We start from the raw sequence: 105,407 nt of genomic DNA on the forward strand, positions 1-105,407 counted from the left end.
AAAAAGACTGTATTTGCAAAGGCTAAAAAATGACGAAGGCTTAAAACCTAGATGGGTACTGGTGACATCCTCTTTTCATTATAAGAGGACGTGTTTTTGTTTTTTTGACAAGTGTAGCTTATATGTAGATGTATTTTTGCTACGCTCACTTTTCCTGATTTTAAAAATAGGAAATGCCCGAACTTCTTGTATTCACTGGGTTCATATCAATCGGTAAGACCATATGGACGCATGTTTATTCCTTCATTATGTCCATGTAGCAGATGTAGCAAAGATTGAAATTGGATTTCGATTATTTGCAGTGGGGATTGAGTTCAATATTAATGTGTAGACTTGTCTGCGTGAAAGCCCGAGTTTACTGGCTGCATTAGCAGCAATTTCTAAAGTGACAATTTTTAATTGTGCGAGTGGTGCAATCACTTCCATGCGCAAGCGAGCACAATCCCACTCATTATTTGACGCTGAAAGTAATCCTTGTTCAATTAAAATATCATCGCATGAATCCATCATCCTGATCTCTTGGTGAAGCCCACTTCTGAGTATAAGGACAAATAGTGAAGATGGCTACTGAAAATATAGTAGTCAGAAGTCGTGTGCACGAATGAGGTTAAATATGGTCTATCAGTGAAGACGTCTTATGAAAATGACAATATAGAATTAACCTACATTTGCGAAAAAATTAATCATATCGACAAAATAAATAATATCAACTTAAATTTTAATATTATTAAAAAATAGTTTTGAATTATTTATTTTTTCTTTATAATAACAGCATGTGAAGTAATTAAATGTATATTCATATTAATTGGGAGATCCCACCTAATGGGGAAAATAATTACACAGTGTCCATCTTGTGATAGTTCAACGTTACATGTTGTCAAAATTGAATGTGCTAATTGCAATACTAAATTTGAAGGGCAGTTTGAGGTATCTGCTTTATTAAAGCTACCAGATGATGATTTGCAGTTTATTCTGGATTTTGTCAGATGTTCAGGAAGTCTTAAGGACATGGCAGTGATCCAAAAAGTATCCTATCCAACTTTACGAAACCGGCTTAATGCATTAATCACCACAATAGAAAAATTAGAAATAAAAAATGAAAACTCTAAGGAGAAAATTTTACAACTTCTTGAAGAAGGTAAGATTACAGCCAAAGATGCCGCTATTATGTTAAAAAAATTGTGAGATTTATCGTGAATAAAGAACAAGAACGTCTGTTGAATATGCGAAGAGAACATAAGATTTCAGAAAGTGATTATCTAATGCTTGCCAATGCCTTGAATAAAAAATCAACCTATTGGGGTATTGAAAATTCATTGTTAGTTAATCCATTTCAAAAAATAGCTGGATTTAAAGCTTTAATTCTAGGCCTGGTTCTAATGGTAGTGATGAGTGTTGTTGGTTCCTATGCCAATGTTTACTACGATGGGGCTCTTGCTTTTATCTTTCCTCTGGGCATAAAGACATCTGTTGCTCCTAGTTTTTTCTTGTTACTTTACCAGAATTTAGTGATTTGCTTGACCCTTTCTATTCTCTTTCTTGTCTCATCTTTTGTGTGTCGTCAAAAAAGAATCCGTTATATTGATTTTTTTGGAACAGTATTCTTATCCCGTTATCCGTTATTTATTTCTCTACTCTTCACTATGATACATAAATTTTTAGATCCAAAACCTTTTAATGAGGATATTTCTCAAGGATTTGAGCTGCATCTAAGCCTCATAGGTACAGTAAGTAATTTGATATTTTTAGCCTGTATCATTTGGCAAATAATGACTTATTTTTACGCACTCAAAGAAGCATCTGGTCTTGATGGCAAAAAATTATGGGGTAGCTTTATTGCTTGTATGCTTCTTGGAGACATTATCGCAATGACATTAAGCCGGTTTTTTCTTTACACCTAATCGAAGGTAAGAACTCACAATAAATAGTTAGTCTCAGCAATGGTTATAAAATAATTACAAGAGAGGTATAAATGATGTATCAATCAGTCTCCTTAACTCACTATTTCGTTCTTCATAAAAGCATTAAGAATACAATTAAATCTTTAGCGATTTTTATAGTGTCATCAACTCTTGCTGTTTCAACACTAAGTGCAGAAACACCTTTATTAACAAGACCCCTGCCTGCAAAATCTGGGACTACTGTGATATCCAAAGATTGGCTTCTTAATGAGTCCATGAAACATGAGAACAATTTTTTATCTATTAATTGGTTAAATAACAAGACTTTAATCTATTCTATATCATCAAGTATCAATGGCCAAGAAGATAGAATAGCAACTTACAATTTATTGGATAAAACAAAACACATCTTGGGCGAAGGCTCTATACCCAAGCCTTCTCCAGATGGACAATGGATAGCCTTTATTAAGGGTAAGGGCGAGGCGAAACAATTGTGGATTATGCGAGCCGATCATACAGAAGAGAAACAATTATCTTTTGTGGACGTTGGATTGGGTCATTATCAATTTACCTTTGATTTTGTGTGGGCACCTGATTCAAAAAAATTGATTTTGGAGCATCAACCCTATGTGCCTCATTGGGAGAAGAAACCAAAACCCAAAAGCATGATTGATAGCATTGATATTACTACAGGACAATCCAGACAGTTGGCATCTTTTGATGCATCTATTTTTTATTTATCCTGGCTGCCTGCTTCAAATGAAGTTCTTTTTGTGAAGCAACGTGTTGGTGCTGAATATAATGAAGAGATTGATAGAGACTGGGTTCAAGCATTGAATACTCAGGATGCCAGTGTGCGAACCCTTATTGAATTTGATGGTTTACAGCAATTTCTAAAGCCAATAGCTTCGCCTGATGGTCAAAAAATAGCACTGCTTTATGATGCTGAAAATCCTATATTTACCTTTATGCTGAGCCTTGGTCTCATTCCTGCGAATGCTAATACAGATAAATTGCCTGTAGAACCCATTCAATTAACTCATGAACTACAATTAGGTACATTTGAGTGGTCGCGCAATGGAAAAAATTTATATGCAAAAAGATATTATGGTGCTTATTCTCAGCTTTATAAAATTGACGCAAATTCAGGGGAAGCTTTACAGATAACGAATGCCCCAATGAATATTGAAACATCAATATTATCGCCTGATGGTAACCAAATTGCTTGGACTAGTCAGGATGCTCACGGTGTATATCGTCTGCAGGTCGCTTCAAGTACAGGAATCAATATAAAAAATATTGAAGTAATTAACACTGCTCCAGAGGAAATGACCTTAAGTGAAGTTCGTGAAATCGACTGGAAAACCACTGATTATCCGGTAAATATGCGGGGCCTTGTTGTGATGCCGCTTAATTACCAGAAAGGAAAGCAGTATCCTTTGATCGTTGATATTCATGGTGGTGATACGGGCGCTTCAATTTATTTACTTGGAGGAACTCTTCTTTCCAGTCCATTAGAGTGGCAATTATGGGCGGCAAAAGGATATGCAGTCTTCATACCTGAGTTTCGATCATCCGCATCATTTGGTTCCCTGGCAATTACTCGTGATTTCATCCAAGAACATGACAGATTAGGCGGCGATCTAAAAGATATAGAAGCTGGGGTAGATTCTTTGATCGCTCGAGGAATAGTTGATATTGAACGAATGGTTGTTATTGGTCATAGTGCAGGCGGCTTGAGGTCAAATTGGTTGACTGTGTCTACTCACCGCTATAAAGCTGTTGTCTCTAAAGAAGGGTGGGCAGATGAATGGACATGGGCTTTAAATGAGCCACCTAGTAAACGCCACTACGTAATGTATGGAGGTACACCTTGGGATGTTCCTGAAAATTATTTAAAAAATTCCGCACTTTATCATGCAGCTGGCGCGGATACACCTACATTATTCTTAATGGCCAATCCAGAGAAGGGTGGCGCTGATAAGTATCAGACGGTTTTTCAGTTGTACTATGCATTGAAAAACAATGGGGTTGACACACTATACAAATATTACTCTGACGAAGGGCATGTATTTGAAAAACTTGAAAATCGAAAGGACTCATTAGAGCAAATCGAGCAATGGATTGATAGTCATATAACTAAGAAGTGAGCGAGTTTGTATTATGAAATCTTCCAGAGCAGCGTTTTATGCAACTTTTAAATTTATAACAGAAATGACTAATAAAATTTTTAGTCTAGGGTGTGACCGGCTAAATTATTGTAGCAGCATTTGGCCGATACCATTCTACCTGATTGGCAAATTAGCAAAATATGTTATTGGTTTTCCTTTGGGAATTGTAGCTGGGCTATTTGCTGGGGGAATTGTAGGAATTGTCAATTTATTTAAAAACAAAAAAGTTAATGATATTGAAAAGGAAGTTTCACCAACGAGTCATACCGCTACTTTTAATCCTGTGTCTCATGAATTAAAAAAAGAGGGTATGCGAAATCTTTTTCTAAGTGATGTTGATATAACGAGTAATAGGCCCATTTTTAACACTGAGTTTAATGAATTCAAAAAAGAAGGTATACACAATCTGCTTCTAAGTAGTGGAAAGGATGGGGTTCCTGTTCAGGATACTAATATTAAGAAAAAAGCTAAAATATACCAAAGCGCACTTAATGAGAAAAAAGTTAAGCTTCGCAATAAGATCGATTTGTTAGGAGTTTTAATCGAAGATAAAATCACCTTGCTTAATCAGAGGTGTAAAATTCATGATGAAATACTCACACGTTGTGATCAATTACAATCTCAGCTGAATGATGAGGGATTGATTGCACATAGTGCGCAGAAATTTTCTCATAATCAACCCTATACGGAAAAGAAAATGAGCTGCCCTTGTGGCTTTGTAAAGTCTTATATTTGCCCACATTGTAAGATGCCTGCAATTAGCCATGAAACTATAAAAACGACACCTATTTATGTCCCAGACACAGCAAAAAGAAATTTAGCTAAGAGAAATTGTGTATCAATAGCGAAAGAACTTGCTTCTGAAAAAGAAAAAACATTACTCACTCAAGCTGAATATACAAAAAGAGAGGATCTTATAGAAATTAAGGAAAAATTATGCCAATTCATTTCTCTTGTTTCAAACGTACAAAATGAGAATAAATTATTGGAGCTATTAACGAACTATTCGATAATATTAAGTGAAGTTGAAAAGCATATGTCTGAAGAAAAGAGTTTTAGAAAAAATGACTATTTACCAAAAAGTGATTATGCTCAAAGTATCATTGCCGCAATGATGATACGTCAAACGAGTAGGGGCAATGTTTTATTTCAAAAAATCCCCGAAGAAGTGCAAGAGTTAATTGCTCTTGCAACGACTTCACCAGGGTTTTCTCAAGAAGAAGCAAGAAATATATTTCGTCTTAATTCAAAGTAATTGAAAGGTAAATCAGTTTGCCAGTTCAGATGCAGTTACCCTGCTATATAGAGAGGTTACGTACAATGAAATCCATGACTTTTTATGCAGTTTGGGTTAAATTACATATCCGGGGCAAAAGCGAATTACAACCCTTAAATAGCATAAAATTTAAACAAATCGACGTGAATCAAAAAAATTACCTCACAATAAATCGTGTTGATTTTTACTTATTAAACTTGGAAAAAGTCTTATTATATAAGGCATCAATCATTTATAGTCCACATAAAAACTAATCGCATAAATAATGTGTTTTAATATCCGGCCAGAAAAGTAAAGATACACTAATCGTATAAATATTATTATGCGCTTAGATTTAGAGTCATTACTTCAATAATTCAGATGAATTTGAATGCGCCAATGAATCATATTGATTAAATAAAACACATTCTGTGTATTAAATTTGATTATGCTGCCTTGAAATTAACTACATCATCGAATGATGTTAACGGTGGCATAAAAGCGCAGATAAATGGTGCAGGTTTCACCCCGCATTACAGCCCCATCCATGGGGTAGTGTGTACTTCGGAGCGGTTTTCGGTCAAAATTTTAGTGGGTTATTAGTGCGGAACGTTCTAAATATACACCTTATGGGGTGAAAATTGACTTTCCCTATAGTGCGCCAAAAGATTAGAATCTATATTTCTAAATATTCAAGCCAGAATACCAGGGTTTAGGGACATAAATGACAACTACATCATGCAAATGGGAACTAATCTTGACCGAAAACCGCTCCGACGTACACAGTAGGCCGTTTGAAGATAAAATCTATATTCACTCTCAGTTTGTTGTTTGGTGGTTCTTGTTTCAAATGTTTAAATACTGGAGAATATCCCTCATCTTACTGTCATTTTAAGGAGGAATCATGTCAGTGTCACATCAACGATATCTTGAAGCGGCCATAGAAGAGGCACGCCGAAGTCTTGCCGAGGGAGGAATACCCATTGGTGCAGTACTTGTTTATCAAGACAGAATTATTGGGCGCGGACATAATCAACGGGTTCAAAAAGGAAGCGCTATATTACATGGTGAAATGGACGCATTAGAGAATGCGGGTAGACAGCAGGCTAAAATTTATGAGCAATCCATTTTATATACTACGCTTTCTCCTTGCGCCATGTGCAGCGGCGCTATTCTTCTTTATAAAATTCCTTATGTTGTGATTGGAGAAAATCAAACCTTTATAGGTGAAGAGTCGTTATTAACATCACGAGGTGTCAAACTCGAGGTCTTACAGAATGACAAATGTATCACCATGATGCGACACTTCATTACTCAAAATAGTACGCTATGGAATGAGGACATAGGCGAATAATTTAGTTTCCCATAAAAATCAAAATTTGATATTTTTCTGACACTAAATTATGGCGCCTGCCTGACGCCAACCGAAGGTATACTCCATACTGACAATAAATTTAGGCATGGTTCAAATGGAGTGAACTCTTGTTTTATAAGACAAGATGATAATTATAACAAATTATTGATTTTTACGAGAAAAGCGTTCCCTAAAAAACGCATTTTTTGAACCATGACGAATTATTAATTAGAGCTATTATTTGATATATTAAGGTATTAGTATGGATTACCAATTAGAAAACCTTTGCAATAAAACCGGCGATGAATTAGCCAAAGCCTTTGCAGAAATCCCTGCGGGCGTGACCTCACTTAATTTGGCCTGGAATGACCTTCACAAAAAAACTGGCGATGAATTAGCCAAAGCTTTTGCAAAAATCCCTGCGAGCGTGACCTCGCTTAATTTAGCCTGGAATAACCTTCACAACAAAACCGGCGCTGAATTAGCTAGAGCCTTTGCAGGAATCCCTGCGAGCGTGACCTCGCTTGATTTGAGCTGGAATAACCTCCACAACAAAACCGGTGCTGAACTAGCCCAAGCCTTTGCAGGAATCCCGGCTGGCGTGACCTCACTTAATTTGAGCTGGAATAATCTTCTATACAAGACAGGTGCTGAATTAGCCACAGCCTTTGCAGGAATCCCGGCTGGCGTGACCTCGCTTAATTTGAGCCGCAATTACCTTCACAGCAAAACCGGCGCTGAATTAGCCACAGCTTTTGCAGGAATCCCGGCTGGCGTGACCTCGCTTGATTTGAGCCGCAATGACCTTGACAGCAAAACCGGTGCTGAATTAGCCACAGCCTTTGCAGGAATCCCGGCTGGCGTGACCTCGCTTGATTTGAGCCACAATGACCTTTGCAACAAAACTGGCGTTGAATTAGCCATAGCCTTTGCAGGAATCCCGGCTAGCGTGACCTCGCTTGATTTGAGAGGCAATAACCTGCGCGACAAAACCTGCGATGAATTAATTACAGCCTTTGCAAGAATCCCTGCTGGCGTGACCTCGCTTAATTTAAGCGGCAATAACCTTGAAAGGTTATCTGAAGAAGAAATAAATAAATTAAGGAAATCACTTCCCAATATAAAAACCATTCAACCTACGTCATTAGGAACTGGTTTTCCTAAGGTTAAAAATAATGCCGGGATCGTAGTAAATAGTACTTCTTCGCCAATGAATATTAACATGCAGATTTTAGGCGGTTTTATGGCAGTAGTTGGTTGCACTGCAGTTGCCACTGCTTTTATTTTTCTAAATGCAGCAACTTGTGGCGCAGCAGGATTAGTAGTGGCAGGTTTGGGAATGGCGTCTATTCTTGTAGGCGTAGGATTATTTGCTACTGGCACATGCCGCCCCCCAAAAACCACACCCATTAAATCTTTAGACAATTCAGACTCTTTTGTGCATCTGTAGCGAGTAAGGAGATGACAACCATCAGGGAACCACTGACATCGATTATAAAAATTACAAGACCTGCTCGGTTAAGAAGACACAAATTAATTGGAGTCCCAACAGTTGAAGACTTTGAACCCTAGGGTTTAGGTGGTGAGCAAACGTGACAGTTCAGGCTTCTCACAATTAATGTGATATAGCACAACGCTGGCAACAGAACGCTTCCCATTAAATGCTTATCGGTTCAAACATCTTTTGCTGTTGGGTTGTTATAAGTGTAGCACTTGAAACAAATAATAATTAATTTTAGTAACTATTTTTTATCATTAGCGCATGAAGTGATTTTGAGTATGATATTTCTTTAGACTATAAATTTTTTTGAACTTCTTTATAGCCTAAAAAAATATTGTAAATACAACCGAAAATTCAGGCCAGTTTAAGCCAGGAGGTATTTTAGTTCACCTAGGGTGCATTTTCTTTAGCGCTACCTGCGAGCTCATTCATTGCTTTAGATAAACCCGAACGCATTCCTCCTGAAAAAATACCAATCCCAGCAGCTAATATCCCTGCTCCAATAACGCCCTCCCCCGATAATGTAATCCCAACCATTGTTGTTAATGTAAAGCACAAAGCGGTGACAATTGTTCCGAGCGCAATCATCAAAGCACCTAAAACCTTCAAACCCATAGAAGGGTTTCCCTGGAGATTTTGCGCTTTTGCTCGGTATGCTTCCGGAGCCATTGAATGATTTAATAAGGCCTTGGTATCATTTAAAAGTTCAGTTGAATCAGGAATTGGAAGCTTCCCGTCATTTTTTAACCTTTCAATCTGATTAATTACTTTGTGAGCATGTTGCTTCGTTGAACTATTTAAAGACTCCTTTTCAAGCAATTTTTCTAATGCTGTTTTTGCTGCGAAATAATTCAGTACATAAAGATTAGTATGATCCTGAGTTTGTTTTAAAGGCATGTTCACTCCAGGCAAGATAAGATGTTGAAAAATATTACACCAAAATTATTAAGTTAGAATTAACAACGAAATTTTTTAACAAAATGGGCATTTAAAATTGATGATTTAGATTGTTACTCAAAGTGCTGTCTCCTTTATGGTGCTTATTAGTTTCCTCATCTGTTTGACGTTTCCGTTTCTTTAAAGAAGGCTCGTGGTCTTCGAAAAAACTGAGGCCTTTTTGCTGAGATAAAGACTTTTGAAGTACTCTCTTATCTCTTTCTTGTTCAATAAGCTGAGCTATTTCATCATGGCCTCTAATTAGAGCAATATCGTAGGCAGTGACTTTAATCTCATTTGAATCCAATTGCTTTTTGAGGAACGTATCTATTTGGGGAATGACTTCATCTCCCGTAAGCTTAAGTAAATCGTCAATTGAATCAATGCAAGAAATATCGAGATCAGTTTTTGGGGTTTTTATTAATTGTTTAACCATTTCAGTTTTACCCAATAGTGCCGCAACGAAAAGCGGTGTAGAATTATCATATACTAAATTAAGGTCGGCACCGCAGCGGATAAAATAAGTAAGAATTTTTGCATGCCCTTTTTGGATTGCGATAAAAATTGGAGGGGGAATATCTGCACAAGGTGTTAAATCAAGATCAGCACCACAGTCTGCCAAGGCTTTTATAGCTTCAAAATTGTCCAGGTAAGTTGCTACATAGACAGCAGTTTTATTATTATAAGATACATTAAGATTAGCCCTGTAATATGCCAGCTGTTTAATAACATGGCCGTAATCATTGGCCGCTGCAATAAAAAATGGCTGTCGCCCCATCATTATTCGCTTCATCAAAATCTATTCCAAACCGACCAAGTGCATCAATAACATTTGAATGGCCATTTTGGGCGGCAAAATAGTGCATTGTAATCCCATTGCTATTTTTTATACCAAGAGAACCGGTAGTATAAAGTTGAGTAATGAGTGTCGCGTCACCGTGTTTTGCTGCAACTTCAGCTAAATAAATTGCTTTTTCAGGCTCAGGAATGATTCTCGATTTACTATGTTCTGTTTTAAGTGAGCCCAATAGCTCTTTTAATAATTGAATTTTTTCATTTTTCATAAAATTTGTAAAAATGGACATATTAAAAACAAGATATTCATTTTCAGAAACCAGGGAAAAACTTTCTTTTATTGCATTAGTTAACTCAAGTGTCGAACCAGCAGGAAAAATTTGCGCGGGATATAGATTGATGTCCATAAATTTCCACCCGACACTTGGGGTGTAAATGATGGCATTGGTATGATCTACATGGGCTAAAACGATCCCTATAATATCCTCTGACGAAAAACAATTCTTTTTGGTTAACTGCTCTAGTTCATCTAAATACGTTTTAACTTCAATTGCGCTATAGATGTCAGAAGCAATTTCTTCTAATCCACCTTGGGAAAGGATTTTCTCTGAAGAGGCGAGAGATGAAATTTTTTTCACATCGACCTGATGAAGAACAACGCCAAAAAGCGAAGAATGGTGAGTCGGCATCTGATATAACTCAAGACTTTCGTAAAATGCAGGGATATCAAGCAGTTGCATATCATTTTCAGTAAGTTCTTTTATCGGTTTTTTTTGAGCCTCTTTAATTGCCTTGGTGAGGGTATCAAATTCATTGACTATCTTCAGAATGCGCGCATCAAAGATGTTTTCTTCATTAAGGAGGCAAGCTTCTAACCAACGAAGGGAAAACCCATGGCAACTACCAACTGGACTTACCTTATAGCCTAGTTGCTTTTGTATTTCTTCAATTGAATCATGAACATCCATAATAAGCTCTAAATTAGTAAGCAAGAGACAGAATGATAACTGTATATTATTAAGGCCATATTAAGTAGCAAGATGAATGCAAGCACGACGCGCATATTGAATTAAGCTCCCTGTAATATCTGTTCAAGGTATCCATAACGGATATTAATTAAATTTTTTTACTCAAATCGAGCCTTTGTGAGTTTAAACCCATATTGATCTACACTTGACCCCAATGATAAAATTTAAAGCAAATAATGCATTTTCCTGATTTAACATGCCTCATAAAGATTTTAATTCTAACTTTTTAAACGATAACACTTCATTACCCCTATTTTTTAAGATAGAGCAAATAACATATCGCCTAGTACAAAAATTTGCTTTTAGTTATGTCCAGACATTACCGTCCGAAAAAGCTAATGTAGAGGCATATATTGACTATGCAACAGACAAATACGGCATAGTGAATGAAAGATTATTTATCAATTCGCCAGATAAAAAACCAGATGATTTAAAAGATTTTTTAGACTACTTAGATGAAAACTTAACTCCCAAGCAGATTATTGACCTTTTAATTATAGAAATAAATAGCGATGTTCAATACATTGACATTCAGCTCCAATTTTTTTTCAAGAAGCCTGAAAAAAGAGTCTGTTCCTCTGAATTAATAGAACAAATCACCCCATTAATTGATCAATTTAATGAAAAATACACCCCACTTGTGGAGTTAAGCATACATTCATTGCTTCATGTCGTTGATAATGAGATAAGCCTTTTGCCTTATAATAAAATGGAACTCATAGTTAAAACAGTTAAAGGTTTTAGGAAGTTATTTTTATCAGAAACAGCTTTTCAATTTGAACGCGAGTTGGGGGAGAATAAAGGCTGCCTCTTTTATGACCATGGCGTAATATGGATTGAAAATCAATTAGCAGTATATCCTTGTACTCAAGCAGTGCTAAATACTCTAGATCATAACGGCACAAATGTTCTGTGGCTTTTGGCTGCAAATAAGCAATTTCTCCTAATAGAACAATTAATAAAAGAAGAGCTGATAACCCTGGAACAACTGTTGGCTACACCACACTCAGAAATTTACGCAGGAGTAAAAGTAAATGTCCTGTGGCTTTTGGCTTTTACTAAGCAATATCACCTGATTGAGCACTTAATGGCCAAAGAGTTGATAACCCCAGAACAATTGTTGCCTGCACCGCAAACAAAAGTTAACGCAGGAAAAAATGTTCTGTGGCTTTTGACTGTAGATAACCAATTTCCCTTAATAGAGTGTTTAATAGTTAAAAAGCTAATAACCCCAGAACAGTTGTTGGCTACGCCCCAAGCAGGAGTTCACGCAGGAAAAAATGTCCTGTGGATTTTCGCTGCAAAAAAGCAATTTCCCCTAATTGAGCGCTTAATGGACGAAAGAATGATACTCCAGGAACCGCTGTTGACTGCACCCCTATCAGGAATTAATACAGGAAAAAATGTCCTGTGGATTTTGATTTTTAATAATCAATTTTCCCTAATAAATCGCTTAATGAATGAAGGGCTGATCACCGAGAAACAACTCTTGGCAGCAGCTCAATCAGGAGTTTTAGCGGATATCAAACAACATTCATTTATTGAGCGATTAACGAACAGGGTTTTTATCAGGAACAATATAAAAAAATGCTCTATGGAAAAAAATTCTAATTTGACAGCATTAGCTGAAAATCCAACTCGCTCATTTAATGATTTAGTTTCTCATCTGCCCGAGTTACCTCCACCGGCTAATAGTGAACAACCTAGCGTTAATGATAGTTCTGATTCCAAACCAAATTTTAGTAAAAAAAAGGCTGATAATAAAATAGCCTATTTTAGCAAAAAATATTACTCATCCGAAGATGCCTTACAAGAGATTTATTGTCAAAATGAACATAATGATATTCACCCTATAGAATTTACTTGCCGACACCAGCTAATTCCTTTAACTCAAGCTTTAAACACAGGAACTAAGAGTGATTTATATGTTGAAACGATCGAGAGCAATGACTTCCTCAATTGCACCTTGCTTAGCTACTATGCTGCCGAGGAAAAATATTTATCAGATCAAACAGTGACTTTTATTTTTGCCGGAAGATTGGATAATGCTTATTTACCAAACCTAAATCATATGGGGCAAAATCAGCAATGTATTGTCGTGTTAACATCAGGGGAATATCGCCAGCTGTCAATAAAATCAGTCCCTAAGTCATTAGGATCTCTTGTTATTAATAAACTAGATTCTATGTCACACGGTGAATATTTAAACACTGGAACTATTCAAGCGAGACGATTGGCCGCTTTTTATGCATCACATCATTGGCAATTAAACAATTGTATTTATTTAGATGATAATATTGAGTGGATTGGTTTAAAACTCGAACTATTATCCCCTGTTTTAAACTGGTCTGATGTCACTAATTACCTTAGAGAAAATAGAGAAAGATCGCATTCGTTGATCGCCGGACTGCATACGTTATCAAATAAAGTTTTTTCACATAAAACTCCCCCCGATTATTGCTATAAGATTTATTCGATAAATTTTCAATGCATTTGTGCATTATTAGATCTAAAAGAAAAAGAGGACATTTTTATTCTAGGTTATCCAGCTACTTATGCAAACATTTGTACTGAAGATTTCTTTTTTCAAATGATGATTGATTTTGCTAATGACTCAAAAAATAACTCTCAGCAGCTCCTTCATCTAGCAGACCCAGAACAGGCAGGAATAAAACGCAGCGTAAAAAACAGGGGTTAGCAAAAAAATTATTACAACCTTATCAGGACGTTCTTAATATGAACATTGAGCTATTCATCTCAAATCTGTTCAATGAGCAACATAAAGAGTGGATAACGTTGAGTCTGTCACACCTTAAAAAACAAGCGAAATTCAATAAAAACAAATTCGAAGAGCACCAAAAGTATGAACGAACTCGCTCTGACCTGCCTAGCTGCACTCTAAAGACGGCGGCGATAACAAAAAGAAAGCTAGAGCATCTCATCATGGAAAGCATGGAGGACATGCACGCTGAGCCGACTAAAACGGCCTCTTCGAAAAAAAAGAAAACGCAGCATAATACTAAAAAAACAACGCAATGGACTCCCTGTTTTTCCGGTATGAGCTTAAGCAATTTGATGAGCATTGGCAAGCTGCCTTTAGCGACGTACTTATCCGACATTAGTCACTTATGTTATGCTTATCAACAAGAAGCATTAAAGGTAATTGCACAAACCAATAGAGTTCAGGGTGTATTGAAAATTGCAACCGGCGCAGGGAAAACCCGTTTACAAATACTCCTTGCCAATTATCTTGTAGCAAACAAAGTTAATGGTCCGATTTATATCGTAACAGCCACGCAACAATTAGTAGATCAATTTTATCTGGATTTTGAGGAGACGCTTGAGCTATTAGGTGTCCAGGCGCATTTAAATATGCTGGATATTATCAAAGTAAGAAGCGGCTCTGGTAATGTGCCATGGATGAATTATTGGGCCAATGACATTCTCAAAAAACAAACTAAGGTAGTTCTATTTTGTCAGGAAAGCTATGATAAATTACAACATAAATTAAGTGAAGTCCCCTTGGCTAACTATATACCGCCAGCGATTGTTTTTTTAGATGAATTCCATTTATATACAGCTACTGCGGATATTCTACTTGGCAGTAAAGCAACGATAGTGGGTTTTTCTGCAACACCGCCAAAAAATGTGTCTCCCATCTACAGTTTTTCCCGACTGGATTCTTTGCAGTGTGGTATTACGGTGCCGATGATTATTGATAAATTACCTTATCAGTTAAATAATACGAATGAAAAAAGAACACAAAAAATAGCAGAACTTATTAAAAATCATAGCCATCCGTCTAATGGAAGACCCTTAAAAGAATCTAAAGGGGTTATCTTTGTGAGCTCAATTGAGGAAGCAGACCAATTAGCAACGTCACTAAATCAACTGCTATCAAAGAATCTATTATTTTCTGTCCATAGTAAGCTAAATAATTACAATACATTAATTGCTACATTTCAAAAAAAAGAACTCGACAGCCCTGGTATTTTAATTGTGGTGGGCATGTTACAAACAGGTTATAACGACAAAAACTTATCATGGTGTATTATCGCTCGAAATAAGAATGAAAATAGTACAATGGTCCAGCAAATCATCGGGCGAGTATTACGGAAAAATCCAGCACATCCGAATAAGATTGCTTACATTATTGCAGATACCCATCTGAATATCCATGAATTTGGGCCATTAAGGGATGATGCAGCGCTTAAATTAGCAAGCAATGAGTATTTTAAAACGAATCATCAAATTATTTATTTAGATATTTTACGTGCAATCAAAGCTGGAGAACCTTTTAAATCCTATCAATTGTTGTTTGAGCTAAACCGTTTACAACGCCACTCATTAAAAAAACATCTGGAATTATTGTTGAATACGGATAAGCAAGACTGGTTAGAAGGGATGTGTCGATGGAATCAACAATTAACCAATGAAGAGGGGTACAAACAAGATCTTTTGTTTTGCTTTGCACATGAAGCATATGGTTTTTTATCTGATAAACAAAAAACGGAACATAAAGAACTATATACCGCTAAGCGCTTTAGCGTTCTCCTCGGTACGTTGAACCAATTTCTACCGAATAAATTAACATCATGGCTTGCTAAAACAGGGGAAAAGTCTTGTGCTTATTACGTCAAGACGATGAAAAACAAATACGGATGTAACGAGTATTGGAACGTATTTAACGAATACCAACAAATAGCAAATACATCAATTTATCCTCGTAGACTTGAGGATACAAGAACTCATCAGCCCAAAGATAAAGATACGAGTTCAACAATGCATCGTTTATTTTCCCCCAAACCAAAACATGAAGAGCTCGTGATCAACACATCCTATCAATATGAAGTAGAGGATATTCAAGCAATTCTTAGACTCCGCCTAGATAGTTGCCATGTTCCTGGATTAAAAATATTAGCCGCTGCTGATATGACCGGAAATTATGTTGGAAATAGGGTTGTCGATGTTTTGCAGCAATATATGACAGGACTTGAAGGACAGATGGCAAAAAATAGTGCTGTGGAGCAAAATATTATTATTCCTATAGCATATAATGCGCATTGGGTAGGGATCCGTTTGCAATTAAAAATAGGCCTGGCTCCTCAAATCACTTATTACAATAGTATTAAAGGGTATGAGTCCGATACCGAATTGATGTCTCAAATACTCAACGAGGTCAATCAGGTATTTGATGGGCATGCTGTTCCAGTTATGCACTACTTTGCTAAGTGCCTAGAACAAAATGATGGAACGAGCTGTGGTGCTTTTCTTATTGAGAATATTTATAGTGATTTGAAACAAGGAAATTGGAGACTAAGCACCGCTAACATACTTACAAAAGCAATTCGAGAGCGTCATTTAAAGCTTCTTCACGATTATGACCCTAATTTTTATAACGGCTTTTATGAGCGCCAAGCAACAAATCAGCCGGCTGCTTTTGATGAGGACTTCATTTTATAATCGAGCTTGCTCTGGGGTCTGTTAACAGACCCTAGCATTTACCTGCATTGCAATAGTATGCTCCTCTTCTTGTATGTATAATAGATCTGCTCCCTGATGAACTTTAACTAGAAAATATCTGATGAAACATTCTTTATATTCGTGTGCGATTTGTGAAAAATCCTTGCCTCAAAATAAAATGACCTCTGGTGAATTAATTCGTCCGGAAATTAGCAAAGAGATTATTCGCATCTGCCCTGATTGGAATGATCAACACTTCATATGTCATGAAGATTTAGCGGTAATGCGATCACGCTATATTCATCATTTGCTCATATCTGATAAAAATGAACTTACAAACTTAAAACAAAAAGTTCTAAATCAGCTAGATGACCAAAAGTTGTTGTCTGTAGAGATGGAACCCCATCTCGATCAACAATTATCACTAGGGGATCGTCTTGCCGATAGAATGGCTAGCTTTGGCGGCAGCTGGAAATTTTTAATTTCTTTTTCCATTTTTATGGCATTTTGGTTAAGGGCAAACTCATTGATTTATTGGTGGCAACCTACTGATCCCTATCCCTTTATTTTCCTAAATTTAATCCTATCCTGTCTTTCTGCAATTCAAGCACCAGTCATTATGATGAGTCAAAATCGAAAAGAGGCAAAAGATCGTGTCCGCTCTCTGCATGATTATCAAATTAATTTGAAAGCGGAACTTGAAATTCGTATCTTACACGAAAAAATCGATCATCTTTTATCACACCAATGGGAAAAAATGATGGCCATTGAAAAAATCCAACTTGAGTTATTATCTGAATTACGCTCAACCTAAGTTAACTCCACCCTCAAATTGTTTTGCTGGTAATGTCAAAAATTTTATTCGATGTCGAGGATCGCTTTGAGCGGGATAAAATCAGGCCGAAAGCTCATAAAACTTAATTACCCGCCATATAATCAATGGCTTCTATGATAGCTTTCTCAGAGCAATTCTTATGAGGCACATCTGCTTCCTTGCATAAGCCGCCATGAGGCATTAATCGTTTACCAATACTTGCTTTATATAATAAGTAGTCCATTGCTGTTTTAAATTGAGCGGGATTATTTTTTGATTCAATCGCCGCATCCTTAAATCGTACAGCCCATGCTTTTTTATTAAACGCAGCAGGAGCGTGCATGCCGAGAGCAAACCGCGGAGCATGGCAGGTTTGACATATCGTTTCATAGGTCGCTTTACCTAAATCACTGGCAAGAAGAGAACTATTAAGTGTAATGAGTAAAATAAATAACCTGATTTTCAAATTAAACTCCTGTAGAAGTAATATAAGATTATAGAAATCCAAATTTCGCAATTTTGCCAGTTAGTTACCAAAAAACCTTAGTGGATTTTATCGAACCTACACTATAATCAAGTTAAATATTAGTAATTGTTAACTATGCCTGTTTGCAATTAAGATTATCTTTATCCATAAGATATCATGAAAATTTCTCAGAGCATTGCAACAACACTAAAAAATATTAGTAATTTTAAAAACAAATCAGGCCAAATTTATTGGCTCACAACAACAAATCCGAAAACCTATGAATAATCTACCGAACAATATTGACCATTTAATTAATGAAGCAACAAAATACCAGCAAGAAACAAAGTGTATTCTAAGTCAACTGGTTCAAATTGCAACTGATGATGATGGCTCTTCTACTGAAGATAAAATGCTGACAATTCAACTGATATTGCAATACCGTTTAAGCTGCGAAAATGCCTTGAGCTTTGTGTTAAAGATGGATCATAATTTACTTTATTGGCTTGGAATTCAACCCCAGCATTCTGCTAAAATGAACATGGATCGATTGGCCTATGCTGTGGGAAATGAAGATTTAAAACAAATCTTAAATGTTTTAGCAATCTTAACAGGTTCCCTCTCCAAAATTATTACCCGTTACCAAAATAGTCATGCCTCATTTGCCCTAAAACACAAAGAACCACCAAAGCAACATATAATGCTCAAAGCAGCATCAAAACTAACTGCCAAACAAAATCAATTTTTAGACGTACTACATAAGCTTCATTTAGAAATTGAGCAACTTCTACAACTACAGGCTGCAGGGCCTGTTTTTGATCATATTGCCGCACTCAGAGGGCCCATTTCACATTTTCACCAAGCCATCATCCATGGTCTTGGGCAAGCAGAAGAGCTCTATCATCACGTGAATAAAACCCATTCAATAGATTATCAACTCCATTCTTTGCTAAAAAAAACAGAAGAAGTACTTCATTCAATACCAAGTAGCTATACCCCACATCCTAATAACCCGGTAACACAGCTTGATCATTCAACAACTTCCGAGCAATTAGAGCAACGCGCTGCAGCAAAACGATTAAGGCCTTTTTTTGGATAAAAAAATTATTGATACAGGAACTACAGCTCCCTACGGTGAATATTAAGCGGTGATTCTTTAGAGTCAAATTTTCAAAATCAGAATTAGAATTCATTATTCACTGCATAAAACCTTTGTAATCTTTCGATAAAAAACAATACCGAGCCTGGTTGAAATCAACCCAGATCATTCGTATTATATACATTATGGGCGCATTAAAAACACCTCAAGGTATGTTTTATTTTTAAATATTGAGAATAGGACATTAAAATCCTTTCTCTGAGATCAGCCAGAACTTATGTCCTTATACTTAATTAAGTCACATAAGATTTTGAATACTAGAATTGTTCATTGAACAGAGGAATAACAATACTATCACCATCAGAACATTATCCACTTTCATTAAAAATCGGCGATTTTAAACAGGGTTTATCTTTTTTAATGCAAATACCGACGGAACAACTTTACCGTCTTTATGTTGATGGCTATAAATTAGCCGCTGAAAAGGGGCCGATGCAGTATGATACTCGCTATGAGAACGAGGGGGGATCAAATACACACAATAAAAATGAAGTACTTAAAGCACTGCAAGGCTTGCAGACCATAGTACAGCATGGGGTTGACGAATTAAGTACTGGTTCCTCTGAGTTACATATACCCAATTTTATTATCCAAAAAACACGTGGCCGCATCATGCGAAAAAATGATTGGGCCCAGGATATGTTTATTGAGGCTATGGATGGTTCAGGCGGTTTTGGAGTAAGTCCGAATACTGTATCTGAACAGGGATTAAGACAATTGTTGCACAGAATGGCCGATCCCAATGAAAAAGGGTATAAACATGCCGCACTTCGAATCGGTGACTACCTGATAAACTCCTCTAATGCATGGAAGATTCCTGAAAGTGAAATACCTGATATATTGGTTAGCCTAGAAGATAATAATGGTGGATTTTTATATACGTCCGATGAGCAGGAGCATGAACTGGAGGAAGATTATTTTTCTAGCATGATGGAAACCTACACCGCAAAATTTAGCGATGAGTTTGCTGCCACGAAAAAAAATGGTGACGTTGATGAGGTGATTCGTATCATTGTCGATTATGTTCAGCGCTGTGAACAATTACATCCTTTTGGTGATGGAAATAGCCGTACTTTTGTTAATTCTTTAATGTGTTATTGTTTAATGCAATACGATTCATGGATTCAATCATGCGCAGATGATGGAACAACACCAAGAAAAGGCAGATCCTCATTTGCATCAAATAATCATGCAATCGTATGATGTTAAAGAGCATTTGCATAAGATTACGAGCACTCTGTTAGAAACAAAAGAACCGTTATTGAGCGAAGAGCAACTTAAAGAGCGGCGCCAGTACCACTTAGAGTCTTTACGCCATGAAATAAAACAGCTGTCTGAGTTATTATCCATGGCTACTGGATTAGAGCAGTCCCAAGACCAGAGAGAGAACATCAAAGAAATTTTACATAATCTAAGCAAAACAGACAATGTGGAACTACTTGCTGAAGAAAAAATGAGGCTTTATGATGAACTTTCTAAGATAGTTGAACACAATCTTAAATTTTATGAAGAAAAAAGAAGGCAGCCAAAAAATGCAACAAGAAATAACTCCATGATTGATAGCAACTACTTTGCATTCCATTCGCTTAAATTAGCATTAGAGGAGCGAATTTCCTTAGGAAAACACTATTATGCAGACAAAGATTTTTTTACTTTTCAACAAAATCATCTTAATGAGATCATTACATCTGAAGTTCATGAGCGGCTAAAAAGTACCACCCAAACTTATCTTGGGCAAATGAACAAAAAGAACTCAAATTACGTATTGGTAACAGAACTACACAAAATATTGACAGAAACCCACCCTAATGAACTGTCTATCACTCGATTTTATAATAAGTTAGCCGAGTCATCACCGCTGAATCCGCAAAAGACGAATATAGAGCTTATTAAAAATGATAGAAGTAAATCTACTAAAGATTTTATATTAGAAATAGTGACCATTGCTGCAATTGTAGTTACCGGTATTATCCCTGGGGTAATGATCATGGCAGCAACAAAAAAATGGCCTTCTGAGTTATTTGAAAGTTACAGTAATCAGTTTAAAAAACAAATCGATAAGAACGTTGATGTACTTGATAAAAATGTAACGGATAAATACAAACGCCGTTTAACAGATTCTAAAATAAAAGATGAAATAGTTCCAGAGCAAAAAATAACACCTGGCGGTAGGTGAAATCTCCCCCCGCCTAATTTAATAGATGGTTTTAAGGGCGTTTAGAGCCGTCTATTAAATGAATATGCTCTGACTTTGTAGATTGTAGGAGCCATATTATGCACTCCTTTGACACTGAATTTATTGATTGAGAATAAAACAACAGAATGAGCGTTTTCAAATAGTATAGCTCTCATCTTCAAGCGTGTGATATTCCCACTTCCAATCTCTAATTTCGGGTAAATCGTTCCCATGCTGCCTAATGTAGTGTTGATGTTCTAACAATTTTATGTTGATATTCTCGATAAGTTTTTGTTCTTTACTACCTAAATGCGGTAAATGATTAAGAACATCAAGAACTAAGTGAAAGCGATCCAGCTCATTTAATACAGTCATATCAAAAGGAGTCGTGATTGTCCCTTCTTCTCTGTATCCTCTAACATGCATATTTCTATGATTTGACCGACTGCTTGTCAACCGGTGAATAAGCCATGGATATCCATGGTATGCAAAAATCACGGGTTTATCAGGAAGAAACAAGAGGTCAAAATCCTCATCACTTAATCCATGGGGATGTTCATAATCAGGTTGCAGTTTCATTAAATCAACAACGTTGATAACGCGAATGTTTATGTGCGGTAATTGAGCACGTAAAATAGAAACTGCCGCCAAGGTTTCAAGAGTAGGCACATCTCCTGCACAAGCCATAATGACATCAGGAACCTCTCCTTTACTATGACTCGCCCATTCCCAAATCCCTATTCCATTGGCACAATGCTGTTTTGCTTCTTCGATTGAAAGCCATTGCGGTGCTGGATGTTTGCCGGCAATAACCACATTGACATAATGTTGACTCTGTAAGCAATGATGCATGATGGATAACAAACAATTTGCATCAGGAGGAAGATAAACACGAATTATTTCTGCCTTCTTGTTTACAACATGATCGATAAATCCAGGGTCTTGGTGTGAAAAGCCATTGTGGTCTTGACGCCAAACATGAGATGTGAGCAGGTAATTTAGCGAAGCAATTTTTTTACGCCAGGGAATGGTTGATGTGACTTTGAGCCATTTAGCATGCTGATTGAACATCGAACTAATGATATGAATGAATGCTTCATAACAATTAAAAAGACCATGACGTCCCGTCAATAAGTATCCTTCTAACCAACCTTCACATTGATGTTCACTCAGTACCTCAAAGACCCTTCCTTGAGAAGATAAAAAACTGTCCGAGGGCAAAATTTGCGTATCCCATTGACGATTTGTGGCTTCAAATACCGCTTCTAATCCATTGGAAATGGTTTCATCTGGTCCAAATACACGAAAGTTACTTGCGTTTAATTGGATTACATCTCGTATATAAGGACCTAATACGCGGGTATCTCCTTGGCCCGGCATACCACGCACCAATAACTTAATAGAGTAATTATCGGGATCAGGTAATTTAAGTGCTTGTAGTAATCCCCCGCCATTAGCATGAGGATTCGCACTCATACGCTTTTCATTCTCAGGTGCCATATCCTTTAAATCATTGAGTAACCGACCCTGTTCATCGAACAATGTTTCGGGTTTGTAATTTCGAAGCCAATGCTCCAAAATTTTTAGATGCTCAATATTGCTAGAACAATCAGAAATGGGTACTTGATGAGAACGAAACGTCCCCTCAATCTGTATTCCATCAACCACCTTAGGAGCAGTCCATCCCTTAGGCGTTTTTAAAATAATCATAGGCCAATGTGGGCGTTGGTTATTCTTTTGGGAACGTGCATCGTGCTGAATGAGTTTAATCTGCTCGATGATGCTTTGTAGCGCAGCAGCCATCGTCTCATGCATCAGCAGAGGCTCATCGCCTTCTACCCAATAAGGTGTCCAACCATAACCATAAAGCAAGCTCCCCAGCTCCTCTTTCGTAATGCGAGCTAAAACCGTGGGATTAGCTATTTTATAGCCGTTTAAATGGAGAATAGGCAATACTGCACCATCGGTTACTGGACATAAAAATTTATTTGCATGCCATGCAGTTGCAAGTGGACCGGTCTCCGCCTCTCCATCCCCAATAACACAAGCAACGATTAAATCTGGGTTATCGAATACCGCGCCAAAAGCATGGCTTAAAGAGTACCCTAATTCACCGCCTTCATGAATAGAACCAGGGCACTCTGGGGATGCATGACTTGGAATTCCACCAGGAAAAGAAAATTGGGAAAATAATTTACGCAAACCGTCTTCATCCTGACTAACTTCAGGGTATACCTCACTATAAGTTCCCTCAAGATAAGCATTCGCAACGACTGCTGGGCCACCGTGCCCCGGACCAGAAATGTACATCATATTCAAATCATATTTCTTGATAATGTGGTTTAGGTGGGTGTAGATAAAATTCTGGCCAGGAGTTGTTCCCCAATGCCCTAACAGCCTCGGTTTAATATCTGAAAAAACCAACGGTCGTTTGAGCAACGGATTATCGCGTAAGTAAATTTGCCCCACTGATAAATAATTAGCAGCACGCCAATACCTGTCTATTTTATTAAGCATTTCTTGAGTAAGTGTTTTCATTATAAAATCAGCATATTAAATTGATAGGGATTATACCGAACTAATAATTCACTTAATACCAGGTTCTGTCTATCAAATTACATAAGAAAAAACTAAGAATTAGATAGTTTAATCCGACGAAATCCATTTGATTTGATTGTATAAAACAAAATCAAATCAATATTAAGTCACTTGATTTATATGCTAGAACAGCATGGGTGAGATAATGAAAGTAATTTGCATTGATTCACTCCCATTAAGGAGTTCCATACCATTTTCTGGAATTATTGACTATTTTTACCAGTGACAACATCACCGGAATCTCAATAAGTACACCAACGACAGTTGCCAAGGCGGCACCTGATTTAAAACCAAATAAAGTAATCGCAGTCGCAACAGCTAATTCAAAAAAATTGCTGCCGCTAATTAATGCCGAGGGACCGGCAATGCAATGTCGTTCGCCAACCATTTTATTCAAGCCATAAGCCAATAACGCATTAAAATATATTTGAATAAGTATAGGTACTGCAATTAGCCCAACAATAAAAGGGTTCTGATAAATTTGCTGCCCTTGCAAACCAAAAAGTAAAATTAGCATCACGAGCAGCGCGGACATTGAAATAGGATGAATTATCTTAATAACCCTCTTAATATCCAGAGCACTCTTATTAATGATCCAATATCTACACGCCTGTGCTATTAAAAAAGGGATTAATATATAAACTGTTAACGAGATTAATAGTGTATTCCAAGGAATAGCAAAGCCCGTAATCCCTAGTAATAATCCCACAATGGGTGCATACGCAAAGAGCATAATAAAATCATTAAGCGCAACCTGCATTAAAGTAAAATGCGGCTCCCCCTCACATAAATAACTCCAGATAAAAACCATTGCGGTGCCAGGAACAACAGCAAGCAATACTACTCCGGCAAAATAATGTTCTATCTCCGAAGCCGGCAACCATAATGAAAATAAATGTTTGAGAAAAAACCATCCGAGAAAGGCCATTGAAAATGGCTTAATTAGCCAATTGACACCAAGAGTAATTAGACTTCCCCGCCAAAACTCTTGTACCTGATGAATTTCTTTGAGCTCAATTTGGAGGAGCATGGGAATAATCATAATCCAAATGAGAATACCAACCGGTAGATTTACCTGAGCAACCTCCAGGTTACTTAGTTTCTGCAAAGTATTAGGCGGTACCATTATGCCAATGCTAATGCCCAATACAATACAAATAATAATCCATAGATAAAGAAATCGCTCAAAAAAATTTACCTGCGCCTCCGTTCTCTTCATCATTTAGGAAGCATCGAACCACGAATAAGTAATACAGGCGTTGTTGCAATGCGAATAACATTCTCAGCCACACTACCTAAAAAAAGACGATTTACCCCTCTTCGGCCATGGGTACCAATAACCAGTAAATCAGCTGGCCACTCAGTAGCAGCAGCAACTATCAACTCGGCAATTCGTCCCTGAATTGGTTTTAGTTCAAAAAGAAACTTCTCAACTTTAATCGATGAGTGGCTTTCTATCATTCTTTGTGCGTTATCTAATATCTTCTGCCCATCTTCTTTCAATGAGCTAATAAAAGCGGGGTAATCAACAATTGGTCCACCATTATAGATATAACTCTCATCGATTACATAAATAAGACGGACATTAACCTCTTCACCTTGAGTTAGTTTGATAACCTCTTCTACTGCATAATTGGATACATCACTCCCATCAATAGCCAACATAATATTTTTATATAGCATCATCGCTCCTTTCATCCCGAAAAACAGCAGAATGATTATTCATTACATGATTTAAGTATATCCCCATAATTCCTCGTTTCCCACTACTCTATCAATCAAAGTAATTGAAAAGATAAAAACACCATGCCAAAATTAAAGAGACGGCCACAGAAATTTCTGCAGCACAAAAAATTATCAATAAAATTATATATGTTAGAATAAAGCAAGATAGGTAATACAAATGATTATTATTTAATAATAAGTGGTTTATATAAAATCAAAAAGGAGAAAATAAATCTAAAATATTGCATAAATTGATGCGAAACAAATAACAAAAATAATCAAGGATGAGAGCAAATGACTTCAGCACCGATGACAATCTATCGATTAAAAACTGTCTTACGTTCTTTAATAGCAATTTATCGCCTACCTCAAGAGCAAATAAACGCTTTTCTGCATTCATATGAAAGCTTTAACAAGGAAACACCCGATGAAAATGAAGAGCAAAATATTGCTAATTATTATGCGGTCTTAAATCATCTTTGCGCGCTTGGTGAAGTGGAAAAAATGTATATTCCCGCAGTCATGGATGTAACTAAAGGAATCTATGACAATCAAATCCTATTCGAAGAAAAGATGAGTAACGATTTAAATATTAAAGAAAACGATAATATTTTGGATATGGGCTGTGGTCGCGGCCGAGTGGCCGCACATATCGCCACGAAGACTAACGCCAAGGTTACAGGATTTAATATTGATGATGTCCAGTTAGAAAGCGCTAAAAAGTTTGCTTCATTAAACGGATTAACAGACAAGTGCCAATTTATAAAAGCAAATTTAAATGCTCCATTTCCTTTTGCTGATGCCTCGTTCAATGCTTTATATCAAATTCAAGTTTTAAGCTATGCAAAGGATAAGGAAAAACTATTTACAGAAATGTTTCGAGTTTTAAAACCAGGTGGCAAAATATCATTCCTAGACTGGGTGCAACTGGATAATTACGATGCGACTAACACACATCATCGGGATTTGTTACATCGTGTTAAACCATTAATTGGTGCCATCGATACCCCAACTGCGGATGAAATTAAAAGCACATTAGAAAAAGTTGGTTTTAAAGTACTCTTAAGTAAGGACATTAGTGCCGGTAGTCATCAAGCTCCGCTCATAGAAAAAGCAGATAAATTTTATGAACGAATGCAAAAGCTAATCTATCTGCTGGTTAAACTACACCTTTTACCTACACATTTTAAGGTATTATTTGACCGCTTCACGCAAGATGGCGAGGCATTTATTGAAGCAGATCGCTTAGGTCTTTTTACCACAAGTTTTCAAACTATAGCCGAAAAACCTAATGCCTAATACCCAAAGGAAGAATAGCTTCTCCCCGAAAAGCCATAGGCGTCAAGTTAAGAAATTTAACCTTACCTATCCTCGCTTCATTCGGGCTGAGGAAGCACTTTAGCACTATCTCGAAGCCGTGCTAGTCTTGGCACAAAGCTTCGAGAAAATCCCGTGTGGAGCAAACGGCGAAAAACATAAAATTTGCTATAATGTACTATAGAGTGTTAAACCAGTATCTACCCCAACCTAAGAACTAGGCTAAAGACAATGAGCAAGGAGCACGCCATGGAAAATCCAAAATCAACGATTCATAGAACTTCGATTGATGTAATGGATGCAATCTACAATCGACGCGCAGTACGTAATTTTTTACCCAAAAAAGTTGATTCTGAGATCATTAATCAATTATTAGATACGGCAATCCATGCTCCATCTGCCTTACATGAAGAATCCAGAGCATTTGTGGTCATTCAAAATCGCAGTGTATTAGATCGCATATCAGAAACGGCCAAACTATTAATGAAAAATGAAACTAAGGATCAACATGACTTACAGCGAGAACACATCATAGAAATAGCTGAACAGAAGGAATTTAATATATTTTACAATGCGCCCGCATTGATTGTAATCTGCAGTACTTTTAAAGGCCCCTTTGTCAGTGCTGATTGCTGGTTAGCCGCTGAAAATTTAATGCTTTCTGCTCTTTCTTATGACCTTGCATCCTGCGTCATTGGTTTTTCCGTTCCCGCACTGAATTCACCCGAGTGGAAAACTGAATTAGAAATCCCCGAACAAATGACGGCTGTAGCACCTATTATCCTAGGTTGGCCGGCAGGCGCAACATTAGCGACCAAACATCATTCCCCGGTAATTTTGAAGTGGCTTTAAGAGTGCATGCCTATTCTATGAGCATTGTCTGGACAATGCTCCCCTAAACACTGCCGTCATTCCCGTGCAGGCACTGAGAAATCTAAAACATAAAATCATTAACTTAACGTCAGTTTCGGATAAGAAATTGACGTTAAGTTAATGGCAGAGCCCTTACAGTGGGCTCTTCATCACAATCGGCAGGGCGATTTCATCAAAGTTCAAAAATAAAACACAGTAATAAGAAAGCCACACACCTGATAAATGCTTATAGCTCGCGCTTGGCTACTGTCTTAGGAAGTACAGTGCCCCCTGATAAATCCAATGAGATAAAGGGGATTCCTCGTATTTACCCGCCCATAGCCAGCATTGGAAGGACTTAAGTGCTTACGTTCGTGTGGAATCGGAACGCCCTTTGTCCAACGGGGAGATTGCACGGGAAACGCGCTACTACATCACCTCTATCCCTTACAAAAAATACAGGAAAATGCTAGAAGCGATTCGTGAGCATTGTCTATTGAAAATGGATTACATTACAAATTGGATGTCGGAATGAAAGAAGATCAGTGTCCCATTTATCGTGGTTATGCTGACAGAAATTTAAGCATTATGCGAAAAATTGTACTGAAACTCTTAACTGATGAAAAAACAAATACCGATGGAATTGCTTTAAAAAGATTAAAAGCCGCTCTTTCTGTTCAATATACTAAAAAAGTGGTTTGGTTTTAAATTTTGATGAAATCGCCCTGCACAATCGGGATAGTTACATTTAGTTTAATATTTCCTTAAGTAATTCGAATTAAAATAGAGCACTTCATCTAAAAAAGGGAAATGCTCATGGGGAAGTTTTTAGACCGTTTTAGTAAAAAAATTTCGGCTACAGACAAACAATATAAACGCAACCTTTACCAAACCTATTTAACTGCTCCGGAATGGCGCAATGTTGAAATGTCAGAGGAATATGCCGCATTCCTAAGAAAAGACAATCCGTTCTATCGCTACCCATTCTTTAAACAAATTTATGTATTTTGGAGCGTCTTTTTCCAGTCCTACGCTGCTGCGCGGAAAAAACAGGGCCATCTGGAGCTCATTTTTTCCGAGTACATGTTAATGAATTTATTTATTGGCATAAATACCACCTTAGAATTTGCAACGAAAGGTATGGCTTCCTTATTTTTATGGCCGTTTCTGCGCACAGAGAATAAAACTGAGTTTCAAGGGCATGTTGCGGCTTTGTTTCAGGATTATGCGGAATTTATTCACCATACTCCCTTTTACAATTACCGTTATTTTTCCCGATTAGGGCAATTGTTTTCCAATTTTTGGCAAAGTAATAATAAAAGCTTCGCCGATGTAATTTCGCTCATGGCCGTGTCGGTGGATTTCCTTGCACACGGAATCATTTCAGCACCGGTAGGAATTTGGTACAACCAAGAAGAGAATAAGGCTCCAGAAACAATTGATATTCTGGTTAAAGCCTCAACTGATAATGATGTTGATGTAGAAGCATTTGGTAATGAATTTCGCCAGAAAATTACCGCCATTGAAGGTGTTTCTGTCGTTACCGCAAATAACCAAGAGCAACTGTTCACCCGAACCTCCGAAAATCCCAAAAATCACCGTACCTATGCTTATGCGCACGTGCGTGTTCCGCGTTATGAACCATTTCAAGCTACAGTGGAACAATTGACCGCCGCAGGCATTAAAGTTCGTGAAATTGCAGGACAACAACACATCCAGTTTAAATGCGTGGTGAAAGGGGATATTCCTGAACAATTGCAAGAACGAGAGTCAAAACTGGCCAGTCTTAGAGATTGTACCAAGCTCTTCAGTTATCAAAATGGAGTAGATGCAGGGCAAACCTTTTTTTCCTTGAATGTGCCGACGAAACGTCTGAAAGAAACGGTAGAAGAAATTCAGAAAGCCGAAGGTATCCACATTAAATTAATGCATGACTTTTAATCTTAACCAAAGGATAACGATAATGGCTTTTGAATTTAGAAAAAAATTGCATAACCTCTATAATCGCGTGCCGGCGGTTGGGCGCTATGCAGAAATCCCTTCGGGATGGATTGATCGCATGGATTTAAAAGATAAGTCGTCCTTCCTTAATGAAATGAGACGCTTTATCAGCAAACGAGCCATTTTCCTTGCCTTTTTCCCAGCGCTGACCGCAATTGATATGGTTACATCTTTAATGAGTGCGACCAGAAACTTTATTGGTGTTTTGTTTTCATCAGATAAGCGGCAAGAATATTTTATTGGTCAAGTTAGAGAATACGCCACCTTATTTAGTAAAAGTTTATTGGGCTTTATTTTTTCTTTTTTAGGGCTAATCAGTCCTAAGCTCATTTCCTTCTTTTTTATTCCTGAAAAAAAATCAATTGCGGCTGAATCGGGTGGAGGGCTTTATAAGACGGATGGAGAAAAAGAAAGGCCTGAATCGGAACAAGAATTAAAAGATATTATTCGCAAAGCGCGGGAAAATGGCCAATCGGTCATGGCTGTTGGTGCTGGCCTGTCTCAAGGAAAGCAGTTCATTCCTAGTGCAAAAGATGGAAAGAAAGGCATCCTTATCGATATGAGTGAATTCAATGACATCGTCATTAATAAAGATGAAAAAACAGCCACCGTTGGCGCCGGGGTGCGTTGGGTGGATTTGCAAATGATTGCGAATAAGGAAAAACTAGCGCTTAAAGTAATGCAAGCCTCCAATGTATTTTCCGTTGGCGGCTCCATTGGTACCAACATTCATGGCTGGGATCATCGTTCCGGTAATTTGGCAAACGTCATCCGTTCTTTAAAGATTATTAACGCCAATAACGAACTTGAAACGATTGATAAATTCTCCCCTAAATTTGGAATGATCTTGGGTGGTTTTGGATTATTTGGTGTGGTTGTCAGTGCAGAGATTGAATTAACCGATAATGAGAATTTAGTAGAACAAGGCATCGATGTTTCCATTGACGACTACGTAAAACATTTTAGAGAAAAGGTACAAACGGATGACAATATCCGCATGCATTTATTTCGCTTATCCCTAGACCCTAACCATCTTTTGGGAAATGGAGTAGCGGTCAATTACACCAAAGTAGATGATTCACAACCGGTTAAAACCAAAGAAATCTTTAAAGAAGGTGAAAATGGAACGCGGATGGACCGAATCCTGGTCAATGTTGCTCGCCGTTCTGGTTACGTGCGGAAAAAATATTGGGAAGGTGAAAAGACTCGTCTTTTAAACAACCAAACCATGATGACTACCAATGAAATCATGCAGCCCCCCATTAACGGCATGTTTAATAATTCGGTAAGTGAGTCCGAATGGTTGCAAGAGTTTTTTGTACCCGGGGAAAATTTAGCCGCTTTTATTAAAGAATTAAGTAAATTATTGACAGAAAATAAAGTGGCGCTGATCAACAGCAGTGTGCGCTTTGTAAAAAAAGATGAGCTCTCTGCCCTAAGTTATGCAGCCGATGGGGATCGTTTTGCGGTGGTGCTTTGTTTTAATCAATCGATGAAATTAAATGATATTATTAAAACGAAAAAATGGATTCGCCAAGCCAATGATATGGTAATTCAGCATGGTGGAACGTTTTATCTACCTTACCAACAGTTTTCCTCACAAGAACAATTTGAAAGTGGGTATGGAAAAGAACGAGTAGCAGCATTCCAAAAGGCTAAGGCAGAAGAAGATCCAAAGGGGGTATTTTCCAGTGGTCTTTCTCAGCACTACATGGAACCGAAAGCAGATAAACCGAACTATTTTAAGGCATTAATGGCATCTGAAGACACCAAGCAGAAATTTGCTGGATTTTTGGATAATGTATTGCAACGCGTAGATAAAGATAAATTTTATACCCTTCTTGAAGACATCTTGAAATACAACGATACTCATGAAGAAATCTACGCAGAATTGTTACGACGCCTTCCTGATGTTATGCCTGGAAAATTGGGAACCTTGCAACGAATTTTAGGCTCACTCTCAAGCATTAAAGAAGACTTAACAGCTCAAGCTAAAGCGTTAATGCCTGATGTAAAAACCATCGATGGTTTGGTTGAAATTGGGTATCCAGGTCGATTTGTAGGTGCATTTAAGTCTGCATTCAAGGTTATCGGCCCCATAACGGCAGTTTATGAGCAGCCTTCCATTACCGATTACATTCAAACTGGATTTCCAAGGCCCTATGATAAATTTGTAAAACTAGATTATAACGTACCAGATTTATCCTCTATTCCTGATAACAGCGCTGATGTCATCACTTGTTATGTAGGTTTACATCATTTTCCAGAAGAACAATTAGAGCAGTTTTTGACGAATGTACGCCGTATTTTGCGACCTAATGGCCGTTTCCTCTTAGTGGACCATGACGCTCACGATGAGGAATCCATGTTAATGGCCAATATGGCGCACAGCATTTTCAATGCAACAAATGGTGTTTCTCTAGAAGAAGAAATGAGCGAAACCAGAAATTTCCAATCTCTGGACCATTGGAAAGCTCTTTTAGAAAAATATGGTTTAGGATTAGGATTAGGTGATTCAGGACCTGACGTTGCGATGATCCGTAAAGGGGATCCCAGCCGAAACACCATGGTCAGTTTCGTGAAGCCCCAGCCCAGTCTTTTAAGCAAGTTAGGTACGCGTAAGACGATGAGTGATGAAGACCTTGATGAACCCTATCATGCTAAAAATCTTACCCTGTTTTCCATGCCACAACAAAATCAATGCAAAAGCAGCGTAAAGCAGCTTGCTCCTGAAATTGAAGCACCTGGTCTTTAAGATAATGAATGTTGGACCCTACGGTCCAACATTTCAGGACTTGGGTCTGTCGCAAAAGAGCAAAGTCCAGTTATCTCAACGCCGCTAACCCACTTAAGGCGGCCCATGATAAAGAACAATCAACTCGTTACAGCATCTGTTATACGGATTAGACGATTATTCAGTCGCTATTTGCTCAATATTACGGGCAATATTCTTCGCAATACTATTCAACGGTAAATCATTATCTCCTTTTCCGAACGGCTCTTCTAACTCCTCAGATAAGATTTCCAAGCCTAATAAAATATAGACAATCATAACCATCATCGGAATAATTAAAAAACCAAATGTTTCGACCCAGCCAAAGGGAAACATCAAGGTGTAAAAGAGTAGTGCTTGTTTTACAAAGAAGGCAAAGGCGGGAGGAACGTGTGTATTGGCAATGCGTTCACAACCACCAATCACATCATTCAAATTAGCTAAATGCGTATCCAGCGCCAAATATTGTTCCAGTTGCAACTGATTCTCTTGTCGCAATTGATTGAGAATAATGTACATACGCTTTGTTACTAATAATATCGGGTGCTGTGTCCCCACTTCATGAATACACAAGGATAACAATTCTGTTTCTAGTTCATCCATTTCTTTGCGCAAATACGCTTTAATAAGTAGAGGTAACTTACTGAGCAATTCATAAAATTCTGGATGTTTTTGCAAACCAATAAAGGCATCGAACTTTAACCCTAAGTTTCGGCAATTATTGGTAATGGCTCCCCATAAGGTTCGTGCTTCCCACCAGCGTGCGTAACTGGTATTGACTCTAAAACTGATAATAATGGCTAAAATAAAACTAAAAATCAGATGAAATTGGCCAAAATTATAACGCGTGGCATTTTCAAAGAAATAAGCAATCAAGATGGCATAAATGACAATAATCATCATAATTGGCAATAACTTGCGAAATACTTTTTCTTTATAAAATAAAAATAGGTGGGGCACCCAGGTTAAAAGATTATGTGATTTTAGTTTCATCAAGCCTCCTATAGCAAAAACAATTGGCCAGATGATCATTAACCATGCCGGTCGCCTGCATAAAGGCATAGCATATGGTACTGCCGACAAATTTAAAGCCACGCTTCTTTAAATCTTTAGACATAGCATCTGAAATTAATGTCTTCGCCGGAACTTGCCCCAGATTTTCCCAATGATTTTTGATAGGCTTGCCGTCAACAAATTGCCAAATGTAGCTTGAAAAATCCCCATTATCTTGTTTCACTTTTAAAAAGGCTTGCGCATTAGCAATCGCTGCCTGGATTTTTAAGCGATTACGAATAATGCCAGGTTCCGCCATTAACGCCGCAAATTTATCTTGATCATAAAGCGCAATACGCTCCGCCTCAAAATTATCAAAACAACGACGAAAATTTTCTCTCTTTTTTAAAACCGTTAGCCAACTCAAACCAGCCTGCATCCCCTCAAGAATAAGTAATTCAAACAGTAAACGATCATCATAAGTTGGCACGCCCCATTCGTGATCATGATATTCAATATAAAGAGGCTCACTATTCACCCACGCGCAACGTGTTTTCATCGTTTAAATTCCTGAATTAAAAAACAATAAATGCAAAAGACTCAACTAAGCTTATATAGTGTAGCATTGAAAATGGTGCCATTTACAATCACAACGACGACAAACTGGCAATATAAATGTGACGTTTCGGCAATGGAGTCTCTGCCTAATGAACACCCAAAAAAAACAACAGCTTGCAGCTGATTCGCTCGGAATAGGCAAATCCATTGTGATGGGTACAGCAGGAGCCGCCCCAGCCTTTAGTGTTTCTGCTGCAACTGCAACCCTTGTCGCAACAGTGGGAACCTTAGCTCCAGGAAGCATTTTATACTGCGGTTTTATCATGTTTGGTATTTCCTTAGCATTTATCCACCTTAATAAAATACTGGCTAATGCCGGAGCATCTTACGCCTGGGTCACCAAAATTTTCGGCATGTATCTCGGTTTTTTAGCAGGCTGGGCCGTTTTAGTTTCTTCTGCTGTTTTTATGGTTTCAGGTTCCATTCCTGTTGCAACATCAACCTTGCTATTAGTTAATCCACAGTTAGCACACAGCCCCGGCTGGACTGCGTTTACTAGCATTCTGTGGGTAACCACCATTTCATTAATTGCCCTTAAAGGGATCAAACCGGCAGCCTATCTCCAAGTGCTTATGACCGGTTTTGAAATACTCTTCTTATTGCTCATTATTATCCTGGGAACAATTAAATTTGCCCAGCTTCCCGCCCATCCTTTTTCTTTGGCGTGGTTATCCATGACCAGTTTTACGCCCAGCTTGTTTGCAAATGGCGCATTAATTGCCGTATTTCTTTATTGGGGTTGGGATGTTGCCCTTAATTTAAATGAGGAAACTAAAAATACGCTGCACATTCCCGGTTTAGGGGCTTTCTGGTCAGTACTGCTCATTATCTTAGTTTTTGTCTGTTTTACAGTGGTAACCTTGCTGGTACTTAATGATCAGGAAATACAACACGCAGGAACGAATATCATTTTCGCCGTTGCCGATAAAATAGTTCCTCGCCCATGCAGCTACTTAGCGATATTTTGTGTCATAGTAAGCTCCATTGGCACCCTGCAAACGACTATTGTGCAATTTACGCGTACACTTTTTGCTGAGGCCAGGGATGGCATCATTAATCCACGTTATGCCAAATTACACCAAGATTGGGATACACCTTGGCTTGCAATTCTCTTTATCTGGTTTTTTGGTGTTTTTTTCTTATTCTTATCTTCTTTTTACCCCACGGTAAACCTCATCATCAAAGACTCAGTAAATGGTATTGGCTTCCTTGTGGCATTTTATTACAGTCTGACAGGTTTTGCCTGTGCTTGGTATTATCGGTCGATGTGGACCAATACATATGAACTAGTAATTTATATTATTTGGCCCATTTTAAGCGCTCTATTTCTAATTTTTATCTCCTGTTTCAGTATTCCAAAATTTGGTTTGATTACTCTGATTATTGGCATCGGCGGCATCCTTTCAGGCATGGTGCCATTGTGGTTTTGTTTTCGCCATTTACACCAAAATGAATCGGCTTAAACAAAAAGAGGTTCCGTAGTGCATAAAGCCAATACAGAACCTTATAAGAATTAAGACCACGACTGAATACGTCGCTCGACCTCCAATGATAATGCGCGGTGCGCCATATCCGTTGGGTGTACGGTATCCGCAAAAATATAGCCATTTGAAGTATTGGGACAAAGAATCGCTGATGCATTACCACACACAGGAGTGCTGTAGTTCGTAAAATAAAATGCTTGTCCACCAATAACCGAAGGTAACCCTAATTTTGCATTGGCAATTAAATTATCCAGCGCGGTATAAGTATCAAAATATAAAATTTTAACAGGATAACGCATCATTAACAGGCCTAGTTTTTGATTAAGCAATGAATCAAAAATAAAGCTTATGTTTTTTACGCTCGCCGGAAACGTTGGATCACCCAATTGCAAAGCTAAGCCATTAATTAACGGCGTAGACCCCACATTAGGCAAAGACATCACCACAATTCGCTTTGCTCCTCTGGCACTAAGCAATGCCACTTCATTAACAATCGCCGTGGTTGTTGCATCAGCTACTTGTAAGAATTGGACTTGCGTAGGCAAAGGCCGTTGGCTCAAGGCGGTAAGTAAATCATTAGCACCAGACCACACGAAGTACATGGCATTAGGATCCAACTGCTGTGGTGCAGTTGATAAATAGTTTTGAATTTGTTGATGCAAAGATGGAGCCCAAAGCAAATCAAACCCAGGATTGGCATTCGTCCGGCTGCCTCCGCAAGCATAATCAATACCAGTTAAATCAGGGATAACCGTACCGAATGAACTTGATGTAAGTGGCGTAGTATTATTGGTGATCTTATCCAGCTGATTCGATACCGGAAACGGCCCTTGCGGTGGAGGTAAAGGATACCCCTTGATGTCGCGAGCTACATACTGTGACCACGTATAACCTTCATAGGTTGTAAATGTAGGGGCTTTAGTCGGAAAGCCATTGAGCGCAGTAAAATTATTATTAAAACCACTATCAGTTAAGCTATCCCCAAAAAAATAAACCTGGCTGATTGCACTAAATGGAATGGCTTGGGCGACATTAGGCACTATGCTGCATATGGAAAACATACAGACAAAAATGCATAGATGCGTTTTGACCTGTACTGCCATTTTTTCAACTTTTGTGAACATGTACTTATCTCCTTATAAGAACTTAACAACGGTAACGAACGGCTAGAGATACCACATTGTCTGAGCCAATATATTTAGCGCTAACCTGATTGCTTTCTACGACACGGCCAGGAACACTCATATTTGCTTGCAGCACATTTACTTTTTTATCATTCATAAAAATATGTGAATATGCGCCATCAACAGATAAATGGTTGTTTAAGAAATAACTTAATCCAAAATTCAACCAAAAACGGTCTTGATCGGGAATACGTGGATCGCGACGAGTATCGCGAGTTGGTGTTTGGTCAAAAGCAACTCCCGCACGAGCAGTCCAAGCTGGATTATAACGATAATCAGCACCCAGGGCAGCAAACCAGGTATTACGCCATTTCATCGGAATTACATCAGCTGTTTCAAAAGTAGCTGGAGTATCGATTCTCAGCTTATTGATGCGATTCCAGAAATTAACTTGAAAGCTCCCTTTAAGGGTCCAATTGCTAATATCACGAGCCACACCCAGAGTCAGAATCCCTGGTGTTTTAATGTGCGTTTCTACGCCAGTATCACCATTAAATAAAAACGTCTTAGCAGACGTAGAGACCACCTCACTGCCAGGTAGTGTGTATTGCGTACCATCACCGCTCAGGTAGGTCGCTATTTGTGAACGATAGCTTATCCCTAAACGAGTAAATTCATCGGGTTGATATAAACCACCTAAGGTGTATCCATACCCCCACCCGTCACTTTCTAAATAGCTAGGTTGAGTAGCCGCTAATAAAGAATCCATTGGCGCCAAGCCAGTATAAATGCCATTAAAATTAGAAAAAACAGTTTTTAAATACTGAGCTTGAAAACCAAAACCCACCGACCATTGCTCAGTAATTTGGTAGGCCAGCGACGGATTAATATTTACGGAGTTAATTTCACTCTTAACTGAAGCAAAACGCACTACTGAATCCCGTGAATAATGATTTGAAAGATAATATGGCTCAACAATTGCAACACCCGCTGAGAATTTATCAGCAAAACGCCAACCAATAAAACCATTAGGAATAAATGCTGATTTACTCACATTATTTTGATGAGTACGACCATCAACTGGAGCGGTGAAACTACTAGAAGGCATACCAGGGACATTAAATGTATGGATAGCCGCACCTCTGGACATATCGATGTTTGGCAAAAACTCACTAGCCCCAAGATAAAATTGCGTATCCCTTAATGTGGATAATGTGGCTGGGTTGTTAAATAAAGCCGAGACATCGTTGTTCGCTGCGGCGGCACCAGCCATTGCCGAACCTTGTAAGCTTGGACTTGTTTCATTAAGTTGAAAACCTGCGGCAAATGCAGACATCACAAATGACTGAGACATAATTACTGCGACAACAACTTCCTTATTAAATAAACGTGAACTGCTCACCGATACTTCCTCCTTATTTAAATTCAGTCCTTCCTAATAAACGGAAAGCCCAAATAGACTTTCATCTTTCCATGAATAGGTCAATGGTGGAAGCAAAAATAAACGACGAACGCGCATTATCACCGTCCACATAAATTTCCTCTTTACTTCATTTTTAAATCAAACAAAATCCAGCTAAGATAGATCTCACTTAAAAATCATAAGGAATGGATCCACATGAATGATTTTTTTCAAACACCCCCGAGTCTAGGCAATCAATATGATGACGATCGGATACTTAAGACGTATCTTGCCTGGAAACTCCCTACCGCGATGCTCCGTGAAATTGAACCGGAATTACGTCATTTAGGTCAACGCGTTATTGAAGACATCCATCAATTAGGACAAGAGGCTGAAGCCTCCCCCCCCAAACATGTCCCCTATGATCCCTGGGGGAAGCGTATTGATCAGATTGAGGTTCCGGCAGCATGGAATGAATTAGATAAAATTTCCGCGGAAGAAAAGTTAATTGCTATTGGTTATGAACGCCGACATGGTGCCTTATCGCGCATTCATCAATTTGTTAAATTGTACTTATTCCATCCCTCATCGGCGATTTATACCTGCCCGCTCGCCATGACCGATGGCGCAGCGCGCGCCTTAGAACTTTATGCTGATGAAGCACTAAAAAAACGTGCCTTCTCGCATTTAACTTCTGCAGATCCAACTCAATTCTGGACTTCAGGTCAATGGATGACTGAGCGCACTGGCGGCTCCGATGTCAGTGGTACCGCAACTATTGCCAAACCTGATGGTGCCCAATTTCGCCTGAGCGGAGTTAAATGGTTTACCTCAGCAACCACCTCACAAATAGCAATGACTCTAGCGAGCATTGAAGGAGCGCCAGCTGGCAGCAAAGGGCTTAGCTTGTTTTATCTGGAACTTCGAGATCCAAATGGGGCGCTTAATGGAATTCGCATTAATCGTTTAAAAGATAAATTAGGTACGCGCGCTTTACCTACAGCAGAATTAACATTGGAAAATGCCTCAGCAACGCTTGTTGGTAGTGCAGGAGATGGCGTAAAAAAAATCTCTTCGCTATTTAATATCACGCGTATCTACAATGCTTGTTGTGCAGTAGGATACATGCGTCGCGCCATTGCTCTTGCGCGTGACTATGCAAACAAACGAGTAGCCTTTGGTCGTCCCCTGTCGCAACATGGGTTACATCTGGAAACCCTCTCAAACATGCAAGTGGAATTTACCGCGGCATTTCACTTAGTTTTTCATGCAGTTGAATTGTTGGGAAAAGATGAATTAGGTGAAGCAACCGAATCAGAACGTGCGGTATTAAGACTCTTAACGCCGCTAGCAAAACTCTACACCGCCAAACAAGCAATTGCCCTGGTCAGTGAAGCATTAGAGGCTTTTGGTGGCGCGGGTTATATTGAAGACACGGGACTGCCCCAATTGCTACGCAATGCCCAAGTTCTATCGATTTGGGAAGGCACGACAAACATCTTAAGTTTAGATGCCTTACGCGCTATTCATCGAGAAAATGCAGCTGGAGCATTCCTTGCAGATATTCACAAGCGTCTGGATCAAATTATCAATCCACAGCTCATTCCATCAAAAAACAAAACACAGGACGCATTACAAACAATCCAGCACTACATGCATTCCATGGCGCAAATGAGTGATGAAGAACAGCAAATTGGTGCACGTCAGTTTGCTTTTGCAATGACACAAACGTACACAGCCAGTTTATTGCTGGAATATGCGCAATGGTCTTTGCAAACGGGAAAAGATCCGCATGCCCGCATTACCGCCCTGCGTTGGTGTGCCAAAAATCTCCCCGACCTACTCCATAGTTCGCAAACACATCAAACAGAATCGCAAATGCTTGCTTTGGATGAAGATTAAGGAACGCGCTCTTTAGTTAATTCGGATAAGAAATAGGGACAGAGCATATTACGCTTCGATCCGTTCGGCTGAGGAAGCATTTAATCCGTCTCAAAGCCTTGTTAATTTTGACGCCAAGGCTTCGAGACAGTGCTACGCACCGCCTTAGCCCGAGTGGATCGATGAGGACGGCATATCTTATCCATAGATGACGTTAGCTTAAGAGAAAATGCTGCATTAAATAAACCTGAGCTCATAACTGATTGGGGCTATTTTAATAGTAAAATTTATCAAGTATCCTCTTCCCTCGTTCTTTAGACTTACTATTCACCAATAATATGTGATTATTTAATCCAAAATGACATTATAAAACGTTTGTTGTTAATATTTTGTTAATGTTCGTTACTTACAATAAAACTGAATTTAAAACATCTATTTTAGAGATACATTATGCAGAACAAACCAGAAAAACCGGTTGCGCCGAAGAACCCGCAAGAGCCAGTGCCATCACCAAAGGCCATCTCTCCCTCTCCATGGGAGTTTGCTAATTTTATTGTGGTTGCAGGGACCACCAGTGCTGCGGTTATCGGTGTACAAAGTCCGGTAAAAACTCTGCTCATGAATCTTAGCAAACACAATACCCTTCTTCCCAATACTTACAGTGGCGGTACTTTAAGTTTCTTTAAAGCACTATATGCTGGAACAAATACCTCGATTAAGGGATCAGCAGCAAGAACTGCCTATGTTACCAGTACCAAAGAAAATAAACCGACTGAAACAGTATTAAACGAGGGACTAATTAAAGAAGAAAATATTGTCGAAGATGGAATTAAACCTAACCACCGCGTAAGCCCTGGTTATGTTGCCTCAGCAGCACTTGGTGATACCGCAGTAACGCAAATTCCCGAGTCACTTTCGCAGTTAAAAAAAGTACCCGGACTTCTGCCAGCAAATTTTAAATGGTATACCCCCTATAATGCTTATAAGCTGATGTCTAATGGTTTTGGATTTCGATATTCTGCTGGTTTAATCAACTTTATGTGCATGCTTCAATTTGAAAATGAGATTGCCCGTCGATTACCCATAAACGATACGGTAAAAAAACACAGCTTAGCGGGCGCTTTAAGCGGAGCAACAGCAGCGTTTTTTGCCTATCCTTTTGCCGCCTACAAAGATTATCTCTTAGCGCAAACAACTGTGAATAATAAAGGGCTATTAATTAACGCGCGCTCCTCAATTGTAATTAAAGATATTATTAATAACTTAACGAATGATCCTAAAAAGGCACTACTACAAGTTTTTGACAATACTAAAAAACAGCTGCCGATAAGAATGGCCCTTACAGCTACTATATTTGCAATTATATCTGGAACTGAAAAAATACTTGGTCCTGAACCCCTGACAAAAATTGTTCCGGAACAGTATCGCCCCTCTGCGACTTCACCCCGCTTTTTTGCGATGTCAAAAACCGCGGAAGTACGTCCTCCAGAAGCAAGCAATACAGAGGCTCCATCTACCCCCAAACTCTAAGGCATGTTGACAATTGACCCCTAACACCTAATGGCGCTTACTTAATATCTGAAAATTAAGTATTACCCAATATTCATCCTAATGGGCGTAAATCCCATTAGGGTGTTGCTCCTTGTTGTTATTTTCAAGGAGATATCAATGAATATTTAAGACCTAGCCAAGCACTTATTGAACTAAGTAAAAATCTCAAGCACGACGCACCTAAACTAGATACAGAAAAAAATTCTTCTAATCCTAAATGTTCGGAGCTGGAGCCTAGAAGTACAAATAAGGACTCTATCGAAAATTTTTTCATATAATTGACGCGCCCCTATTCCGGACGTAGTTAGGCTCGCTGTTTATTCTTATATGAATTAAGACCATTCTTTTAATTTTTTAATTAGTTCCTGATTATTTGATTTTTTTAGCAATTCCTCCCAACTATTTGGTGAATTTCCATTCGCTAACATTTTTTTAAATACAGCATAGGCATCAGTTTTTTTATCATACGCCCTTTTAGTGCTATCATCATTTACCCAAACATAGATAATAATTTTTTTTTCTAAATGATATCTAAAAAATAATCTGTACTGTTGAAAAAACTTCACTCGGAACCAATGCTTATTCTCATTACCTAATATTGAACCTTGTCTATATTCTGGTAACGTTGGATCATTTGGTATTTGCTTAAACGCCAATTGAAAAATAGCAGCTAATTTTTTGGTTGCTAATTTTGAACGATAATTTATTGGATCTTTTGACTTTAACTCCCCGACTTCCTCTGCCAAAGAAGCAATTTGATTTATAAAAAGAGGATGTGCCAAAATAACCCAATCATTAATGATGAGTGGGTCATTCATAGAGTTCTTCCAAAGGTTTTATCCTCAATCTTTAGTGATTCTTCTTTTTCTTCATCATCTAATAACATTTCATTCAAATCAAATTCAACACCATTCACTAATGATTCAATTCGATTGAATAATGTTTGATTTATTGAAGTTAAATGCTGAGGGTTATTTCTTATATCTTCAGCTATAAACTCCAGAAAATTATCTATAATAGGATCATCTTGATTTTCTTCTATTTTTGATAGGAATACATGTCCATCAGGCTGAACGGTATAGAGAATTTTATCTCTTTTATTCAAATGTAATGCCTTTCTAACTGCATCAGGAATGGTAGTTTGATAGCGATCAGTTAATGTAGATTCAGTTTGTAATAGATTGGCCACAATTCATCTCCAAAATTTCACATACAATACATTGTAATGCAATTGCATTACCAAGTCAAGACCATGCCAATCAGGATTAATTAAAAGTCAAATCAATTAAGCAACATTACGGAGCAAATTTGCTTCTTGTTCTAGGGGAATTAGGATGTAAAAAAGATTTATTATTTCCTGCATGGAGTCCGTGGCCTAAAAATATTTTTGCGACAAAACGGAGGCTGGCGCGGTGCTTGGACTATTGTCTGGAGAGGTGGAATTAAAATAGCCGAACCTATTCGTTCCTTGCAGTGCTATTTCCGCGTGCCTGACAAATTTTTCCTCCGATCTAAACTTCTTTTTTAACTCTGCTAATTGAAGTTGCAATACGCTTAATTCGTTATGGGACTCAGGGGAAGATTGTAAAAAGACCTGAATATTTTCTAAATTCTTATCGATCAAGGAGAGCATATCCTTATCATAGAAAAGGGCTCGAAAAATTTGTCTAAATTGTTCTGCTGAGGGAGTAACAATGGCCAATAAATCTATATTAAGCGGCAAGCGGTATTGTGGTAAATAATGTTCATCATGAATTAACTGCACACTCCGATAGAGGCGCTCGATGATTGATGCATTGCCTCGTTTTGTAGGTACGGCTTGCGCCAGGGTCCACACAATCTCGGCTAAAGAATTGATAGACTTTTCCCGATTGTTTAAGTCCAGCAAATCAGGAAACTTTGTTTCGACAAGATTAAAAAACTCATCAAGCTCATACCGTTCAAGATTGGGATGCAACAGGTAAATACGTTCTTCGCCATCACGTGGACTTTTATAGGTTTTTATGGTGGTAAAGGGGCGCTCATAATCCCCTGCTTCCTTAAATAAATAAGGATTTTTATCTTCTTCGCGGTGAACGGTACCCCGGATAGCAAAGATGCTTACCTCAACCGGAATCCCTTTATAGTTCTTATCCAATAGAACCCGTTTCTTTATGTCGGGCTTCGGAAAAAAGATCTTAAGCAATTCGAGCATATAGCCATATTGGTCTTGATATTGCCCTTCTTTAGCGAGACAGGTACTAAGCCGCATATGACAACCTTCATCAGCGTCCCGGAAGGAACCAAACGCAAAAGACGCGGCTATTCTGGTCTTTTTATATTCATAGCTAGCTCTTTTCCTCGCTATAAAAGTGTAGAACGTTAGGAGATTAGGAAATTGTTCCTCTTTAAGTTTCGCACCAGCCTCACGAGCAGTATTAAGCCCATCTTCACCCCAGACCTTTTCATCAAAAGAGGGAGAGGAATTACGTTTGCAGCTAATTGTTTTGGAGGCCGGCAAAAAAGCTTCATAGAGGCGAGGCCCAGTTAAACGCTCTTCTTGATAAGCGTTTTTAGCTAGAAAGGTTGTTAGATGCGCCTGCTGTAACAGTTCTTCCATTCTGAGTTGAGATGTACTCATATCACTATAATAATAAAGTCGAAAAGCAATCTTTCTGAATTTATACTAAAACCGGCTCCGTTACAAATAATAGCATAAACGTCAGAGCAGCCAAGAAAAAGGTTTCTTATTATTGTCAAATAATGTACAATTATCCTCTATTATTTAAGATACATCATTCTCGTACTATCATAAAATTTAATAAAGGCATAATAACTATGGGTTTACTCTTTAAGCTAACTGGCCAAATCGCAAGGGATACAGCCTTGACCTTAGCCTCAGCAGGAACTGCACATGCCGCTTATTATGGCCTGTCATCATTCTCAGGTTATGCGAAAAACAAATACCTTTTATGGAACCAGCCCGCCCTAAAAATCAAGAATCATTTAGAGAACAAAGTCCCATCAATGATGGAAGAACCAGAAAATTTAAGTCTTTAATCCAACCCAGAAAAACCATTATCTTATTTGCTTAAACGGAGTTTTGCTGCTGCAAAAATTTTTTCACTGCTAATAAATCAAGATAAGTTTTTTTCTTATCTGCTGGTTTACGCAAAAGATAAGCAGGGTGATAACTAACAATAAATGGCGTATTTTTATAATAATGCACATTATTGCGTAATTGCTTCAAAGCAAGCGGCTTATTCAGTAAAAATTGTCCGGCAAAACGTCCCAAAGCAAGAATCAAGCTTGGTTGTAACAATTCGATTTGACGACTCAGATATGCGCTGCATTGTCTAATTTCCGCAGCTTGAGGATCGCGATTATTGGGTGGCCTGCATTTTAAAACATTGGCAATATAAAAATCCTGTTCAAAGAGCTCGACGCTCTGCAGCATCTGGTTTAATAGCCCCCCTGCTTTCCCCACAAAAGGCAAGCCTTGCTGATCCTCATAAAAACCAGGCGCCTCACCAATAATCATCAATTTTGCTTGCGGACTACCACGAAAAAAAACAGTTTGTTTACGCGTCTGATGCAGCGGACATCGTGTGCATGCGGCCACCTCTTTTGCCAAAGCAGACAATTGCTCTTCACAAGCAGAATAAGTGGTAGTTAAACCATCAGACATGAGCAGCATCCTGTATGTCACAGGGTCTCTCCCAACCCCAGCGCTAAGTAACAAATGGACAATTTTAGTTTGCGCTACATGGTTAAATAATTTGGATATGTAATTTAATTGTACACTGTAATTCGTATTTTTTATATAACTATAGAGGTAGTCTTTTTGCACGCTCACACAAAAACTTTCCCCGTTTTACATGCTATTCCAATTTATTAAAAATGAGTCATTAATGATAGAGAATTATTTTGCTATACTGTAGTCATTCCAAACTCAAGAAAAAAACTCATGGCATTAGATAAGCAAATAAATCCCTATTCGGCGGACACTGCTCTGAGTGACGGACGCTTAAGACAAGCCCAATTAAAAATGTTGGCCATGCTTGAAGTCGTCGATGCCATCTGCCTGAAACATGGTTTGGATTATTGGCTGGATGCGGGCACCCTTTTAGGTGCTATTCGCCATCAAGGTTTTATTCCCTGGGATGATGACATGGATATTTCCATGCCACGCACCAGTTATGAAGAATTTTTACGTATTGCCCCACAAGAACTCCCAGAACATATATGGCTACAAACCATTCACACTGATCCTGGTTATTTTAATATGGCAACTCCTTTAAAAATCAGAGATCGCTCCAGTCGCTATATTGAAAAACACGAACAGGGCAATGAGCCTTACGTACAAGGTATCTTCATCGACGTGTTTGTTTATGACTGTATGCCCGAAGATCCAAAGCGGCGAAAACGCTATAAATTTTGGGCCAAAAAGATTTCGCGTTTCTTAAGTAGCAAATATGGCGTTGTGAACATAGGTCATCATGCCAAAATCTATAAAGTACTTGGCAAACTGATTCCTAAATCCATCCTGGAATTCTCCCTACGCAATATTATTCATAAAGCCAATGCCAGTGGCAGTCCGTACCTTGGCCGTGGTTATAATTGTGTAGGCAAAAACTTATTGCATCAAGAAGATATCTACCCGTTAAAGCAAGCCCAATTTGAAACAGGCTCATTTAATATTCCTAATCATGCAGAGGAAATTTTAACCCAACAATTTGGTGATTACCTTAGCCTCCCTCCAAAAGAACAACAGATTATGCGGCATTGTAAAGAGTTAATTCCCAACCTGAACTAAATACGGCTTTACCTGCAAAGACGTTATTCAATACAATTTTCATGAACAAATTGTATTTTTATGATACAATAGACAGTCTATTTAACAATCAAGGTTAGAATTTATGTTAACAAGAATTGAAAATCAACCCGTAGCTTATGCTCTAAGCGAAAAATTATTTGATGATGAAACATTACTCACTCTTCTTCAACAAGCCCAAACAACTCAGATCCCGATTGATAAATTAATCACAAATTACTATCTTTTTTTAACGGCTAATGGCGAGATTTATGACGATTTTGGCGAAAACCTTTCCTTAGAAAAAATACGCACCGCAGTATCTAATAAATGTACTTTAGTGCAAAAATGCGCTGAAACTTCAGATAACGAATTAATAGACATTTATCGCAACAGTTCCGCAGCAAGGTATACCACTACAGCAGCTTTAGTGAAAATAAAATCTGCTGAGCCATTTTTTAATTCCAAACAATTTTCGGTCACATCCTGTAGTATTTTTAGTACAGAACGAACAGAAGCAACCACAGCAAAAAATACAGCGAAGTCCCCAAAAGAATCTTCATGTTACTTAATGTAATCAAAACTAAAAATCAATTCCTCTCTGATAGAGAGGAATTGGCAACACACCTACATACGCCCCCATAAATAATGCACTATAATAAATCTAAAATGTGTGCATTTAGGTTGTATCCCATGCAAGATGAAGTTTTAAGTGGATTAGATGACGATATTTGGTCCCAAGAGACTGTAAATGCTGTTATTGCGGCAAAAGCTGAGAAAAGAGCAACAAAAGGGTTAACATTAAATTGTTATTCATTAGATGTCGGCGCACGCGAAGACGAAAATGAAAAATTTAATGAAGAACATATTAATGCTTTTGCGGATTCAATCTATGAACGAGCACAAACATTAGCAGACGGCGAAATATTCCGTTTTCAAGTTGCAGTTAAAGTAAATAACGTTCATTGGACGGCTGTTGATATGGAAGTATCCAACAACAGTGTTAAAGCGCTAAATCTGGATGCTATGGGCGATGAATCAGGGATTAGTGCTGCAGAAGCGATGTTTCATCAACTAGCAGATAAATATCCAAACTCAAACGATGCAGCTGCTGCGGATAACTTTAAATTCACCTGGCTCAAACTTAAAATCATCGATGGCACCTATGATAAGACCCAAGGGATCCAATACGACAATAACAGCTGCTCTCGTTTTACCTTGGATCATTTATTTCATTTAGCCAATATTGATACCTTTCGCGCATTAAATGCCGATCAGGCGTTTAGAAAATATAACATCATTGAGCAAGACAGAAAACATAGAATTGTTCAGTCATTTGATTCAAGTACGATGCCAAAAGAATTTTCCTTTTTATACCGCGATACACAATCTAAAACTTCATTTGCTTCTTTACCGGATAACATAAAACAACAAGTAGTTAATAAAAAAGGACAAACGCTTGCCCAATCTGAAGCAGCACATACACAAACTATTCAAATTAAGGGTGAAGGCAAATTAAATAACCAAGCCATCTACAATAAAAAAGCAGGTTTTGCAGTCGATGCAAGAGCTCTGGCAACAGCAACAGATCATCAAGCATTGCTAGACAATAGAGACCTACTTAATGCGCTTGATAATAATACCTTTTTACAAGGGCATAACTTTTGTAAACAGAGCATAACCCGAAATTTGATCGATGAAGCAAAAACAATCAAATCAGCAAAATCCATTGGTTCACTTTCTGATATCTATCATCATTTTCGCGATACTCTTAGCATTTATCGCGCTGAAAAAAAATTAGCCTCGAATAACGAAGAAGACGCTTTAGCTCATCTCGCTAAATTAAAAAGCACCACTCCAATACATAAAGAGCAACTTGCTCAAGCGAAAGAAAATTTCAATAAACAAAATGAGAAACAAGGGAATACAGAAGAACGAGATGACATGGCAAGAAGACTTTAATATACACTTCAAGCCAAAAACAACAATATTTTTAGTTAGGAGTTAATTGCTTATGTTATTTAAAATAGCAGAAAGATCCGCCCATAAGACAGCAAATAAAATTTTTGGGACAGGTTCATTATTAAGCCCATCAGGAATAGCAAAAGCAGCTTTCTGTCGATTTTTTTGGTGCATCAATGAGTCAAGTAGTCCTCCCCGCACAAAAACTATCTACTGATGAAAATTTTCTCCAGGATACAGTAACCCAAGAAGAGTATTTTGCAATAAAAGTTGCTAATAATGATTTACTCGAGCAAGAATTACATACACTCGAATGTTTTGATGGTGCATCCTTAGAAACAATGGAATTAACCCATAAAGAACAATTAGATAAAGCTAAATCAGAACAACAATATGTCATTTATCTCTGCGGTAACGGTATGTGCATGCAAGACTTATATGAGGAAATATATAAGCTGAGTCTTTCAACACAACGTAATTTTGTAGCCTTTAACTTGAAAAATGTCATCAGAAGTCGTGGAACAATACATCATGAACTGGATTTAATTAATGATGTTATTTCACAAATAGAACGTTTACGCGATCAAGGCGTTGACCCTAAAAATATTTGCTTGGTCGGACATTCTTTTGGTGCAGCATTTGCAACCTTAACCAGTTATATTTACCTTAAAGAAGGAACGCCAATAAAAATATTTAATGGCCGTTCGTTCTCAAATTTTGCCAGTATGGCCTACCTTCACGAAAAAAATAGTGGCAGTAGTGAATTAAAAGCTCAATTAAAGAAAAGGCTTTTATTATTTTCAAATTTCGAAATCGAGGTAGCAAAGTATTATGATCTGATCCCTGATGAATATAAAGACTACATTACTATTGAAGAACTCCCTATTGAAGGAGATAAAAAAAGTGTTCCCGATGGCATTATTCCACCGGAGGTTTCTTTACGTCATGAAATTCAAGACAAAGCATCAACCCATTTAGTACGCTCTACAAATATGTTTGGTATGGGACATAACGATCCCTTGTATACACTTGAATGTCATGATGATGGTCAAACAGCCGATGAACGATGTCGTGCCTTTATTTTAAAATAACAGAGACTGAATTAGCCCAAGTATTCACAGCAATACCAGAGAGCGTGACCTCACTTAATTTGAGCAACAATAGCCTTCAAAAATTTTCGGAAAATCTCTAATGCATAAGTCGTTTATTTTGTGGATTCATTAGAGTCTGTGCAGGATTAATAGAGCTAAGTGAAATATTTTGCACGCCAACAAGATCAAAAACAAAACAAACAAACCAAAATAAACCCAAACAAGAGATTTCTTGCAAAATATTCCTAGTTTATATGAATGATCACTATGAATAATTTCAGAACACTAATCTATACTGAAAATGTGAGCCGTCACAATTTAATCCGCAAAGGATGCGATATAGGCTACATCAAAAGGAGTTTGTTATGAAATTTAAGTATTTAGTTACCTCCCTAATCCTATTACCACTTTACGCATTTAGCTACCCGAAGGATGAATTTAACTCCATGACCTTGGCACCAAAAATTGAAAACCAAAACACCCATACAGCAACCTACTCAAATGAATCAAAAGGCTATGCACAGATTAAATCATTTAACCGCAGTATTGAGTACCCAACCCAGATTATTCGCATGGAAAGTAATATAGAAAATCAACAAATAACCTGTGCCGCAGTCCATGAACAAATCAATAAAACCTTGGTAGAAAATATTGCTAATGAACAATTCACCTATGCAATTTACATTAGCTGTCACTATGATCCAGAAACTTTTCTAGCGACACAATTCACCATTAATAGCTATTTCGATCCGGTGAATGATGAAGCCATTACGTTTTTAAAAAACTATCTTAGCGAATACAATGGTTCCACATTATTGGGAACTAAATTTAAAATTGAATCCGCCAAGGGATTAATTATTTCATTAAGTATGGCGGCAGGAATGAGAAAAAATCCGACGAAACCTCCGTTTATCGAATACCGCAGGGATCGCAGCAATTTTTATTTTAAGAGCAATTATGAAATGAGGAGTAAATTATTTGCCGATATTTATCAAAATTTCTATTCGAATAATCCAGCCCAAGTTCTTCCGTTCTTGAATAAATGGGTATTTTCCCATGCAGACTCCATGTATAAAGCCATACTAAGAGATTCAAATTATGCCGAATTACAACCAGAACGAATTTTTCTTATGGAAAATGGCGAGGAACTATTCGTATCCGGTTTAAAACAGTATTTTATGCACCACTGTGACAAATATGAAAATCATCGTTGCTTAAACCCCACCTAAAGACTACTCAAATAAAAATATATTGATTATTAATTAACACACATAGTTCATTACATTATTGGAGCATATTGCCTATATATTGACATTCTTATCACGGTAAAATAATCCGAAAAATACACTCAATGAGCCGTGACTTGTTCACGGACTCCGGCGATGATATAAGATTTCTGGATCCTGAAAACAGGTAACAGAATCCAGGAGTAAAGAGAGGTAATTTATTTTATTATCTACCCTAATTTATCCCAACTCAGGACCAAATACAGAGGATTGGCGTTTTGCTTTTACCTCACCGCGCTCCTCGGCTACAGCCTTATCATTAACGATCTTAGTCACACAGGCATCAGACCAAACATTCAAAGCAGTTTCCAACATATCAATTAACCCATAGAAAGGTAAAATAACCCCCATCAATACGATAGGAACATTCATGCTGGATAAAAGACTAATGCTTAAGAAAAAACACCCCATTGGCACACCTGCATTACCAATCGCGGCAACGGTTGCCACTAAAATCCACAAGCCCATTGTCGCTAAAGAAATAGGCATACCATGATTTTGCATCAGATAAATCACCGTTGCAAAAATAAATGCGGCACAACCATTCATATTAATACTGGTGCATAAAGGCAAAACAAAGCGGCTTACTGCGGGTTTCACTTGTAAATTATTTTCTATCGTATTCATTGTAACCGGTAAGGTTCCTACAGAAGACTTAGAAAAAAATGCAACCGATAAAGCAGGAAGCATGGCATGCATGGCCACAAAAGGTTTAATACCATTTTTCTTCAACCATAAAGGCAATACAATAAAGCCTTGAATTAAATTGGCAAGCACAATAATTAATAAATATTGCCCTATGCCTTTAATGTCCATCCCCGAACGCAGTTGCACTACAGTTGACGTAATAAAACCAAACAGTCCTAACGGAATTATTGTAATGATCCAACGCGTCATCACTAAAAACATGCCGTGCGCACCGCGGAAAAAACGCGTAATGGTTTGACGTGAATCTTCTTCAGGAATCTGACGTACAGCAATACCAATAATAATACTTAAAAATAATACCCCCATAACCTGTTGTTCCAGAAAGGGTGATAATAAATTAGTCGGAATGATATTTGCTAAATAGCCAAAATAACCCAGGCTATTGGTCGCTTGCACACTATGCGCATCGATATTCACTTGTACCGAACCAGGTTGAATCACCAGATACAATAAACAACTGATCGTGGCGGCAATAACGGTGGTGGAAAATGTATATTTAACGGTTCGTAGCCAAATCTTTTTCATTAAGCCATCGGTTGTATAGTTGGCTAAGGTGACAATAATGGATAAAGAAATAATTGGTAAGCTGATGCACTTAAATATTTTGATAAACAAATCAGAAAGAAGTAAACCAAGATCCTTTAAAAAAATAATATTGGACATACCGCTTATAATACCCAAACCAATCATCAAAGCATAAATTAAAGGGGTACTGAAGATGAGTTTGTTCTTTTGCTGATGCGCTGCACACATGACTAAAAATCCTTAAAATAAATTGGCAAAAATGATAAATAAGAAATTATTAGCAGCAACAACAAGAAAGTGACTTGGTATATGAATTAACTGAAGAATGTATCGGATGGCAAGAATTAAATAGCATAGAAACCTTATTCTGATTAAAATATGCACAACAAGAATTTATTTTAACATAGTTCTTCGGTTCGTCAATAGCTTATTTTATTCAATTTAATTAAAATCGAATATTTATGCTTAAAATATTAGGGTTTGTGGGCATTTCGCTAACTTGAACAAGGGCTTACCAATCATTCAATCAACTCAATGCAAGTAATTTGCTGCTTTAAGCGAATAACACGTCGATAAGCCTCTTCAATACGATGTGGATCAATTTTATGCTCAAGCACCAAGCATTCAATACGCTCAATAACCTCTGGTGCAGTAATCGTATCCAATTGATTGGCAAAAATTATCATGTCTGCGCCTGCATTAATCGTAAGACGCAGCGCTTCATCTAATGAATAATGATCCGCGATGGCTTGCATTTGCAGATCATCACTAATGATAATGCCATCATATCCCATCGTCTTACGTAACAACTCAGTTAATATTTCATGCGACAAAGTAGCGGGTAACCCTTGAGGATCTAAATGTTTATTGATCACATGGGCCGTCATAATCATTGTTGGCTGATAAACATCCTTTACTAATTGAGAGTAAGGAACTAATTCTGCACGCTGAAAAGTATCGGTTACATCAACAAAACCCTCATGCGTATCACCTAAAGCGCTACCATGCCCCGGAAAGTGTTTGTAACATGATGCGATACCATAACGACGAAATACATCAACAAATTGCCGCGCCATACGAATCACAGTTTCGGGATCATCGGAAAAACTACGATGCAAAGCCCCAATAATTCCTTGTTGATCGTACATATGCAAATCGACTACAGGCGCAAAATTAAGATTAAATCCTAACGCCTTGAGCGTTTCAGCCATTTCACCTAATTCAGCATTCAAGGCTTCGAGTGATAATCGCGTCATCTCATAAGCTGGCGTAGTAGTCATACTACCGGGCACATGAGTTAACCTATCAATTGCCCCACCTTCATAATCTAGAGCAATTAATAAAGGTAAAGCATGATTGTCTTCATCAAATAATTTCTCGGAATACTGGTTAAGCTGATGAATTAAATGTTTTATCTGTGCCTGATTTTTTAGATTCTTTCCGTATGTACCAGTAGATACGTCTTGATCAAATAATATAACGCCACCTAGTCCGTCTTGCGATAACCATTCGGCAACGGGGCTTCGCTCATGAAGCTCACTACCGGCGAAACCCATAATCAACATTTGACCAATTTTATTTCGTAAAGTAATCACTTTTTTGTTCCTTTACTGAGAGTAGGAAGAATAATACACAAAGATAAATACGAACGCCATGCAGGTTTTTATCAAGTCCAATCATTTATTCCAGTGTGAATCTGTTGATATTTCCAGGGTCTGTTGCCCCTTCCACTATCTTGGCCAAAATGAGTCGATATTTTCTGTGCTCCCATGCACACCTACTTAACGTATGCTCTGCTTTTATGCTCAAAAATTGACCTATTTGAGTTCAGTCTAGCGAAATAGCTCTTCCACATTTAAAGTTTTTTCGGTGGAATTTCAGGAATACTCGAAAAATCACACGCACAAGAACTTGTTGCTTCAGGAGTCATCGGCACTTCCGAAAAATCCGAAGGATAGCACACCGAAACATTCCACGCAGAATCCCCTTCCTTGACACCATTGGGTAAAGACCAATAATTTTTTGCCATATACACCTTCCCTTTTTCACTATCCCAAATGGATGGTGAAAATTGGGCACGATACATTAATTTTTGTCCATTTGTTTCACAAGGAAAAGTCACTCGCGTCCAAGATTTTCCTGCAGGCACCGTCACCGTCGCCAACACTTTTGCACTTAGAGCATCCATAACATCAACCGTAACATTATATTTAAGCCAGCAATTATCCTTTGCTAAGGTATAGTAACAAGTAATAGCCCAAAGTGGGCTTGAAAATAGCCAACTTACTGATAGAACAAGCAATTTACGCAACATGGTTCAATCCCTTTTAAATCATTAATGACCTACTTATAGTATACACGATATAAAACAGAAACTCCGTACGTAATAAAAACCTACACTCTGAACACGTAAAGGGTTGATTTTATTGGCTGACATGTATAAGCTTCCCCCATTGGAGAGGTGGCCGAGTGGCTGAAGGCGCACGCCTGGAAAGTGTGTATACGGCAACGTATCGAGGGTTCGAATCCCTCTCTCTCCGCCAAGATTAATATTCCCAGCTTATATGAACCAATTCATTTAGGGATAATGCGATGAAGAACTACTTTACGCGACTACAGATTGCCATAGGATTTTTATTATCATCTACTACCTATGCTAGCGGCCTATCCCCTAAACTCACGTCGCAAGACCAACCCTGGTCAATTACTGCCAGTGCAGGCAGCGGCAACTATCAAGTAAAAGCCAATGACAGAAACTCAGCCCTAGGCAGATTAGCCCTGGGAAATGAAATGTTACTTGCTGGAGACATTGCGTTAGGCTTGGAATTAGGACTGCAAACTGGTACTAAGATTTGCTTAAATATTCCCAAAGAGACCCTAAACTTCATCAAATGGTTCCCCGTTCAAACTACCCTTGCCCCCACGCTTGATTTATTAATTACGACCAAAACAGATCCCATTGGTAATAGTGCTTTTTTTGCCCAACTAAAGGGCGGGGTCGCTTACAGACACTGGAAAATTAAACGCATTCCAATTAATGAGATCTCACAGATAGCCGGTGAAATACAAGCAGGATTTGGCTATCCAATTACTGCTTTAGCTAATTTAAGCTTGTTATATCAAGGAATATATGGCAACACCCCTAATGTGCAAATCAGCCCTTATTCTAAAAAAGAAAATCTGGCCAATATCCCAACACTGCATGCCATATTAGTGGGGCTGTCTGTCAACCTATAAAAAATTGAGTAAGATAAGTTGAGTCATTTATGCCGTCTCGAAGTCACGTGCCAAGACGAACAAGGCTTCGAGACGGCGCTTATTCCTCCTCAGGCCGAACGGATCGAGGAGGAATAAGCGCTGTTCTGATTTCTTATCCGAAACTAACGTTCACTTAGTAGTAATGGGCTATGCTCCGACGTATCATGAACTTTTTATTCAAAAGATTCTAGAACTTTAAAAATCCCTTTTTCTTCTTATTTTCCTCTAACTAATACTATAATCTAACTAGATAGTTCTGTTTTTACACAACCGGAGTATTATTATGAGAGAGAAACATTTTGCCTATAAAATAACACGGGGCTCGTGTGGCTTTCTTTATCCACACTTTGAATTACAAAACGAAAAGATGGTGGATTTACTAAAAGAAATAAAAAAACAACATTATGATGGCTTATTCTGGGTATTTAAACAATTTGATAATCAACCCCAAGAACAACTTTGCATCATCGATTGCCCTAATAGTCGAATTTATTATCATTATTCTGGAGATGTCGAAGATCTAAATACGACCATATCCAAATTGACTCATTAATAGTAACAACCAAAGATAAACGATTATTTTTTACCACATAGTGCATTGTTATTTATTTTTGTTAAAATTTAGACCGAAAAGACTCTAGACAAATGCTTTTTTTTTAGTCACCATGCAACTCAAAAATAATATTCTCGGTGAGTCTCTATGAATTTTAAAAAAAATAAACAAGTCATTTTAAGTTTTATTCTCTTAAGTTTCTTACAATCAGTCTATGCCCTCACACCAAAATCGGTTACCAGTGACACAGAGATACAAGATGCTGTTTTAGTTCACATTAATGAATACAGACAACAACATGGTTTACCTAAACTAACCATGAATCAAAATCTAATTAGAGAAGCCAAACAACATTCAATCGACATGGCAACTCACAAAATACCTTTTGGTCATCAAAATTTTGCAAAACGTATTAGCCATGCACATGCACAAATTAAAAACTCCGGAGCTGGAGCGGAAAATGTTGCCTACAACTACAAAGACGCACGTACCGTAGTACAGCAATGGGTACTTAGTCCCGGACATAAACGAAATATAGTTGGGAATTATAATCTGACTGGTATAGGTATCGCCCGGGATAAACAAGGCAGAATATACTACACCCAACTGTTCCTTCGTACTGGAGAAAGTAAACAGCGTGTCACTGCAAAAAGACCTTTTTGGGGTGTTTCATTTAGAAGAAGTGCTTAATGGCTTATAGGCTGGGCTGTAATGCCCAGCCTATAAGCCACTAAGATAAGGAAATCTGTCATTCCCGCGCAGGCGGGAAACCATCCATGAATTGGCATTATAGCCAGTGAGGAATGGATCCCCGCCTACGCGGGGACAACAGGCTCTGAGAAATTTGAGCATAAAATCTTTAACTTAATAGCAGTGCCTACTACACTTTTAGTACTGTCTCGGACTGATGAAAGCAAAACCAAGCGATTTTTTATTAAATTAATCATAAACTTAACGACCATAGGCCTCATACCCCAACCCCACACAAAACCCAAAATCCCCGCTATAATTCTCATCATTACAAAATCTTTGCAATAAAACGCGAAAATCCAGTGGCATTAGCCCAAGGACTGACCTATTATAGAAGCATAGACGGTACACATTGTTCAGCCAACATCACGGCATTGGGAGCCAGATTGAGAGTGCGGTGTGCATGCTTAGCTTATACTAAGAAGCCTAAACCACTCCGGAGGAGTCCACATTAGTGAATAAGGACTGTACTCAATCTTACTGTCTATTCCAATTGCAAAATGAGGGCGTATTTATACGCCCTTTTTATTTTAAGAGATTCGTTAATCCAGGATATGTTGACCCTGGAAAAACAAAGCAAATTACTCTAAGATAAAAACTATTTAGGTAAAAAGGATTTACCATGATCATTGCAACCCTACTGGAAAAAGGCCGTGAAACACGCGTGGCAATTACGCCTAACTCAGCAAAAAATTATATAAAAGCTGGATTTGAAGTTCACATTGAAAAAAATGCGGGAGTCGCCGCAGGTTTCTCTGATAAAGAATATGAACATGTTGGTGTGCACATCAGCAATGATAGACAGAAACTTCTGACCGAAACAAACATCCTCCTATGCATTAATGAACCAGATCCTAAAGATTTGGGCGGTTTACCCCCGGGGGCTCTAATCATTGGCCATATAGAGAATGAACCACAAAGCAAGCTCATCATCTGGTGTAAAGAAAAACAAATTACCCTGCTCTCCATGAATCTTATCCCCAGAATCAGTCGCGCTCAAAGTATGGATAGTTTGTCATCACAAGCAAATCTGGCTGGCTATAGAGCCGTCCTCGAAGCAACGAACCAATACCACCGCGCCATTCCGATGATGATGACTGCCGCAGGCATGATTCAGCCCGCTAAAGTACTGATTTTAGGCGCTGGTGTTGCTGGTTTACAAGCAATTGCAACAGCGAAACGTCTTGGTGCCGTGGTTTATGCTTTCGACGTACGCCGTGCTGCCAAAGAGCAGGTAGAAAGTTTAGGCGCAGAATTTGTTGAAGTAAGCCAGGGACAAGATAGCGAAACAAAGGGCGGCTATGCTTCTGAAACAAGTGATGAATATAAAAAATTACAGGCTGAACTTATCGATCAATACGCCAAATTAGCCGACATTGTTATTTCTACCGCCTTAATTCCTGGACGAAAAGCCCCCATATTACTGCATAAAAAAACGATAGCACAAATGAAGCCAGGCTCTGTAGTCGTCGATCTGGCAACATCCCGCGGTGGAAACTGTGAGGTTAGCACGGTGGATGAAACCATAAAATATGGTGAAATTACCATCATCGGCTTAAGCAATATGGCAGGTTTGGTGCCAACAACTGCCAGTGAACTCTATGCTAATAATTTAGCACACCTGATCAACTTATTGGCGAGCACACCATCGGAGCTACAATTTAAACCCGAGGATGAAATTATCCAACAAGCGGTTTTGTGCCACCAAGGCCAATATTTACCGTTCCAGGAAACTAAGGAGAAACAAAATGCATGAGAACTATGTCACGATACTCACCATTTTCGTCTTGGCATGTTTTGTAGGATATTATGTGGTATGGAAAGTAACACCCGCACTGCATACCCCCTTAATGTCCGTAACTAATGCAATCTCCAGTATTATTGTTTTGGGTGCACTCATTGCGGCAGGGAGCCATGTAACCGGCAGTATCACCTGGCTAGGTGGTTTAGCAATATTTATAACCTCAATTAACATTTTTGGTGGTTTTGTTGTAACCCAACGGATGTTACGCATGTATAAAAAATAAGTACCTTGTCCACCATCGCAAGGTACAAAAAGAATACTGAGTAAATATTTCCCTCTTCTACAGTTCAATAAGAGGGATCCAAAATAAAAATATAGGATGGATTCTTATGACAAACCTGGTTCCCTTGTTTTATTTATTATCTGCGGTGTGTTTTATTCTAGCGCTAAAAGGCTTGGCCAGTCCGTCTAGTTCAAGAAGAGGAAATTTATTGGGGATTGCCGGGATGATTATCGCAGTAGGCTCGACCCTAATGATGCCAACCACTTATCATCACCTCTTGTTAATCAGCTTAATCATTGCTGGTGGTCTAATCGGTACCTTTATTGCGTTAAAAATTAATATGACGGCAATACCTCAATTAGTCGCCGCCTTCCATTCATTAGTGGGTATGGCTGCTGTCCTGGTTGCCTTTTGCGCCTACTTATCACCAGAGTCCTTCCACATTGGCACGCCTGGTGCTATTGCTAAGGCCAGTTTAATAGAAATGAGCTTAGGCTTAATTATTGGTGCCATTACTTTTTCAGGCTCAATCATTGCCTTTTTAAAACTGCAAGGAATTATGTCCGGTGTACCAATAAAGTTTGCTGGGCAAAATACAGTAAATCTGGTTATTGCCTTAACCATTCTTGGTGTCTTCATTTTATTTTTCATAAATCAGCCTCTAAGCCTCTTTTGTACTCTAGCGGCCTTGTCTTTTTTAATTGGCGTCTTGCTCATTATCCCTATTGGTGGCGCTGACATGCCCGTGGTTATTTCCATGCTCAACTCTTACTCAGGATGGGCTGCGGCTGGTATTGGTTTTACTCTAAGCAATGATTTACTGGTAATTACCGGGGCCTTAGTAGGTGCTAGTGGGGCGATTCTAAGTTACATCATGTGTGTTGGAATGAACCGCTCTATTTTTAACGTGATTTTTGGTGGTATACAAGCATCAGGAAGCAGTACACAAGCTCATGTCGGGGCTGAGTCGCGTTCAGTACGCCAAGGTAATGGTGAAGATGCCGCATTCCTTTTAAGTAATGCCAAAGATGTAATTATCGTTCCTGGGTATGGGATGGCGGTAGCACATGCTCAACATGCTGTAAAAGAGTTAGTCGATGCTTTAGAAAAACGATCCATAAAAGTGCGTTTTGCGATTCATCCTGTTGCTGGCCGTATGCCAGGACATATGAATGTATTGCTTGCAGAAGCCAACATTCCCTATGACCGAGTGTTTGAACAAAGTGAAATTAATCGTGACTTTGCAAGTTGTGACGTTGCCTTTGTTATTGGTGCCAATGACATTACAAATCCTGCAGCAAAAACCGATCCCAGCTCCCCTATTTACGGAATGCCAGTCTTAGAAGTTGAAAAAGCAAAAACCGTGCTTTTTGTGAAACGCAGTATGTCACCAGGATATGCCGGCGTCGAGAATGAGTTATTTTTCTATGACAATACCTACATGTTGTTTGGCGATGCAAAAACAATGACCGAATCGATTTCCAAGGCTCTTGAAGCCATGTAGCCATATAACCGACAAATAGCGCTATGCATGCTCAAAAAGGCATTCGTAGCGCGCTTTTATGCGTCGTTCAATTCCAAAATGAACCCAAAAGTAGCGTTCAGGGAAAAATAGCACCGCATACAGAGTGAATTAAAATTGACCGTTAATTTGCCAAAATAACAAAATAACGGTATCTTAGCCGAGTACTTTTTACTTTGGAGTTACTTATGCTAAGAAAAATAAGTTTTGGTTTATTATGTATAGCTGCGTCATTAAGCACCAGTTCATACGCTTTAGAAAATAATATCATGCTACAGCAAGGTGTTACCATTGAGTACGAATTACCTCCAAATCAACCACAGATTTTCTCTAATTACATGTTCTGGACCATTGAAGCCAATTGCAAAATGATCACTGAAGATGAAAATGATGACCTACATGTTGTCGCCTTAGCGAGAAAAGGAAAAGTTAATGATGTTCCTTTATCAACAGGTCAATCGCTGCAAATTACAATCCATCCCAATGAGAACCTAAAAATCAGCGCCGATTCGGGTGCCAAAGTTCAAATTACTAACTTGGGCCAACATATGGTTAAAGCAAGCTGCTCGACTTAAAATCCTGAGCCTCCAAGGCCATTAAGTTAACATGAGTAGTAGATAAAAAATCAGAACAGAGCTTATCCCTTCTCGCTCCGTTCGGTCTGAGGCAAAGCAAGGTTTTACTCGCTTTCTTATCCAAAACTGGCTTAAATTAATGTGAGTTCTACATAAGAAATCGAGAAACCTCTTAACTTTACAGCGATGGCTTCACAGCCCAACCAGCCCAAATCATCGCTATGCCACTTAATGCTCACGCGTTGCGAGGAATTTAATTTTTGGATACCGCTCTTCAGCCATAGCTAAATTAACGCGAGTTGGTGCAAGATACATCAAAGCCTCACTACCATCTAAAGCTAAATAATCATAAGCTTTCGTACGAAACTCCATCATCGCTTTATCATCTTCAGCATAAACCCAACGCGCACAAGCCACACTGACGGATTCATAAATACAATCCACTTTATATTCATGCTTTAAACGATGCGCAACCACATCAAACTGCAATATCCCCACCGCACCCAAGATTAACTGATTACTATTTAAAGGCCTAAATACTTGGGTTGCTCCCTCTTCAGATAACTCAATTAATCCTTTTAACAAAGCTTTACTTTTCAGCGGATCTTTTAAACGCACTAAACGAAACAATTCGGGCGCAAAATTAGGGATCCCTGTAAACTTTAATTGCTCGCCTTGGGTAAAGGTATCACCAATACGGATGGTGCCATGGTTATGCAAACCAATAATATCACCCGCTAAAGCAATTTCTGTATGCGACCGATCGCCGGCCATAAAAGTTAAAGCATTGGCAATCTGTACTTCTTTTCCAATGCGCAAATGACTTAATTTCATACCTTTTTTGTAAGCCCCAGAACACACCCGCAAAAAAGCAATTCTATCTCGATGCTTGGGATCCATATTCGCCTGGATTTTAAACACAAATCCAGAAAATGCCTCTTCACTAGCTAATACGGTTCGTTCTTGAGCCAAGCGCGATTGCGGTCCTGGTGCATAACGCACATAGTCATCTAATAATTCTTTAATACCAAAATTGTTAATCGCTGAGCCAAAATAAACCGGAGTCATTTTGCCCGCTAAATATTCATCCAAATCAAACTCATGCGATGCACCTTTCACTAACTCAATCTCATCACGTAATTCCTGGGCGCTATCCCCTAACAGTTCATCTAATTGAGGGTTATCCAAACCTTTAATTTGTATCGCATCTTGCTTTTGCGCATTCTTACCCGGCTCATATAAGTAAACAATGTCTTCATAGCGATGGTAAATACCTTTAAAACGTTTCCCCATGCCGACTGGCCAGGTGACTGGCGCACATTTAATCCCGAGCACTGATTCAACTTCGTCAAGTAAATCGATGGGTTCGCGTCCTTCACGGTCTAATTTATTAATAAATGTCATGATCGGAGTGTCACGCAAGCGACATACTTCCATTAATTTAACGGTACGATCCTCTACCCCTTTAGCCACGTCAATAACCATTAAAGCAGAATCCACCGCCGTTAATGTGCGATAAGTGTCCTCAGAGAAATCCTCGTGACCTGGCGTATCTAATAGATTCATAACATGTTGGTTATGAACAAATTGCATTACCGAGGTGGTAATTGAGATTCCACGCTCTTTCTCCATCTCCATCCAATCAGAAGTAGCATGCCTATCAGCCTTGCGCCCTTTCACCGTACCGGCTAATTGAATAGCGCCTCCGAATAAAAGTAGCTTTTCAGTAACGGTTGTTTTCCCTGCATCCGGATGAGAAATAATCGCAAAAGTGCGACGTGTATTAAAATCCTGATAAAAATCAGACATGAAGTTCTCTAAATAAATATAGTGTTTAACATAGAGTGAATTTTAAGGCATTCCTGGGTAAATACAAGTGGCCTAGAGTCTATCATTCGGAATGAAGCAGGTTAGGCGATGCCGCATAACCTGCTGAACGTCATATATGGAGAAGAAATCGGAACAGAGCATTAACTACAATATTAAGGCCTGTTGCCATTTCGCTGGCTTGAGCAAAGAAAGTAGAAATAGCAACCGATCGCTATAAATGACAACCAATGCCGTCATATCCGATAACTTGGCATGATTTATAAGCTGTTTGGTCTAATCGATAACGAACCGCTCCATAAGACACAAGAATACCGCCATCTTTAGCCTTAATAACATGCGGATTTTGATAGCTCACCGCAGATTCACAACCTACATGATTTTGTATCCACACAGCACCATTAGCATAAACACGGTTTTTACCCGGTATTAAGCCATTTTTTCCACATTCTTTGATTGCTAGATTATCTAACTTAGGCGCAGAAAACATCACATCATAGTATGCTAAGGCTGCTTTAACTGCATTTTCTGCATCCAAAATACCATGGCCACAAGGTTTTCTACCAATACAGGATTTATTGGGATCCTCATTAATACCAAACTCATGGGTCGTTGTATAAAGTATTTGCTCAATTTGTTCTGGAGTTAAAGTTTTATCACTGGCTGAGAAAATTAATCCAGCCACGCCTGCAACATGAGGTGTGGCCATACTCGTTCCTTGATAATAATCAAATCCAGAACCATTATACCCACCACCAGGATTTACGGTGGATAAGATTCCGCCCCAAATCCCATAACGCTTATCGCCCCCAGGCGCCGCCAAAGTAATACTGGGCCCATAGTTAGAGAAATAAGAACGCAGTCCCTCAGGACCTGTAGAAGCTACTTTAATTGTACCATTACAGATTCCGGGCGCATTAAAATGTTCCCAAAGATTATCATTCCCGGCAGCAACCGCAAGAACAGCTCCTTTTTTGCGCGCAAAAAAGACCGCCTCTTGCAAAGCCTGATCACAATAATCAACTTCATCTTTTGGCCCCCGATCCACACCAAAGCTCATGTTTAACACTTTAGCTGGATGAATATTAGTGGGGACACCAGGGACATCAGCACCGACAGACCAATAAATAGCGTTTATTACCGCGCTTTCGTAAAACATGCCAGATGCACCAGGAATTTTGATCGGCAATACTTTTAAGTCTTCACCCATACCACTCATGACGCTGCCATAACCCGCGATCGTTCCCGCAACATGGGTTCCATGATAAGATTTTGTCTCATCTCTTATATCATTATTATTGGCGGCAAAATTCCAGCCCCACACATTACCTTCACTATCTTTTACGAGGTTATTAATTAAGCTGTCGTTTAAGCTAATGCCAGTATCTAATACGGCAATGACCACCGGTTTTTTAGCCAAACCAGTAGTATAAGCCCAAGCACCATCTCGTGAACCAGGCTTAGATTCCAGCATCACACCTGCGGGACGTGCAAATTCATCCCATTGACTTTCGTGACTGAGCAAATCAACTGTCGTACTTTGCAGCGCCGGATCAGGAACCGGTATAAAATGCCCAACTCGGTCTTTAACCGCATAAAGTACATCTGGATTTTTACGAAGCCGCGCTAAAACCAGAGCAGTAAGATCTTCATCACCTTCCTTCACGGATGCCGTAGCGGGGGCATGTAAAATTAACGAATAGGCACCATTAGCCATGGGATTTATTTCTTGAACCGGCAATTGGGCAAACTGCGTTATTTGTGCTTTTAATGCAGCACTATTTTTCATTTGCTGCTTGTATTTAATGATAATTCGCATTGTATCTTGACTGGGAATAGCAAAAGCACCCTGGGCCATCGATAAAAGCCCCAAACCTAAAATTCCTGATTTAAAATGCATACATCAATCTCCTTATTAATTCCCAAAAACTGATAAAACGCAATCCAGTATGCAATAAGATAAATTGCAACACAAGGACAACACTCTTCGCTTAATATGAGAAATAAACAACTGTAATGTATTCAAATTAATAAAACCCCCAATAGATATTTCTTTATTATTAATACAAAACAAAACCTAATGCTCTTTAACTGCCCTGTATACAGCCATTGTTTGCGCAGCGCAGCGTGCCCACGAAAATTGAGCTGCTCTTAAATGGCCGTGTACAATTGCATTTTTTCGCCACTCATCATCGACTAGCCCCTGCTGCAACAGTTGTGACCAGGCATCAACATCCTGCGGCGCCGCCATTAACGCAGCGTCTCCAGCAACTTCTGGCAGTGTCGAACTATTAGAACAGATAACCGGTACTCCAGAACTCATCGCCTCAAGAACCGGCAAACCAAACCCCTCATACAACGATGGAAAGGCAAATAATCGCGCGCCCGCATATAAAACAGGCAAATGCTCCGCAGGAGTAAAACCTAAATAATTTACCCAACCACTGCGTTTTGCCTTATCAATACGTTGATGTATGGCTTCGCTACGCCATCCCTCATATCCGGAAAGAACAAGCGGAAAACGCTGCCGTAATGCCAATGGTAATTGTTCATAAGCATCCATTAACGTCATTAGATTTTTTCTTGGCTCAATGGTACCGGCAAAAAAAGTGTATTGATTATGCTGCAAGCCATAATGCGATAGAATTGGCATAGCTTCACGTTCACTATAAGGTCTAAATTCTTCGCTTGCGGCTAAAGGGACTGTAAAAATTTTATCAAGAGGGTATGAAAAATAACTGGCTAACTCTTGACGAATATATTCGGCATCAACAATTAACGCATCCGCAGTCTTCAGTGTTTTCGGTGTTTCTTTTTGTGCATATTTCACGCGTTGAGGCGGATGACACTCAGGCCAGGTAAAGGGTGATAAATCATGAAAGGTTGCAATTTTTTTTCCCGCAAAAGGTGGAACAAAAAAATTAGGGCCGTGATATAAATGATCTTCTTTGCCTTTTAATATCTGTTTTTTTAACTTCGGCATAAGCAAACGATATACCTCGGTTACCAAGCGGCTTTTTTGCAGCAAACGTTTGAGTTTATGTTGCTGATTAGAATGTTCTCCTGCTGTCGGTAAATCCTTAATAAAATCGGTTCCCGTAAAATAAAGCAAGGATTCAACATCAGAGTGCAAGGACAGATGGCGCGCTAACTCCCAGGTATAACGCCCAATACCCGTTAAGGGAAAACGTATAGGTTCTACAGACAAAATTAATTTCATGCTTCAATCATCCAATGCAGTGTCTCGTGTAACGTTTTGCCAGGCAAATCACCAATCAAGTCAAATAGTTTAAAATTATTTCCACACAGTGTCTTAACTTCATTCGTACGTACAAAAGCAGGGTTAACACGGATTTCTATTTGATGCTGCGTAACTTGTCGACAATAATCGATGATTTCGCGCAAACTATGGGTTTTCCCGGAGCAAACATTAACAATGTGGCCAAAGGCATTGTGCTCGAGCAAACGACGATAGGCAGAAACGACAACACGTACATCACTAAAATCGCGCCACACATCAATATTTCCAAGCTCAATAGAAGCTTCTTTACGACGAAAGTGAGAAATAATTTTGGGCAGAAAAAATTGCTCCGCCTGACCAACCCCGGTGTAATTAAAAGGCCGGGTAATAATAATGGGTAATTTGGTCATCCAAAGCTTTGCCATATACTCCATTGCTAATTTGCTGACGGCATAATCGTTGGCGGGATTAGGCCGCGTATCTTCATCCTGTACGCCCTCAGCAACATTGCCATAGACATTGGCACTACTTGCCAGCAATACCCCTTTCACCGGGAGCTGCATTGCGGCTAATCCTGCAAGCAAATTGCGAGTCCCCTGTACATTAATCTGATAAAAGGCATTGGCATCACTATGTGCCACAAAAGCAAGTGCGGCAAGATGAATCACATAATCCGGCTGCACCGCATCTAATACGGTCTTAACTGCCAAGGGATTGCACAGATCTGCCTGAAAATAATGTTCGTCTTTACTCGGCGAGGAACCAAGGCCGTAGACCTGATACCCTGCTTGCTGCATTTCCTGAGCCATATAACGACCAGTAAATCCATGTGACCCGGTAATTAATACACGGGGTGATGTTTGTGTCTGCATAAGATATTCCATTTAAAACCAGGCTTTGTTTCATTAGATCGCGATAAAACTAAATTAAAAATTACATCCCATAAAAGCTAAGCAGCATTCGCGATAACCGCTGTGCAACCTTTGGATATAAGTGCTCTTCACGCCAGTTAGCAGCCCGCTCTTCCTGTTCAATTATCGCAGGTGAGCGATGTTGAATATGTCGCATCATTTCCGCAATGCCTTCAGCAATTTGTTCTGATGTTGTGCCTGCTAACTTAGTTACAGCAGGGCCAACGTCATCAAAAATGGCTAATGGGGTCACAAGCACCGGTTTCTTACTCGCGATACCATAGCGAACTGCGGCACTAGATGACTCTCCGGTTTCTTGGTACGGATAAATAAGGACATCCGCTGCATTTAACAAATCTAAACATTCTAAATCAGTCAAAAAATCGGTATGAAGCGTAATAAAATCTCCCGCCTCTAATTGCTCAATTGTTTCTTTTGCTTGTTGAATAAGCGTCGTTGAATCAATATGAGGATACTCCGCATTGATCATTTTAAGTCGCAGCGAACAACCTTGGCGATGCAACGATACAACAGCGGCGATCAATTCAAGAAGCCCTTTATGAGGCAAGAAAAAGCCATAGCTTGCGATGACAAACTCTTCATTTTTTGCAATAGCAACAGCGTCAGCTGCTAACTTGGCTTGATAATCAATGATACCATGTGGAAAAAGACAAACATTATTGATCAATCCTAACTGCTTTAACCGATTCATATCGGCAGGCGCATGCACCAGTATTCTTGTGCAACGCGCAAGTGCATCTTTAATGTTCACTAATGCTTTTTGTGGATGCTGTATTGGATCTATCGTGGAATGAAGTGTGACAATAATCTGCCGACCTAATTTCACTTGCTTATTTACAAATTCAGAAAAATGCTCAAATTCAAAAAAATAATAATTAAATTGAATCACAAGCGTATCAATATGATGTAAATCAATTTGCGCGTCTAACAAGCTCAAGTTATCTTGTTCACCGGCATTCCAACAGCGAACAACCGCATGACTATCAGTGGTAACAAGGTCTGTGGTTCGATTTGCAAAGATAACCGTATCCAATGAGAAATGTTTTACTAAATGACCAGAATAAGCAGCAATACCACAACGCGCATTCCAGGTTGAAATCCAACCCACTCGTGGTTCTGGTACATTAACTATTTTTGCCAACGAAGCAGGGAGTGCTACAAGCCTCTTAACGACATCTTCCCAGCGAAATTTTGACAAAAGTAAGTCTCTACCCTTTGTTGCCCGCTGCGTTCTTAGCTCGGGGGCAGTAGCATACACAGCGCACATTATTTTTGCTAAGTCGGCTATTTTTGGCTTTGCCCAAACAGATGAAAAGATATTAAAATGAGTATCTGCACGCTCAAAATCATAATCAACCAGCCAAGCTGTTTTTGCATTACAAAAATCAAGCTGCCCACCCCAGGCGGTGGTAATAACAGGTAAATTGGAAAGCATAGCTTCCGCCATTGGCAAACCAAACCCCTCAGCTTTACTGGGAGCAACTAAGACGTGACATTGCTCATACAAAGCTTTAAGTTCCGCATCAGTCAAATCCCCCATAATTAGATGAACATCAGGGTAATTCGGATTTATTTGTTGCGCTTCTGCTAACCAAGAATCAACTTTATTATGTGGATTTGCAAAGGTTTTAATAATTAAAGTTACATCATCTGCAGATGTAAACGCTTGGCCATAAGCCTCCAGTAACTCTTTTACCCCTTTTCTAGGAAAACATGAGGATACATGCAAAAATCGAAAGGATTTTCCGCTAACAATATAGTCCTTATCGGCAACAATACGTTCCCAATGATCTACACCACATCCAGAAACTAACAGAGGAACAGTCACCCCATGCTCCAGCATGATTTTGCGCACATGTTCTGAAAGACAGGTCAACCCTTGTAAATACGAATTAAAATCATCAACCCAGTGCAAAGGAAATCCAGATTCCTCCCAAGCATAATGATGCAAGAAATTCCAGCGACTGTGCATATCAGCAACTCGGGGTGGATAGAGATTACGACTACTCACATCTGCGTCAAATGGTGCGATTTCTCGTTCTTTATAATATAACTGTGCTAGCTCGCTATTTTGCTCAAGAAAATGAGCATTCGGCGCAAAATCACCTGGCCCATCTGTCGAGTGCAATACAACTTGATGCCCAAGCGTCACCAATGCCCTTGCTGTCTCTCGATTAAGGAGTGCTAAGCTATAAGTACTATCAAAAGGACCTTCGACACGCCAAGTTATTGGCGCTGGCAAGGTCGAACCACGGGCGACTTTTTCTGCAGTCTGAATATTGCGCGCGATACAATTGGCAAGCACAATCAAATCTGTTTCAGTAAGAGTAAAGCCGGGCACCGTTATTGCAGCAATTGATGAAATTAAATTTTGGTAATTTTTTTCTCGATTAAGCACCTGTTCTTTCCAATTTTGCTTAATCTTAGAAGAGCAATCCACAGCAATAGCCTCAAAGCCTGCAAGAGCGGCTTTAGCACAGGCATCCCAAGAAAAAGTAGCTGAATGCGCCAATGCGTGCTGCCGCAAAGATTCTCGATATGCCGAATCAGTTAATACTTTTGCAATTTTTTCCGCAATATCAGCGGGATCTAAGGGGTCAAATAATGCATCCTCACGGCCTATTACCTCAGGAATACTGGTGACGCAAGAACCGATAGTCGGTGCACCACATGCCATGGCCTCCAAGGCTGGCAAACCAAATCCTTCATGCACAGATGGAAATACAAATACTTCACAGTATGAAAAAAGGGCGATTAATTCCGCATCGGAAATATAGCCTGTTAAAATCAACGAGTCACTAACGCCATATTTACGGGCGAGTTTTAAGAGCTTTTGTTGTTCAACATCCGCCCCTTTGCCAGCAAATACTAATTGATGTTTATTGCGTAACTCTAAGGGTAATAATGAAAATGCTTGTATTAAACGCTCTAAATTTTTCCGTGACTCAAGCGCGCCATTATACAGAGCATAAGGTAATGTAATCTTAAAGCGTAACAACAGCTCCTGCTTTGATTTTTCATCCATACTCGCAGGAAAAAAAATATCGGTATGTGCCGAAGAAATAGCGGTAATTTTCTTATCGTCCAAACCTAAGAGGTCAATCGCTTCCTTTTTCGCATAATTGGAAATTGCCAAAAGCAAATCGGCTCGCTTTAAGCTTTCAATTTTATCCATGTACCAATTCTTAACCCAAGCAAAGCCAAGATGAGCATCAGGATTAAACAGAGGAATTAAATCATATAAAATAACTGCTGTAGGTATTTTACACGAGCCAATACCTATCGAATGAGTCGCATTCACAGTTACTAGCGCCTTCAAATAGGCTGGTGATCAAAATTAAATCCGGATTAAGATCGACAAGAAAGTTTTCGCGTATTAGTTCTGCAACCTTTCTACGAGAAGAATTTTCAGGCACCTCCCATGATAAGTTCTTAGGTACATCAAAAGCAACTATGCGCTCTGGAGGTAAAACATCCTTAAACGCAAGCCGAATGTCATTAATTGCCGGCAATTGTAAATTAACAACAATAAAAATCTCATGTTCTTTAGCATTGCGTACAATGGCCTGAGTCAAAGCGGTAGAATATCGACCAATACCCCGGTTGCGACTCTCTGTTTGCGCCCCTTGTAGATCAATAACGATCCTCATTCAGCACCTCGTTTTGCAGTGGCTTTTTTTAAATCAGAAAAAATTTTCGCGGCTTTTACAGAGTAAAATTGGTTAACCGATTGGTGTTTAAGATCCAAGCCAATTAAATCATTTCTTTTAGTCAAAGCAAATAACCGATTACGAATCTTACTTTTTAACTTGGGATGCTTAGCTAATATTCTTATGAAGCCATATCGAAGCACGCGATTATCTAATACCACCTTACTTAAATAACAAATAAAATTAATTAAACGATGCCTTATTTCCGCCCCTACTCGCCACTCCACTTTCGCAGAATTTAAGCGCTCAAAAAATCTCTTTAGTAGACGAATTGGACGTGTAATTCGCCAAGAGGTGCTTGCTCTCATCGCATCAAGTTGGGCTCTATGAGTATGTTCAGCTTGTTGCAGTGACGCATTAAGCTCCACAATTTGGTGATTTAAATGGCGTGTAAAGGGATGCGATGCATAGCCACTTAATGCAAAGCCATCAAAAATGTTAGGTGCTATTTTAAAAAAATTGCCTAATTCAAGGTGTTCGTTAGAAATATAAAACCGATTAAGCCCATCAAAATAAGCAAATTGATATCCTTTTTGCAAAACCAAGAATTCCCATTCCTGATAAGACTCTTCCTGAGTATTCGGCTTGGTACTTTCAATCACTAAAATCCAAGGGCGAATGTCATCGGCAGTCCAGCTTTCAAGTACTGATTTTTCTAAACCTTCAACATCAATTTTTAACCAGTGAACCTCATCGGTTACCACTTGGTTAAATACCTCATCAAGGGTTATTAGCTGGACTTCAGCCTCTGTGCAGACAAAACCTGTGGTTTTATGCCGTAAGGCAATGTCTCTATTCGCCGTAGAAAGGCCGGTATCCGCAAATTCATACAAAACAATGGAACCAGGCTGATTACTCACCGCCACTTGCATGATAGTTTCACCTGGGCGCGCTTTTCGTAATTTGTCTGCATATTGTTGTGTCGGCTCGACATGTACACCACGCCAACCTTGTTCATAAAATACTTTACTCACCGAATCAATAAGGGGGTCTTGTGCCCCAACATCAATATAAAAACCATGCTTAATATGCTTTAATGCACGCCAAAGCATAATATCTTCAAAATTTTGCGCATAGGACACCATGCTCATTGCTGTAAAACTCCTATTTCAGGATCAAGCCATGCCACGCCAGCAAAATAAGGTTTATCTATATTCACCACATGGAACATCAATGCCAAATCACGCCACTCATAATTATTTACCAAATGCGTATCGGTACTTGCCAGTGCCGTTTGCACAGAGTAGCTTCCTGGGCCTAAATTCACATCAAAAACGAACTGATAGACAACACGTTGCTCCGGCAATAAATTCTCTAGTACTTTTTTCTTTAAATCAGTATTCGTACCATACACTACCTGCCCCAAACGATCTTTAATGCCATAGCCTAAGACAAGGCGTGGAATCTCAGCATACACCTGTACTTCAGCACATAATGTAACGCGCTGCCCCACATTAACGTATTCAACCCGTTTTCCATGCTGATCAAGCAAATAAATCTCTTTTACTTTTGCCTCACCGGTGCCTGAAATAGTTTGCACGTTCCCATCATCTGTTTTTATTTGCTCAATGTTTTGATTTTGTTTCTCGGCTAATAAAGCATTGTAATAATCCATAACAACTTCTGGCGCCCCTTCCATCTCGACCTTGCCTGCATTGAGCAAAATGGCCTTGTCACAAATACTTTGAATGGATTGCTTATCATGTGAAACAATCAACAAAGTAGTGCCTTGCTTATTATATTCGCGAATGCGAGCAAAGCTCTTGTGTTGAAAATAAGCATCGCCAACTGACAAAGCCTCATCAACAATTAACACATCAGGGCGCACAGCCGTGGCAACACTAAATGCCAAACGCATTTGCATACCGCTTGAATAAACCCGCACTGGCTGGTTTATATAGCTGCCTATTTCCGCAAAAGCCTCAATTTCAGGCATTAATTGCGTAATTTGCTCAATGGACATACCCAGCAGTTGCCCAGCCATATACACATTCTGCCGGCCGGTAAAATCAGGATGAAATCCCATCCCTAATTCCAGCATCGCCGCAACCTTTCCTTCAACATGTACATGGCCCATTGTCGGTTGCGTCGTACCAGTGATCATTTTGAGCAAGGTACTCTTACCCGCGCCGTTAATACCAATAATGCCTACAGCCTCACCAGGTTCTACTGTAAAAGAAACATTCTGTAAAACCCATTTCAAGCGATGCTTTGGCTTAGAGCAAGGGATCAGCCATTCAAACAAACGCGACCAACGCGTTGGATAATTCTTATAAGCCTTTGCTAAATTGTGAACAACAAGTCTACCCATTAAAGTTCATCCACCATCTCACCGGCATGCTTATGAAATAAACGCATACCAATCAAACAAAACATCAAACCAAGCACGGCAGCCGGTAATAAATTCAACCAATTAGGTAATTCGCCCTTAACCAAAATCGTTTGAGATGCCATCACTAGCCCGGCCACAGGGTTCAAAGCCATTAATCGATGCGCGTTTTCAGGTAAAATAGCTATCGGATAGACAATAGGCGTCAACCAAAACCAAAACTGCAGAAAAACACCAAAAAATTGCCCCACATCACGAAAAAATATATTCAAGATACCGAGCGTAATCCCTAATCCCACCGCAAAAACCACTAAAACCATAAGTACCGGAAATATGGCAAAATACACCCAGCCAGTAAAATTTCCACTGACTAATAAAAAAATCGTAAACAAACTAAAAATAATGGCAAAATTTAGCAAGGAATTGGCAACAACGGTTACAGGCAAACACAAACGAGGAAAATTAATTTTCTTTAATAAATTGGCATACTCAAGAAATACATTTTGGCCACGCCCAACAATCTCAGCAAACAAGCCCCAAGTCAGCACCCCCGCACATAGATAAATACTATAAGCATAACTTGTATCTATTCCCGGCAATTTAGCACGCATGACCTGTGAAAAAATCACCGTATAAACCACGATCATTGCCAACGGATTGATTATATTCCATGCTGCGCCTAACAGTGAGTTACGATATTTACTTTGGAATTCCCGCTTTACATTGCCAAGAATAAAGCCTCGATAGGCATACAGTAACTTAAGTGAAGACAACCGCATTGATGAATTACTCTTTAAAAATTTAATTGTGAATTTTCAGCAAGTTGCTGCTAAATAGCTCAGTTTTTGCTTTAGATTTAATGCGCCAGTTTAACATAGCCCCAATCTTTGATCTATATAAGTTTAAAGCTCTTCCCCCTCTCACTTGACTTATCCCTTAATAGCCATTTAGTATCATAATCTTTCGGTAAACAGAGTAAAATATTAACTATTTTGGCAAAAACTCGCGATGAATTTATTTGTCCATCGGCAATAGCTTTTATACGCGTCCATAAAGAATTGCATTTCGTTGCTCTGGATATATACCAATGAAAAAAATCTCCATAACAACACTGGATGTAGGAATTAAAAACAGTTTAATCCCCTACTTAAGCATCATTTTTCTATTAACGGCCTTAGGCAGTTGGCAAGCTTTTTTAACGCACAGTACCTGGCATATGGGTGATTGGCTAATCAATTACCAAGGCGGCTTTGTAAGAAGAGGATTCTTAGGTGAATTTATTTATCAACTTGCTAATTACACAACAATTAATCCAGGTTTTTATGTTTTTTAATCCAGGTTTTTTTAAATGGCTTCTTTTTATTCTTTTCTTTTTTATTATTAAAAAAACAAAAAACCTTATTGCCTTACCTACTCCTTATTTTTTCTCCTTTTTTATTTACTTTTCAAATAAATAGTTTTGATCAAATCGAAAGCCAGGGAGGCTATTTTAAGGAGGCGATTTATTGTTGCCTAGTGGCTTTTGTAGGTTGGTCTGCCGCAACCTATGAAGAAAAAACATTTACAACTCTATTCTATGTTATCCTGCTTTTCTATCCGCTAGCCATTTTAACCCATGAAGCCTTCGCGATTTTCCTGCCCATGCTGCTCATGATCTATTTAGCAAAAATAAAACTCAATGCAAAACGTGGTTGCATTATTATGAGTTTACTGAGCTTATCCGTAGTCAGTTTTGTTTTATGCTTGATATTTTCTGGTGATAAAACCCAAGTAATCGCGATTTATAACTCTTTACTGCCTAAATACCCTGTATCCACTTATGGTTCAATTGGTTGGCTGATGGTGCCTATGCAAACGGCCGTCAAACGCGTTTTACTTCAGATAAATTACAGCCATTATTTTAGAAATTACAGTTTGATTATCCTGTTATCCCTTCTTGCTTTTATCCCGCTTTTATCGCAATTAAAATTTATCTTTAAAAATAAATTGTCACGTTTGCTATTTTTGCTCTCATTAGCTGGCACGATACTTCTATGTTGCATCGCTATTGATTGGGGACGTTTTATTCGCATAATCCTGGTTACTTTATTTATTTTGTCATTAGTAGCCGGAGCATTAATGAATGAGGAAGATAAAACAACAAAGAGTATATCTATGCTATTTATTGCACTTAGCCTGGGATTTATTCTAATTTACGCCTTATTATGGCGTATCCCAAATTGTTGTAATTACCGCCCGCCAATATCTGGTTTTCAGAGCAATAATTTGCTGTGGTCTTATCCACCCTATAAGAAAATAATTAAGGCTATTATTCAAACAATTAATAAGGTATAGGGGCGATTGATGCAGCACAATTCTTTGAATAATTTGAAAATCCTATCATTATTATAAGCACGTTCAGGGATGATGGCTTGAGGATAAGCTCAGCGCTATGATCTGCAAGCCTTCTCATTGCTTCCGCAGCGTATTGAGCCCTTAGTGCATATTACGGATCATTATTGGCTGGATAATATTCCCTTATGTTATCTTTATGCGAATCATGCTTGCAAAGCCTCTTACCCGAGTAATGATCTACTGTTTGTTGAAAAAGCACTCGACAACTACGCTCGTTTTGAAATTTTAAGTCGCTGCGCTTGGCACATGGGCAAATTTCAACAAGGCCTAAAGGCAACAGAACAAGCGTTGCAGGCACAACCTGATACGCCGCATTTACTTAATAATTTAAAACTTTATCGAGAAAAAGTAGGGATGGACTATACTCAGTTGGCTTAATTGACATAAGCTGGGCGGTCAAGTTGAGGGAAAACGGCTTTTTGATACGCCCCCAAACCATTCGAGCGGCGGAAAAATTTATGCTGTCTCGAAGTTTTGCACCGCTTCGAGACAGCGCTAACGCGCTTCCTCAGCCCGAAATTAAATTCCTTAGCTTAAGCAATGAGCTTAATAACGATAATGATCGGGTTTATAAGGTCCTGCAACACCAACGCCTAAATACTTCGCTTGCTCATCAGTTAACTGAGTTAATTTGGCACCAATACGTCCCAGATGCAAACGAGCGACTTTCTCATCTAATAATTTAGGCAAGACATAAACTTGCTGGTCATAATTAGCCGCATGTTGGAATAATTCAATTTGCGCCAGCACCTGATTGGTAAACGATGCCGACATGACAAAACTAGGATGCCCTGTAGCACAACCTAAGTTAACCAAACGACCTTCTGCCAGAAGAATAATGCGTTTGCCATCAGGAAAAATTATATGGTCAACCTGAGGTTTAATATTTTCCCAAGAGTATTGTTTTAAGCTATGCACATCAATTTCTGAATCAAAATGACCAATATTGCATAAAATAACTTGATTACGCATGCGTTGCATATGCGCATGCGTTACAACATGGTAGTTACCTGTTGCCGTAACGACTATGTCCACTTGCTCTGCAACCTCATCAAGAGTGACTACACGGTATCCTTCCATCGCTGCTTGTAAAGCACAAATGGGATCAATTTCGGCGATGAATACTGTCGCACCCTGGCCACGTAAGGCTTGGGCACAACCTTTACCTACATCACCATAACCTAAAATCAACGCAATTTTACCCGCAATCATCACATCGGTAGCGCGTTTTAAACCATCTAATAAGGACTCTCGACAACCATAAAGATTATCAAATTTGGATTTAGTAACGGCATCATTCACATTAATCGCAGGAATTTTTAAATTCCCTTGTTTCGCCATTTCATATAAACGCGCGACACCGGTAGTTGTTTCTTCAGAAACCCCTTTAATTGCAGTCAATAATTCAGGGTGTTTTTGGTGAATGATTTGCGTTAAATCACCGCCATCATCCAATAATAGATTAGGAAACCAATTGCCTGGACCAGTTAGTGTTTGTTCCACGCACCACCAGTATTCTTCCTCAGTTTCCCCTTTCCAGGCAAACACAGGAATACCTTCAGCAGCAATAGCCGCTGCCGCATGATCTTGAGTAGAAAATATATTGCATGAGGACCAACGAACTTCGGCCCCTAAAGCAACTAAGGTTTCAATCAATACCGCAGTTTGAATGGTCATATGCAAACAGCCCGCAATACGCGCACCACGCAATGGCTTTGTAGCCCCAAACTCTTCGCGTAGGGCCATTAAGCCAGGCATCTCTGTTTCGGCAATCGCTATTTCTTTGCGTCCCCAGGAGGCCAATGACTTATCGGCTACTTTATAGTCTTGTGCCATACTGGCTTTAGTCCCTAATTCCATTTTTATATCCTTATCCTGTTTTATAATGCTTTCTGTAGTTCAGCAGCCTTATCTAAACGCTCCCAAGGGAATTGCTCTCGTCCATAATGTCCATAAGTCGCGGTTTCTTTGTAAATAGGACGCAGTAAATCATGGTGTTCAATAATACCTTGCGGTGTTAAATCAAAATGCGTATGAATTAACTCAATAATTTCACTATTTTTTAAACGACCAGTGCCAAAAGTTTCAACAAAAATAGACGTAGGCTCTGCAATGCCAATTGCATAAGAAACCTGAATTTCACATTTGTCGGCGATCCCGGCAGCTACTATATTTTTAGCGACATAACGTGCAGCATAAGCTGCTGAACGGTCTACTTTTGACGGATCTTTACCGGAGAAACAGCCTCCGCCATGTCGGGCCATGCCACCATAAGTATCAACAATAATTTTACGTCCTGTTAAACCGCAATCACCTAAAGGACCACCAATCACAAAACGACCTGTTGGATTAATAAAATAACGTGTTTTATCAGTTAACCATTCTGCAGGTAAGGTGGCTTTAATAATTTCTTCGCGTACGGCTTCGGTTAAGTCACTATGACTAATGTCTTCGGCGTGCTGAGTTGAAATAACGACCGTATCTACTTCAACGGGCATACCATGCTCATAGCGTAAAGTAACCTGGCTTTTTGCATCAGGACGTAACCAGGGTAAAGCACCTGATTTACGCAAACTGGCTTGTTTTTCCATTAAACGATGCGCATAAGCAATAGGTGCAGGCATGTATACATCCGTTTCACGGCTAGCGTAACCAAACATTAAACCTTGATCACCAGCACCTAAGATCTTGGTGGTTTCATTATCCACACCACGGGCGATGTCAGGAGATTGCTTGCCGATTGCCGAAAGTACGGCGCAAGATTCCCAGTCAAAACCCATTTGTGAACTATTGTAGCCAATATCTTTAACTACTTGCCTCGTTACGGCTTCGACATCAACCCAAGCTGTAGTCGTGATTTCACCACCAACCAGAACCATACCCGTTTTTACAAAAACCTCACAAGCAACCCGCGCACTGGGGTCTTGCATTAAAATTGCATCTAAAATTGCATCTGAAATTTGATCGGCAATTTTGTCCGGATGTCCTTCAGAAACCGATTCGGAAGTGAAGACATAGCTTTCATTCATTGATAAATCCTCTTTGTATTTATTGATAAAGTTTACTTCATCAACTTTATAAATTCATTAAAAATTAATTCTATATCATGAGGCCCAGGGCTTGCCTCTGGATGGCCTTGAAAACCTAATGCGGGTTTCTCTTTATGTCTGATTCCCTGTAAAGTATCATCAAAAAGCGAACGATGTGTCACCGTTAAACAAGTCGGCAAACTGTCTTCATCAACAGTAAAACCATGGTTTTGGCTGGTTATAAAAACGCGTTTTTTACCTTCTGTTTCAATCACCGGATGATTAGCTCCATGATGACCAAATTTCATTTTTTTGGTCACGCCGCCGCAAGCTAAAGCCAAAATCTGGAAGCCTAAACAAATACCAAATACAGGAATGTTATGCTCTAAAAACGCTTGGGTTGCACGAATAGCATAATCACAGGCTTGTGGATCACCTGGACCATTCGATAAAAACACACCATCAGGATTCATGGCTAAAACTTCTGTAGCGGAAGTTTGCGCCGGCACTATCGTTAAATGACAGCCTTTATCATATAAGATGCGTAAAATATTATGCTTTACACCAAAATCATAGGCCACAACATGAAATTGTTGTGGTTGAGAATCAGCCCCCCATTGACCTCGTCCTTCATGCCAACGTTCAGTAGTTTTTCGCGACACTTCTATGGCTAAATCGACACCTTGTAAACCTGCAAAAGATTTCGCTCTCGCTAAAACATGCTCTGGATCGTCGACATCGGTACTGATACATGCGCCAAGAGCACCATGGTCACGTAATCTTAAGGTTAAATCCCGCGTATCAATGCCGGCAATAGCAACCACACCATTTTTTCGGAGCCAATCTGAAAGCGAATGTTCTGCGCGATAATTACTGTGGGTTATCGCATTGTTGCGCATCACTAAACCTGCTGCCCAAACTTTATTAGACTCCATATCTTCGGAGGTACAACCGGTATTACCGACATGCGCTGTAGTTAGAGTAATAATTTGGCGGGTGTAAGAAGGGTCAGTGAGCATTTCCTGATAACCGGTTAAGGAGGTATTAAAAACCAGTTCACCAACACATTCACCAGTAGCTCCTACCGAGATACCTTCATACACTGTACCATCGGCTAACACTAAAATTGCTGGTTGATTCATTATGGACATACTCTATGTTGATCTGCTTTTTTAAACTAAGGCCTGGGTAATTTCCTTCTTCTGTTGCCAAGGCATCAAGCTAAGGAAAAATCCGCTGCCTACTTCCCGCGGAACGTAGGAATCAGCAATTTTACCTTTAGCTTAACGTCTATGCTCCATTGAGGGGAGAAGGCATTAGTTCAAAAAATACACATAAAAAAATAAATTGCGCAATTATAACGTACTTAGTTTAAAATTTCATGTCTTCAAAAAACTTTTTCACACCAGCAAACCAAGAACTGGTGCGCGGAGAGTGATTTGCTTTAGCATTTTCTAATGATTCATGCAGCTTGGTTAATAAATCTTTCTGTTCACGTGATAAATTAACAGGAGTTTCCACCACAACTTTACACAATAAGTCCCCTTGCCCATGTCCACGTACCGACTTCATTCCTTTACCACGCAAGCGGAATACTTTTCCAGTTTGGGTTTCATCAGGAATCTTTAATGTCACTCGACCCTCAAGGGTTGGCACTTCGATAGAACCGCCCATCGCCGCGGTGATAAAACTAATAGGAACTTCACAATGCAAATCATTGTCATCACGTTCGAATATGGCATGTTTTTTTACATTAATTTGCACATAAAGATCCCCTGGGCCGCCACCATGCATTCCAGCTTCGCCTTCACCACTTAAGCGCACACGATCACCATTATCAACGCCAGCAGGGATTTTAACCGTTAATTTTTTACTTTCACGGATACGGCCTTGGCCATGGCAACCAGAACATGGGTCAGTAATTATTTTTCCTTCACCATGACAGCTTGGACATGTTTGTTGAATCGAAAAAAATCCTTGCTGAATTCGCACTTGCCCCATGCCATTACAGGTTTCGCAATTCTTTGGATGGGTTCCTGGTTTTGCTCCAGAACCACTACAAATAGTACATATGCCTTGTCTAGGGACTGTAATCTCAACTTCTTTACCTAAAGCGGCTTCTTCTAAAGTTAAGGTCACGTTAAATTGTAAATCGGCACCGCGTTGGCCACGAGATTGCCGACCCGCACCACGACCGCCGGAAAAAATATTCTCAAAAATGTCTTCGAATACATCGCCAAAACCACCAAAACCACCGCCACCAGGGCCCCCTCTCATCGAAGGATCTACGCCAGCATGACCATATTGATCATAAGCAGCACGTTTTTGCTGGTCGGAGAGAATGCTGTAGGCATTTTGAATTTCTTTGAACTTTTCTTCTGCCGAGGAATCATCGGGATTACGATCTGGATGATACTTCATTGCCAGCTTACGATACGCTTTTTTAATTTCCGCATCACTCGCAGTTCGATTTACTTCTAAAAGCTCATAATAATCCCGCTGTTCCATAACTACTCACACTATTAAAAATTAATGAAAATACTTTTTATTGACACCATTACGTAAAATGCAGCCATAAGACCAACAATCGTGCCCTATTAGTGCATTATAGCCATATAATGCCCATTGTTGAACCCAGAGCCTAATCGCACTTTATATTGTCTACTCAATCAATCCAATATAGCTCCGTCCCGCGACATCAAGTTAAGGAGAAAAAGCCCATACATGCCATTCAGACCCGTTCAGGCTTATGCTGTCTCGAAGCCTCATGTCAAGGCTTCGAGACAGCGCTAAAGCGCTTCCTCCGCCCGAATGGATCGAGGGTAGATATGGCTAAGCTCCTTAACTTGACGTCTATGCGCACACAAGCGAGAATCCATCGAGCAAGCAGCATAATATACTCGGCATAAAGGAATCCCCGCCTGCGCGCGGGGAGGACAACGTTCCTAGTGTCATTAGGTCTCATGCGACCCAACTTACATGTACATTTATTCTTACTTCTTATCGTCTTTAACTTCTTCAAACTCAGCATCAACAACACCATCATCCGCTTTTGGCGCTTCATGGGCATGCTCTTGCTGTGCACCACCTTGTTGTGCTTGTCCTTCAGCTGCTTTTTTCGCATAAACACGCTCAGCCATCTTCGAAGAAGCTTCAGTTAAAACTTTCAGTTTGTCGTCGATTTGCGCTTTATCAGTACCTTGAATGGCTTCTTTTAATTCAACAATCGCAGTTTCAATGCCTTTTTTCTCATCTTCAGCAAGTTCCGCAGCTAAATCTTTCATTGATTTTTCACAGCTGTGAATCAAGCTATCTGCCTGATTGCGAAGCTCTGCCATTTCCTTAAACTTTTTATCCTCTTCCGCATGAGATTGCGCATCTTTTACCATTGCATTAACTTCTTCATCACTCAAACCACTAGATGCTTTAATCACAATAGATTGTGCCTTACCCGTTGCTTTATCGCGCGCAGAAACATTCAATATACCATTTGCATCAATATCAAAAGTCACTTCAATTTGTGGTACGCCACGTGGTGCAGGAGGAATATCTCCTAAATCAAATCGACCTAAAGATTTATTCGCTGATGCTTGCTCACGTTCACCTTGTAATACATGCACCGTTACAGCGGTTTGGTTATCATCTGCAGTAGAGAACACTTGATTCGCTTTCGTAGGAATCGTGGTATTTTTCTCAATAAGTTTTGTCATAATGCCCCCCATTGTTTCAATACCTAAAGACAATGGTGTCACGTCAAGCAAAAGAATATCTTTTACTTCACCAGACAATACAGCGGCTTGAATCGCAGCGCCTACAGCAACAGCTTCATCGGGATTCACGTCTTTACGTGGCTCTTTACCAAAAAACTCTTCGACAGTTTTTTGTACTAGAGGCATCCGTGTTTGACCACCAACCAAAATCACTTCATTAATTTGTGATACAGTCAATCCAGCGTCTTTTAATGCTGTTTTGCATGGCTCAACCGTACGCTCAACCAATTTCTCAACTAATGATTCTAACTTAGCCCGTGTCAGTTTGATGTTTAAGTGTTTTGGTCCAGAAGCATCTGCAGTAATATAAGGCAAATTCACATCTGTTTGTTGCGCTGAAGATAATTCAATTTTCGCTTTCTCAGCAGCTTCTTTCAAACGTTGTAACGCCAATGGATCATTATGCAAATCAATGCCGGAATCTTTCTTAAATTCAGCAGCCAAGTAATCAATTAACGCTAAGTCAAAGTCTTCACCACCTAAGAAGGTATCCCCATTCGTCGCTAACACTTCGAACTGGTGCTCACCATCAACTTCAGCAATTTCAATAATTGAAATATCGAACGTACCACCACCAAGGTCATAGACCGCAATGACTGAATCGCCACGTTTTTTGTCCATGCCATAAGCAAGCGCTGCCGCAGTAGGCTCGTTAATAATACGCTTGACTTCAAGACCGGCAATACGACCTGCATCTTTAGTTGCTTGACGTTGTGAATCGTTAAAGTAAGCAGGTACAGTAATTACCGCTTCTTTCACTTCTTCACCTAAATAATCTTCCGCAGTCTTTTTCATCTTACGTAAAACTTCGGCTGAAATTTGTGGTGGTGCTTTGTCGTTATTTTGTACTCGAACCCACGCATCGCCATTGTCTGCTTTGACAATTTTGTAGGGAACCATTTTAATGTCTTTTTGTACGACAGCATCATCAAAACGGCGACCGATTAATCGCTTAATCGCAAATAATGTTTTTTCAGGATTGGTTACTGATTGGCGTTTTGCAGCTTGACCAACTAAGATCTCACCATCGTCAGTATACGCTACAATGGAAGGAGTAGTACGATGCCCCTCACTGTTTTCAATTACCTTAGGTTTGTCGCCTTCCATTACCGCAACACATGAGTTGGTTGTACCTAAGTCGATTCCTATAATTTTTGCCATTCTTTTATTGCTCCAAATTAATAGTTTTTCTAGTGTGATGAATTTTATATGGGGCGTATTGCCCTAATTTCAACCCAATGCCAATTATTTTTTTGATACAATCACTCGTGCAGGCCTGATCACGCGATCATTTAATTTATATCCCTTCTGGAATACCGCAATTACAGTATTCGGCGCGGCACCTGGCGCATCCTGCATGGACATGGCTTCATGCTCTTGTGGATCAAAAGGCGCCCCCATAGGATCAATTTGTTGTACATCAAACTTTTGCAATACATCGACAAATAATTTCATCGTTAATTCCAAGCCTTCACGCATTGCCGCGTCTTCTTCTTTTACCGCCATTTGTAAAGCCTGCTCTAAACTATCCACTACCGGTAATAAAGAGCTCAGTAATTTCTCAGCGCCATAACGATGGGCATTGGCGATTTCACGCTCAGCCCGACGACGAACATTATCGAGCTCCGCCATAGCACGCACTGATTTTTCCCAGTTTTCATGTGCTTTTTGTTCGGCATGCGTTAACTGTTCGCTTAATTCCTTATAACTGGAATGTTCCAAGGATTCTTCTTGAAGAGTTGCTTCCTCATCGCCAACCACTGGCTCATCCACATTCATTGCCTCGTCAACATGCTCTTCTTGAGCCTGGTTTTCTTCTTTAAATCGCTGCCAATTTTTTTTATTGTGTTCGCTCATTCCAAATACTCCTGACTAACCTGAACTATGCAGATGGGGACAAGGTATTAAAATTTCAAGTGCTGTGTTTTAAAATCTCTGTATTGCAGTATCTGCTCATTTATTCCATACTTAGACACCAAAAAAATCACTTGGATTTATTATGCAAAAATGGTCGCCAAGTTCCTGGCTCCAACGCTCTTATTTGCAAGCTGCAACCTATGCTGATGAAGCACAATTAAAAAAAGTTGTCGAGCAATTGAGCTTATTACCGCCACTGGTTACCAGTAGTGAAATAAAACAATTAAAAAAAGAAATTGCCCGGGCTGGACGCGGTGAAACCTTTATTCTTCAAGGTGGGGATTGTGCGGAATCATTTAATGATTGTCGTGCGGAAATCATCAGCAATAAATTAAAAATTTTGCTGCAAATGAGTTTGATCTTGCTGCATGGTCTACGCAAACCAATTATTCGCGTTGGCCGTATTGCCGGACAGTATGCCAAACCACGCTCCTCAGACTTTGAAACAATTAATGGCATCACCTTACCAAGTTATCGGGGTGATCTGGTTAATTCGCCTGAGTTTACGCAAAAGGCCAGAGAACCAAATCCTAAGTTATTATTACAAGCCTATAACTGCTCTGCCATTACACTAAATTTCATTCGCTCATTATTAGACAGTGGTTTTGCAGATCTAAACCATCCTCATCGCTGGGATTTGAGCTTTGTCGAACATTCAATGCAAAAAGAAGAATATCAAGCTCTGGTTAAATCAATTGCTGATGCCTTAGATTTTTTAGTAACCATCGATGGCATACAATCCAGTAACTTATCCAAAGTTGATTTCTATACTTCTCATGAAGCATTGCATTTGCATTATGAACAAGCATTAACACGGCAAGCAGAAAATGGCTTGTGGTATAACTTATCCACCCACCTCCCCTGGATTGGCATGCGTACAGCACAAGTAGACAGTGCCCATTTAGAATTCATGCGTGGCGTACAAAATCCTTTAGGTATAAAAATTGGTCCTAGTGCAACCCCAGAATGGCTTGCAGAAGTATTGACTATTGCCAATCCGGAGCGTGAAGAAGGGCGCCTACTACTGTACACACGTCTGGGTGCGCAACACATCAATAAATTGCTACCGCCACTAATCGAAGCGGTGCAAAAAACCAAAATCCCAGTAACCTGGTCCTGTGATCCGATGCATGGCAACACGGAAACTACGGTTGATGGCATTAAGACACGTCACTTTGACAATATTCTTTTAGAATTACAACAAGCACTTGAAATTCATAGTAGCATGGGCAGTTACCTTGGCGGTGTTCACTTTGAATTAACTGGTGATAATGTGACTGAGTGTATTGGTGGTGCACGTGGCTTAGCTGCTAATGATCTGAAAAAAGCTTATCATAGCTTGGTTGATCCACGATTAAACTATGAACAATCAATTGAAATGGCTTTGCAATTGAGTCGACAATTTAGGGCTAGTTAAGGAAAAACACGCTTAAATGCCATCCAGACCCATTCGGGCTGAAAAGGCATTTACGAAGCTCGAACGGATCGAGGATAAACAAGGCGAAACAGCTTAACTTGAAGCATTCTCCCCAAGGGGAGAATGGACTTTTTCCTGACAGCAACACCGATCATCGATGATAAAAAGGGCTAAATTCATGAACTGCCTCAACCATCGCAGCCACATGTTCAGGAGGCACATCAGGAGTAATCCCATGCCCCAAGTTAAATACATGCCCTGAACCATGACCAAAAGATGCCAATACCTTTTGCACGTGCTCACGTACGCAGTGTTCTGAAGTTAATAGCACCGCGGGATCTAGATTTCCTTGTAAGGCCACCTGAGCGCCAACACGCTGACGAGCATCCCCTAAATCACAAGTCCAATCTAATCCCAAGGCATCACAGCCTGTAATCAACATTTTTTCTAACCATTGCCCACCGCCTTTAGTGAACAAAATAACTGGCACATCAGGATGTGTGGTTTTAATGTACTGAATAATCTGGTGCATATAACGCAAAGAAAACTCTTGATAATTAGCAGGCGTAAGCACGCCGCCCCAAGTATCAAAAATCATCACTGCGTCAACGCCGGCGTTGATTTGCTCTACTAAATAATTGCCTACTGATAAGGCGAGTTTATGCAGTAACAAATGAGCGGCTTCAGGTTGCGTATAAATCAATTTCAAAATACGTTTAAAGTCTCTACTGCTACGACCTTCAACCATATAACAAGCTAAAGTCCAAGGACTTCCGGCAAAGCCAATTAAGGGTAATTCTGCGGGCATTTCTTGACGAATTAAACGCACTGCATTCATCACATAAGCTAATGAATCGCCAACATCAGGAACCTGCAGATTTTTAATTGCCTGGATGTCTTGCACTGGATGGTTAAAGCAAGGCCCCTCCCCTTCAGAAAAATATAAACCAAGTCCCATTGCATCAGGAATAGTTAAAATATCTGAAAATAAAATCGCGGCATCCATAGCATAGCGGCGTAAAGGCTGCAAGGTTACTTCACAAGCCAGTTCAGGATTCTTACAAAGACTTAAAAAATCACCCGCCTGTTCTCTTATCTTACGGTATTCGGGCAAATAACGACCCGCTTGGCGCATCATCCATATTGGTGTTCGTTCGACCGGTTGACGCCTTAATGCTCGGATAAACAAAGATTGATTTAAATCATACATATGCAAGCCCTCAACATCATGAAAATACACTTATAGTAACATAATCGCCCTCAAGTGTATTGTGGTGGTACGTGGCTTAGGTAGCTCTAAGATTAAACGATAAACGAGCAATCGCAATAGCTCGATAATTTAGCATGGATTTAATTCATTCCCATTGATGGCTATAGGCAAGAATAAAAATTAAGGTAAAATAGCGCCATTACTATATAACATCGGCAGAAAAAATTGGATACTTTACATATCAAGGCTCTAAATGTAAGCACAAAAATTGGGGTCTATGCCTGGGAACAACGGATTAATCAACAGTTATTAATTGATATTAGCATAGAAACTGACATCAGTGCCTGCGAGGATGATTTAAGTAAAACTATTGATTATGCGGCTCTATGTGAAACCGTCACCCACTTTGTGGAAGCAAATTCATTTCAATTGATTGAAACGGTAGCAAATGAAGTAGCTCAGTTAATTCAGCAACAATTTAAAGTAGCACAAATTACGGTAGCCGTGAGCAAACCACATGCGGTAAAAAATGCCGGAACTATTCAAGTCATTGTACGTCGTTAATAGATTAATCAAAAAGAGTAGGCTGATCCCAGACTACGATCCACTGCCATTAAGTTAAGCTTTGTAGCCCTGATTAGCGCAGCGTAATCCGGGCTACGTTTAATAGGTTATACTTCCCAAAGCGCTTAACTTAATGGCATTGGGGCTACGATCCGTTTACTATTTATTATCCCGCCGTAAGCATCCCACGTAGGCGTTCATTCCTTGCTAAATCTATTTGTGCTTTCTGGGCTAAGGTACGATTCGCATAAGGCCCAACAACAACGCGGAACCAAACTCCTCGATGCGCATGATTAATTGGCACAACACTCACATTAAATCCTTTAAGCGTTAATAAACCTTTCATATGCTCCGCGTCCTGGCGTGCTTTAAACGAAGCAACTTGCACCGAATAAGCGCCTCTTCCAGCTGTCGGAGCAATGGGTTTCGCGTCTACAGTTTTAACAGCCGATGGTTGTGGTACGCGAGGCGTAGTCACTTTAACTGCTGATGTGGCCGCAGTATTAATTGCGGTCTGCATCGCGGCGTTTACCGCCGTTGTATTCGTTGCAGTATGGGTACTACTGGCTTGTGCAGTAGATGCTTTTTCAGAGTTAGGAACCTTCTCATTGGTCAACAAAGTATAAAACTCAAACTTAGGCTTGGGAGGAACGGCCACCTGTCGTTGTGCTGGTGGTTTACTTGGGGCTTTATTCGCCTCTTGATGAGCTAATACCTGTGAATTAACCCAGTGCGTAATGGTTTCAATATCAAAAACGGTAGCCGTAAAGTAGCCCAGTAAAAAAGTAATGGTAATTACTAGAAACTGATTCGGCGCACGTGAACGTGCGCGTGAAGGCCGCCTGTTACTGTATTCTCTTCCCATTACATACTCTCAGGAGCTGACACGCCCAATAAATCCAACCCATTACTCAATACCTGACGCACTGCAGCCAACAAACACAGACGCGCACAACGTAATTGCTCTTGTTCGCATAAAAGTTGCACCGCATTATAATAGCTATGTAATCCATTAGCCAACTCACGCAAATAATATGCTATTTGATGCGGTTCACAACTGCTGGCAGATAATTCCACAACCTCAGGATAACGACAAATTAAAGCAATTAATGCTGTTTCATGTGGCTGGTCTAACAAATGCACATTCTCTAAGCCAATTGCTTTATCCCAGAGTAAACCACGCTCTTTTAATTGTCTTAACACAGAACATATTCGCGCATGCGCATATTGGAGGTAATAAACCGGGTTATCGCTGGATTCAGATTTTGCTAAATCCAAATCAAAATCCATATGTTGTTCTGATTTACGAGCAACATAAAAGAAACGTGCGGCATCATTACCCACCTCTTGACGCAACTCTCTTAAGGTCACAAACGAACCACTGCGGGTTGACATTTGCACTCGATCACCGCCGCGATACAAAATGGCAAATTGCACTAAAAGTACCGTCAATGCACGCTCATCATGCCCCAAGGCTGTAACCGCTGAACGTAAACGCGTCACATAACCGTGATGATCCGCACCAAAAATGTCAATAACCCGATCAAAACCACGATCATATTTATTCCAATGATAAGCAACATCCGAAGCAAAATAAGTCTTTTGCCCATTCGCTCGCACTAACACCCGATCTTTTTCATCACCAAAATCAGTGGCTTTAAACCAAAGAGCCCCTTCTTGTTCATAGGTGTGTCCCGCATCTTTAAGGGCTTGAATCCCTTTTTCAATGGAGCCATCCTGAAATAAAGAGTACTCTGAGAACCAATTGTCGTAATGCACGCCAAATTCAGTCAAATCATCTTTAATGTCATCTAAAACCGTAGTTAAAGCATGCTGATGAAACAAGGCAAAAGCGTCTTGTCCTAATAAGACATTTGCGCGCTCGATCATTGCATCAATATAAATTTCTTTATCACCACCTTGCGGCTCATCAGCGGGCATACCATTAAGAATCTCGGCCCAAGGATGAACAAATTGCTTGCCATGCTGTGTCCATAGCACCTGCGCGATTTCAATAACATACTCACCTTTGTATGCATTTGCAGGAATAACAACTGGCTCAGCAGCTAATTCTAAATAACGCAGCCAAACACTAGCGGCCAAAATATTCATTTGCCGTCCGGCATCGTTCACATAATACTCAGAAGTAACATCATAGCCAGCAGCTTTTAAAACATTACATAAAGTAGCACCAAAAGCGGCACTGCGCCCATGCCCTACATGTAAAGGCCCCGTTGGATTAGCAGAAACAAATTCAACTAAAACTTTTTGATTTTGACCAAGAGTACTGCGCCCAAATTGTTCCTCTTTATGCAAAATTTCCGCGATAATTTGCGATCGCGCATCGCTGCGCAGAAAAAAATTAATAAATCCAGCACCAGCAATTTCTACTTTTTCTACAAAAGCAGCATCAGGTAAGGCTTGAACTAAAAGCTCGGCAATTTTACGCGGCGCCTGACGACAAGGTTTGGCTAAAATCAAAGCCAGGTTACTGGCATAATCACCGTGAGCAGAGTCTTTTGCGCGATCCACTTTGATCTCAATATCCAGATCTGCAGGTACATCCCCTGATTTTTGTAAAGTGGTTAATGCCTGTCTTAAAAGTTGCTCTACAGTATGTTTCATGCGACTCATTTTCCATCAAAAAAATGAGGTTATTATGCTCTTTTTCGTGCCAATTGAAAAGGTCTTAATAGCAAGGCAAATATCTAAGACAAGGGCTATGTCATAAACTCTAAATTCAGGTTACACTGCACCATCAAATTTTTTCACGATAAATAATATTGTGCTATCAAACTCCTGTGATGCCTTAACTGGTGTCGGGCCAACACTGGCAGCAAAACTGGCTAAATGCGGTATTCATACCGTGCAAGATTTACTCTTTCATTTACCTTATCGTTATCAAGACCGCACCCGCATTACCCCGATTCAGGATTTGCGTCCCAATGACTGGGCGGTTATTGCCGGGCAAATATGCAAAACAGAGGTCAGACCCGGAAAACGCGCCATATTAACCTGTTATATTGAAGATAAAACCGGCATTATCAAGCTGCAGTTTTTTCATTTTAACAAACAACAAATTAATGCCTTAAAAAATTGCGCAATGATTCACGCCTTTGGTGAGGTACGTGAATTTAACAATCAATTGACGATGACCCACCCTGAATATCAATTACTTGCCGAAGGTGAGGAGTGTAGTGTCAATGAAACCTTAACACCTATTTACCCAAGTACTCACGGATTAACCCAAACACGATTAAGGCAAATCGTCCAGCTTGCCTTAAAATACGGTGAACATGAATTGCAACGCTTAGAATGGATGAATGAACAACAGCTACACACTCATCATTTTGTTCATCTGGCCAATGCCATTAGATTACTGCATACCCCACCGCCAGACATTTCGATTCAAACGCTTGAAGACGGACAACACCCCGCACTGCAACGTTTGGTTTTTGATGAGTTATTAGCCCAGCGCCTGAGTATGCAATTTGCCAGACAATCACGCAGTACACTGCATGCCCCGCGCTTACAGATTGACGCCACATTAAACCAACGCTTTATCAGCTCGTTACCCTTTACATTAACTATGGCACAGCAACGAGTCGCCCAGGAAATCAGCCACGATTTAATGCAAACAAAACCCATGTTACGTCTGGTTCAAGGCGATGTAGGTGCAGGAAAAACCATTATTGCCGCCCTGGCGGCACTCCAAGCAATTGCCAATGGGCAGCAAGTTGCGTTTATGGCACCTACTGATTTATTAAGCGAACAACATGCCTATAACTTGACCAATTGGCTTAACCCCCTTGGGCATCAAAATATTAAGACTTAGCGGAAAAATGAAAATTAGCGCGCGTCGTGCCTCCTTTGCAGCACTTGCAGATGGAAGCTGCCAACTGATTATAGGTACCCACGCTTTATTTCAGGAAGAGGTCATCTTTGCGCGTTTAGGATTAGTGATTATTGATGAGCAACATCGTTTTGGCGTCGAGCAACGCTTGCTGTTGCAACAAAAAGGACAACTTGAGCAACTCATCCCGCACCAATTATTAATGACCGCAACGCCAATTCCCAGAACTTTATCGATGGCTCATTTTGCCCATTTGGATATTTCGATTATTGATGAGTTACCGCCAGGACGTATGCCCATCGCTACTGCGGTATTGGGGCAAAGTAAACGTGAAGCCGTCATCGAACGCTTGCAAGTCGCCATTGCAGATGGACGGCAAATTTACTGGGTATGTACCCTTATTGAAGAGTCTGAAAAACTACAATGCATGGCGGCTACGGCAACAGCAGAAACCCTGAAGGCCCATCTCCCTAACGCACGCATAGGTCTGGTACATGGACGCATGAAAGCCTTAGAGAAAGAAGCAACCATGGCAGCATTCAAATCGGGAGAAATAAACTTATTAGTAGCAACAACAGTCATTGAAGTGGGCGTTGATGTCCCCAACGCCAGCTTAATGATTATTGAAAATGCCGAACGTTTGGGTTTATCACAGCTCCATCAATTGCGCGGCCGCGTAGGACGAGGAAGTATGCAATCCCACTGTATTTTACTTTACCAATCGCCCCTTTCCCAGCAAGGTGCTGAACGTTTAAAAATAATGCGTGCAACTAATGATGGATTCATTATCGCCGAAAAGGATATGGAGTTAAGAGGCGCAGGTGAGGTTTTAGGCACACGGCAAACAGGATACAGACAATTTAAAGTAGCTAACCTACAACGAGATCAGGCCTTATTAGCGCGTTTACCCCCCATTGCTAAAAAACTGGTACAAGAATCACCAGAAACTGCGCGAATGATTACACAACGTTGGCTTGGTAATTTCGAACAATTTTTACAAGGATAAAATATTTTACAAATATTCCAAGTCAAGACTGTTTTTTATTTTTTTTCTTTGTTATCATACCCGCCCTGCGTTCTTGCCGCATGCAAAAGTCCTCTGTGGATATCTCTAAGCAGCAATTCTAATAACAAAAAATACATTCTTTACCAGAAAAACTGGAAACCCCTTAATTTACAAGGGTAAACCCCTATTTACCCGCTCCTGCATATTAAAAATATTTATCCACAATTTCTGTGGATAACCCTGTGCATAGGATGTAAAACATCATGTATATTCAGCTTGTTTCTCCCTATTTTAGAACGTACGCCTAGATGACTACTTCTCTAAATTTTGATATAAAATAATCGCTAACCATGATTAAATAAGCCTAAATAGAAAACTCAACATCACCATGACTCAACACGACAGATACTGGCAAGCTAAAAAGGTAACCCTAATCGGGGCTGTTTCAAACGCACTTCTTGGCGTGATTAAATTAGTTGGTGGTTTTTTATTTCACTCTCATGCCTTGGTTGCCGATGGACTGCATTCGTTTGCCGATCTAATTACGGATGGTATGGTTTTACTCGCATCCAAATACGGCAGTATTGATGCAGATGACACCCATCCTTATGGGCACCAACGTATTGAAACCGCAGCCACCTTCTTATTATCCTTATTACTTATTCTGGCTGGATTTGGCATTGCCTGGGATTCTATATATGAATTAATCCATACGACGTATACGATGCCACAATGGTTGTCACTCCCGGTAATCTGTATTTCCATCGTCAGTAATGAACTTTTATTTCACTATACCTTGCATATAGGAAAAAGCATTAACTCCAAATTAATTACTGCGAACGCCTGGCATCACCGCTCCGATGCCGCCTCTTCACTGGTAGTCTTCCTGGGGTTAATCGGAAGTTTAGCCGGGTATGCTTATCTGGATACCGTAGCGGCAATTATTGTCGCCATGATGATCGTTAAAATGGGATGGAGTTATGGCTGGAATAGTATTAAAGAATTAGTAGATACTGCCGTTAGCCCTACCCTATTAGCACAAATTGAACACGTGATTCAAAATGTAGATGGGGTAAAAAAAATCCATCAATTACGCAGCCGCTTCATGGGCGAGGATGTATTAGTTGATGTGCATATTCTGGTATCACCAAAAATATCGGTTTCTGAAGGACATTACATAGCCCAACATGTAGACCGCGCACTAGTTGAGCAAATTGATAGTGTTAAAGACGTTATTGTGCATGTCGACCCCGAGGATGATGAAGTATGTAGCCCCTCACTCCATCTCCCAAGTAGAGACGTAATCGCCCAACAATTGCTAACTGAAGTGCACCTTAATTTCCCACAGATTTTATTTTGGAATGTACATTACCTTGATGGCAAAATAAGCATTGATATAGCCTGTAATGAACAATTTACGCAATGGCAAGAGTTGCATAATCAAGTTATTTTAGCCTTAAAACTGCAAACAGATATTGAAGAAATACGCTTATTTAGCTTGCATGAAGCCATGCGTCCAAACCCAGCCCCATGACTTGCAGTAGTTTAAACTACTTTTTTAGGTAAACTATCGCCCCAAAACTTCTGATTTAAAGATAGGCATCATTCATGGTCTCAGCTACCAGTTTAAAAATACTTTTTGCACTTTCAATTTTTATCGTGATTTTGCTTGCTGGCTGGTATCCTTTTAGAAAACGCATTAAAGACGATAAGCATATTGATTTCCCAGTCGGAGAAACCCTGGCTACCGGCGTTTTTTTAGGCGCTGCATTGCTCCATATGTTGCCTGAAGCAAATTCTCTTTTTAAAACAATGGGGTACAACTATCCCTTTGCCTTCATTATTACTGGAGCCGTATTTCTAATTTTTCTCTGGTTTGAACACTTAGGCAAAGAACTTTATCATCACCACAATGCAGAACATCCAGCTTTTGCATTATTGGCCTGGGGCATGCTCTCGGTGCATTCGGTAATGCTGGGCGCCGCCTTAGGATTAGCACATCACAACTCTGTCATTATTATGTTGTTTTTGGCAATTATTACCCACAAATGGGCAGAAAGTTTTGCGATTGCCGTGCAATTAAATAAGAGCTCGATGAGCATGAACCACAATTTGATTTTCTTTATTTTATTTAGCTTTATGACCCCACTAGGTATTTATTTTGGTTGGTATTTTGGCCATGGAGTGGAAACCAATTCTATTTTTGATCCTATTTTAATGGCGGCTTCAGCAGGAACTTTCCTTTATTTAGGGACACTGCATGGTTTAGAACGCTGTGTTATGGTCGAGCGTTGTTGTAATTTACGCGACTTCAGTTTTGTAATTATTGGCTTTACACTCATGGCAATGGTCGCTATTTATGTCTAAATTTCTCCATCAACAACCAATCATTCTTGCTTCAGGCTCTGCAATAAGACGTAAATTATTGCAATCACTTGGCCTGGAATTTTCGGTTGTGCCATCTACTTGTGATGAAGAAGCAGTTAAAGAGTCATTTCATTCCAACAATAAAATTGATTTAGGTTATGCATTGGCTGCAAGTAAAGCATTGGAGGTCAGCCAACGATATCCAGAACAATTTATTATTGCCGCAGATCAAATTTGCCTTATCGGCCAAACATTGCTAAATAAACCATTAAATCATCAAACAGCTATTGCGCAGTTAAGTTTATTGAGCGGTCAACAACATCAACAAATTGCCTGTCTTTGCATTGCTCAAAATAATGAACTACTGTGGCAACATCATGAAATAGCCAATGTCACCCTGCGCCATCTAAGTAAACAAAGCATTGAGGCTTATTTACTAAGCGAAACCCCTTACCAAAGCTGCGGTGCTTATCAATATGAAACGCAAGGTAAATGGTTATTTAAAGAAGTAAATGGCTGTGAGGATACTATTCTAGGGCTTCCACTGCTGCCCTTGACTGCAGCGCTGGTAAACTTAGGAGTGGTACAATTCTAAGGAGAGCTGTTGCTAATAACCCTGCTTTAAAGAACTGTTGTAGCCTTTACGCCGGCCCCAGGGTCAACAATTTTAATCGTAACCAGGAATCACCATGCAAATAACTAAAATTCAAGCACGCGAAATTATCGACTCTCGTGGTAATCCAACAGTTGAAGCCGATGTTATTTTAAATAATGGCATTATAGGAAGAGCCAGTGTCCCTTCTGGGGCCTCAACAGGAAGTCGTGAAGCCTGTGAACTACGCGATAATGATCCTAAGCGGTATAAAGGTAAAGGGGTACAAAAAGCGGTTGCTCATATAAATAATGAAATCAATCAAGCTTTAAAGAATTTTTCTGTTGACGATCAAGAAGCTCTAGACCATGCCTTATGCTCACTAGATGGCACCGAAAATAAATCAAATTTAGGTGCTAATGCCATTCTTGCCGTATCACTTGCTGCGGCAAGAGCACGCGCAAATGCACACAACCTACCCTTGTATGCCTCATTAAATCAAGGTGAAACAATGAGCATGCCAGTCCCCATGATGAATGTATTAAATGGTGGTGCTCATGCGGATAATAATGTAGATATCCAAGAGTTTATGATTATGCCTGCTGGTGCTCCTGATTTCCCAACTGCACTGCAAATGGGCGCCGAGATTTTTCATGTCTTGAAATCCGTATTAAAAAAACAAGGATTAAACACCGCTGTTGGTGATGAAGGCGGTTTTGCACCGAATATAAAATCCAACCACCAAGCGCTGGATATGCTTTGTGAAGCCATTAACACTGCAGGCTTTAAGTTAGGTGATGAAATCGTCCTATCTCTTGATGTGGCTGCCTCAGAATTATATAAGCAAGGCGTTTATCATATGGACTCTGAACAACAAACATTCACCGCCATACAGCTTATTGATTATTACGCCGATCTCGTTTCCAGTTATCCTATTGTCAGTATTGAAGATGGCCTGGATGAAAAAGATTGGGCCGGATGGAAACAGCTAACCATACAACTAGGTGAAAAAATTCAATTAGTTGGCGATGATGTATTTGTCACCAATCCCAAAATCCTCCAAGAAGGTATTGACCAAAGAATTGCCAACGCCATCCTGATTAAAGTCAATCAAATTGGTACCTTAAGCGAAACCCGACAAACGATGAAACTGGCGCACCAAAATGGCTATCGTTGTGTCATGTCGCATCGCTCAGGAGAAACAGAAGATACCTTTATTGCCGATCTGGCGGTGGCCACAGGCTGTGGTCAAATCAAAACGGGCTCTTTATGCCGTACCGATCGAATTGCCAAATACAACCAATTGCTGCGCATTAATGAGCTGGCCTCATTGCCTTATGCTGGTAAAGCTGTTTTGAAAAAATAGAAATCCCATCATTAATTGATTCATCCTGCAGCCTTAGGGCAGGATGAATATGCTTTTTTCAGCCCAATAATCTGCAAAGTGAACTATCTTATCCTATACTTAATTTCATGACTTAATTAAACGTTTCATGGAAGAAGCTATATCTGGATTGGTATGCCAAATGAAACGTATTGATGTAGAAATACAACGCCAACCACAAATCTCTCTCGAAGAGCGCATACAAAAAATTGCTAAATACTCAATTTTTTGCTTATTGAGTCCCGCGTCAATAAATCAATTGGCCTTATTGATGGAAGAGGTTCATGTGCAAACTAATGAGGTTATTGTTCGAGAAGGCGATTATTTTGATGGATTTTTTCTAATTGTTGCGGGAACAGCAGCTGTTACTAAATCGTTAAAAAGGATTCAAAAAACAAATCCCAAACATATTGTCAACTTAGGCTCAGAACAGGCTATTGGCTTGGGAGAAGCCGGCTATTTCAGCCAGCACGGTATGCGAAGTTCTACGGTTACGGCCTTATCACCCATGATCTTACTACATATTGATTTATTTAATTTTTATCATTTCTTAACCGAACATGGCACAGCCTACCCAGCGCTTAAAAAGACCAGTGAAAAATTTTTATTACAATATATTATTCACGAAAATCCACTCCTTGCTTCTTCGTTAACAAAATATCAGGAACCGCCTACCTTAATAAAAAAATGCCCTGAAACTAAAGAAAAGGAACCTCAAGATAAGGTATTCTTGCTCCCCGAAAAAACGGAACTAAATATTTCACCTCAGGAACAGATGATCTTTAAGCAAATTAATGCTAAAAATAGCTTAGTAGATATTTTAAAAAATGAATTCAATGAATTAAATGCCGATGAAGTACATTTAGTTAAGATAAAATTAAAAAAATTAGGTTTATACGATCTTGATATACTAACAGGTCAGATAAACCCAAGACCAATCCCGATTTTTAAAAAACTGGTTAGGAAGATAGTTCATTATTGGAAAGGGAAAACTCCTCGTGAAAACAACGAATAGATACACCATTCTATTAGTAATTCTAAGTATTTGTTCCCTACTTTCGAATTGCAAAACAAAAAAAGAAGCCTCATTTCCCGGTTATGTTCAAGGTAAATTTACCTACATTTCAGCTTACGATACTGGAATATTAAAAAAAATCAGCGTAAGTCCAGGAGATTCCGTAAAACAAGGACAGGCATTATTTACACTAGAACCCTACCCTGAAAATGCGGAGCTACAAGCTGCAAATGCACGGGTGCAACAAGCAATTGATGAGCAAAATAAGCATGAAGCAGATTACAACGTACTAAAAGAAGAGCATGAACGAAATCTGATTTTGTTCAAAAAAGATGTAATTTCAAAAGAAGAGTTAGAACAAAGTATGGGCAATTTTCGTTCGGCTGAAGCCAGTAGAAACGCAGCCCAAGCCAATTTACGTGCCGAACAAGCGAACCAAAGCAAAGCAGTTTGGATCTCCCAACAAAAAACCGTTACCTCACCGATAGATGCCTTAGTATTTGATACCTACTACTCAGCTTATGAAAAAATAGAGGAAGGAAAACCCATTCTGGCCTTATTAGCAGCGGACGCCATAAAAATTATTTTCTTTATACCAGAGCAACACTTAAGCACCTTAAAATTAAATGAAGAAATCACGATACTTTTAGATGGCGCCCAACAACCAATTAAAGCCAAAATCACTTACATCTCACCCAAAGAAGAATACACCCCCCCGGTTATTTTTAGTGAAACAGAACGGCAACGATTAGTATTTCGTGTTGAAGCACGCCCTATAGCAAGCGATGCCTATTTGAAAATACATCCAGGCCAACCAGTTACAGTAAGGCTTGACACTGATAATAGCGAGACATCAGGGCAATATGGACAACAGTAATTTAATTATAAATGTTAAAAACCTAAGCAAAAATTTTAAAGGTAATGCGGCTGTTGTTGGTGTTGATTTACAGGTAAAACCAGGTGAAATCTATGGTTTTTTAGGACCCAATGGCTCTGGAAAAACAACAACTATTCGCATGCTTTGTGGCTTATTAACACCTGATTCCGGCTCAGGAACTTGTCTTGGGTATAACATTTTAACCCAATCAAAAACCATTCGAAAACATGTGGGTTATATTCCTCAATTCTTTAGCCTATACAAACAATTAACAGTTTATGAAAACATCTTATTTATGGCAGAACTCTATGGCGTATTAGAGCGCGAACGAGCGACCAAACAAATTATGACTAATCTTGGACTTAGCGCCAGAAAAAATCACCTTGCAGGTGGATTGTCTGGCGGATGGAAACAACGTTTAGCCCTGGCTTGTGCCTTGATTCATCAACCCTTTTTATTGCTACTTGATGAGCCAACTGCAAGTGTTGATGCCGAATCGCGCATGGATTTCTGGGAAATTATGCGTGATTTGTCCGCGGAAGGGATGACGATTCTCCTGAGCTCACATAATATGGATGAAATTGAACGCTGCCATCGTATTTCGTATATTTCCGATGGTCATTTACTGCTAAGTGGCAATATCAAAGAAATTATTCACAACATCAATTTACTCACTTGGAAAGTTCAAGGAAAAAACATCTTATTGTTGGCCAAACAACTCGAAGCAACGTCCGGGATTGAGCAAGTAATTATCCTACGTGATTCGCTTCATGTAAGCGGCAAAGATCATGAGGTCCTTAATAAAGCCATTGAGCCTTATCAAAGTAATCCCCATTTTACGTGGAAAATTATTGAACCATTTTTGGATGATGTATTTGTATGGATGACTAAAAATCAATCAAGGACGAACTAGAACATGCGCTTTACACACTATCGATCACTACGTTTATGGGGTATGTTCAAGAAGGAATTAACCGTCATACGACGCGATTATCGCACTTATATCTTTGTTCTTGTTTCCCCTTTTCTGCAAGCGCTGTTATTTGGCCTCATCATTAATAATGACGCCAAGCATATTCCTACGCTGGTTGTCGCCAAAGACCATTCCCAGTTTACTGACAGCATTATCCAATCATTTCGCAATACAGACTATTTTGCCATTAAAGACATTACGCAAGATGAGAAGGCTGCCGAACGCGCTATGCAACGAGGTGAGGTCAAATTCATCATTCATATCCCTGCAAATTTTAGCCGCGACTTAGTGAGAAATGAATCCCCTCATATTCTTTTAGAAGGCGATGCCAGCGATCCGGTAATTGTTAATAATGCCTTTCATGCCACCTCCGTTGTTGCTACTCGAGCGTTGGATGGTATTGCCCAAGGTCCATTAAAATACCTGTCAGCAAAGGATAATAGTTTTGTAATCGACACCCATGCAAAGTATAACCCGGCTGTTCAAGCCCAATATCATACCCTTCCTGGCTTATTAGCAACTATTTTAACCGTTTCGCTTGCTCTGCTTATGGCTATTTCTATTAGTGGTGAATATGAAAGTGGGACTATGGAAATGTTATTAATTACCCCGATTAATCCATTGGAAGTAATTATTGGCAAATTACTGCCCAATATCTTTTTAGGATATATCTTATTTTTTGCTATTCTTATCATTTCGCATACGTTATTCCATGTTCCTTTTTATGGGAGCGTGCTTTTATTATCGCTTGCCGCCTTCCCGTTCATTATCGCTAATTTGTCTTTTGGTATTGCTACTTCATGTATTGCAAAAACGCAATTCCAAGCAGCACAAATCGCAGGAACGTATTCTTTGCCCGCCATCTTATTTTCAGGATTTTTATTTCCCCGTGATTCAATGCCTACCTGGGCACAATGGCTCAGTGATTTATTTCCCAGCACTTATTTTCTTAAAATCAGCAGTGATGTCATGTTAAAGGCTTCTGGTTTTTGGGATATTTTGCCCAATATATGGCCTATGCTGGTATTTTTTGTCGTGCTTATTACTATTAGTTATCGGTTTTATCGTAAAACCTTGGATTAGCAGCAAACTACTGCAGCTCTGTTTATGCCCTGTCCTTACCCGCCTTATGCAACCAACGATTCACCGCTAATAAATCGTGCGTACTTAAAGTCCCTGCTTCCTTTTTAAGCCGTAATAAATTCATGATGTAGTCATAACGTGCTGACTCATACTGCATTTGCGCTTCTAATAATTTCGTTTGTTCCGTCAATACATCGGTTAAACTCCCAGCCCCAGTAGCATAACGATCCTTTAAACCATCAAGAGAACTTTGTGCCGATTGAATCGCGTCATGTTGGTATTGAATCTTTTTTATATTCGCGACAACATGCCGATAACTATCACGGACATGGTAGGTCACTTTACGTAATGAGTGCTCTAATTTCTGTTGGGCTATGCGGAAATTATATTGCGCTTTGCGGGTGGACGCGACGACCAACCCTCCGGAAAAAAGAGGTACATTGACATTAAGCATGGCCGCCGCATTACGCAGTCTGCTTGACCCGGCAGCAATAATAAGACTGCTTTGCGTGTAATGGAATGAATTGTCATCGTACAATAATTTCGCATTTACGGTAGGCAGATGATCGGCATAACTTTGTTTTATTTTTTCACGAGCTGCTTGCAGTTTTAATTGATTGGCTTTGACAATCCAATTCCCTTGCAATGCCTTTTGGACCCACTTATCAGCATTTGAAGGTTGCGGAGAAATCAAAGGGATTTTATTATTTAGTTCCGCAAGTGAAGGATAATCGGTCGCAGTTAATTCAGTTAAATATTCTTTATCTGCAGCCAGTTGCGTTTCGGCGGAAATCAAATCGGATTCGGCGGCACTGTATGAGGATTTAGCAACATAAACATAACTCTTGGTTGTTTTACCCGCCTTATATTTTTGCTGAACATCATACAATTGCCGCGCCAAAGCCTTCTTATTCACGTGTAAATAAGATAATTTTTTCTCACTGCGCAGCACATTAAAATACGCTTCGGTGACACGAATCATTAAATCTTGTAAATCAGCATTCAAACGCGCCAAGGCTGCTCTGGCGGTTACTTTAGATGCCTGATAGCGTGAAAAAACAGCAAAATTAAATATCGGTTGAGAGAGGCTTAAGCGCATTTCATAACTATGAACGGTGTTATTGGGCGGTTCAATCTCAGGCACAATCGCACCAGAATTCGATTGTTGATCCAATAATGGCTGTGCATCAAATTGCGCATTAGGTAATAAATACGCCCGATTAATCGCCACGTCTTCTTTATGCGATAAAGCATTAAGCACCGCTTGTTGATATAAATTATCATTGCTTAATGCTTGTTGAAAAACATTTATAAGATCGGTGGCATTGCAATTGATGGACATCAATAGGGTTGAAATAAAGACCAATCTTTTATTCACGTCATCTAATCCCTGAGTTTACGTACAAAACGAGGTAATCCAGCGCTGCAATTTCCCTCAAAAACTTCGGAAAACTTAAGCTGTTCTTTTACCTAAAAAGTGAACGATACCTTATTTTTTATAAAAAACACGTCCTGCATCAATGATGTTTAATCTTTCTTAGACGAACTATACTCAGGAATTTTTTTAGGATGACGACCTTTTATTTCTCTATAATAATCAAGAATTTGTGGAAAATCCTTGTTGATGTCGCCCGAAGGCCAATAGGCCTCGCGAATACGAATTTCTTTCGATGCATAATCCAGACCAACCAAAACTAACGGCAGTTCCGCTTTACGGGCAATATGGTAGAACCCCTCTTTCCAACGCGTTACCGGTCCACGCGTTCCTTCAGGTGTAATAGCCAGCCTAAACTCATCGCTTGCATGACATAATTCAACAACTTTTTCGACATTATTATTTTTTTTAGAGCGATCAACCGGTGCACCACCTACTGCTCTTAAGAAAAGCCCAAGAGGAAAAAAGAATAATTGTTTTTTAGCGATAAAATTAATTTTCACCCCTAATGAAAAACGGGAAAATAAACCAACCAGGAAATCCCAATTACTCGTATGAGGGGCAACAATAACCAGGTATTTTTTATCTTTTGGCAGTGTACCAACAATTTTCCAACCACATAATTTTAAAAAAAAGCTTCCAAATCTTTGCATGAGTAATTATCTAGGGTTATTTATTAGTAAGTATATAATATACGGGTTAGTTATTTTGATATAGTTTTATTTTTTAGCAGCATTTTCGCCGATATTTACAGCTGTATTAGAGTGAAAAATCCTCTAACGCCCCAGTTATGTACTAAAATTATACATATAGGCGCGAATAGGGAGCCAAACATGAAAAGGCATGATCCAGCACTTCTTTTTTCCAATCCCCGATTATTGGGTGCTATCTACTATGGATTGTTATCGGTGGTAGGAACCATTCTTATCGATGCATTCTTGACTCTTATTGGCATCGAAGAAGCAATACCGCTTTATCAAGCCATCTTGCTCGGAATGATTGTGGCTTCTGCAACAGGCGCATTATGTGGTAAAAGCATTGTTCATTGTCCCAAACCATTCATGCTGAAAACGTTTTTAATCGGGTTTACAATGGTTATTGCATCATTACCATTTTTTGCCCTTGGTTTAATACTCTGCATGGATGAGTCAGGTACCACTTTATTTTCAATAAAAAATTTCCAGGATTTGGTGTATGCTTATTTAGTTGTACTCGCATACAGCTATGTGCTTTTTGGCATAGCACTCGCTATAGCCGCAGGATTTGCTTCCATATATTTACGAGGTTGGTTAGTATACGATATCTTACATACGGATAAGAGAAAAAGCATGCGCCTCCCCCGCTTTGTAGCAGCGCAAGCTCGGCCTAAATCCTTACATAAAGCCCATGTTACTCATCGGAAATGAACCAGGTATGATTAATTAATGCATGTTTTTAACGATAAAAAGCATCTTTTTGCTTTACTCGCAGAAGGAACGACGGTGATCACGCCCAATAATCGGCTTAGTGAATCCCTGTTACATCACTACTTCATTCACAATAACCACAATACATTAGATAAACCGACCTGCTTGCCGTATGGTGTTGTCCTCACTAAGGCTTATGAACAACTTAATGTAATTAACCTGCATGCATCGCCGCCAACTCTGTTAAACAAAGCTCAATGTCAACATTTATGGCGTAACATCATTAAATCGCATGCCCAGATCACCTACAGCGAAGGTTTACTGCAATCAGTAATCAGCGCTTGGGAGCGCTGCGAACAATGGCAAATTGATCCAGAAACCCCAGTATTTCATTACACCCCACAAACACGACAATTCCAGCAATGGTGGCAATTTTTTAACAAACAATTAATGCAGCAAAATTTAATTGCGGAATGCCAGCTTATTCCTTATTTAATCAATGCACAAAGCAGGCTGTTTTCCCAACCCGTCGTTTGGGTCTGTTTTGATGACTTCACCCCACAACAAATACAATTGCAACAGCATTTACAGCAACAAGGGCTCATGCAATATCATTATGATTTAAAAGAGCGTTCACATGCACCAAAGGTACTTGCAGCCCAAGATGCTCAAGAAGAATATCAACAATTAATGGCATGGCTACAAGTCAAACTAGACGAAGGCAATCAACGCATTGGTGTTGTCGTTCCTGATTTACAGCAAAAATCACCCACGCTGCAACGTACTTTAGCGCAGCATTTTGACCCCGCATTATTTAATATATCCCTAGGACAAACGCTTAGTGAGTTTCCCCTGGTAGCTCATGCTCTATGTTGGCTTAATTTGGATACTCAATTACTTAATCATCATCAAGCAGCTTTACTCTTACAATCTCCTTATTTAGGGGGTGCTCAAGAAGAGTTTCTGGCACGCTCAGAATATCTGCAAGACGGGACTTTACTCGAAAATCAACATCTCCCATTCACGACGTTCATTAGCGATCTTGAAGCGAATACCCCAAAACTTGCGGCATTACTAAAACACATCAGTCCCTATCCTAAAGAAGCCAGCGTACACGAATGGATAGACTACTTCCAAGAACGTTTAAACTCGTTGGGGTTTCCTGGCGATTATGGATTAAACTCTGAAAATTATCAGTGCTTTAATCGTTTTACGCTCCTCTTTGATGAATTAAGGCAATTAAGTTTACTCAGTGCTCGCCTTAATAAGGCAGAGGCTCTGGAAGCACTACAACTACTGACGCAGAACACCATATTTCAAGCCCAAAAAACCACGGCCATCGTGCAAATTTCCGGTTTACTGGAAGCCTCTGGTTGTGAATTTGATAGTTTATGGGTTATGGGCTTAACCGATCAGTGCTTACCCCAAAAAGTTCATTTATCGGCATTCATTCCCCCACAACTACAACGTGAATTGCTTATGCCACATAGCCTACCAGCCCGCGAGCTGCAATTTGCGCAACAAACATTAAAACGCTTGCAAAGCAGTGCTGAGTCGGTGGTATTTAGCTACGCAAAATTGCAAGCAGATAATCCTAATTTACCCTGCTCATTAATTACCAATCACCCTCATTTTGAGCTTCTGCCAAGCAGTAACCAAACCCCAGGGTGTGATGAATTAAGCGCGCTTGAGGAACACTACACGGTGCCTATACAATCAGAAGAGCACATCACTGGTGGTACAGCAATACTGGCAAATCAGGCCAAATGCCCATTTAAAGCCTTTGCAGAACATCGATTACGGGCTAAAGCTGCCTCACAAACTACCGATGGACTCGATGCCAAAGAACGTGGCCAAATTATCCATAAAGTAATGGAGTTATTGTGGCAAACATTAGAAAGCCAACAAGCATTATTTAACCTAGATGAACACCAGTTAGAACAACATATTGAGCAGGCGATTCAGAGCGCTTTAGCGCCTTTAAAAGAACAACACCCAGAATCATTCTCAGCCTTCATCCAGGAAGTCGAATACATACGCCTAAAACGATTAGTCTGCGCCTGTTTGGAATGGGAAAAACAACGCTCTCCATTTACTATTGCCGCCTTAGAGCAATCTTATACCATTAATTTAGCTGGACTTGATTTTCGGGTACGTGTTGATCGACTCGATCAGGTAGCGGATAAAAAATGGGTAATCGATTACAAAAGCAGCCTCCCCAGCAGCAAACCCTGGAATGAAGAACGCCCCAAGGAACCGCAATTATTACTCTACGCCCTTCTGGATAAACAAATTAATACCTTGTTATTCATGCAATTAAAAACCGGCAAAATAAGCTGCAGTGGATTTAGTGAAGAAAAACAAGGGATTAGTGGCATTGGCTCCTTAAAAAAGGAAGAACAGTGGGATAATTGTCGGGACAATTGGCACCAACAATTAACTCGGTTAGCCGAAGAATTTCAACAGGGACATTGCCCGCCACAACCGGCACAATTAACACTTTGCCAGCAATGTGATTATCAGAACCTATGCCGTTTCCAAGCGTAGGAGCCTCCACGTAAAGAGGCGTTGGTGCGTTGCTCACAAACGACAGGAGGGCTAGATTATACAACCCGTAATTCGCCGACTTTCAATTACCCACAATTTTGGTAAGCTGCATTATTTGTTGAGTCTATGGATAGAAAGTGGA

The 105,407-nt window shown here is 39.5% G+C and carries 87 protein-coding genes, 1 tRNA gene and 1 pseudogene; 50 read left to right on the plus strand and 39 right to left on the minus strand.

The features are described from left to right. Positions 1–246: 246 nt before the first annotated feature. Positions 247–510 (minus strand): hypothetical protein, encoded by a 264-nt coding sequence (locus LDG_RS00110; RefSeq protein ID WP_006869018.1) that lies wholly within the window; start codon positions 508–510, stop codon positions 247–249. A 312-nt stretch (positions 511–822) separates the two neighbouring features. Here LDG_RS00110 and LDG_RS00115 point away from each other — a divergent pair, with 312 nt between their 5' ends. From LDG_RS00115 to LDG_RS18245, 6 genes are all read left to right on the plus strand, one after another. Beyond that, on the plus strand, positions 823–1,185 hold the full coding sequence (locus LDG_RS00115) for a DUF2089 domain-containing protein (protein ID WP_040534039.1): 363 nt from the start codon (positions 823–825) through the stop codon (positions 1,183–1,185). Between the two features lie 8 nt (positions 1,186–1,193). After that, a complete protein-coding gene (locus tag LDG_RS00120; RefSeq protein ID WP_006869021.1) occupies positions 1,194–1,901 on the plus strand; it encodes a hypothetical protein in 708 nt (235 codons plus the stop codon). Positions 1,902–1,972: 71 nt separating this feature from the next. Continuing rightward, the gene (locus LDG_RS00125) at positions 1,973–4,051 is read left to right on the plus strand and encodes a S9 family peptidase (RefSeq protein ID WP_040534040.1); all 2,079 of its coding nucleotides are present in this window, start codon (positions 1,973–1,975) and stop codon (positions 4,049–4,051) included. 13 nt (positions 4,052–4,064) lie between these two features. Next, positions 4,065–5,327: a hypothetical protein gene (locus LDG_RS00130; RefSeq protein ID WP_006869023.1), complete on the plus strand. Its 1,263-nt coding sequence runs from the start codon at positions 4,065–4,067 to the stop codon at positions 5,325–5,327. A 904-nt stretch (positions 5,328–6,231) separates the two neighbouring features. Next, on the plus strand, positions 6,232–6,681 hold the full coding sequence (locus tag LDG_RS00140) for a nucleoside deaminase (protein ID WP_006869025.1): 450 nt from the start codon (positions 6,232–6,234) through the stop codon (positions 6,679–6,681). A gap of 262 nt (positions 6,682–6,943) precedes the next feature. Next, a complete protein-coding gene (locus LDG_RS18245) occupies positions 6,944–8,131 on the plus strand; it encodes a leucine-rich repeat domain-containing protein (protein WP_006869026.1) in 1,188 nt (395 codons plus the stop codon). 441 nt (positions 8,132–8,572) lie between these two features. On the opposite strand, the gene LDG_RS00150 is transcribed toward LDG_RS18245, so the two are convergent. The 3 genes from LDG_RS00150 to LDG_RS00160 form a co-directional block, all read right to left on the minus strand. After that, entirely contained in the window at positions 8,573–9,079 is a 507-nt protein-coding gene (locus LDG_RS00150) for a hypothetical protein (protein ID WP_006869027.1), read from the minus strand. Positions 9,080–9,170: 91 nt separating this feature from the next. After that, on the minus strand, positions 9,171–9,899 hold the full coding sequence (locus LDG_RS00155) for an ankyrin repeat domain-containing protein (RefSeq protein ID WP_040534042.1): 729 nt from the start codon (positions 9,897–9,899) through the stop codon (positions 9,171–9,173). Next, positions 9,859–10,881, minus strand: coding sequence for an ankyrin repeat domain-containing protein (locus LDG_RS00160; protein ID WP_006869029.1), 1,023 nt, complete (start codon positions 10,879–10,881; stop codon positions 9,859–9,861). Before LDG_RS00160 ends, LDG_RS00155 begins: the two co-directional genes overlap by 41 nt. A gap of 256 nt (positions 10,882–11,137) precedes the next feature. Between LDG_RS00160 and LDG_RS00165 the strand changes: the two genes are divergently transcribed. From LDG_RS00165 to LDG_RS00175, 3 genes are all read left to right on the plus strand, one after another. Further along, entirely contained in the window at positions 11,138–13,639 is a 2,502-nt protein-coding gene (locus tag LDG_RS00165; protein ID WP_006869030.1) for a hypothetical protein, read from the plus strand. 38 nt (positions 13,640–13,677) lie between these two features. Beyond that, complete coding sequence (locus LDG_RS00170; protein WP_006869031.1) at positions 13,678–16,404, plus strand: DEAD/DEAH box helicase; 2,727 nt, start codon at positions 13,678–13,680, stop codon at positions 16,402–16,404. Between the two features lie 121 nt (positions 16,405–16,525). Further along, positions 16,526–17,218, plus strand: coding sequence for a DUF1003 domain-containing protein (locus tag LDG_RS00175; protein WP_006869032.1), 693 nt, complete (start codon positions 16,526–16,528; stop codon positions 17,216–17,218). 103 nt (positions 17,219–17,321) lie between these two features. On the opposite strand, the gene LDG_RS00180 is transcribed toward LDG_RS00175, so the two are convergent. Beyond that, on the minus strand, positions 17,322–17,684 hold the full coding sequence (locus LDG_RS00180) for a hypothetical protein (protein WP_006869033.1): 363 nt from the start codon (positions 17,682–17,684) through the stop codon (positions 17,322–17,324). 280 nt (positions 17,685–17,964) lie between these two features. Here LDG_RS00180 and LDG_RS00185 point away from each other — a divergent pair, with 280 nt between their 5' ends. The 3 genes from LDG_RS00185 (at position 17,965) to LDG_RS00195 (ending at position 21,019) form a co-directional block, all read left to right on the plus strand. Beyond that, on the plus strand, positions 17,965–18,783 hold the full coding sequence (locus LDG_RS00185) for a hypothetical protein (protein WP_006869034.1): 819 nt from the start codon (positions 17,965–17,967) through the stop codon (positions 18,781–18,783). Between the two features lie 330 nt (positions 18,784–19,113). After that, entirely contained in the window at positions 19,114–20,046 is a 933-nt protein-coding gene (locus LDG_RS00190) for a Fic family protein (protein WP_040534043.1), read from the plus strand. Next, positions 19,982–21,019 carry a hypothetical protein gene (locus tag LDG_RS00195; protein ID WP_040534044.1) on the plus strand — a complete coding sequence of 346 codons (1,038 nt, stop codon included), beginning with the start codon at positions 19,982–19,984 and terminating at the stop codon, positions 21,017–21,019. The genes LDG_RS00190 and LDG_RS00195 overlap by 65 nt, the downstream gene beginning before the upstream one ends. Before the next feature lie 156 nt (positions 21,020–21,175). Here the strand turns inward: LDG_RS00195 and LDG_RS00200 are convergent, their stop codons facing one another. The 3 genes from LDG_RS00200 to LDG_RS00210 all read right to left on the minus strand — a co-directional run bounded on the left by LDG_RS00200 (position 21,176) and on the right by LDG_RS00210 (position 25,300). Beyond that, complete coding sequence (locus tag LDG_RS00200) at positions 21,176–23,557, minus strand: phosphoketolase family protein (RefSeq protein WP_006869037.1); 2,382 nt, start codon at positions 23,555–23,557, stop codon at positions 21,176–21,178. A gap of 235 nt (positions 23,558–23,792) precedes the next feature. Next, positions 23,793–24,839, minus strand: a complete 1,047-nt coding sequence (gene arsB, locus LDG_RS00205) for an ACR3 family arsenite efflux transporter (RefSeq protein WP_148263470.1) — start codon at positions 24,837–24,839, stop codon at positions 23,793–23,795. Continuing rightward, positions 24,836–25,300, minus strand: coding sequence for a universal stress protein (locus LDG_RS00210; protein WP_006869039.1), 465 nt, complete (start codon positions 25,298–25,300; stop codon positions 24,836–24,838). The genes arsB and LDG_RS00210 overlap by 4 nt, the downstream gene beginning before the upstream one ends. 336 nt (positions 25,301–25,636) lie before the next feature. On the opposite strand from LDG_RS00210, the gene LDG_RS18250 reads away from it, so the two are divergent. The 5 genes from LDG_RS18250 (at position 25,637) to LDG_RS00230 (ending at position 32,267) form a co-directional block, all read left to right on the plus strand. After that, entirely contained in the window at positions 25,637–26,641 is a 1,005-nt protein-coding gene (locus LDG_RS18250; protein WP_006869040.1) for a class I SAM-dependent methyltransferase, read from the plus strand. Positions 26,642–26,908: 267 nt separating this feature from the next. Next, positions 26,909–27,511 (plus strand): nitroreductase family protein, encoded by a 603-nt coding sequence (locus LDG_RS00220; RefSeq protein WP_006869041.1) that lies wholly within the window; start codon positions 26,909–26,911, stop codon positions 27,509–27,511. A gap of 531 nt (positions 27,512–28,042) precedes the next feature. Beyond that, entirely contained in the window at positions 28,043–28,219 is a 177-nt protein-coding gene (locus LDG_RS19465; RefSeq protein WP_158307853.1) for a hypothetical protein, read from the plus strand. A gap of 108 nt (positions 28,220–28,327) precedes the next feature. Beyond that, positions 28,328–29,452, plus strand: a complete 1,125-nt coding sequence (locus LDG_RS00225; protein ID WP_006869044.1) for a hypothetical protein — start codon at positions 28,328–28,330, stop codon at positions 29,450–29,452. A gap of 22 nt (positions 29,453–29,474) precedes the next feature. Further along, positions 29,475–32,267: an FAD-binding protein gene (locus LDG_RS00230; RefSeq protein ID WP_006869045.1), complete on the plus strand. Its 2,793-nt coding sequence runs from the start codon at positions 29,475–29,477 to the stop codon at positions 32,265–32,267. Positions 32,268–32,423: 156 nt separating this feature from the next. Here LDG_RS00230 and LDG_RS00235 read toward each other — a convergent pair whose 3' ends face one another. Together LDG_RS00235 and LDG_RS00240 are read right to left on the minus strand one after the other, a co-directional pair. Then, positions 32,424–33,278 carry a bestrophin family protein gene (locus LDG_RS00235; protein WP_006869046.1) on the minus strand — a complete coding sequence of 285 codons (855 nt, stop codon included), beginning with the start codon at positions 33,276–33,278 and terminating at the stop codon, positions 32,424–32,426. Next, complete coding sequence (locus tag LDG_RS00240) at positions 33,259–33,837, minus strand: DNA-3-methyladenine glycosylase I (protein WP_006869047.1); 579 nt, start codon at positions 33,835–33,837, stop codon at positions 33,259–33,261. Before LDG_RS00240 ends, LDG_RS00235 begins: the two co-directional genes overlap by 20 nt. Positions 33,838–33,985: 148 nt before the next feature. Between LDG_RS00240 and LDG_RS00245 the strand changes: the two genes are divergently transcribed. After that, a complete protein-coding gene (locus LDG_RS00245) occupies positions 33,986–35,359 on the plus strand; it encodes an APC family permease (protein ID WP_006869048.1) in 1,374 nt (457 codons plus the stop codon). Positions 35,360–35,409: 50 nt separating this feature from the next. On the opposite strand, the gene LDG_RS00250 is transcribed toward LDG_RS00245, so the two are convergent. Next, entirely contained in the window at positions 35,410–36,504 is a 1,095-nt protein-coding gene (locus LDG_RS00250; protein ID WP_006869049.1) for an SGNH/GDSL hydrolase family protein, read from the minus strand. Positions 36,505–36,526: 22 nt separating this feature from the next. Beyond that, positions 36,527–37,906, minus strand: coding sequence for an OmpP1/FadL family transporter (locus LDG_RS00255; RefSeq protein ID WP_006869050.1), 1,380 nt, complete (start codon positions 37,904–37,906; stop codon positions 36,527–36,529). Between the two features lie 216 nt (positions 37,907–38,122). Between LDG_RS00255 and LDG_RS00260 the strand changes: the two genes are divergently transcribed. Both LDG_RS00260 and LDG_RS00265 read left to right on the plus strand, forming a co-directional pair. Further along, on the plus strand, positions 38,123–39,808 hold the full coding sequence (locus LDG_RS00260; protein WP_006869051.1) for an acyl-CoA dehydrogenase family protein: 1,686 nt from the start codon (positions 38,123–38,125) through the stop codon (positions 39,806–39,808). A 429-nt stretch (positions 39,809–40,237) separates the two neighbouring features. After that, the gene (locus tag LDG_RS00265; protein WP_006869052.1) at positions 40,238–41,317 is read left to right on the plus strand and encodes a hypothetical protein; all 1,080 of its coding nucleotides are present in this window, start codon (positions 40,238–40,240) and stop codon (positions 41,315–41,317) included. 353 nt (positions 41,318–41,670) lie between these two features. Here LDG_RS00265 and LDG_RS00270 read toward each other — a convergent pair whose 3' ends face one another. The 3 genes from LDG_RS00270 to LDG_RS00280 form a co-directional block, all read right to left on the minus strand. Beyond that, positions 41,671–42,156 (minus strand): type II toxin-antitoxin system YhaV family toxin, encoded by a 486-nt coding sequence (locus tag LDG_RS00270; protein ID WP_006869053.1) that lies wholly within the window; start codon positions 42,154–42,156, stop codon positions 41,671–41,673. After that, positions 42,153–42,527: a type II toxin-antitoxin system PrlF family antitoxin gene (locus tag LDG_RS00275; protein ID WP_006869054.1), complete on the minus strand. Its 375-nt coding sequence runs from the start codon at positions 42,525–42,527 to the stop codon at positions 42,153–42,155. Before LDG_RS00275 ends, LDG_RS00270 begins: the two co-directional genes overlap by 4 nt. Before the next feature lie 186 nt (positions 42,528–42,713). Then, positions 42,714–43,958 carry a hypothetical protein gene (locus LDG_RS00280; RefSeq protein ID WP_148263472.1) on the minus strand — a complete coding sequence of 415 codons (1,245 nt, stop codon included), beginning with the start codon at positions 43,956–43,958 and terminating at the stop codon, positions 42,714–42,716. 197 nt (positions 43,959–44,155) lie between these two features. Here LDG_RS00280 and LDG_RS00285 point away from each other — a divergent pair, with 197 nt between their 5' ends. Then, entirely contained in the window at positions 44,156–44,377 is a 222-nt protein-coding gene (locus LDG_RS00285; RefSeq protein WP_006869056.1) for a hypothetical protein, read from the plus strand. 31 nt (positions 44,378–44,408) lie between these two features. On the opposite strand, the gene LDG_RS00290 is transcribed toward LDG_RS00285, so the two are convergent. Continuing rightward, the gene (locus LDG_RS00290) at positions 44,409–45,014 is read right to left on the minus strand and encodes a uracil-DNA glycosylase (protein ID WP_040534060.1); all 606 of its coding nucleotides are present in this window, start codon (positions 45,012–45,014) and stop codon (positions 44,409–44,411) included. Positions 45,015–45,284: 270 nt separating this feature from the next. Between LDG_RS00290 and LDG_RS00295 the strand changes: the two genes are divergently transcribed. The 5 genes from LDG_RS00295 (at position 45,285) to LDG_RS00315 (ending at position 50,412) form a co-directional block, all read left to right on the plus strand. After that, positions 45,285–46,133 carry a LicD family protein gene (locus tag LDG_RS00295; RefSeq protein WP_006869058.1) on the plus strand — a complete coding sequence of 283 codons (849 nt, stop codon included), beginning with the start codon at positions 45,285–45,287 and terminating at the stop codon, positions 46,131–46,133. A 103-nt stretch (positions 46,134–46,236) separates the two neighbouring features. Continuing rightward, on the plus strand, positions 46,237–46,707 hold the full coding sequence (locus LDG_RS00300) for a hypothetical protein (RefSeq protein ID WP_006869059.1): 471 nt from the start codon (positions 46,237–46,239) through the stop codon (positions 46,705–46,707). 116 nt (positions 46,708–46,823) lie between these two features. Continuing rightward, positions 46,824–48,092, plus strand: a complete 1,269-nt coding sequence (locus tag LDG_RS00305; protein ID WP_006869060.1) for a hypothetical protein — start codon at positions 46,824–46,826, stop codon at positions 48,090–48,092. Between the two features lie 176 nt (positions 48,093–48,268). Beyond that, on the plus strand, positions 48,269–49,183 hold the full coding sequence (locus tag LDG_RS00310) for a lipase family protein (RefSeq protein WP_006869062.1): 915 nt from the start codon (positions 48,269–48,271) through the stop codon (positions 49,181–49,183). Positions 49,184–49,548: 365 nt separating this feature from the next. Next, positions 49,549–50,412: an Lpg0189 family type II secretion system effector gene (locus LDG_RS00315; protein WP_006869065.1), complete on the plus strand. Its 864-nt coding sequence runs from the start codon at positions 49,549–49,551 to the stop codon at positions 50,410–50,412. A 237-nt stretch (positions 50,413–50,649) separates the two neighbouring features. Here LDG_RS00315 and LDG_RS00320 read toward each other — a convergent pair whose 3' ends face one another. The 3 genes from LDG_RS00320 to LDG_RS00330 form a co-directional block, all read right to left on the minus strand. Continuing rightward, positions 50,650–51,930, minus strand: coding sequence for a dicarboxylate/amino acid:cation symporter (locus tag LDG_RS00320; RefSeq protein ID WP_006869066.1), 1,281 nt, complete (start codon positions 51,928–51,930; stop codon positions 50,650–50,652). A 290-nt stretch (positions 51,931–52,220) separates the two neighbouring features. Then, positions 52,221–53,297 (minus strand): glycoside hydrolase family 3 N-terminal domain-containing protein, encoded by a 1,077-nt coding sequence (locus LDG_RS00325; RefSeq protein ID WP_006869067.1) that lies wholly within the window; start codon positions 53,295–53,297, stop codon positions 52,221–52,223. Between the two features lie 260 nt (positions 53,298–53,557). Continuing rightward, entirely contained in the window at positions 53,558–54,016 is a 459-nt protein-coding gene (locus tag LDG_RS00330; RefSeq protein ID WP_006869068.1) for a hypothetical protein, read from the minus strand. A 141-nt stretch (positions 54,017–54,157) separates the two neighbouring features. On the opposite strand from LDG_RS00330, the gene LDG_RS00335 reads away from it, so the two are divergent. From LDG_RS00335 to LDG_RS00375, 8 genes are all read left to right on the plus strand, one after another. Beyond that, positions 54,158–54,245: transfer RNA gene (locus tag LDG_RS00335), tRNA-Ser, on the plus strand. A gap of 49 nt (positions 54,246–54,294) precedes the next feature. Next, a complete protein-coding gene (locus LDG_RS00340; RefSeq protein WP_006869069.1) occupies positions 54,295–54,939 on the plus strand; it encodes a hypothetical protein in 645 nt (214 codons plus the stop codon). Positions 54,940–55,243: 304 nt separating this feature from the next. Continuing rightward, positions 55,244–55,513 carry a hypothetical protein gene (locus LDG_RS00345; RefSeq protein ID WP_006869070.1) on the plus strand — a complete coding sequence of 90 codons (270 nt, stop codon included), beginning with the start codon at positions 55,244–55,246 and terminating at the stop codon, positions 55,511–55,513. A gap of 147 nt (positions 55,514–55,660) precedes the next feature. Beyond that, on the plus strand, positions 55,661–56,203 hold the full coding sequence (locus LDG_RS00350) for a CAP domain-containing protein (protein WP_006869071.1): 543 nt from the start codon (positions 55,661–55,663) through the stop codon (positions 56,201–56,203). A gap of 682 nt (positions 56,204–56,885) precedes the next feature. Further along, complete coding sequence (locus LDG_RS00360; protein WP_006869072.1) at positions 56,886–58,019, plus strand: Re/Si-specific NAD(P)(+) transhydrogenase subunit alpha; 1,134 nt, start codon at positions 56,886–56,888, stop codon at positions 58,017–58,019. Further along, positions 58,012–58,290, plus strand: coding sequence for a proton-translocating transhydrogenase family protein (locus LDG_RS00365; protein ID WP_040534046.1), 279 nt, complete (start codon positions 58,012–58,014; stop codon positions 58,288–58,290). The genes LDG_RS00360 and LDG_RS00365 overlap by 8 nt, the downstream gene beginning before the upstream one ends. Before the next feature lie 106 nt (positions 58,291–58,396). Continuing rightward, positions 58,397–59,794 (plus strand): NAD(P)(+) transhydrogenase (Re/Si-specific) subunit beta, encoded by a 1,398-nt coding sequence (locus LDG_RS00370; protein WP_006869074.1) that lies wholly within the window; start codon positions 58,397–58,399, stop codon positions 59,792–59,794. 206 nt (positions 59,795–60,000) lie between these two features. Then, the gene (locus LDG_RS00375; RefSeq protein WP_006869075.1) at positions 60,001–60,387 is read left to right on the plus strand and encodes a hypothetical protein; all 387 of its coding nucleotides are present in this window, start codon (positions 60,001–60,003) and stop codon (positions 60,385–60,387) included. A 228-nt stretch (positions 60,388–60,615) separates the two neighbouring features. On the opposite strand, the gene LDG_RS00380 is transcribed toward LDG_RS00375, so the two are convergent. The 9 genes from LDG_RS00380 to LDG_RS00415 all read right to left on the minus strand — a co-directional run bounded on the left by LDG_RS00380 (position 60,616) and on the right by LDG_RS00415 (position 73,205). Further along, positions 60,616–62,196: a peptide chain release factor 3 gene (locus tag LDG_RS00380; protein WP_006869076.1), complete on the minus strand. Its 1,581-nt coding sequence runs from the start codon at positions 62,194–62,196 to the stop codon at positions 60,616–60,618. A 232-nt stretch (positions 62,197–62,428) separates the two neighbouring features. After that, entirely contained in the window at positions 62,429–64,114 is a 1,686-nt protein-coding gene (locus tag LDG_RS00385) for a S8 family serine peptidase (RefSeq protein ID WP_006869077.1), read from the minus strand. Between the two features lie 177 nt (positions 64,115–64,291). Beyond that, positions 64,292–65,434, minus strand: a complete 1,143-nt coding sequence (locus LDG_RS00390; RefSeq protein ID WP_006869078.1) for a glycosyltransferase family 4 protein — start codon at positions 65,432–65,434, stop codon at positions 64,292–64,294. After that, positions 65,431–66,327 carry an NAD-dependent epimerase/dehydratase family protein gene (locus tag LDG_RS00395; protein ID WP_006869079.1) on the minus strand — a complete coding sequence of 299 codons (897 nt, stop codon included), beginning with the start codon at positions 66,325–66,327 and terminating at the stop codon, positions 65,431–65,433. The genes LDG_RS00390 and LDG_RS00395 overlap by 4 nt, the downstream gene beginning before the upstream one ends. A gap of 61 nt (positions 66,328–66,388) precedes the next feature. After that, positions 66,389–69,688 (minus strand): glycosyltransferase, encoded by a 3,300-nt coding sequence (locus LDG_RS00400; protein WP_006869080.1) that lies wholly within the window; start codon positions 69,686–69,688, stop codon positions 66,389–66,391. After that, entirely contained in the window at positions 69,651–70,037 is a 387-nt protein-coding gene (locus tag LDG_RS18255) for a glycosyltransferase family protein (protein WP_006869081.1), read from the minus strand. The genes LDG_RS00400 and LDG_RS18255 overlap by 38 nt, the downstream gene beginning before the upstream one ends. Further along, positions 70,034–71,188 (minus strand): FkbM family methyltransferase, encoded by a 1,155-nt coding sequence (locus LDG_RS00405; protein ID WP_006869082.1) that lies wholly within the window; start codon positions 71,186–71,188, stop codon positions 70,034–70,036. Before LDG_RS00405 ends, LDG_RS18255 begins: the two co-directional genes overlap by 4 nt. Further along, complete coding sequence (locus LDG_RS00410; protein ID WP_006869083.1) at positions 71,185–72,408, minus strand: ABC transporter ATP-binding protein; 1,224 nt, start codon at positions 72,406–72,408, stop codon at positions 71,185–71,187. The genes LDG_RS00405 and LDG_RS00410 overlap by 4 nt, the downstream gene beginning before the upstream one ends. After that, positions 72,408–73,205, minus strand: a complete 798-nt coding sequence (locus LDG_RS00415) for an ABC transporter permease (RefSeq protein WP_006869084.1) — start codon at positions 73,203–73,205, stop codon at positions 72,408–72,410. Before LDG_RS00415 ends, LDG_RS00410 begins: the two co-directional genes overlap by 1 nt. Before the next feature lie 308 nt (positions 73,206–73,513). Between LDG_RS00415 and LDG_RS00420 the strand changes: the two genes are divergently transcribed. The 3 genes from LDG_RS00420 to LDG_RS00430 all read left to right on the plus strand — a co-directional run bounded on the left by LDG_RS00420 (position 73,514) and on the right by LDG_RS00430 (position 75,198). Then, positions 73,514–73,759, plus strand: coding sequence for a hypothetical protein (locus LDG_RS00420; RefSeq protein WP_006869085.1), 246 nt, complete (start codon positions 73,514–73,516; stop codon positions 73,757–73,759). 182 nt (positions 73,760–73,941) lie between these two features. After that, positions 73,942–74,760, plus strand: coding sequence for a hypothetical protein (locus LDG_RS00425; RefSeq protein ID WP_006869087.1), 819 nt, complete (start codon positions 73,942–73,944; stop codon positions 74,758–74,760). A gap of 144 nt (positions 74,761–74,904) precedes the next feature. Continuing rightward, entirely contained in the window at positions 74,905–75,198 is a 294-nt protein-coding gene (locus LDG_RS00430) for a hypothetical protein (protein ID WP_006869088.1), read from the plus strand. A 168-nt stretch (positions 75,199–75,366) separates the two neighbouring features. Here LDG_RS00430 and ahcY read toward each other — a convergent pair whose 3' ends face one another. From ahcY to grpE, 6 genes are all read right to left on the minus strand, one after another. Further along, positions 75,367–76,680 carry an adenosylhomocysteinase gene (gene ahcY / locus LDG_RS00435; protein WP_006869089.1) on the minus strand — a complete coding sequence of 438 codons (1,314 nt, stop codon included), beginning with the start codon at positions 76,678–76,680 and terminating at the stop codon, positions 75,367–75,369. Between the two features lie 20 nt (positions 76,681–76,700). Beyond that, entirely contained in the window at positions 76,701–77,849 is a 1,149-nt protein-coding gene (gene metK, locus LDG_RS00440; RefSeq protein WP_006869090.1) for a methionine adenosyltransferase, read from the minus strand. 32 nt (positions 77,850–77,881) lie between these two features. Beyond that, positions 77,882–78,994 carry a glutamine-hydrolyzing carbamoyl-phosphate synthase small subunit gene (carA, locus tag LDG_RS00445; protein ID WP_040534062.1) on the minus strand — a complete coding sequence of 371 codons (1,113 nt, stop codon included), beginning with the start codon at positions 78,992–78,994 and terminating at the stop codon, positions 77,882–77,884. Positions 78,995–79,220: 226 nt separating this feature from the next. Further along, positions 79,221–80,357: a molecular chaperone DnaJ gene (dnaJ, locus tag LDG_RS00450; RefSeq protein WP_006869092.1), complete on the minus strand. Its 1,137-nt coding sequence runs from the start codon at positions 80,355–80,357 to the stop codon at positions 79,221–79,223. Positions 80,358–80,842: 485 nt separating this feature from the next. Beyond that, positions 80,843–82,780 (minus strand): molecular chaperone DnaK, encoded by a 1,938-nt coding sequence (dnaK, locus tag LDG_RS00455; RefSeq protein WP_006869093.1) that lies wholly within the window; start codon positions 82,778–82,780, stop codon positions 80,843–80,845. A gap of 84 nt (positions 82,781–82,864) precedes the next feature. Continuing rightward, the gene (gene grpE / locus LDG_RS00460; RefSeq protein ID WP_006869094.1) at positions 82,865–83,476 is read right to left on the minus strand and encodes a nucleotide exchange factor GrpE; all 612 of its coding nucleotides are present in this window, start codon (positions 83,474–83,476) and stop codon (positions 82,865–82,867) included. 142 nt (positions 83,477–83,618) lie between these two features. On the opposite strand from grpE, the gene LDG_RS00465 reads away from it, so the two are divergent. Further along, positions 83,619–84,953, plus strand: a complete 1,335-nt coding sequence (locus LDG_RS00465) for a 3-deoxy-7-phosphoheptulonate synthase class II (RefSeq protein ID WP_006869095.1) — start codon at positions 83,619–83,621, stop codon at positions 84,951–84,953. A gap of 151 nt (positions 84,954–85,104) precedes the next feature. On the opposite strand, the gene hemE is transcribed toward LDG_RS00465, so the two are convergent. Then, a complete protein-coding gene (hemE, locus tag LDG_RS00470; protein ID WP_006869096.1) occupies positions 85,105–86,163 on the minus strand; it encodes a uroporphyrinogen decarboxylase in 1,059 nt (352 codons plus the stop codon). A 225-nt stretch (positions 86,164–86,388) separates the two neighbouring features. Between hemE and folB the strand changes: the two genes are divergently transcribed. Then, positions 86,389–86,727 (plus strand): dihydroneopterin aldolase, encoded by a 339-nt coding sequence (folB, locus tag LDG_RS00475; RefSeq protein ID WP_006869097.1) that lies wholly within the window; start codon positions 86,389–86,391, stop codon positions 86,725–86,727. Between the two features lie 166 nt (positions 86,728–86,893). Here the strand turns inward: folB and LDG_RS00480 are convergent, their stop codons facing one another. Both LDG_RS00480 and argS read right to left on the minus strand, forming a co-directional pair. Beyond that, on the minus strand, positions 86,894–87,592 hold the full coding sequence (locus LDG_RS00480; RefSeq protein ID WP_006869098.1) for an SPOR domain-containing protein: 699 nt from the start codon (positions 87,590–87,592) through the stop codon (positions 86,894–86,896). Beyond that, the gene (gene argS, locus LDG_RS00485; RefSeq protein ID WP_006869099.1) at positions 87,592–89,352 is read right to left on the minus strand and encodes an arginine--tRNA ligase; all 1,761 of its coding nucleotides are present in this window, start codon (positions 89,350–89,352) and stop codon (positions 87,592–87,594) included. Before argS ends, LDG_RS00480 begins: the two co-directional genes overlap by 1 nt. 160 nt (positions 89,353–89,512) lie before the next feature. On the opposite strand from argS, the pseudogene recG reads away from it, so the two are divergent. From recG to LDG_RS00530, 9 genes and pseudogenes are all read left to right on the plus strand, one after another. Then, positions 89,513–91,586: pseudogene (recG, locus tag LDG_RS20585) on the plus strand (ATP-dependent DNA helicase RecG). A 388-nt stretch (positions 91,587–91,974) separates the two neighbouring features. Continuing rightward, the gene (locus LDG_RS00495; RefSeq protein WP_006869102.1) at positions 91,975–93,120 is read left to right on the plus strand and encodes a cation diffusion facilitator family transporter; all 1,146 of its coding nucleotides are present in this window, start codon (positions 91,975–91,977) and stop codon (positions 93,118–93,120) included. 74 nt (positions 93,121–93,194) lie between these two features. Further along, the gene (locus tag LDG_RS00500) at positions 93,195–93,953 is read left to right on the plus strand and encodes a ZIP family metal transporter (protein ID WP_006869103.1); all 759 of its coding nucleotides are present in this window, start codon (positions 93,195–93,197) and stop codon (positions 93,951–93,953) included. After that, entirely contained in the window at positions 93,946–94,548 is a 603-nt protein-coding gene (locus LDG_RS00505) for a Maf family protein (protein WP_006869104.1), read from the plus strand. The genes LDG_RS00500 and LDG_RS00505 overlap by 8 nt, the downstream gene beginning before the upstream one ends. Positions 94,549–94,642: 94 nt before the next feature. Continuing rightward, positions 94,643–95,911: a phosphopyruvate hydratase gene (gene eno, locus LDG_RS00510; protein WP_006869105.1), complete on the plus strand. Its 1,269-nt coding sequence runs from the start codon at positions 94,643–94,645 to the stop codon at positions 95,909–95,911. A 160-nt stretch (positions 95,912–96,071) separates the two neighbouring features. Continuing rightward, positions 96,072–96,944, plus strand: a complete 873-nt coding sequence (locus tag LDG_RS00515; protein ID WP_006869106.1) for a cyclic nucleotide-binding domain-containing protein — start codon at positions 96,072–96,074, stop codon at positions 96,942–96,944. Further along, entirely contained in the window at positions 96,928–97,821 is an 894-nt protein-coding gene (locus LDG_RS00520; RefSeq protein WP_006869107.1) for an HlyD family secretion protein, read from the plus strand. The genes LDG_RS00515 and LDG_RS00520 overlap by 17 nt, the downstream gene beginning before the upstream one ends. Then, the gene (locus tag LDG_RS00525; RefSeq protein ID WP_006869108.1) at positions 97,808–98,734 is read left to right on the plus strand and encodes an ABC transporter ATP-binding protein; all 927 of its coding nucleotides are present in this window, start codon (positions 97,808–97,810) and stop codon (positions 98,732–98,734) included. Before LDG_RS00520 ends, LDG_RS00525 begins: the two co-directional genes overlap by 14 nt. Before the next feature lie 3 nt (positions 98,735–98,737). Further along, on the plus strand, positions 98,738–99,877 hold the full coding sequence (locus LDG_RS00530) for an ABC transporter permease (protein ID WP_006869109.1): 1,140 nt from the start codon (positions 98,738–98,740) through the stop codon (positions 99,875–99,877). A gap of 22 nt (positions 99,878–99,899) precedes the next feature. Here the strand turns inward: LDG_RS00530 and LDG_RS00535 are convergent, their stop codons facing one another. Beyond that, positions 99,900–101,255: a TolC family outer membrane protein gene (locus tag LDG_RS00535; protein ID WP_006869110.1), complete on the minus strand. Its 1,356-nt coding sequence runs from the start codon at positions 101,253–101,255 to the stop codon at positions 99,900–99,902. A 149-nt stretch (positions 101,256–101,404) separates the two neighbouring features. After that, positions 101,405–101,965 carry a 1-acyl-sn-glycerol-3-phosphate acyltransferase gene (locus LDG_RS00540; RefSeq protein WP_006869111.1) on the minus strand — a complete coding sequence of 187 codons (561 nt, stop codon included), beginning with the start codon at positions 101,963–101,965 and terminating at the stop codon, positions 101,405–101,407. Positions 101,966–102,145: 180 nt separating this feature from the next. Between LDG_RS00540 and LDG_RS00545 the strand changes: the two genes are divergently transcribed. After that, the gene (locus tag LDG_RS00545; protein ID WP_006869112.1) at positions 102,146–102,718 is read left to right on the plus strand and encodes a hypothetical protein; all 573 of its coding nucleotides are present in this window, start codon (positions 102,146–102,148) and stop codon (positions 102,716–102,718) included. A gap of 18 nt (positions 102,719–102,736) precedes the next feature. After that, a complete protein-coding gene (locus tag LDG_RS00550) occupies positions 102,737–105,265 on the plus strand; it encodes a PD-(D/E)XK nuclease family protein (RefSeq protein ID WP_006869113.1) in 2,529 nt (842 codons plus the stop codon). Positions 105,266–105,407: the final 142 nt, after the last annotated feature.

This window comes from Legionella drancourtii LLAP12 (genome assembly GCF_000162755.2).
Lineage (GTDB): Bacteria > Pseudomonadota > Gammaproteobacteria > Legionellales > Legionellaceae > Legionella > Legionella drancourtii.

What these genes read in the sequence shown, in the direction of transcription:
- LDG_RS00110 (WP_006869018.1), bottom strand. Translation starts at nt 510, where the DNA reads ATGATGGATTCATGCGATGATATTTTAATTGAACAAGGATTACTTTCA.
- LDG_RS00115 (WP_040534039.1), top strand. Translation starts at nt 823, where the DNA reads ATGGGGAAAATAATTACACAGTGTCCATCTTGTGATAGTTCAACGTTA.
- LDG_RS00125 (WP_040534040.1), top strand. Translation starts at nt 1,973, where the DNA reads ATGATGTATCAATCAGTCTCCTTAACTCACTATTTCGTTCTTCATAAA.
- LDG_RS00130 (WP_006869023.1), top strand. Translation starts at nt 4,065, where the DNA reads ATGAAATCTTCCAGAGCAGCGTTTTATGCAACTTTTAAATTTATAACA.
- LDG_RS00140 (WP_006869025.1), top strand. Translation starts at nt 6,232, where the DNA reads ATGTCAGTGTCACATCAACGATATCTTGAAGCGGCCATAGAAGAGGCA.
- LDG_RS18245 (WP_006869026.1), top strand. Translation starts at nt 6,944, where the DNA reads ATGGATTACCAATTAGAAAACCTTTGCAATAAAACCGGCGATGAATTA.
- LDG_RS00150 (WP_006869027.1), bottom strand. Translation starts at nt 9,079, where the DNA reads ATGCCTTTAAAACAAACTCAGGATCATACTAATCTTTATGTACTGAAT.
- LDG_RS00155 (WP_040534042.1), bottom strand. Translation starts at nt 9,899, where the DNA reads ATGATGGGGCGACAGCCATTTTTTATTGCAGCGGCCAATGATTACGGC.
- LDG_RS00160 (WP_006869029.1), bottom strand. Translation starts at nt 10,881, where the DNA reads ATGGATGTTCATGATTCAATTGAAGAAATACAAAAGCAACTAGGCTAT.
- LDG_RS00165 (WP_006869030.1), top strand. Translation starts at nt 11,138, where the DNA reads ATGCCTCATAAAGATTTTAATTCTAACTTTTTAAACGATAACACTTCA.
- LDG_RS00170 (WP_006869031.1), top strand. Translation starts at nt 13,678, where the DNA reads ATGAACATTGAGCTATTCATCTCAAATCTGTTCAATGAGCAACATAAA.
- LDG_RS00175 (WP_006869032.1), top strand. Translation starts at nt 16,526, where the DNA reads ATGAAACATTCTTTATATTCGTGTGCGATTTGTGAAAAATCCTTGCCT.
- LDG_RS00185 (WP_006869034.1), top strand. Translation starts at nt 17,965, where the DNA reads ATGAATAATCTACCGAACAATATTGACCATTTAATTAATGAAGCAACA.
- LDG_RS00195 (WP_040534044.1), top strand. Translation starts at nt 19,982, where the DNA reads ATGATGGAACAACACCAAGAAAAGGCAGATCCTCATTTGCATCAAATA.
- LDG_RS00200 (WP_006869037.1), bottom strand. Translation starts at nt 23,557, where the DNA reads ATGAAAACACTTACTCAAGAAATGCTTAATAAAATAGACAGGTATTGG.
- arsB (WP_148263470.1), bottom strand. Translation starts at nt 24,839, where the DNA reads ATGATGAAGAGAACGGAGGCGCAGGTAAATTTTTTTGAGCGATTTCTT.
- LDG_RS00210 (WP_006869039.1), bottom strand. Translation starts at nt 25,300, where the DNA reads ATGCTATATAAAAATATTATGTTGGCTATTGATGGGAGTGATGTATCC.
- LDG_RS18250 (WP_006869040.1), top strand. Translation starts at nt 25,637, where the DNA reads ATGACTTCAGCACCGATGACAATCTATCGATTAAAAACTGTCTTACGT.
- LDG_RS00220 (WP_006869041.1), top strand. Translation starts at nt 26,909, where the DNA reads ATGGAAAATCCAAAATCAACGATTCATAGAACTTCGATTGATGTAATG.
- LDG_RS19465 (WP_158307853.1), top strand. Translation starts at nt 28,043, where the DNA reads ATGAAAGAAGATCAGTGTCCCATTTATCGTGGTTATGCTGACAGAAAT.
- LDG_RS00225 (WP_006869044.1), top strand. Translation starts at nt 28,328, where the DNA reads ATGGGGAAGTTTTTAGACCGTTTTAGTAAAAAAATTTCGGCTACAGAC.
- LDG_RS00230 (WP_006869045.1), top strand. Translation starts at nt 29,475, where the DNA reads ATGGCTTTTGAATTTAGAAAAAAATTGCATAACCTCTATAATCGCGTG.
- LDG_RS00235 (WP_006869046.1), bottom strand. Translation starts at nt 33,278, where the DNA reads ATGAAACTAAAATCACATAATCTTTTAACCTGGGTGCCCCACCTATTT.
- LDG_RS00240 (WP_006869047.1), bottom strand. Translation starts at nt 33,837, where the DNA reads ATGAAAACACGTTGCGCGTGGGTGAATAGTGAGCCTCTTTATATTGAA.
- LDG_RS00245 (WP_006869048.1), top strand. Translation starts at nt 33,986, where the DNA reads ATGAACACCCAAAAAAAACAACAGCTTGCAGCTGATTCGCTCGGAATA.
- LDG_RS00250 (WP_006869049.1), bottom strand. Translation starts at nt 36,504, where the DNA reads ATGTTCACAAAAGTTGAAAAAATGGCAGTACAGGTCAAAACGCATCTA.
- LDG_RS00260 (WP_006869051.1), top strand. Translation starts at nt 38,123, where the DNA reads ATGAATGATTTTTTTCAAACACCCCCGAGTCTAGGCAATCAATATGAT.
- LDG_RS00265 (WP_006869052.1), top strand. Translation starts at nt 40,238, where the DNA reads ATGCAGAACAAACCAGAAAAACCGGTTGCGCCGAAGAACCCGCAAGAG.
- LDG_RS00270 (WP_006869053.1), bottom strand. Translation starts at nt 42,156, where the DNA reads ATGAATGACCCACTCATCATTAATGATTGGGTTATTTTGGCACATCCT.
- LDG_RS00280 (WP_148263472.1), bottom strand. Translation starts at nt 43,958, where the DNA reads ATGAGTACATCTCAACTCAGAATGGAAGAACTGTTACAGCAGGCGCAT.
- LDG_RS00285 (WP_006869056.1), top strand. Translation starts at nt 44,156, where the DNA reads ATGGGTTTACTCTTTAAGCTAACTGGCCAAATCGCAAGGGATACAGCC.
- LDG_RS00290 (WP_040534060.1), bottom strand. Translation starts at nt 45,014, where the DNA reads ATGCTGCTCATGTCTGATGGTTTAACTACCACTTATTCTGCTTGTGAA.
- LDG_RS00295 (WP_006869058.1), top strand. Translation starts at nt 45,285, where the DNA reads ATGGCATTAGATAAGCAAATAAATCCCTATTCGGCGGACACTGCTCTG.
- LDG_RS00300 (WP_006869059.1), top strand. Translation starts at nt 46,237, where the DNA reads ATGTTAACAAGAATTGAAAATCAACCCGTAGCTTATGCTCTAAGCGAA.
- LDG_RS00305 (WP_006869060.1), top strand. Translation starts at nt 46,824, where the DNA reads ATGCAAGATGAAGTTTTAAGTGGATTAGATGACGATATTTGGTCCCAA.
- LDG_RS00310 (WP_006869062.1), top strand. Translation starts at nt 48,269, where the DNA reads ATGAGTCAAGTAGTCCTCCCCGCACAAAAACTATCTACTGATGAAAAT.
- LDG_RS00315 (WP_006869065.1), top strand. Translation starts at nt 49,549, where the DNA reads ATGAAATTTAAGTATTTAGTTACCTCCCTAATCCTATTACCACTTTAC.
- LDG_RS00320 (WP_006869066.1), bottom strand. Translation starts at nt 51,930, where the DNA reads ATGTGTGCAGCGCATCAGCAAAAGAACAAACTCATCTTCAGTACCCCT.
- LDG_RS00330 (WP_006869068.1), bottom strand. Translation starts at nt 54,016, where the DNA reads ATGTTGCGTAAATTGCTTGTTCTATCAGTAAGTTGGCTATTTTCAAGC.
- LDG_RS00340 (WP_006869069.1), top strand. Translation starts at nt 54,295, where the DNA reads ATGAAGAACTACTTTACGCGACTACAGATTGCCATAGGATTTTTATTA.
- LDG_RS00345 (WP_006869070.1), top strand. Translation starts at nt 55,244, where the DNA reads ATGAGAGAGAAACATTTTGCCTATAAAATAACACGGGGCTCGTGTGGC.
- LDG_RS00350 (WP_006869071.1), top strand. Translation starts at nt 55,661, where the DNA reads ATGAATTTTAAAAAAAATAAACAAGTCATTTTAAGTTTTATTCTCTTA.
- LDG_RS00360 (WP_006869072.1), top strand. Translation starts at nt 56,886, where the DNA reads ATGATCATTGCAACCCTACTGGAAAAAGGCCGTGAAACACGCGTGGCA.
- LDG_RS00365 (WP_040534046.1), top strand. Translation starts at nt 58,012, where the DNA reads ATGCATGAGAACTATGTCACGATACTCACCATTTTCGTCTTGGCATGT.
- LDG_RS00370 (WP_006869074.1), top strand. Translation starts at nt 58,397, where the DNA reads ATGACAAACCTGGTTCCCTTGTTTTATTTATTATCTGCGGTGTGTTTT.
- LDG_RS00375 (WP_006869075.1), top strand. Translation starts at nt 60,001, where the DNA reads ATGCTAAGAAAAATAAGTTTTGGTTTATTATGTATAGCTGCGTCATTA.
- LDG_RS00380 (WP_006869076.1), bottom strand. Translation starts at nt 62,196, where the DNA reads ATGTCTGATTTTTATCAGGATTTTAATACACGTCGCACTTTTGCGATT.
- LDG_RS00385 (WP_006869077.1), bottom strand. Translation starts at nt 64,114, where the DNA reads ATGCATTTTAAATCAGGAATTTTAGGTTTGGGGCTTTTATCGATGGCC.
- LDG_RS00390 (WP_006869078.1), bottom strand. Translation starts at nt 65,434, where the DNA reads ATGAAATTAATTTTGTCTGTAGAACCTATACGTTTTCCCTTAACGGGT.
- LDG_RS00395 (WP_006869079.1), bottom strand. Translation starts at nt 66,327, where the DNA reads ATGCAGACACAAACATCACCCCGTGTATTAATTACCGGGTCACATGGA.
- LDG_RS18255 (WP_006869081.1), bottom strand. Translation starts at nt 70,037, where the DNA reads ATGAGGATCGTTATTGATCTACAAGGGGCGCAAACAGAGAGTCGCAAC.
- LDG_RS00405 (WP_006869082.1), bottom strand. Translation starts at nt 71,188, where the DNA reads ATGAGCATGGTGTCCTATGCGCAAAATTTTGAAGATATTATGCTTTGG.
- LDG_RS00410 (WP_006869083.1), bottom strand. Translation starts at nt 72,408, where the DNA reads ATGGGTAGACTTGTTGTTCACAATTTAGCAAAGGCTTATAAGAATTAT.
- LDG_RS00415 (WP_006869084.1), bottom strand. Translation starts at nt 73,205, where the DNA reads ATGCGGTTGTCTTCACTTAAGTTACTGTATGCCTATCGAGGCTTTATT.
- LDG_RS00420 (WP_006869085.1), top strand. Translation starts at nt 73,514, where the DNA reads ATGAAAAAAATCTCCATAACAACACTGGATGTAGGAATTAAAAACAGT.
- ahcY (WP_006869089.1), bottom strand. Translation starts at nt 76,680, where the DNA reads ATGGAATTAGGGACTAAAGCCAGTATGGCACAAGACTATAAAGTAGCC.
- metK (WP_006869090.1), bottom strand. Translation starts at nt 77,849, where the DNA reads ATGAATGAAAGCTATGTCTTCACTTCCGAATCGGTTTCTGAAGGACAT.
- dnaJ (WP_006869092.1), bottom strand. Translation starts at nt 80,357, where the DNA reads ATGGAACAGCGGGATTATTATGAGCTTTTAGAAGTAAATCGAACTGCG.
- dnaK (WP_006869093.1), bottom strand. Translation starts at nt 82,780, where the DNA reads ATGGCAAAAATTATAGGAATCGACTTAGGTACAACCAACTCATGTGTT.
- grpE (WP_006869094.1), bottom strand. Translation starts at nt 83,476, where the DNA reads ATGAGCGAACACAATAAAAAAAATTGGCAGCGATTTAAAGAAGAAAAC.
- LDG_RS00465 (WP_006869095.1), top strand. Translation starts at nt 83,619, where the DNA reads ATGCAAAAATGGTCGCCAAGTTCCTGGCTCCAACGCTCTTATTTGCAA.
- hemE (WP_006869096.1), bottom strand. Translation starts at nt 86,163, where the DNA reads ATGTATGATTTAAATCAATCTTTGTTTATCCGAGCATTAAGGCGTCAA.
- LDG_RS00480 (WP_006869098.1), bottom strand. Translation starts at nt 87,592, where the DNA reads ATGGGAAGAGAATACAGTAACAGGCGGCCTTCACGCGCACGTTCACGT.
- argS (WP_006869099.1), bottom strand. Translation starts at nt 89,352, where the DNA reads ATGAAACATACTGTAGAGCAACTTTTAAGACAGGCATTAACCACTTTA.
- LDG_RS00495 (WP_006869102.1), top strand. Translation starts at nt 91,975, where the DNA reads ATGACTCAACACGACAGATACTGGCAAGCTAAAAAGGTAACCCTAATC.
- LDG_RS00500 (WP_006869103.1), top strand. Translation starts at nt 93,195, where the DNA reads ATGGTCTCAGCTACCAGTTTAAAAATACTTTTTGCACTTTCAATTTTT.
- LDG_RS00505 (WP_006869104.1), top strand. Translation starts at nt 93,946, where the DNA reads ATGTCTAAATTTCTCCATCAACAACCAATCATTCTTGCTTCAGGCTCT.
- eno (WP_006869105.1), top strand. Translation starts at nt 94,643, where the DNA reads ATGCAAATAACTAAAATTCAAGCACGCGAAATTATCGACTCTCGTGGT.
- LDG_RS00515 (WP_006869106.1), top strand. Translation starts at nt 96,072, where the DNA reads ATGAAACGTATTGATGTAGAAATACAACGCCAACCACAAATCTCTCTC.
- LDG_RS00525 (WP_006869108.1), top strand. Translation starts at nt 97,808, where the DNA reads ATGGACAACAGTAATTTAATTATAAATGTTAAAAACCTAAGCAAAAAT.
- LDG_RS00530 (WP_006869109.1), top strand. Translation starts at nt 98,738, where the DNA reads ATGCGCTTTACACACTATCGATCACTACGTTTATGGGGTATGTTCAAG.
- LDG_RS00540 (WP_006869111.1), bottom strand. Translation starts at nt 101,965, where the DNA reads ATGCAAAGATTTGGAAGCTTTTTTTTAAAATTATGTGGTTGGAAAATT.
- LDG_RS00545 (WP_006869112.1), top strand. Translation starts at nt 102,146, where the DNA reads ATGAAAAGGCATGATCCAGCACTTCTTTTTTCCAATCCCCGATTATTG.
- LDG_RS00550 (WP_006869113.1), top strand. Translation starts at nt 102,737, where the DNA reads ATGCATGTTTTTAACGATAAAAAGCATCTTTTTGCTTTACTCGCAGAA.